Source organism: Shewanella fodinae (assembly GCF_014651955.1).
Taxonomy (GTDB): Bacteria; Pseudomonadota; Gammaproteobacteria; order Enterobacterales; family Shewanellaceae; genus Shewanella; species Shewanella fodinae.
Genome location: NZ_BMXW01000008.1, coordinates 1 through 115343, shown reverse-complemented (window position 1 = coordinate 115343; position 115343 = coordinate 1). Strand labels below are relative to the sequence as shown.

Below are 115343 nucleotides of genomic sequence, written 5' to 3'. Positions count from 1 at the left end.
AATACGATCTCAGAGGAAGTGGTGGCAACACGAAAGCCCGAGGTTGCCCCGGCGGGTCCGACCAGCCGCTTTATCTGAATAACATCCGTATCTTCTATCGCATCGTTCACACAACTCACTGACTGCCCACTCACACCCGCTTCATAGCCCCAAATTCTTCGAAAATGTGCAGGTTGATTGTTCGGTAGGGTGGCATTATTCAACCCACCCCCAACACAATCTGTAGCAATGACACCCGTTACTGTAGTATTCGTACCGGGGATAAAATCAGTCCCGGTCACATCCCCGAAAAAGGCCACTTGCTCGATATCTGGGGACATAATTGCCAACGCAATACGGCCATTTTCCTGTAATTGGTTATACTGGCCAGTGGTTGTGACATTGGTCGCCGACATGCTGAACATGGCAAAAACCCCCAAGGTCAAAAACAAACTGATGACCATCGCAACCATCAGTTCGACCAGAGAGAAACCAGTAACATATGTTCTCGTTAGCATGGTCGGTTATCCCTGGTCTACAACAGTATTTAATACATAAAGACGGCGTTTATCACCAATGGCTGCACCACAGTCAGATGTTGTATTGGTGGTGCCAGCGGTTGACTGCATACCTTTCCAAGCAATGGCAATGGAGATGACATTGTTAACGTTATCAAAGGTAATACAGGCTGTGGTTGAATCTAATCCACCAACATTAACACCCGAGCTGTTGGTCTCTGCCCCACCGGAAAACAACCAACGCCACTGGTAAATGTCCCACAGTTCCATTTCTGCGGGAGAACACGCAGCGCCTGCACCATCACACGAAGTTGGAGCCGTATCACCGTTAAGCACGCCGTATTCACCAACGTAACTGTCTAATACCGTTTGATTTAACTTCATACGATTAAGAATATCGTTTGCCAAATATGCTGCCTGCGTTTGTTCAAAAGACTCAAAACTGGCACGTTTTGCCACAATATGAAGATTAAATATTCCTATGAGGCCAATCACCAAGATGACCAAAGCCACCATCACTTCGATAAGAGAGAATCCCGACCGCTTACTTTTCATTAACGTCAAATCTCCGGCGACTGCCAAACCCATGACCATAAAATTGTTAAATATTCTTTATTTTTCTGTCAGTTATAAGATGACGCAAAAGTATCAGTTAATAATAGTTAATGAAGTTGTGATTATCTAGTAATAAAGATCGAGCTAAATCCAGTGGGTTAGATAAAATAGAAATAACCAAACGCCAGAACGCTTAAAAGAGAGTCAAATCCACGTATTAACTAAGAATAAGTTGATGATTTCTATCCGTTAAAAATACTGATAATGATAGAAAAGAAAATGCCGGGATACCCCGGCACCAGCGCTGACTACGGACATCAATGGCTCAAAGTTGCCGCAGAAGATGGCTCTATTGTCTGAATATACTGACGCAGTTCATCAAACATTTGATCGTTACTACTGAACAGCGGATCCTCTATCAACTTCAAAGCACAATTTTGCTCAATTTGTTGCCAATCCGACGCTGTCAGCTTGCGCTGCAATTTTGGGAAAATATGTTCTTCCTCATACAATAGATGCTGCTCCTGCAGAGTGACGTAGTCTCTTAGCTCCTGAACCAACTTATCTTTAGCCACCACAATATCATTAAGAATGAGGTTTAAAGTCGACGCCAGCGCGGCAGAAGCTGCCACCACCTTATGATGTTCTTCAGTCAGACGTTTGGTAGATTCCTCTTTGGCAAATTTCCCCACGTAGTACTCGTACACAATATCTTCAACAGGATGATGACTGTGCTCGGTATATTCCTGCATATACTCAACAACGTCACGAACCAAGCAAAAATTGACCGGTTCACCTTCTGAAAGCTTTTGGTACTTTCCTTTAAGCAAATTGAGCAATACAGCTATATGCTTGTGATCATTCATTAATCTTTGCAGCATAGAGGCTCTCCTTCATTTGGGGGCCGTTTACTCAATAATAGCAGTAAACAACCCAGCGAATTTTAATGGTAACCAGTGTTGTTTATTTAATACATGACAAAGATCAAGGAAAACTGGCTACAAATTGCATAAAGCACCGCTCATACTCACATAATTAGCCAGTAATTATCGGCCTCAACTGTAGTTTATTTAATCACAACAGAAGGTTAACCGTGACCAACACCCCCAAGCTTGAGTAGACTGGCACCATAATGACAACACGAGACAAATAACATGTTGGATAAAAGATGGGTGGGTGCCCATGTTAGCGCTCAAGGTGGTGTTGCCAATGCGCCACTCAATGCTGCTGCCATAGGTGCAACGGCGTTCGCACTTTTTACTAAAAACCAACGCCGCTGGAATGCATCGCCGTTAACGGCTGCGGAGATAGAAAAATTCAAGCAGAATTGCATTGAACAACACTTCAGTGCAGCACAAATTCTGCCACATGACAGCTACTTGATTAATCTAGGTCACCCAGATCCAAATATGTTGCAGAAATCTCGGGAAGCCTTCTTGGACGAAATGCAGCGCTGCGAACAATTAGGCTTGACGCTGCTTAACTTTCATCCGGGGAGCCATTTGCGGGAAATAAGTGAATCCTTATGTCTGCGCAACATTGCCGACTCTATTAACCTGGTATTAGAACAAACAACAGGTGTTACCGCAGTACTAGAGAATACCGCCGGGCAAGGTTCCAATCTTGGTCACCGTTTTGAACAGTTGGCAGAAATCATTGAACATATTGAAGATAAGTCACGAGTCGGGGTATGTCTGGATACTTGTCATCTGTTTGCTGCAGGTTACGATTTGCGAACCAATGATTCCGTGGCTCAGGTGTTTGCGGAATTTGCGCAGATAGTCGGTATGAAATATCTCAAAGGGATGCATCTCAATGACTGTAAAAGCGCTTTCAATAGCCATGTCGATCGCCATGACTCATTAGGCTATGGCGCGATAGGTAAAGATGCCTTCAGTGCCATCATGGCGCATCCGGCAACGGTGCAAATTCCGCTCATATTGGAAACTATCCGTCCAGAAATCTGGCCCGACGAGATAGCGTGGCTACAATCTCAAAGTAGCTAACGTATTACCGCAGTCATAAAAAACCCCGCGACCAAGCGGGGTTGAATGTCTCGTTCCTCGTATCACAACACCGCAAGCATATGCGCTTTCAGTGCTGCAAAATCCGCTGGTAATACCGCCGACAGAACAGGCTTGTCCTTCACGCGCTGCAACGCGGGTGGCAGCGGTAAACAAGTTCCTAACTCCCGATCCACCACCTCTTTAAACTTCGCAGGGTGAGCAGTTGCCAAGAAAATCCCGCGTTCATCCGCTTTTAAGCAAAGATGAAGCGCTTCCGCAGCCACAGCAGCATGTGGCTCCGCCTGATAACCCAGCGCTTGCAACGCCTGCATCGACGCCTGTGTCTGCTGCTCAGAGATTGCTAATCCGGTCAGCTCGCTCAACGGCCATTTCATCTCACTGAAAATAGCTTCTACCCGCGGCCAGTTGCTCGGTTCAGAAACATCCATAGCATTTGACATCGTTGCCATTGTTTGCCTTGGTGCCCAATCACCAAAAGTGAGATAACGTGGCACAGTGTCATTACTGTTGGTTGCTGCGATAAACCGCTTCACCGGTAAGCCCATCGCTTTAGCCAGCAGACCCGCGGTCAAATTACCGAAGTTGCCACTGGGTACGGCAATCACCGGGGAGTCTTGATATTGCTGGCGATAGCGGGTTACCGCTTCAAAATAATAACAGACTTGTGCAAGTAACCTACTGATATTAATTGAGTTTGCAGAGTTAAGACGCAAGCCGTCCCGAATATCACTGTCTTCAAATGCTTGCTTCACCAAGGCCTGACAGTCATCGAAATCCGACTCAACAGCAACCGTATGGATATTACCACCAAGGGTGGAAAACATTTTTTCCTGTAGTTCGCTGATCTTGCCCTTAGGGTACAGCACCATCACTCTGACATTCTCTAGGCCATAAAAAGCATCGGCCACCGCGGCACCAGTATCACCTGAAGTTGCGGTTAAAATAGTCAGGGGTTGATTGCCGCCAAGCGCGTTAAGACATTGCGCCATAAAGCGTGCCCCGAAATCCTTAAACGCCAGTGTCGGGCCATGAAACAGTTCAAGACTGCTACGTTTTTCATCAACGGGCACCATCGGCAGTGGGAAATTAAACGCCTTTTCAACCAGTTCATCGACCAGCGATTGCCCCAACTCGTCTGCAAGCCAAGCTCCTAACACACGTTTACTGCGATCAACAAAAGGCAGTGCCAGTAACGCTTCGACATTCTGCAAACGGGGAATCCGCGATGGGAAAAACAGTCCACGATCAATACCGAGCCCTAATTTAAGCGCTTCCGAAAAATTCACCCTTTGCGCAGGATGTTTGAGATTATACAGTTCCATATCATTTAGCCCTTGCTCTTAATTAGTATTGACCTTGCGGCAATACTCTCGCCCCCAAGTTGTCCAAGCGACAGATGTGGCTAAAGCCCCCAGTCTCTGTCAAATAGTGTTGCTCCAACCAGTCTTTTGCTAACTCGGCGGTTGGCAGATCCCGGCAAATAGAAAAGAGCGTTGGTCCGCTGCCAGAGATGCCCGTGGTCATCATACCTAATTCCGCTAATGCGGCTCGCGCCTGTTCATAGCCAGGAATAGCAGGGGCGCGATAAGGTTCGGCCAGCACATCTTTAAGCACCGCAATCGCCAAAGCTTCATCCTGACGATAGCTGGCGTGCACAAACGCACTGAGATTGCGACCAAAATCGATGACCACAGGTCGTTCGTATTGCGCCGGCATGAGTGCCCGCATTTTAGCCGTTGAAAGTGAGATACCAGGATAAGCCACCACCCAATACCATTGTTCAAACGCTGGAATCGGCTCGCAGATCCGTTGTGGCAAATCCAGCATCAACTGCATTCCCCCCAAATAACATGGAGCCACATTATCATAGTGCACAGAACCACTGATGCGACCTTCAAATTTGCCCATCAATGCCAGCAACTGTTGTGGATTGCAGGGCTTATCAAAAAACTCATTCAGTGCAAACAGCGCTGCTACCACGGAACTGGCACTGGAACCCAGACCGCTGCCGACAGGCAAGTTCTTACTCAGTATTAGTGAAACACCACCTTTAACAGCAAACTGCTGCAGAAAAAATTCAGCACACTGAAAAACAATATTCTGTTGCGGTGAATCCGGCAGTTTATGCGCCCAGACACCTTGTTGCTGCAGATGCACACCTGCATCAGCATGAGTAATGGTGACGGTATCACCTAGCAGACTACCGTCAATGGGCGCTAACGCGGCACCCAAGAGATCAAAACCAACGCCCACGTTTCCCATAGATGCCGGGGCATAAACGGTTAATGAATCTGACAGACTCATAGATCCACCTCCCGAGTCCAGTTCAGCGTACGCAACAGGTCGGCAAACACCCCAGCGGCCGTCACCTCTGTGCCCGCCCCATAACCACGCAAAACAAAAGGAATAGGTTGATAATAACGACTGTAAAAAGCCAGTGCGTTTTCCCCCTCTTTCACCCGGAATAGTGGATCATGTTCGTCTACCGCACGGATCCCAACCCGGCAACCTTCAGCAGTAATTTCACCGACATAGCGCAGCACTTTTCCTTGCGCCTGCGCTGACGCAACGTTTGCCGCCATCCAAGCATCGGCCGCGATCAGCCGCTGCATAAAATCTGCGACATCACCACTGCTGTCAAAATCTGGCGGCAACACTGACTCCACCACTATGTCTTTCATCTCTAACGGCATTCCGGCCTCACGGGCTAAAATCAGCACCTTACGCGCAACATCCATCCCGTTCAGGTCTTCTCTGGGATCAGGCTCAGTAAAACATTTTTCACGGGCATGGGTGGTCGCTTCTGATAAGGTCATCCCCTCTTCCAATTTGCCGAAGATATAGGACAAAGAACCGGACAATATCCCTTTGAAATGCAGCAATTTATCCCCGGCAAACATCAGCTTTTTGAGGTTATCTATCACTGGCAAACCTGCGCCAACATTGGTTTCGTACAAAAATTGGCGCCGTTGGGCTAGCGCTGTCTGACGTAACTGCCGATAAAATGCCATGTCGCGGGTGTTAGCTTTCTTGTTGGGAGTAACCACATGGAAACCGGCCGCCATCACCTCTGGATACAGGGAAGCTATGTCATCAGAAGAAGTACAATCCACAAACACCGGCGTTAAGAGTTGTTGCTCTTTGGCCCATGACAACATTTTAGGCAAATCAAATAACTCACCCTGTTCGCTTAGCTGTAACTGCCATTGGGCTAATTCAATACCGCTCGCTTGTAACAACATTTGATTGGAGTTAGCAATACCACAGACCCTGATGCTGATATTTTGACTGCGTAACATCTGTTCCTGGTGAGCAATCTGCGCTAACAAGCCAGCACCGATATTGCCAGCCCCCACCAGAAATACGTCTAGATATTGCTGAACATCGAAGAATCCCTGATGACAGGCTTTGATCGCATGTGGCGTTTTACGTTGTTCAATTACCGCCGAGATGGAACGCTCAGAAGATCCTTGAGCGATGGCGATGATATTCACGCTTGCCTGGGCTAATGCCTGAAAAAACTTTGCCGCCACACCTTTGTGTGTGCGCATGCCATCGCCGATAAGTGACACGATTGCTAACTGGTGACGCATCACCAATGGTTCCAGCAATTCACTTTTAAGTTCCAGTTCAAATTCTTGTTCCAGCGCCCGCTTCACACGTTTGGCATCTACAGTTGGCACGCAGAAACTAATAGAGTACTCACTGGAACTCTGTGTTATCAGCGTCACGGAAACGCCGCTACGAGCAATCGAGGCCAAGATCCGAGAAGCCATCCCGACCATCCCTTTCATACCGGGTCCAGACACATCCACCATGGTCTGATTATCGAGGTTGGAAATGGCCTTTACCTGTAAACCCGTTTGATCTGGATGGCTGGACACTAAGGTTCCCGGCGCTGCCGGATTAAAACTATTCTTGATATAACAGGGGATTTGAAACTGAGCGATGGGGGAAATAGTGCGGGGATGTAGTACCTTGGCCCCAAAATACGAAAGCTCCATCGCTTCCTGATAGCTCAATTGAGACAATAGTTTAGCATCAGGCACCACCCGCGGATCGGTATTATAGATGCCGTCGACATCGGTCCAGATCTCGCAGCTTGATGCATCGAGACACGCGGCCAGTACCGCCGCCGAGTAATCTGAACCGTTGCGCCCCAACGTCACCACTCTGCCCTGTTCATCTGCGGCAGTAAAACCTGGCATCACCCAAACACGTTTTTCATCAAGCCCTAACAAACGAAAGCGTGGCTTGCTGACCCCAATATCCACCGTTGATTCCATCGGCGTTCCGTGCGCAAGAAATAGTGCTTTGGGATCCAAAAGCCCAGCACTCAGTCCTTTGGCTTCCATAACCTTGACCATGAGCGCCGCTGATAACTTTTCACCAGCCACAACAATGTCAGCACGGACGCCATCGGGACATTCACCCAGCAACATGATGCCCTGCAGTTTTTCAGACCAATAGGCCAATTGTGAGTCCAGTAACTGTTCTAGGGACTGCTGAGTTTTCGAGTTGTTTAACACGGCAAAAGCGGCACCGTAAAGACTGCGAAAAACCGCTTCAACGTTACCGAGTGCGGCAGCGACATCACCTTTTTCCAGGGCAGTATCCACCATTGCTAACAGCCCGTTGGTCACTGTGGCAGGTGCCGATAACACTGTCGCAACGCTTTCGTCCTTGGCTGCATCGGCAATAATACCAGCCGCCATATCAAACCGTTGCCAGTTTGCCAAAGATGTACCACCAAACTTCATCACCTTCATTGCCTATCTCCTGTAACCCGCCGCCCCAGAAACAAAAAACCCGCTCCTTTGATGGGAGCGGGCCTGATTTTTTACACTTCCTTAAGAATGTGTCAGCCCGCCCCCACACCGGTAATGGTGGTGGTTGTAATAATGGTGGTAATCACAACGCTGACGTACATCATAAGGATTCTGTGTTGAGTGTTAATTGAATGTGTAAATAAGTATGTCGCACAGAATTGCTTTTTTCCTTTGCCATTGTCAAGCGCTTTGTTGATATCTCCATCAACAAAGTTGTCATTCACTTAAAAGAACATCACTAAACGCACTACTTTACTAAATAATTATTAATGAGCAGATTTACACTGCCGCCACAACAATCGTTTTTGTTTCTCAAAAATACGTTCGCTATCCGATGATTCCTCGATAAGAAGAATGCCCTGAGTTCAAACTATGTGCAGCAGCTAGCATTCGCTAATAACAATGGTCGCCAGCTTGGCATTTCCACGTTATTATGCGCCGACACGATTAACGGGAGGCGATATGCAAATCACCCAAAACCATGCGGTAACCATTCACTACCGCTTGACTGACGCCAAAGGCCAACTGCTTGAGAGCTCCTTTGACGCCGATCCACTAGTTTATCTTCATGGCATGGGAAACCTGATCCCTGGTCTTGAAAAAGCGCTGGAAGGCAAAACTCAGGGCGAACAGCTTGAAGTCACAATCGATTGCGAAGATGCTTACGGTCCATACCATGATGGTCTGCGTCAGGAAGTTCCTTTAGAAGCCTTTGGTGATATTCAGGATATCGTTCCCGGTATGCGTTTTATTGCTGAGACAGAAATGGGCCAGCGTCCGGTACAAGTGACCGAAGTGCTGGAAAACTCCGTCATTGTTGATGGTAATCACCCACTTGCTGGCCAGTCGCTGACTTTTGCCGTAGAGGTTCTCGAAGTACGCGAAGCTACCGCAGAAGAGTTGGCTCACGGCCATATTCACGCTGGGGGCCACGACCATGAAGGTGGTTGCTGTGGTGGTCATGATCACGAAGGCGGTTGCTGTGGCGGTGAACACCAGCACGGCGATGGCTGTTGTGGTGGTCACGATCATAAAGAAGAAGGTTGTTGCGGTGGTGGTGGTAACGGTGGCTGTGGTTGCCACGGTTAAACCGCTAACTGCCAAAACAACAAGAGCCCTAATGGGCTCTTGTTGTTTTGCCTTCATAATATCAATTGCCTTATCTGCTGACGCAGCTCTTCCGGCATATTTTTCAGATAATTAGAACAACGTGTAATAGTGGCGATACTCACGCCATATTCTGCGGCAATCTGCCGTTGGCTCATCGTACCCGCCAGTAATAATTGAAACACTTTTAACCGCCCGGCAATTGCCTGACGCTCATCCTCGGTTAATAACAGTTCAAATAGGCAGTCCAATTGCTGAGGATTTTGCAGTACCAATCGTTGCACATCATGCCAAAGTGGTCGCATAAATTACGCTGTCTTCATGTAATGCTACGTGAAGACAGTATATCTTGTGGTGATACCAAAAAAAAGCGCCCAGCCATCGCTTTCAAGCATCAGTAACAGTTGACGCCTTAAGGTTTCCTCTGTTTACATACGTGACACAAATCACATAGTTAATAGGAAGGATTAGATGCGATTCAAAATGTTAGTGCTGGCAACAATAGCGAGTTCAGTTTTGGCTACCGCACAGGCTGGTGAATTTAAAAAACCTGAAGATGCGATTCATTATCGCCAAGCCGTATTTGAAGTCCTAGGCCACAATTTTGCTGATATCGGCGCCATGGTTAAGGGGAAAAAGCCTTTTGATAAAACCGCCGTAGTTTACCGTGCGGAAAACATCGCCGTGCTGGCTAAGTTACCCCTAGAAGGTTTTATCGACGGTACAGAGACTGGCCATACGGAAGCACGTGCCACTCTGTGGAAAAATAAAGCTGATTTTGAAAGTAAACTCAGTGATATGCAGCAAAACACACTAAAACTTCTTAGCGCTGCGAAGAGTGGTGATGAATCTCAGGTAAAACAGGCGTTTGCCCTGACTGCCAAAAGCTGCAAAGCCTGCCACGATGTTTATAAAAAGGACTGATAATATCCATCGATATGAACAGCAGTGTCCGACTCTCGATGCTGCTGTTTTAGGGGGATAGGTCACCAAGAGGCTAGCAACGGTAGGATCAACCAGTAAGTAATAGAAGCCGCTATCAGTAATAGCAGCAACCACCAACGCCAGCCAAGACCAGGTTGTTCTGCGATCATCACACCATCAGGCAGCGTTTTATTACCACTGATCAAAGCACAAACCAATCGGTTGCCGTGAAATTCATGCACCAATACCGCACTGATATGGACCGCAATCAATATCAAGAGCAGGTCAAAGTTACGCTTGTGCAACCAAGTAAAACCATGGGCAACTTCATCACTGACCAACGAATACAACGGCCCTTCAATAAAGATATCATCTGTCGCAAACATGCCACTGCCAAGCTGTAATACCAACAAACACATAAGCGCCAACACCATATAGCCTCCCAGCGGATTGTGACCTGCATGGTGTTGACGATATTGCTGTCGCCAGTACTTAACAACTGTTTGCGGTGACACAACAAAATGGCTGAAACGCGCAGGCAGACTACCGATGAATCCCCAAACAATCCTGACCGACAAATTTATCAGCAGCAGATAGGCGCATAGCTGATGCCATTGCATCTCGCCTTGTTCAGCGGTCCACCATAGCAACCCAAATAACAGCACAGTTAGCCAATGAAACACCCTCACAGGCAGATCCCACACCCGTACTTGTTGCGCCATATTCATCCTTAAAATCTATCCAATAAGTTTTATGTTTAGCTTTAATGCTAACCATAAAATATTCACCTAAGCTTAACTAAAGCAGACAGGGACTGACAAATTGATGTGATGTTGAACAATAACGGCAGGAAGTAAAAGCAGTAGTAGCGGGAGCTATTCAGTCAAATATGCCCAGTTACACCCTAGGATTCAAGCTTTTTAGTGCATCAGATGTAGATCTTGTATAAGGGATCAAACTTCTACAGCTAGGCTATTTTTGCCAAGAAAATTGTTGATCAAGATCACATTTCAACTTGGCACAATTGGTAATCTGAAACCACGGAAATGAAAGAGGGTTAGACAATATGCTTAAAATTACCAGCAAAGAATTTAATGTCACCGATGCTATCCGCAACCGTATCGAAAGTCGGCTTGAAAAGCTTGATCGTTACGATGTGCAGTTAATTAACCCCCATGTCATCATCCTTACCGAAGGGCCATTGTTTAAAATCGAAACCTCTATCAAATTGGGGAACGGCCAGTTATTTGCCCAGGCCAAGCACCAAAATCTCTATGCGGCCATCAACGCTATGGGGCAGAAACTGGAAAAGCAACTGAATCGACTGACACACAAACCCGCCAAACGCACCCTGTTAAATGGGGAACCGGCAGAAGAGTATGCCACTGAATACGCGGCCTAACGTGAGTCAGCGTTCAAGCGCCCCTTAGGGGGCGCTTTTTTATATTTGAAACAATGTGCAGATTTTTTCGTTGACAGGGTACGTCCTTCACTTTAGTTTTAAGCCTATGCACACAATAAAAGTATTCTTTTTCACTTTCTTTTTTACACCTCAGATCCGGAGGCGGTGTTAGCGTGTAACGATGACAGTGAAAAACACCAAGCCTCCCAAGCGGGAGGCTTTTTCGTCTTTAGCCGTGACGACCAAGTACAGAGGTTGGAATGAAAAAAACGCCGCAACTTAACCACATCCGCGAACAAATCACCAGCGTAGACAAATCGCTGCTGGAACTGCTGTCGAAACGGCGTCAACTCAGCTTAGAAGTGGCTCGCAGTAAAGAAGTCGATGTTCGCCCAATCCGCGATACGCAACGCGAAAAAGAGCTACTGTCTCGATTAGTTAAGCTGGGACGTGAGCAAGGATTGGATGCGCATTATGTGCTCAGCCTGTATCAGACCATCATTGAAGACTCAGTGCTGAACCAGCAAGCCTACCTGCAATTACGTGCAGATCAGGACGGCCGCAAGCCAAGCTACACCATCGCGTATTTAGGGGCGCGCGGTTCATACTCCTTTCTGGCAGCTCACCGCTATTGTGAGCGACGAGAGATGGAGATGCAGGATATGGGCTGTCACAGCTTCGACGAAATCGCCCAAGCGGTAGAGTCCGGTCATGCCGATTATGGTTTTCTACCGATTGAAAACACCTCATCAGGCTCGATCAATGAAGTATACGATCTGCTGCAGCACACTAATCTGTCGATTGTTGGCGAAACAACTATCGACGTTAGCCACTGTCTGCTGGCAAAGCCTGGAACCACCAGTGAACAAATCTCCGCCATTTATGCCCATCCACAACCCATAAGCCAGTGCAGTCGCTATCTGGCTCATCATCCTCAAATAAAGCTGCACTATTGTGCTAGCAGCGCCGAAGCGATGGAGTTGGTCAGCCAAGGTGATCATACGATGGCCGCCATTGGCAGTGCTGAAGGTGGCGCGTTGTACCAGTTGGAGCCGTTAGAGCGACATTTGGCAAACCAGAAAGTCAACCAGAGTCGTTTCATCGTCGTGGCACGTAAAACCGTGGTTGTGCCAGAACAACTTCCTGCCAAAACGACATTGATCATGGCCACGGCGCAAAAGCCAGGAGCGCTGGTAGAAGCCCTTTTAGTATTAAAAGCACACAATCTCAATATGAGCAAGCTGGAGTCTCGGCCTATTCCCGGCACGCCATGGGAGGAAATGTTTTATCTTGATATTGACGGCAATATCAGTCATACCGATGTGCAACAAGCATTACATGAGTTGGAGCGCATTACCCGTTTCATTAAGGTATTAGGATGTTACGCTTCAGAAAATGTAAAACCTACCCGACTGGAAAACAGCCAGTTGATGATAGAGCCCAACAGTTCCAGGCAAGAACAAGAAGCAGTCACCGAATGTGACAGTGCCCGTTACTCCCGTGAATTCAAAACCAACGTGACAGAAGTGCTCAGTGGTGAACTGCATTTGGGCAATGGCAGTTTGACCGCCATGACCGCCATCAACGCGGAGGATTTGTTGCCAAGTGTGGGACAACAAGCGCTGGCCCTGCGCGAAGCTGGGTTCCAGGCCGTCCTTATTAATCGTCTTGAGCAAGTAACTCCAGATGCATTAGTGCAACTCAAACAGCAACTTAATCATGCCGGGTTGCAATGTATTCTCAGTGTATTACAACCAGCAGATTTAGCAGTATTACAACCCCATGCCGATATGTTGTTGCTCACGGGTAAACAGATGTTCAATAAAGCGCTGCTAAGCCAGATGGGAGCGTTGCATATACCGGTGATTCTTGAGCGCAATACCATGGCGAGTGAGCAAGACTGGCTGACAGCCGCAGACCTACTACTTTCTTGCGGAAATCAGCAATTAGTGCTGTGTGAAGCGGGAATTCGTAGCTTTAGTAATCCCGAGGAGTTAACACTCGATCTTGCCTCGTTGGTCAACATAAAAGCGCACAGTCATCTGCCGATATTGGTTAATCTCTGCTACATCAAACCGCAGCAGCGAGCACAACTCGCTTGTGCAGCCAACCACTTACAAACCGATGGCATAGTGCTGCCCGTAACAGATCTGGCAGCACAAAGACTGTTATTAACCCAACTCTATCAACAGCGTTGCAGTTAGCCTGATGTCGACACAATAAAGCCCTGAAAATCAGGGCTTCACTTTATAATATACGCGTAAAATTTAGTTGATAGGTTCACATGGACACACCGTCCGTCAGGTTCAGCCATCCTTTAAAGATCCGGTAGCTGAACCAGATAACACCTAACGCAAAAAAGCTCAGGCTTAACCACAACGCATTGCTCCAATAACCCAACACCATCAGAGACAACAGCCCGAAAATACTATGGCGCTGCCAGCGCAAGTGACTCCCTAGCAATGATGTTGACGCAATATGTCGTTGACTGAAATTAATCAGCAAACTCAATACTACAGGCAACAGAAACAGCGGGAACGCGCACATCAGTCCGTATAGTAGATGTCCGAGGCTGCGATCTTCAGCGAGTATCAATTGCGAGGGGGATCCGGTCATCGTTTTCTCCAGCTAACATCTGTGAAGAGAGGGCCAGCAGTAGCCCGTAACTTAACCATACTTTGTGATCTCAGATTGTGCAATGCTCCCGTGTCAAATCTTGTACTTGTCGGTGGTTCACAAGACTAATTTAACATCAGATAGCGGTCGGCTAGAGCAAGCTAGCACCATCCCGGCAGCAATTTCTTCCGCCGTCAGCGTCTGTTGGCTGCTGGAAGTCACCTCGCCTTCCGCTACTCGACATTTGCAAGCACCGCATACGCCGCTGCGACAAGCCGCAATGATAGGAAGCTTCATCGCCTCGATCCCTTCCAGCAACGTTTGCTCCGCCCGCAACTGTGTTGACTGCTCTGCCACACGCAGAGAGTAGAAGGCATTGGTGGCGGTATTGTTGGGATGCATCGGCATCACCATACCGAAACTTTCCTGATGGTAGTGGTCCATATCAAACCCAAGCGACTCAAATAGTTTTTTGCAAGCAACCATAAAACGTTCAGGGCCACAGACATAGACTGTACGTTCATAAAAATCCGGTGCTAATTGGCGCAGTACAGATTCATCTAGATAGCCCTGGTAGCAGCGAGCATCTGCCAATAATCTGGAAGGTGCCTCATGTTGCAGTAATAAACCGAGTGCGAAACCGTCATGATGGTTGGCCATTGCCTGTAAACTGTCGCGGTAGATCACATCTTGCTGCGTTTTTGCACTGTGAATAAAGCAGATATCGGCCTCTGGCCCAAGCGTATCAGTGAGATAACGGCTCATGGAATACATAGGTGTGATGCCACAACCCGCGCTGAGAAACAGATAGCGCGCTGCCGGAATATCTATCAGATTGAACTCACCAAAGGGCCCCATAGCGAGCAGGCTGTGGCCGGGTTGTAAGTTATCCAGCAAGTAGTTAGAAACCTTACCGCCGCTAACCCGTTTAATAGTCACCATTAATGAATGCGGCCGCGAAGGTGATGACGATATCGTGTATGAACGATGCAATATCTCACCCCCAATCTCCAATTGGAAAGTGATAAATTGTCCGGGTTTGAAGCGAAACTTCAGCGGTTCTGCTGCCCGGAAACGGAAGCTCACAACGTCTGGGGTTTCCATCCAACGTGCAGTACAAATTAACCGGAGCGGCTCTGCCTGCCAGTCTTTAGCCATAAAATGCGCAGTTGCAGCATTAAGCGCCTGTGCAGAAATAGTCATCTGACTCCTCCTCTAAAAAACGGGCGCAGCTCATTGCCACGCCCATACTTCAATCAGGCAGCGCCCAGAATACAGTCGAGGTCTTCCGCGACGGTACTGACATTACGCAGACCAAATTTCTCTTCGAGGATGTTCAGCAGATTCGGTGTTAAAAATGCCGGAGGCGTTGGCCCAGTCCGAATATTTTTTACGCCTAAGGAGAGCAGCGTCAGCAGAATGACAATAGCTTTTTGCTCAAACCAAGATAACACCAGACTCAACGGCAATTCATTCACGCTGCACTCAAATACTTCAGACAATGCTAGCGCCAGTTGAATAGCCGAATAGGCATCGTTACACTGACCGATATCTAACAGCCGTGGGATACCATTGATATCACCAAACTCCAGCTTGTTAAACTTATACTTACCGCAGCCTAAAGTGAGGATCACGCTATCTTTCGGGGCCGCCTTGGCAAAGTCGGTAAAGTAACTGCGTTCAGCCTTGTCACCGTCACAGCCTCCCACCAAGAAGAAATGACGAATACTGCCATTTTTCACGTTTTCCACCACGGCAGGTGCGGCATTCATCAAAGCGTTACGGGCGAAGCCTATGGTGATCAGGTGGGGGATTTCATCATATTTAAAGCCTTCCAGCGCCAACGCCTTATCAATAACTGGGCCGAAATCATCACCTTCCAGATGACACACGCCAGGCCAGCCAACAATACTGCGAGTGAAGATACGGTCAGCATAATGACCAACATTTGGATTAATGATGCAATTAGAGGTCATCACAACAGCGCCAGGGAAGTTAGCAAACTCTTGCTGCTGGTTTTGCCAGGCGCTGCCATAATTACCGACGAGGTGCGGATATTTCTTTAACTGCGGATATGCCAATGCAGGCAGCATCTCACCATGAGTATAAACATTGATGCCTTTATCCTGGGTCTGTTGCAGAATAAGTTCCAAGTCTTTCATATCGTGCCCAGAAACCAGTATTGCTTTACCTTTCACAGGTTTGGTATTCACCTGAGTCGGCTCTGGATGACCAAATGCGGCAGTTTCGCCGCTATCCAGCATGGCCATCACTTGATAGTTAAGCTGACCAATGTCCATGGCAGTGCTGAATAACTTGTCGGCATCTTCACTATCGGTTGCTAAAAAACCCATGATTTCGTGGAATTTTCCAGCAACGTCGCTACTGGTTTGTCCCAGCACACGCGCATGTTCCATATACGCTGCAGCGCCTTTAAGGCCGTACAGGCATAGCAAACGCAACCCTAAAATATCTTCATTTACCTCACCACGATTAGGCAGCGCCTGCTTGGCTTGTGCCAGTAACTCGGGTTTGGTTGTTGCCAACAATAGCGTGGCAGCCGCAGGAAAGGTCTCTACCGCGATGCCGCTTTCGCTACAGAGTGATTGATATTGCGTTTGTAAACGCTCACGCAATGCCGCTGCGGTGCGCGCATATTCCACAATACGTTCATCATCAAAATTTACATTGGTCAACGTGGAGAAAAAGGCTTTCGGTACAAAGGTATCCACTTCCGTATCGATAATGCCAAATGGCCTTAAACGCGCGGCATAAAGGGAAACGCCTTGCAGCATATAGATCAATAAATCTTGTAAATCTGAAGTTGAGGCCAGCTTGCCACACATGCCCTGAGAATAACTGCAGCCGTTGCCTGCTGGGGTTCTGATAGTCTGCTCACACTGAATACAAAACACGGTTGGTCTCCTTTTTATCATGCATTTATTTTGCATGTTTTAGCTTAGTGTACAGAGTTCAGTCTCTAGGCCAACATCAGGTGTGCAAAAGAGAGAGGCTGATCACTTTACTTTTTCAGTAGTAACGAGGGAATAGAGCATTAATAAATTGAAATTAAATAGAAAAATGTCCTTAATATCGAAATATTAAGGACAACTAAATAACCAGGAAGGTTAGAACAAGGAATAATTGTTTAGTGGCTCTTCATATCGTTTACGGATTGCAGCATTGCGCGACTTTCATGCTGGAACTGTGGTGCCAAGTCACCAAACCATTGCGCAACCTCGCGGAAACGTCGAATGAATTCATCACGGTTGCCGGACTCCAGTACCGTTAACGCCTCGGCATAATTTGCCAGATAATCCGAGATGGCTTTGAGGCTGTCTTTTTGCGCAAAAATAATGTCGGCATATAGCTCAGGACTTTGGGCAAACAAGCGCCCAACCATTGCCAATTCCAGCCGATAAATAGGCGAACTGAATTGCAACAAACTTTGCATATCTGCCTGTTCCCGACACAGATTGAGGCCATATACAAAAGTGGAGAAATGGCGCATTGCCTGTACCAGTTGCATCGCTTTGTCGTGTTTTATCGCTTCAGCTTCAACCAGTCTGGCGCCCCAGATTTTTATCTGTTCCAGTAACCAGTCATAGGCCTGCGCTTGCCGACCATGGCACACTACTACCACCTGTTTGGCAAAACTCCCCACATCTGGACCAAACATGGGATGCAATCCCACCACTGGTCCCTGATGCGTCTCTAGCATTGCCGTCATGGGTGCGGTTTTGATAGATGTCAAATCCGCTAGGATACAGCCAGTGGGCAGTTGAGTCAGCTTATCGCGAATAAGCTCGCAGGTGACAGCAATTGGCACGGTGACCAACACCAGTCCAGCACCCTCAAACATGGTGCTAGCCCGCTGCCAATCGTCTTTATCTAACAGATGCACTTCATAGCCAGATAAACTGAACATTTGGGCAAACAGTTGCCCTAACTGCCCTTTACCACCCACAATGACAATTTTGCCCAGATCTTCTTTAACTTGCTTAAATCCAACGTCTTTTTCATTGAGATAGGATTCGCGCATCAAACGCCGCAGCACATCTTCAATCAGTTGCGGTTGGATCCCCATGGTTTCGGCTTCTGCCCGACGTTTAGCCAGCATAGCGGCCTCACGCTCCGGGGCATATATTGGCAAGCCAGCACTGTGCTTAACGGCCCCCACCTGCGCCACCAAATCCAGCCGCTTCCGTAGCAACAACAACAGCTGTTGATCCACACCATCAATCAGATCCCGGAGTTTTTCTAACTCGGTGGTGGTCTTTTCGTTCATATCAAATCTTCCATCAGGCATTGGCAGCTCTGAGCATATCAAATCGACCCGGCAGGATCGAAGCGAGTTGCTCCGCTCCCTGACGTAACAGTGACTCAGTTGCCGCCCAGTCGATGCAGGCATCGGTAACTGAAACACCGTATTGCAGTTCTGCCAATGGCTTATCACATTTCTGATTACCTTCAAACAGATGGCTTTCTAACATGACGCCGATAATGGATTTATTGCCGTCAGTGATTTGTTGGAAAATCTCTCGGCATACTAACGGTTGCCGTCGATGATCTTTGCTGGAATTACCGTGACTGCAATCGATGATTAAGCGCGCGGTCAACCCCGCTTTATGCAGTGCTTCGGCACTCTGGGCGACACTGTCGGCATCATAATTGGGATGAGCCCCCCCGCGGAGGATCACGTGTCCATCGGGATTGCCGCGAGTTTGCAGCAATGCCACCTGCCCTTGCTGGTTAATGCCCATGAAACGGTGCTTGCTTGCGGCTGATTTGAGCGCATTTATGGCGACATCCAGATTACCGTCAGTGCCGTTCTTGAAGCCAACCGGCATAGACAAACCTGACGCCATTTCACGATGGGTCTGTGACTCGGTGGTACGCGCGCCAATCGCTGACCAGCTAATAAGCTCGGAAATGTACTGTGGACTGATAGGGTCCAACGCTTCGGTTGCTACCGGCAGTTCCAGTTCAGCTAGAAACAACATCAGTTCGCGGGCTTGGCGCAGACCTTTCTCCAAATCAAAAGATTCGTCCATGTCTGGGTCATTGATCATGCCTTTCCAACCCACGGTAGTGCGCGGTTTTTCGAAGTACACCCGCATTAAAATGTAAAACTGATCCTGAAGTTCATCACTTAGTTTTTTTAACTTTAGCGCATATTCTTTAGCAGCCGCCAAATCGTGAATAGAACAAGGACCGGCAATGACCAACAAGCGGCTATCTCGTTTGTGAATAATGTCAGCAACAGTCTTGCGGGCGTTGAGAATAAACTGATGCCCCTTTTCGGGAAGTGGTAATTCTTGTTTCAATTGCTCGGGGGTAAACAATACTTTTTCAGCATGGATCCGCACATTTTCCAGCGGATTGATGGGTACTAATTGCTCTGACACTTACTTCACCTGCATTAAATGGATAACCAAGATTATTGTACCAATGTAATGTTACACCATTACAATAGATAGCAGTCTGCCCCTATTTCAATGAGGGATCAAGCTTTGTTTTTAATTTTTACAGACAAACAAAAACCCGCCATATAGGCGGGCTTCTGTGCGAACACTTGCGTTATCTAAAGTAACTGGCTTATTTAGTCGCCAGTTTTTCACGGATACGTGCAGCTTTACCTGACAGATCACGCAGGTAGTACAGCTTAGCACGACGCACGCGACCACGGCGTTTAACTTCGATGCTGGCAACCAGAGGGCTGTGAGTCTGGAACACACGTTCAACGCCTTCACCGTTAGAGATCTTACGTACAGTGAACGCTGAGTGCAGGCCACGGTTACGCTTAGCGATAACCACACCTTCGAACGCCTGCAGACGTTCTTTGTCACCTTCTTTAACACGTACCTGCACGACAACGGTGTCACCGGCGCCAAAGGCTGGTACGTCTTGTTTCATTTGCTCATCGTTGAGCATTTTGATGATTTTGTTCATTTGTATCTCCGTTCTAGAATTAACTGAGCTTGACCGCACTAATCCATTGGCTCAACGAACTGTGCTAACAGAGTCTTTTGTTCGTCAGTCAGAGCTAGAGTTTCAAACAATTCCGGCCTTCGCTTAAGAGTTCTAATAAGACTCTGCTGCAAACGCCAGCGTCTAATTTGTTCGTGGTTGCCACTGAGCAACACTGCCGGAACTTCATAACCGTTGAGCACTTCCGGCCGGGTGAAATGAGGACAGTCGAGCAATCCGTCAGAGAAGGAATCCTGCTCTGCCGAGGCTTGTTTTCCCAGCACGCCGGGGACTAGCCTTGAAACCGCATCGATTAAGGTCATGGCTGGTAACTCCCCGCCCGAAAGCACGTAATCACCCACCGACCACTCCTCGTCGACTTCTGTCTTAATGATGCGCTCATCAATACCTTCGTAGCGACCACACACCAAAATCAACTTAGAAGCCTGTGCCAGCTCAGCCACGCCTTGCTGTGTCAGCTTGCGCCCCTGAGGTGACAAATAAATCACCTTAGCACCTTCGCCCGCCGCTGACTTGGCAGCATCAATAGCTTCGCGAAGCGGCTGTACCATCATCAACATCCCCGGACCACCGCCATAAGGCCGATCGTCTACAGTGTTGTGGCGGTCATACGTAAAATCACGGGGATTCCACGTGTTAAGTTCCAACAGGCCATTTCTAACGGCCCGACCCGTAACACCAAAATCGGTTACTGCTCGAAACATCTCCGGGAACAGGGTGATAACCCCTAACCACATAAGCTGTTTCCTCGATTTAAAAGTCCGGATCCCAATCCACGATTATCTGTTTTGCCGTCAAGTCCACCTGTTTGATGAACTGGTCGGTGACAAAGGGGACCATACGTTCCTCTTTGCCAAAGGCATCTTTGGCGTTAGCTTTGATCAACAAAACATCGTTGGATCCTGTTTCCACGATCTGATCAACTATGCCCATGTTGTAGCCTTGGGTGTTTATGACTTCACAACCAATAAGATCACGCCAATAGAACTCATCTTCCGGCAGCGATTTCATCTGCTGAGGCAGGATGCCAATGTCACAATTAGTGAGCATCTGCGCCTGCTCGCGGGTCTCCACACCTTCCAGTAATGCAATTACTGTATTGCCGTGAAAACGCCAGCGGTCAATCTTCACCTCACGCCATTCGCCCTGTTGCTGGATCAGCCAGGGAGAATACTCAAAAATACCTTCAACAGCATCGGTATAGGCGGTGATTCTCAGCCAACCTTTTACACCATAACTGGCGCCAATTTTGCCCAGCACTACAGGTTCAGGGTTACTGCTCATCAATCTATACCTATATTACAATCAAGCAGCTTTAGTAGCGTCTTTGATCAGTTTTGCAACGCGATCGCTGGTAGCTGCACCGTTAGACAGCCAATGCTGTACACGGTCCATATCCAGACGCAGAGCTTCTTCCTGGCCACGAGCCAGTGGGTTGAAGAAGCCAACACGCTCGATAAAACGACCGTTGCGTGCATTGCGGCTGTCTGCCACTACGATGTTGTAAAATGGACGCTTTTTAGCGCCACCACGAGATAAACGAATGGTAACCATGCGTTCTAGTTCCTCTGTTTGATTTGCTTGCCAGCAAAATAAAAACTGGAACTCTGTGTTCGCAAAGAGTCCCAGCATAGAAAGCCGGGGAATTTTACCTGACTTTTAGCCAATTGCAACCGCATCAGGCCAAAATACTCCCCGTTAAAACCTTTATTTCAAGCGTGTTTAACGCCCAGGGAAACGCATTCCTGGCGGCATCATTCCCCCCAAGCCGCGCATCATCTTGCTGACACCACCTTTGGCAGACATTTTCTTCATCATTTTCTGCATCTGGGTAAACTGCTTCAGCAAACGGTTAACGTCTTGGATTTGCGTCCCAGAACCCACAGCAATACGGCGTTTACGAGACCCTTTAATAACATCGGGATTGCGGCGTTCGCCCGGAGTCATGGAGTTAATAATAGCCTCCATTTGCCCTGTCAGCTTACCGCCTTGCAGTTGCGCCATAGCATCAGGTGGCAGTTTGCCAATACCGGGCATTTTTTCAATCATGCTCATCATGCCGCCCATGTTCTTCATTTGCTGCAGTTGCTCACGGAAGTCTTCTAGATCGAAACCACCACCTGATTTTACTTTTTGCGCCAGTTTCAGTGCTTTCTCTTTATCAACACCACGTTCCACCTGCTCAATTAACGACAACACATCGCCCATACCCAGGATACGCGAAGCAACACGATCAGGATGGAACGGCTCCAATGCATCAGTCTTTTCGCCAACACCAAGGAATTTAATCGGTTTGCCCGTAATGTGGCGAATAGACAGTGCCGCGCCACCGCGAGCATCACCATCAACTTTAGTGAGAATTACCCCGGTGAGAGGTAGCGCATCGTTAAACGCTTTGGCAGTGTTAGCCGCATCCTGACCCGTCATGGCATCTACCACAAACAAGGTCTCGATAGGATTAACTGCCGCATGTAGCGCTTTGATCTCATCCATCATTGCTTCATCAACATGCAAGCGTCCGGCAGTATCGACAATGATGACATCAATGAACTTACGCTTAGCATGCGCAATAGCGGCGAGCGCTATATCAACCGGCTTTTGGCTGACATCCGAGGGGAAGAACTCCACTTCCACTTCCTGCGCCAAGGTTTCCAACTGTTTAATAGCGGCCGGGCGGTAGACGTCAGCACTGACAACCATCACTGATTTTTTCTGACGTGTTCGCAGAAATTTTGCCAGCTTAGCAACGCTGGTGGTTTTCCCGGCCCCTTGTAAGCCCGCCATCATCAATACGGCTGGCGGTTGGGTTACTAAATTCAGCGCTTCATTGGCTTCGCCCATGGCTTTTTCAAGCTCACTCTGGACGATTTTGATAAACACTTGTCCCGGCGTCAGGCTCTTGCTAACTTCTTGCCCCACAGCGCGTTCTTTAACGCTGTTAACAAATTCCCGCACCACGGGCAGCGCAACGTCTGCTTCTAGCAGCGCCATCCGCACCTCGCGCAAGGTGTCCTTGACGTTGTCTTCAGTGAGACGACCGCGGCCGCTGATATTCTTCAACGTCCGGGAAAGGCGGTCAGAAAGATTCTCAAACATGGTGTGACCTGTTCCGTTTTTCAATTTCTGCAGTTGGGGCGTATTATAACTATGTGCGGCCAAGATGCCACCAAGCAAGGTGGTAGCAGTAAGCATAATCGCTAAAGGCGGAACTTATCGCGCAAATCTGCCACTAAAGATTGCGAGCAACTTAATTTTTGTTGGTTATGTCACTGCCCAAGCATATATCACTCATGTTATTCTTACGGCAGCAATTTCTTGCGGATTACCGCAGTAATCTTTATCAATAAAGGAATAGGGTAACGTCTAATGGTCATTCTTCCTGCTGTTGCAATGGTGTTTTACGCCGTGGCACTGATTTTGGTGACTAGTCGCCTTTTTCATCCAGAAGGCCCGAACAGGAAACTAGTGACAATTTTTGCCGCCATTGGTGTGGTATTACATGCTTTTGCCCTGTATCCCGCTATTTTCACTGATCATGGACAGAATTTCAGTCTGACCAATGTAATCTCTATGGTGTGCTGGATTATTGCGCTGACGTTCACCATAGTAATGCCGCATATCAGGGTAATAGTGCTGGTACCTGTGGTGTTTGCCTGTTCCATCATTGGGGTAGCGTTGCTGTGGTTGGTACCACCACAGTACATTCTGCACTTCGGCCAACATCCAGAAGTGCTGGTACATGTGGTGCTGTCATTGATGGCCTACAGCACTTTATTGATCGCAGCATTGTACGCAGTACAGTTGATGTTCATCCAGAACAAACTGAAAAAGAAACAGCCTTTGATGACCCATGCGATTCCGCCATTACTGACGGTTGAGAAACAACTGTACCATCTGGTGATCATCGGTCTTATTTTGCTCAGTCTGGCACTGGCAACGGGGTTCATCTTTATGGACTCTATGTTCGCTAGCGGGCAAGGACACAAAGCGGTGTTGTCCATCATCGCATGGTTTGTTTATATCGCCATGTTGTGGCAGCAATACACCGTGGGTTGCCGTATTAAAACCGCAGTGGTTTATACCATTTCTGGAGCAGTGTTGTTGTCACTCGCTTATTTTGGCGCCCGCGCGGTAAAAGAACTCATCCTCAACTGATAGGAAATGACCGATGGCAGTCAATCTGCTATCGGTTGTCTTGACACCTCAAATAATTCCCAGTATTTACTAGGCTTATTATTCTTTACGGAGCCCATTTTTGGACGCTATATCGACCGGCGCGCTGCTACTGATCCTGCTAGTCCTGATCTTGATTTCAGCTTATTTCTCCGGTTCAGAAACCGCTATGATGACGCTGAACCGTTATCGCTTACGTCACCTCGCTAGCAATGGCCATAAAGGTGCCCAACGGGCGCTGAAACTACTGGAACGTCCTGACCGACTTATTGGCCTGATCTTGATCGGTAACAACCTAGTCAACATCCTTGCATCAGCGGTGGCCACAGTGTTAGGGATGCGCTTGTATGGTGATGTTGGCATCGCTATTGCCACCGGCGTATTAACTTTTGTGGTGCTGGTATTCGCAGAAGTCACTCCCAAAACCCTTGCCGCATTGCGACCAGAACCAGTGGCTTTCCCCTCCAGCATTGTACTGAAGTGGCTGTTATGGGTGATGTTGCCACTCGTGAAGGTGATGAACTGGATCACCTCTTTCATATTAAGACTGATTGGCGTGAAATCGGTTAAGCACAGTGATGCGTTGAGTCAGGAAGAGCTTGCAACAGTTGTGCATGAAGCCGGGGCGCTAATCCCCCGTCGTAACCGTGATATGCTGCTGTCAGTATTGGATCTGGGCAATGTCTCGGTAGAAGATATTATGGTGCCACGTAACGAGTTATACGCCATCAATATCAACGATGACTTTAAAAGCATCAACAAACAGATTATCCAAAGTCCCCACACGCGGGTGCTACTTTACCGCGATAACATCGACGACACCGTTGGCTTTGTGCATCTGCGAGATGCGTTGCGATTACAATCTAAAGGCCAATTCAGTAAATCTTCTTTGCTACGCGCAGTGAAAGAGATTTACTACGTGCCGGAAGGCACCCCCTTAAGTGTGCAGTTGGCTAATTTCCAGAAAAATAAAGAACGCATCGGACTGGTGGTTGACGAATATGGCGACATCCAGGGCTTAGTGACCCTGGAGGATATTCTGGAGGAGATTGTTGGTGATTTCACTACATCAATGATCCCAACGGCCAGTGAGGAAATTACGCCGCAGCAGGATGGCACTTTCCTGATAGATGCCACCATCAATATCCGCGATCTGAACAAAGAGAAGCATTGGAATTTTCCCACCGATGGTCCTAAGACGCTTAACGGGCTGATCTTGGAGTACCTAGAAGATATTCCTGCAGCCAACACCGGGCTGCGTTTGGCGGGTTATCCAATGGAGATCATGGAAGTTGCAGACAATATGATAAAAACAGTCCGGGTTATGCCGCAGTATTACCGCCCACAGTAACCCCATAGCATAAAAATTAAGGCACTAGGTGCCTTAATTTTTGCCACTATCAGTTCGTCGCTCGAACGGCTTTAGTTTGTTCCAGCAATAAGCGCTTATCTTTGGCCAAGGGCGTAATACTGTGTTCCAAACTCTTTGCCCAACCTAGCATAAAGTAGATTTCAGCCATCAGAAAAAAAGGACCAATGAATAGCTGTGAAATGTCGTCCAGAAAAGCAGGTTTGGCCTTTTCATAATAATGTCCAATAAACTGAAACACCCAGCCCACAGCAAAGACCAACAACGCCAGCCAAACGGAGGCCTCTCCTGTGTGGTAAAGCCATTCAGTACTGGCAACGATCGGTACCATAAACACTGCCATGCCAATCGCCAGACGCCAATGCAATAACAGGTAATACAGCATCACAGGTATTAACAGCAGTACACTACCGCCGACCACAAGCCCGGCTATTTCGAGTCGCAGCAGCGATAACAACAGAAATATCGACCAAATAATCAGCGGAATTCCCACAAAATGGGTTTTCAAATTGGTCGCGTTGAGATGTACGCTTTTATAATCTGAAAGCTGTTCAATTGCCGATTTCATCCATCACCTGCCGATTTATTATTTAGCCGTGATATATACCATAGCGGTAATCCTCTAACTAAAGCAAAGTGAAACAGGAAATAATCCGCCCGCGCTTTACCAGGCTTGGCTGCATGTTAAACTGGGCGGCTGAACGATAGTTAGAGGTAATAACATGTGTGGTTCGCATTCCCACATTTTTTCTCAGTCTCCGGTAACCACTGTCAGCATCCATCTACCGGAGTGGATAAACGAGCGGGTGGAGTGGCAACGTCCATTAACATCAGATCAGGAAAAAATGGCGTTAACACTGGCGCTGGCCCAAGAAAATGTTAGACGCAAAACCGGTGGTCCATTCGCCAGCATCATTGTCCATCGGCAATCAGGACTGTTACTGAGCGTGGGCGTTAATCAGGTGGTGCCACAAAATAATTCGACCCTGCACGGAGAAGTACTGGCCATTATGTTCGGAGAACAGCGTTTGCAACAATTCAGCCTCGGGCTTGCGGAAGAGTACGAATTGTTTACCTCCTGTGAGCCCTGTGCCATGTGTATGGGCGCCGTATTATGGTCAGGTGTAAAACGCCTAGTGTGTGCCGCCACCGGCGATGATGCCAGAGCCATAGGCTTTGATGAAGGTCCAGTTTTTGAGAGCTCATATGACTACCTGCAAAATGCGGGTGTTCAAGTACAACGCCAGCTGTTACAGGCAGAGGGGCGCGCAGTGCTTGAAAGCTATGTGGCTAATGGTGGACAACTGTATAACGGTGCGGATTGACACTTGCCCAATTAACAAGGGCCTCTAGGCCCTTTGTTAATTGTCGATAGTGAGTTTATTAACTCAGGATCACAGTAGCAACCGCGTAGTGGCGTTCATCCGCAATAGAAAGCAACGCTGTTGTCGCACCCAATAACTGTAACTGTGCCGCCGCACCATCAGATAAACTGAGCTGCGGCGCACCAGCGCCATTGTTGGATACTTGTAGATGCTGAAATGAGACGCCGCGACCAATACCAGTGCCCAACGCTTTGGCGGCAGCTTCTTTGGCAGCAAAACGCTTCGCAAGAAAACGCGCGGGTTGTTTGTGAGCACTGAATTGTTGCAGCTCGACAGGGGTCAGCACCCGTGCCGCCAAACGCTGCAACGCCGCTGCCGACATGTCACTGAAGCGGCTAATCTCGACAATATCCGTCCCCAGTCCCAAAATTGCCATTATTCGCCTCTGCGCCCTTCCAACATCAGTTGTTTCATATCAGTGACAGCCTTAGCCAAACCATCAATGGCCGCTCTAGCAATAATGGCATGACCGATGTTCAGCTCATACAATTCTGGGATAGCAGCAATAGGCTTCACATTGTGATAATGCAGGCCGTGCCCGGCATTCACTACCAACCCTTTACTGTGCGCATAAGCCGCCATGTCGCTTATCCGGCGCAGTTCATTGTTGGCTTCTGTTGCCGTTTTTGCATCGGCGTAATGCCCGGTATGGATCTCTATCACCGGCGCTCCAACGGCGACAGCAGCATCAATCTGCCGTTTATCAGCATCGATAAATAGTGACACACAGATACCCGCCTCGTTTAACCGCCGCACCGCCGCACTCATCTTATCTAGCTGTCCAGCAACATCCAACCCACCTTCAGTGGTCAGTTCTTCGCGTTTTTCTGGGACCAGACAACAATGTGGCGGCTTAATATCACAGGCGATTGCCAGCATCTCTTCGGTAACAGCCATCTCAAGATTCATGCGCGTCTGTAAGGTTTTTGCCAGCAGATAAATATCGCGATCTTTAATATGACGGCGATCTTCCCGCAGATGGACGGTAATGCCTTCGGCCCCGGCGTGTTCCGCGACTGCCGCAGCATGTACCGGATCCGGGAAATCCGTACCGCGGGCATTACGCAGCGTGGCGATATGGTCAATATTAACGCCTAACAGAATTCTTCCCATAACCTTTCACTCCTGATCACAATGCTATGCCATTAGCATCTGTTATTCTTGATTCTTCGGTAATGCTCTGTTGCTGAACAACTGTCGGCTCAGCAGTGGCCGCTCACCTACCACTGGTTGCAACAATACTCGGGTTAAGCGCTTGGCATATGACCAGTCTGCGGCATCAAGTTCTCTGGCCGCAAGTGCTAGCAACACCCGTCCTGGGAACACGCCATCGCCCGGTAAAAAACCCGATTCAGGCAACCAGCGATATAGCTGAGCTGCGTCCAATGCTATCCCATTGGCATCATGGGTCAGCGATGGCATACAACCCAGCTCTTCCAGTAACGTCAGCTCAAAAAAGCGCAGTGGTGTTTGACTGAATTCGCGTGCCAGCGCTATCAATGTTTGATGATAGGGCATAAATAGAGATTCGCCGCTTTGTACCTGAGCCAACGCTCTAACCAGCAATTCGTTAAGATAGATTGCCGAATATAACGCATCCCCACTCAGAGGTACCGCTGGGGAAGCAGTTTCAATCTGATTTAGGTTACGCAGTTCGCTTCGGCCAGATAATGCAAATAGCAGAGGTTGAAATGGCTGCACTATGCTCTTCAGTGAGCGTTTGCCACTACCTAATCTGGCAACGGCATCAACTCTTCCTAAACCATCAACCAACAGTTTCAGCAGTGCACTGTTTTCTTGATAAGGTTTAGCATGCAGCACATATCCCCGATACATAAAAGGTCAATCGTCGCCATATCCCAGACTACGAAGTGCCCGTTCATCATCCGCCCAACCGGATTTCACTTTCACCCATACTTCAAGAAACACTTTATTCTCAAAGAGTTTTTCCATATCTAAACGGGATTCAGTCGCAATAGTACGGATACGTTCACCGTTTTTACCAATCACCATGCGCTTTTGTCCTTCACGTTCAACCAGGATCAAGGCGTTAATCTGGTAGACACCATTTTCCATCATTTTGAACTGTTCGATTTCAACCGTGGCATCATAGGGAAGTTCATCCCCCAGATAACGCATCAGTTTCTCGCGCACAATCTCCGACGCCATAAACCGCTGTGAACGGTCAGTAATGTAGTCCTCGGGGAAAAAATGCACACTCTCAGGCAAACTCTGGCGCGCCAGCGACATCAATTTGCCAACATTGGTACCTGACTTGGCGGAAATCGGCACTATGTCATCAAACGGGAATTTTTGAGCCAGTTCCTGCAAATGCGGGAACAGCGCTTCTTTGTCTTTAATGTGGTCGACTTTGTTAACGGCCAGAATAGTTTTACGCTCATCGGCACCACGCCGTAATTTGTTCAACACCATTTCATCATCGGCGGTCCAGCTCAAACCATCGACCACAAAGATCACCATGCACACATCAGCAATTGAGCTAGCAGCCGCACGGTTCATCAAGCGGTTGATAGCCCGCTTCTCTTCCATATGCAGCCCTGGCGTATCGATAAAAACCACCTGAGAATCACCCTCAGTATGGATCCCCATAATCCGGTGCCGTGTCGTTTGCGGTTTGCGGGAAGTGATACTGACCTTCTGCCCCAGCAGCCGATTCAATAATGTGGACTTACCCACATTAGGACGGCCGACAATTGCCACCATGCCACAGTAGGTTTTATCAAAATGCTGGGCTTGCGGCTGTTGCAACTTTGCCAGTAACTCATCCAGGCTCGGTTCCTGTTGTGGCACTTGTGGGGGTTTACTCATGTTTCATTAACTCCAGCACCTGGGCTGCGGCCTGCTGCTCAGCCTTGCGTCGTGAACTGCCAGTACCGGTCACCGCTACAGACAATTCAGCCACCCGACACTCAACAGTAAAGGTCTGATCATGCGCTTCGCCTTCGACCTTCAGCACCAAATATTCCGGTAACGGCTTTTTATGGCCCTGCAGCAACTCTTGCAGTTGGGTCTTGGCATCCTTCTGCCCTTCCCCCGGTTTAATCATCAGCAAACGCTGTTCATACCAGCCAAGCAATAACCCTCGCACGACTTCCAGATCAGAATCCAGATAAATAGCGCCGATAATCGCTTCTACAGCATCCGCGAGAATGGACTCGCGTCGGAAGCCACCGCTTTTCAACTCACCTGGGCCTAATGTTAGATAATCGCCCAGTTTGAACTCTTTCGCCATTTTGGCCAATGTATCGCCACGGACTAATGTGGCCCGCATACGGCTGAGATCACCTTCAGTCACCTTCGGAAACTGGTGAAACAGTTTGTCGGAAATCACCACTGACAGGATGGAGTCACCGAGAAACTCCAGACGTTCGTTATGTTTGTTGGCAGCGCTGCGATGCGTCAGCGCCTGTTCCAGTAATGACAGATCTTTAAACTCATAGCCAAGTGTTCGACACAATCTGGGAAGATTCTTGATAGGTTCCATCACTGTAAGCCCCCAACACGGTTAAAACGCACACCGGTCGGGATCCAGGTTGGCAAAAAGTCATCCGGCTTACGATCGAACTCAAAGCTTATCCAGATACATACGGCACGCCCAACCAGATTCTTTTCAGGAACAAAGCCCCAGAAGCGGCTGTCAGTGCTGTTATCACGGTTATCGCCCATGGCAAAATACTCACCTTGAGGCACAACAAACTCTCCAGCAGGTAAATCACCGTCACGGAAATAAAATGCGGTTGGCTCACCACGCGCCGGATCAATAAGAATATCGTGCGTCACATCCCCTAATTGCTCGCGATAACGGATCTGCGGCACACCATCTAAACTAAATTCACCACGATTCACCTCAGCTCGGGCAACCAACCGCGGTTCAGGACATGGACTCTGCTGCTGGCAAGCCTCCTGAATATACAGCTGTTTATTGCGGTAAATAATACGATCACCGGGTAAACCAACCACCCGTTTGATGTAGTCAATGGACTCATCTTTGGGGTATTTAAAGACAATAATATCGCCTCGCTTTGGCTCTCCAGTACTGATCATTTTGGTACGCCATACTGGGTCTTTAAGGCCGTAGGCAAACTTTTCAACCAGAATAAAATCGCCTACTAACAGCGTCGGCATCATCGAGCCAGATGGGATTTGAAAAGGCTCGTACAGAAAAGAGCGCAAGATCATCACGAACGCGATAACCGGAAATATAGATTTCGCGGTTTCGACAAATGCAGGTTCTTGTAACATCTGCGCTTTGGCTGGTTCCGGCAATTCGCCCTGCGCTTCAGCTAACGCTAAACGTGCCCGGCGTTTCGGCGCCAGCAGCCAAGCATCCAACGCCCAAATGATGCCAGTAACCAAAGTAACTAAAACCAGGAAAATCGAAAAGTAGGCTGCCATGGGTCAGTTATACTCCTGCCTTGAATTCAATAAATACAAACCATTCCTGTCAACTTTGGTTAGTGTACCTGCAGCGGCCGGGGAGTCCCCCATCAGGCATACTAACCAAAGCGCCGCATATTGCGGCGCCAGGACAAACGATATTATCCGCAAAGCAATACCGAGGTCACTCGTTGAGTTTCAATACCGCAAGGAAAGCTTCCTGTGGCACTTCAACGTTACCCAATTGCTTCATCCGCTTTTTACCTTCTTTCTGCTTCTGCAGCAGTTTTTTCTTACGGGAAACGTCACCACCATAACATTTGGCAGTCACATCCTTACGCAATGCTTTGACAGTTGAACGTGCGACTACCTGACTACCAACCGCTGCTTGAATAGCAATATCAAACATTTGCCGCGGGATCAGCTCTTTCATTTTTTCTACCAACGCAATACCGCGGTGGCGGATATTGGAGCGATGAAGGATCATCGCCAAGGCGTCAACACGGTCGCCGTTAATCAGTACATCCAAACGCACCATATCCGCCGGTTGGAAATACACAAAATTATATTCCAGTGACGCATAGCCTCGACTGGTGGACTTCAGTTTATCAAAGAAATCCATCACCACTTCAGCAGCGGGAATATGATACGTCAATGCCACCTGATTGCCGTGATACACCATGTTTTTCTGTACACCACGTTTTTCCACACACAGGGTAATCACATTCCCTAAGTAGTCCTTCGGTACCAGAATGTTGGCTTCAACAATAGGTTCATGAATTTCTTCAATATTATTAATCGGTGGTAGTTCTGATGGGTTATCTACATAGACGGTATCACCGTTTGTCATCACCACTTCATACTCTACTGTCGGTGCTGTTGTGATCAGATCCAGGTCATATTCACGTTCCAGACGCTCCTGAATGATCTCCATATGTAGCAGACCAAGATAGCCTATACGGAACCCAAAACCGAGAGCCGAAGAGGTTTCTGGCTCGAATTGCAGTGACGCATCATTGAGACTCAGTTTGTTCAGTGCATCACGGAAGCTTTCATAGTCGTCGGTCGATACAGTAAACACCCCGGCGTACACTTGCGGCTTAACTTTTTTAAAGCCCGGCAGTGGTTTATCAGCACCATTTTTAGCGTGTGTTAAGGTATCCCCTACCGGGGCACCGTGGATCTCCTTGATACCCGCGACAACAAAACCTACTTCGCCGGTTTTCAACTCATCTTTATCTGTTTGTTTTGGGGTAAAGATCCCAACCCGCTCCGCAATATGGTTCTGTCCCGTAGACATCACCTTAAACTTGTCACCCTTTTTCAGGCTGCCGTTCTTGATGCGCACCAAAGACACCACGCCGAGGTAAGAGTCAAACCAGGAGTCGATGATCAATGCCTGTAACGGTGCCTCAGGGGCGCCCTTGGGTGACGGGATTTGTGCGACTATCATCTCCAGCACTTCATCTACACCGACACCGGTTTTGGCCGAACAGCGTACAGCATTCTTGGCTTCAATACCGACAATATCTTCGATTTCAGCGGCAACCCGATCAGGATCGGCCTGCGGCAAATCGATTTTATTCAGCACTGGCACTACATCTAGGTTCATGTCCAGCGCGGTGTAACAGTTCGCCAGCGTCTGCGCTTCAACGCCTTGCCCAGCGTCAACCACCAAGAGTGCACCTTCACAAGCGGCCAATGAACGGGAAACTTCATAGGAAAAGTCAACATGCCCGGGCGTATCAATGAAGTTGAGCTGGTAGGTTTCACCGTCTTTAGCCTTGTATTCTAGCGTTACGCTCTGGGCTTTAATGGTGATCCCGCGTTCCCGCTCAAGATCCATTGAGTCCAATACCTGTTCCGCCATTTCGCGGTCAGTCAGACCACCACAAACTTGGATCAAACGGTCGGAAAGCGTGGACTTACCATGGTCAATATGGGCAATAATCGAGAAGTTTCTGATGTGATTCATCATGCTGCAGTGACTAAGCTCTTGGTTAAATGTGTCAGTTAAAGGTGCGGAATTGTAACTGATCGCGGAACCAATACCAATCAGAATCGGCGATATCGCCAGGGGGCATCAGGGATGACAACAACCATTAGCATCAGCGTTCTCCGTTGCCAATGGTCGCCCAAGATTGGCCAATATCACCGGCTGCGCAGTAGCTTCCAGCGCGTGCGCCTGACGTTTGCCAAGAGACCAGGCGAACACCGCCACCAGTACCGCCAGCAGTAGGCTTATCGCATCATGGTTAGTGTCGAGCGCTGTTGCCAGAATATTACCTAAGGTGCCGCCGACAAACATGCCAATCAGCGGTAACAGATAGACCAAAGCTGCGGCCTTCAACACCACGCTTTCAGGTAACCCCAAACGCAACAGCGTACCATTAGGATAGGATTCTGTCGTCGCTAAAGAAAATACCTGAAACTTACTGCTGAATGCTTTGGCAACCGCCGATGTGCCACAACTTTCGCCCTGAGAACAATGGCTACAGGCGCTTTTCATTTCCACCTGTACGGTTACCCAACCGTCGGAATCAGAACCAATGACTTTAGCTACCTGCTCCATCATAAGCGGATCCTCAATCGAGTCTTAATCCAGAAGCGATACGCACCAGCGTCTGCGTTGGCACTTTACCCACGGCAACCACTTCTAAGTTTCCTACCCGTTCTGACGCCATCGAAATACCATCACGAGTCATCAACTCTTCTGGTATGGGGGCATCACCAGACCGTGCAACGTATATCGAAATATTGCTCAAGCCGTCAGTCAGCGCAATATATTCAACGGGTTCGTGTGTGCCTATCAAACGATGATGATCTCGCACAATCACCTTAAACCCGGCTGGAAGCCAGTTAAACTGCCAGTTCTGCCCATCTTCACGCTCTGATGGACTCATCACCGGAGGCCATTCTTGCTTATAAGCCTCTTCCAGAATGGGGGCTGGCGTTTTGGTTTCTACCAATTCGATAACCAATAACTGCTCCAGCAGTTGTTTGTCTTGTGACAACATGTCATAACGTAACGGCAAATAAGTATCAGTGTCGATCCAAACCTGGAATGCATAGCGATACTCATCATTAGGAACGAGGCGGATCATTTGCCCGGTACGTCCGGCTATACGTGTACGGCCACCGAGAACCAGATTATAGCCCTGTTCCAACTCGGCAACATCGCCGGCAAAAGCCGCAGGAATAACCCCTTGAATACGATTAGCCAACATGCTGTAGGCAGGCTGGTCATGTTCAATAAAGGTCACAATATTACCAACACGCACTGCATTTTTAATAGGGCCATTGAGGTGTTCAAGAAACGCCACCTCTTTTCCTTCCACTTTGCCATGGATATAGATCAGCGGCCGGATGCTATCGACCTGTAACTGGATAAGGGAAATTTTGAACTGTTTTTCGCGTAAGGCTTGACTCATATTTTCGAGCCAAGCCTTAGCGGAGAGTTGTTCCTGCGCAAACGCAGGCAGAGCAAAGGCCAGGAAAGCCAACAGGATGAGGCGCAAAAGACTTCCTTATTGATTCAGCGGAACAGTAACGACCTCGTTATTGTTATCCATAACCACACCAGCATTCAATCTCTGTTGCAACATGTGGTCCTGAATATAACTGTTGATACGACGACGCTGTTCATTCAATTGCTCATTAGTATAACCGGGACGCTGTTGCTGAAACTCACCTTCCTGATAACTCACGGGAGACGCACCGCCCACTAATGGTCGAGTCATCAACACGGGTGAAGCGGCTTCGTCACTGCTGCCTGACCCCGAATAGTTCTGTACACCAACAACAGCAACCAGAGCTACAGCGGCTGCAATCGCATACTGACCAAACTGTTTAAATAAGGGAACCACATTCGCCGGACGCGATACCGATTCCTGAGGCTGCGCAACAGGTGCCAAAATGGCAGGTTCCCGCTCCAGAGCGGCAGCAATACTGTCGGACAGGTCCAGTTGCAGTGTCTGCGGCAATTCACCCCGCATGGCATCACCGATAAGATGGTAGTTACGCCATTTATCATGAGAAGATTTATCACTGGCCAAATCTGCCAGAGCCTGAGGGCCGGCTTCACCGTCCACTGCAGCGGAAACCCACTCCTGACCTAATTTATCCATTACTCAACTCACCTGTTAGTTTAAGGGTCATCTTTCCAGCAACGGCTGGAGCTTTTTGTCGATGGCTTCACGAGCCCGGAAAATCCGTGATCTCACAGTACCGACCGGACAATCCATCACGTTCGCAATATCCTCATAACTCATACCATCGAGTTCCCGCAGAGAAATTGCCATCTTCAACTCTTCGGGCAGTGACTCTAATGTTTCGAAGACAACCTTTTTTATCTCATCCGATAACATCAGCCGCTCAGGAGACGCAAACTCCTTTAACGCATCACTACCATCATAATATTCTGCTTCATCGGCATCGACATCGTTAGCTGGCGCTCTGCGCCCTTGCGATACCAGATGATTCTTCGCCGTGTTCACGGCTATGCGGTACAACCAAGTATAAAACGCACTTTCACCGCGGAAATTCGGTAACGCGCGATAGGCTTTAATAAAAGCTTCTTGCGCTACGTCTGCTACATCGGCCTGATTTCTCACATAGCGGGAAATCAGATTTATCACTTTCCCTTGGTACTTCTGCACCAAAAGGTTAAATGCGTTTTTATCGCCCCGTTGTACGCGCTCAACTAATTGTTGATCACTAGTCTGTCCACTCATCCGAGCCGACTTCTCCCAACTCTTATAATGCTGATTTTTCAGTCGCTCGAATCATATTCACATATGTAGACCAGCGCCTTTATGAAAAGTTCTTAATGAAATTTTAAAATCTCACCAGAAATGTGTTTTAGGTCAAAATTTATACCCAACATAAAACAGTTGGTTTAGGATATGCCCTCCACCAATCGGCTCATGATACCCTATGAAACAAGCAGTTGAACACCAAGCCGACATCCTGATTATCGGCAGTGGCGCCGCGGGCCTGACATTAGCGCTGCACTTGGCTGCACATGGCAATATTATCGTACTCTCCAAAGGCGCTCTCAGCGAAGGCTCAACCTATTATGCCCAGGGAGGCATAGCGTCGGTTTTCGATGAGGAGGATACCATAGAATCCCATGTTGCTGACACCTTGGTTGCAGGCGCGGGTCTTTGCGATGAAACGGCGGTGACCTTTACCGCCCAAAACGCCAAAGCCGCAATGAAGTGGCTCATTGAATGTGGTGTTGCCTTCGATAAAGATGAACGACCAGACGGCAGCATAGATGAATCCAGCTATCATCTGACCCGAGAAGGCGGTCATAGCCACCGCCGCATACTGCATGCCGCAGATGCCACCGGTAAGGAAGTGCAGACAACGTTACAACAGCAAATATTGGCACATCCCAATATCACTGTGCTGGAGCGTTATAACGCGGTTGATCTGATCACCACCAGAAAACTCGGTCGACCAGGTAACCGAGTGCTAGGCGCGTATGTCTGGAACCGCGCCCAGGAACAGGTCGAAACGATTAAAGCCCGTTTTGTCGCATTAGCAACGGGAGGCAGTTCCAAAGTATATCAATATACTTCTAATCCCGATGTATCATCGGGTGACGGCATCGCCATGGCTTGGCGCGCCGGTTGCCGGGTTGCCAATATGGAATTCAATCAGTTTCATCCCACCTGTCTCTATCACGCCGATGCTCGTAACTTCCTGCTGACCGAAGCACTCCGTGGGGAAGGTGCGTTACTCAAACGGCCTGATGGCAGTCGCTTTATGCCGGAATATGACGAACGTGCCGAGTTGGCGCCGCGAGACATTGTCGCTAGAGCCATCGACCACGAGATGAAAAAACTTGGCGCTGACTGTGTATTTCTGGATATTTCCCATAAGGATCCAGAGTTCATTATCAAGCACTTCCCGACGATTTATCGTCGCTGCCTAGCACTGTCTATTGATATCACCAAGCAACCTATCCCCGTGGTGCCTGCAGCGCATTATACCTGTGGTGGTGTGATGACAGACTTACATGGGCAAACCGACCTTAACGGACTGTACGCAATTGGTGAAGTGGCTTATACCGGTTTGCATGGTGCCAATCGTCTAGCATCTAATTCGCTGTTGGAATGTCTGGTATTTGCCCGCGCTGCTGCCAGCGATATTGTCGGTCAGTTGCATAAACTGCAGATGCCCAGTGCGATTCCGCCCTGGGATGAAAGTCAAGTATCTAATTCTGACGAAGAAGTGGTAATTGCCCACAATTGGCACGAATTACGATTATTTATGTGGGACTATGTGGGGATTGTCCGCTCTAACAAGCGGCTCGAACGTGCGTTACGGCGAGTCTCAATGCTGCAGCAAGAAATTGAAGAGTACTATAGCAACTTCCGGGTCAGTAATAATCTGCTGGAATTGCGCAACCTGGTGCAAGTGGCAGAGTTAATTATTCGCTGCGCTATGCACCGTAAAGAAAGCCGTGGGTTACATTACAATATTGACTACCCTGACAAATTGCCACAGCCTCTACCCACCATTCTTCAGCCGGAATAAGGGCTATCACGATTGAGCAGTAGACGACACAGATGGCGATAATCTGTGTCGTCAAACATATCGCGAAACAGGTATAAACGCTGAAACCTGTTCGCTTGTAAACACCTGAAACTCACTAGCCAAGGGGTTACGAGCACAGGCTCACCTACGGTAAACATCTGGTCAGCATCAAACAGCCCCTGACCATTGCCGCTGAGCCAAAAACTCACCGACCAATCACGTAACCGCCATAACTGATAACCAAAATAACTGACCACAGATAACATCAGTCCCCAACGCAGCGGTTGGTAATAACGAAAATCCAGCGCTGGCCACAACCTGAAACTCAGCAAACAGATGACTGCTAGCACACCTAGAGCCAAATATTGACCCACTGAAGATTTCGCAGTAAATCTATGGCGCTGCACGCCCGCGAACCTTGGCAACCATGTCCGCCAACAATGGATCAGGACATTTTTCGTGTCCCATAAACCAAGCAAATAACTGTGGGTCTTCACATTCCAGCAGACGCACGAAACAGGCTTTGTCAGTGTCACTCAAATCCTGATAATACTGTTCCACAAACGGCTGGAACAACACATCCAGTTCCAACATTCCACGACGGCATGCCCACTTGACCCGGGCAAAATTCATCAAATCAGCCACCAGTTAACTCCCCAAAATGAATGCAGCAGCAAGTTTACCGCTTGCGCTAGGAACTGTCGAATCACTAAAGTTTCTGAAGTTGCACATCCATTCCCGAAAAAAGCTCGTCGAAATCAGTATTGAGTAGACTCTTTACTGCAGGGTGCTGGATCATCCGCTCGGCGAACATCACGTGATACTCTTCACGTACCTCCCGCGTCCCCCCTAACAATCGCACGTCATGATTGAGAATATCCTGCTGATAGATGGCCGGTGCCACAAAGATGCCGCGGCCAAAGTAGCCAAAGGCCTTCATCATGGCGGCATCATCAAACTCGCCAAGAATGGTCACATTGAGATTCTTTTCGTCAAACCAGCGGTATAGTTGTTGTCCCAAAGATGAACGTTTGCTTGGCAACAAAATCGGTACCTCTTCGAGACATGCGGGGAAAGGTCGCTGCAATGGCATGGCGGAAAAAAAAGCCACGCCACACTCCCCCAGTTTTTTCGAGAGGATCTCAGGATATTTTAGCGACTCACCGGCACAATCAGACAAGATCATGTCTAGTTTATGTTCCCGCAACCGCGCCATTAAGCTCTCGTGAGTCGCCTCATAACAGGCAAGCTGCATCGTGCCATCTCGGGGGATCACCGACATTAATACGCGACTGGCAAGGGTTTTAGATAACGCATCAGCAATGCCTACTTCAAACAATAGGCTGTCATCCTTGGTGTAATTAAGCACATCCAACATTTCATAGGATAAGGCAAACATCTTGTCGGCATAACGAAAAACCAATTCCCCCAACTCAGTGGGTTCTAAGCGGCGACCGTTACGTTTAAACAAATTGCCTTTCAGCCGTTCTTCAAATGCCCGGATCTGGCCGGTGACCGTCTGCGGTGTTAAATATAAGGCTTCAGCCGCCTTGGTCACCGAGCCCTTTTTCTGCACCATCCAGAAGTAATACAAATGGTTGTAGTTAAGATGGGACATAGGTGTCAGACACTCCTATTATTGCAAGCGCTGGCAATCCAGTAAGCTAAATACCGCGACCTGCAAGCTAGCACTGTCGGTCACCTCGCCACTATCAAAAGCCTCTGTAAGTCCGGTCACCAGTTGCTCAGGGTCTGGCAATCGCTCTAAACAGAATTGTCGATTGGCTTCCTGAAAACGTTTGCCCCCACGATATTTCAGCGCTCGCGACTGATAATCGTTGCTTTCAAGCCGCGCCCCAACGGCCAGCGGTTTATACATCAATGCCCCTTCCACCACACCTTTTAGGTAAATCTGACATAACGCATTATCACTGGCGGCTTTGCAATTTTCGATGGGTGAAGCGTTCGCTGCCGGTATCATACTCACGAGCAGAATGCTGGTTAAATAGATAGTTCTCATGTGTTATCTCCTGTTTCAGGTAAAACCTTCGATAGCCATAAATACCCCAATGTTGCTGCCATCATTGAGCCGAGCAGAATACCGAGTCGGGCCAAATCGCCATACAGCACGCCCCCGTGTTCAAACGCCAGCGACGCAATAAACATCGACATGGTAAAACCGATACCACACATAACGGCTACCGGCGCGATATGCCGCCAACCTATACCGACTGGTAACTCTGCCAGATGCAGCTTCACCGCGACATAGCTGAACAACATAACCCCGAGCGGTTTACCCAGTAGCAATCCCAATGCGATACCAATAGGTACCGGCGATAACACACTCTGCACTGACATGCCGACCAGTGACACCCCCGCGTTAGCAAAAGCGAACACTGGCAAAATCAGGAATGTACTCCAGGGATGCAAAGCGTGTTCAAGATGACGAGAAGGAGACGTACCATCGGCCGCCCGCAACGGAATGGCAAAGGCGATAATCACTCCCGCTAGGGTGGCATGTACGCCGGATTTAAGTACCGCGACCCACAATATGGCCCCCACCACACCATAAGCAGCTAGCGCAGTGACACCTTTACGGTTAAGCAAAATAAGTCCCAGCACCGCAAACGCCGCCACCATCAGACTGATAACAGATAAATCGCTGCTATAAAACAGCGCGATGATGACAATCACGCCAAGATCATCAATGATTGCCAACGCTAGCAGGAATACTTTCAGGGCAACGGGCACCCGGCTACCAAGTAACGCCATGATCCCCAGAGCAAAGGCTATATCGGTAGCAGCCGGAATCGCCCAGCCGCCGGAGGTCACTGGGTCATGATAGTTGAATAATAGATAGATGGCCGCAGGCGCAATCATGCCACCAATTGCCGCAAAAGTAGGGAGTGACGCCTTCGCCACACTGGATAATGCGCCCTCCACCAGCTCGCGTTTTACTTCCAGACCAATAAGGAGGAAAAACAATGCCATAAGACCGTCATTGATCCACAGTAACAAGGGCTTATGAATATCCAGCGCACCGACTCGCAGCTGTAACGGCATATCCAGAAGTCCCTGATAGATGCCGACTAAAGGAGAATTAGCTAATACCATCGCCAACACCACAGCAACCAGCAGCAAAATACCACCAGCAGATTCCTGGCTCAGGAAATCCCGAATCACTTTCTCCATGACAAACTCCAAAAAACCGTAATTCGTCAAAGTGTAGTCGATAGTTTAAAGTAAGAAAAATCGAAAGTAATTGCTATTAAACTCGGAATTACCGAGTTTAATAGCAAAAATCAACATGGCTAGATGGCAACTGGAGCCTTGATATGGGGATGCGGGTCATACCCTGATAATTCGAAATCTTCGAATTGATAATCAAATATCGATGCTGGTTTTCTGGTTATCTTCATAGTCGGCAAAGCCCGAGGCGCACGTGTAAGCTGCAAGCGGGTCTGTTCCAGATGGTTGGAATAAAGGTGGGTATCGCCGCCCGTCCAGACAAAATCTCCCAGCGCCAACTCACACTGCTGCGCCACCATCATCGTCAGCAAAGCATAACTGGCGATATTGAATGGCAACCCGAGAAAAACATCACAACTACGTTGATACAATTGGCAGGACAGCTTGCCATCAGCAACATAAAACTGAAAAAAGGCATGACAAGGTGCCAGCGCCATTTTGTCCAACTCAGCCACGTTCCAGGCTGACACGATGAGTCGCCGCGAATCTGGTTGCTGTTTTATCTGGCTGATGACCTGACTAATCTGATCGATATGCTGGCCATCGGGTGTTGGCCAACTGCGCCACTGGGCACCATAGACTGGGCCAAGGTTGCCGTTTTCATCGGCCCATTCGTCCCAGATGGAAACCTTGTTATCACGGAGGTAACTGACGTTGGTATCACCTTTCAAAAACCACAACAGTTCATGGATAATCGATCTTAGATGACATTTCTTGGTGGTCACCAGTGGAAAGCCCTTGCTCAAATCAAAGCGCATCTGGTAACCAAAAACCGACAAGGTACCGGTACCAGTGCGATCGGTCTTTTCCGTGCCGTTTTCCAGTATATGGCGCATCAAGTCAAGATATTGCTGCATTACTGTTTTCCTTTTACCGGAGTGTTTGCCGGAGCCTTACGAACCAGCAGATAAATACCAAAAATAATCATCGGCACAGACAAGATCTGCCCCATGGTAATATCACCCAGGAAGAATCCCAATTGAGGATCTGGCTGACGAACCAATTCAGCAACACAGCGGAAAATACCGTAACCTAATAGGAACATACCTGACACGGCACCGCGTTTGTCAGTTTTACGGCTATACCACTGCAACAGAATAAATAACGCCACGCCTTCGAGGGCAAACTGATACAGTTGCGAAGGATGACGCGGCAACGGGCCACCAGAGGGAAATACCATGCCCCAGGGCAAATCCGTTACTCGGCCCCACAACTCACCATTGATAAAGTTACCGATACGCCCAGCCCCTAGACCGATGGGAACGACTGGTGCCACGATATCCGCCACCGCAAAAAAGCTGCGCTGCTGCTTATAGGCAATATACAACATCGCCAGAATGACACCGACAAGACCACCGTGGAAAGACATTCCACCTTCAGTGATCTTAAATAGATACAAAGGGTCAGCCAGAAAATAATCCAGATGATATACCAGCACATAGCCAATACGGCCACCGAGAATCACCCCTAAAAAGGCGTAGAACAACAAGTCAGATACCTGTTCACGGCTCCACAACCCATGAGATCGATCAGCTTTACGGTTAAGCAAAAACATCGCCGCCATAAAGCCTACAAGATACATGAAACCATACCAGCGCAGTGCTGGATGAAATGTCTGGCCGAAAAGTTCAAACGGGCCAAAAGAAACGATCACAGGATCGATATTGGGAAATTGCAACGCCATAACAGAAGATTACATCCTGGAAATTATGATTATTGTTAGCCCAGCATCAGCTTGAGACCTACCACAAGCAGCAGGGCCGCGAAGATTTTCTTTAACACGGGGGTTGGCCAGGTACTGGCGGCCTTGGCGCCAACCGGCGCCATCAGCATTGACGTTATCACAATGCCAACCAGAGCGGGAATATAGACATACCCGAGCGAACCGAACGGCATTCCTTGAACATCCCAGCCCGCAATAACATACCCTAAACTGCCCCAAAGCGCGATGACCAGACCATTAGCCGAGGAGAACCCAACGGCCTGTCGCATCTGCAACCCACACCAACACAGGAAAGGTACCGTCAACGTCCCGCCGCCGATGCCCATCAAGCCTGAAACCACCGCTATCAGCGCTGAGACGAGGAACAAAACCAGCGCTGGCGGCATTTTTTTTTCCGTGGAAACGGGTTTATAAGGGAACGCCATATTAATTGACATGAGGATCACGAACACGGCAAAGCCACGCTTCAAATCCGCCCCAGAGATAAATTCAGCAATAAAGCCGGCGCCCAATGCGCCCAACATAGTCCCTGGCAACATTGGCTTAAACAGCGACCAATCGATGTTGCCACGCTGATGATGAGCTCTGGCGGATGCAAAAGAGGTAAGAATAATCGCGGCTAAAGATGTGGCAATAGCGACATGAGGCAAGTTATTAGCGGGAACATCCACCATCGGTAGCAGATAGATTAATGCTGGTACCGCAATCAAGCCGCCGCCAATGCCCAATAATCCGGCCGAAAAACCGACGGCAATCCCCAGCAACAAACAGGCTCCTAGCAACAATAACAGGCTTTCCACTAACGCCTCACTTTCACTTTGAGTGATAAAAACGGACCGATGGCTAGTTAAGAATGGCCGCCAGCCCTTTTTCGCCAAGATAATCACGTAACAATTCCCTGACGTCAGCGCCACAACGCATGTTGAGCGCCTGCTGCAATAGCGCCTGCAGTTCATCCATACGAACCCGCCGCATCAGGTAGTTAATTTTCGCCAACGCCCCCTGATTCATACTGAGTTCACGATACCCCATAGCCGACAGCAGCAAAGCGCCGCTCGGCTCGCCAGCCATTTCACCACAGACGCTGATCCCCAACCCATACTGTTGGCAAAGCTCCAACGCTGATTTTAGATAACGCAAGACCCCGGGATGATAGCTGTCAAACAACGAGCTGACCCGTGGGTTATTGCGATCTACCGCGAGCAGATACTGAGTCAAATCGTTAGAACCTACCGAAACAAAATCCACCCGTTTGGCGACTTCATCTAACTGGTACAACAGCGCAGGTACCTCTAACATCACCCCAAATTGTGGCTTGGACAAGTCAGGATTAACATCGGATTTTAGCTCCTGATAGGCCTGTTCAAAATACTCCAACGCATGATCAATCTCTTCGATGTTGCTGACCATCGGCAACAGGATTTTCAACTGCTCACTATTGCCATTAGCCTGCAACATCGCGCGGATCTGTACCAGAAATAGCTCAGGATGATCCAGCGACATACGAATACCGCGCCAACCGAGGAAAGGGTTGTCTTCTTTAATGGGGAAATAAGGTAAAGGTTTGTCACCGCCAACATCCAATGTCCGCATCACCACCGGACGGCCGGCAACCAACTTGAAAACTTGGGAATAAACCTTGATCTGCTCCGATTCGCTGGGAAAACGCTGCTGCAACATAAACGGGATCTCGGTGCGATAAAGCCCGACACCGTCCGCCCCCTCCGCCAGTTCCGAGGCCAAGCCACTGAGCAATCCGGCATTGATAAACAGATTAACCCGCTCACCATCCAGTGTTTGCGCCGGTAGATGCACCTCCTGCATATACTGCCGTTGTAGCGCTTTTTCAGCGTTGAGCAAACTGCGATATTCACTTACGACTGCAACTGACGGTGACACCATCAACTGCCCACGCGTCGCATTCAACACCACCATTTTTTTATCAATATTGGAGGCCAGCACTTGCTGTACACCGGTCAATGCCGGCAGTCCCAAGGCGCGAGCCAAAATTGCCGCATGGGAATTGACACCGCCAAGTTCAGTCACAATGCCCGCCAGCTTAGCGCGAGGGAATTCTGCCAGTAAGGTTGTATCCGCTTCCTTGGTTACCAGGATCACCGGCTTATCAGAATCCAGTACTAACCTGTCAGGTTCAATTAACTGACGCAGGACTTTCTGCCCAAGATCGCGGATATCACTGGCGCGTTCTTTGATGTAGGGATCATCCATCGACTGAAACTGTTCGATGTACCGCAGCGAAACCCGGCTGATAGCCGACTCGGCACTCCAGCCCTGCTCCACTTCCCGGATATATTCACCGCCGAGACTGGAGTCATCCAATAGCAGCGTTAACGCCGAAAAGATTGCCACCACTTCCTGATCTTGCTCTCGATCAAAACGTTGTGACAGATTGCCCAGATTATTGCGACAGCGACTCACCGCCGTGCTTAAACGTTCCAGTTCAACCTTAATATCGGCAGCTTTGCGGTTAGGTTGCTGCAACGAGATTTCGCCACCAAGTACCAGCGCATGAGCAATAGCAATACCGTTAGACGCCGGGGTTCCCTGAAACAGGATCTGTTTCTCCCGCCCTTTAACGCTGGCTTTCTGTTTCAAGCCTCGCACCGCCATGGCCAATTGCGCCGCCAGCGTCATCAGGAACGCTTCTTCACCTTCGCTAAATTGGCGAGCACTGGCTTGCTGCACCACAATGACACCAAGCAGCTGTTTTTGATAGATGATAGGAACCGCAAGAAAAGCGCGATATTCTTCTTCGGCAGCTTCGGGGAACAATTTAAAACGCGGGTGTTGACGAGCATCGGCCAGATTGATGGCTTCTTCTCTTTGCGCGACCAAGCCTACCAGCCCTTCAGTAATTGACATTCGCACATTGCCAACAGCAGCAGGCTCCAAACCGTCGGTTGCAGACAGAACCAATTCGTCTTTATCAAGAATATAGATAGAGCAACACTCGGTTGCGATGGCAGTTTTTATCTGCTTAACCAGTAATTCCAGCGCTGTATCTAAATCTCCGGCACTGGCAACTGCCTGAGTAATATCCCTGAGTGTATTTAACAACGCTTCCCTCCCACGCTATTCCTGTCAGCGAGACGGCCGACTTCGGCCCTTGCGGCGATAGGGTTCCCGTTGCTGCTGCAGTGCCAACGTTGTTGCAGCAAACTCCTTCATCACCTTCCGATAAACATCACGTTTAAACGACACCACCTGCCGCACCGGGTACCAGTAACTGACCCAGCGCCAATCATCAAATTCAGGGTGACCTGATGCGTTCAGATTTACCGTGCTGTCTTGGCTTTTCAACTGTAGCAAAAACCACTTTTGCTTCTGTCCAATACACACAGGCTGACTATCCTGTCGTACCAGTCGTTTGGGTAAGCGATACCTGAGCCAGGAGCGGGTAGACATGAGGATCTGTACATGTTCAGGTTTCAGACCGACCTCTTCATAGAGTTCCCGGTACATAGCTTCTTCTACCGATTCGCCTTCATCCACGCCACCTTGTGGAAATTGCCATGAATGTTGGCCAAAACGGCGAGCCCACATCACTTGCCCAATTTTATTACAGATGATTATGCCCACATTTGCGCGAAAGCCATCGCCGTCAATCACATGGACTCCGAAAACTTCAGAAATTTCAATGCATCGATTGTTTCACAAAGCTTGCGTGGCAGCAATTAGCAGTTATCAAAGCTTTCGCTATCTGTCGCCACTTTATGCACATCAATTACGCCGCTTCCTATGTCTATCACACTATCCACAATATCTGTGGACAAACTTGTTAACTACCGGGAGAAAGCATTGGAAAGTTGCATAACATCGAATTTATAGCCGTCACCCTCCCACCAAAATAGTTACACAACCTATTAATATTAATTAATTTAATTGTAGTTGGTGCATCAACTGAGTAGCACAGCAATACTAGTGTTGAAAATTTCGCCATGGATAAATTCAAGCTTATTCACAAATGTCATTTGCGACAACCCCGCCATATCAATAAAATAAAGAGATTAAAATATCACTCTTTAAAGTGTAATTTAGATTGAAAGTGTCGTAAGTTAGCTGTCACTCTGATTTATCCCATAAAGCTGTGGATAAAGATGTTGGCAACTATGGAAAATCCGGCGAGTAAATGGGGAAAAACATCGTCATAGGTTTTCTCAAGAAATAAAAATATTTATAAATTAATATGATAAGTTAGTATGATGCATAACTTAGCAATGTATTTATCGTACTGAACAGATTTTGAACGTCATTGTTGCTGATGCGAATTCAGGTAAAATCACCTCATGAATACCATTATTCCCCCGCCAGAATCCGTTGAACAATTGCTGCAACGCGCGGAGTCACTGGCAGGACTCACACTTGGGCAGTTGGCGTTGTCGCTTGGACAAACCGCCCCCCAAAACCTGCGCCGTGATAAAGGCTGGCCTGGACAATTATTGGAAATGGCGTTGGGAGCAAATGCTGGCTCTAAACCGCAACAGGATTTTTTACATTTGGGTGTGGAGTTAAAGAGCATTCCGGTGGATGTTCAGGGACAGCCATTAGAAACCACTTACGTCTGTGTCGCGCCATTAGTCAATATTACCGGCCTGCGTTGGCAGCAAAGCTTGGTATATCACAAATTACAGCAGGTACTGTGGATACCCGTTCAGGGCGACAGAACGCTCGCGCCCGCAGATAGGCGCATCGGCATGCCGATTCTTTGGCGCCCCGACGCGGAGCAGCAACGCCTATTACAACAAGACTGGGAAGAGATCATGGAACTGATCAGTCTTGGTAAGGTTTCAAGCATTACAGCGCGTCATGGTGAAGTGCTGCAATTGCGTCCAAAGGCCGCCAACAGTCGCACCCTCACCGAGAGCATAGCCGCAGATGGTAGCCTGCAACTGACGAATCCTCGAGGGTTCTATCTGAAAACCGCCTTTACTCGCCAAATACTGCGACAATATTTTGGCTAGTCACACAAAAGATATGAGATTGGTTTGATATAGATCACATTTATCACTGGAATCGCCCTGTTGATATCGATAAACTACCGCCTCTTATATAAGCCAATGAAATTGTAGGATCTGTCCCAATCCGTGAGAGCACGTGTACAGGCAAAGAAACTTCTGTTCGCCATTCTGGCCTGGACCGGAGCAATGTCAGCCTTCGTATTTTTCCGTTATTCCCAATCGACTGAGTTGCCCCAATGGGCTGTTGGCTCAGGGGATTTGGCCACGCTCGCGGTGTACATGGGGATTATTTTCGGCAGTCTGCACTGGATGTCGAACCTGATTGCAGATTTCAGCGCTATTAACCGGCTGCCTTATATCTTCTCGGTTATCTTTAAGGGCTTATTCCTGCTGTTAGGCGCCACCACGCTGGCATACATGACTCAGTATCTAAATATGTGGGCGATTGAAAACCATATTGCCACCTTGCGGCAGATGCTGACGATACATATTCTCTACAGCCCGTCATTCCAAGCGTTGATGATTTATCTGGTGGTGGTCCGGGTCGGGCTGGCGTTCATTGAGCAGATGGCGTTACTGGTGGGGCCACGAATTCTGCTAAACATTGGCATGGGGAAATATCATCGTCCCCGCTATGAACAGCGGCTGTTCCTATACATAGACATGGTGGCGTCCACCACCCACGCTGAATCACTGGGGGATTATCGGTTCAGCCGATTGATTCAAGACTGTTTCAGCTTGTTGTCAGAAACCATTACCAACAATGATGCTGAAATTTATCGTTATATGGGTGATGCGGTGTTGATCCATTGGCCACTGTCGCAAGGGATCATCAATGATCGCTGCATGAACGTGTATTTTGAATTTAGCCAACAACTCAACTGGCAACGTCGTTACTTTGAAGAGCAGTATGGTTTTGTGCCAAAATTCAAAGCGGCAGCCCATTGCGGTCAGGTAGTTGCCGCCGTGGTTGGGGTGCAGAAACAAGAGATCAGCTTCTTTAGCGATGTGATCAACACATTAGCGCGGTTGCAGGATCAGTGTAACCCGCTGGGACAACGGATGCTGCTGTCTGGTGCATTAGTTGCCCGTCTAGAAAATGACCATAGCGAGTACCAACTCACCAACCTCGGTCCGGTAAAACTCAAAGGCAAACAACACTCAATTGAAGTGTACGGTGTCAAACCCAAGCAAGGCTAACCCCTACGTATTAGAGTTTCTGCTGTAATAGCTTCTGCACTTCCAGTCCTAACGCCCTGAAAGTGCGAATACGACTCGTTGTCTGCCGCCACACCAGACCGATTTCGCGGTAGGGAGCCTCTCCAGGAGGTGCCAGCACCGTCAAGTCCGTATCGTTAAGAATGCCGGCGTCAATTGCCATCTGTGGTAAAAAAGTTGTCCCCAATTTGCTGTTTACCATCTGTACCAGTGTGTGCAAACTGGTAGCAGCGAAAGGATTGACCTTACGACTATCGCCCAACTGACAGGCGCTGATAGCGTGACCGGTAATACAATGCTCAGTTTGCAGCAAGAAAATACTTTCATCGGGCAATGCCTGATAATCCACTGGTTCATGCACTGAGTCAGCAAGATCTTTGTGGATCACCATTTTAAAGGGGTCTATTCCCACTTTCATGCTGTGATAGCCTGTCACGTCAGCGGGCAATGCTAGCAACAACAGATCTAACTCGCCCTTACCCAATGCGGCTAATAACCGTTCGGTAGTATCTTCTTTCAATAACAAACTGAGCTGAGGGTAATTTTCGTGGCACTGTTTGACTAAACGACTCAACAAGAATGGGGCAATGGTTGGGATACACCCTAAACGGATTTCCCCGGTCATGGGTTCGCCCTGATTTTTCACTAATTCCACTAGGTCATCCACATCGGTGAGAATTTTCAGTGCCCGTTGCACAACTTCTTCGCCGATGGCGGTAAACATAAACGACTTATGATCGCGCTCAATCAGTTGATAACCAAGTTGTTCTTCCAGATTCTGGATGCCGCTGGACAGCGTCGATTGGCTAACGTGACAAATACCGGCAGCACGATTGAAATTCTGCTCCTGATGCAGATTGACCAAATAATAAAGGTTTTTCAAACTGGGCAAAGGTTTCATCGCATCCGTTTCCGACTGGTGCTCCCTAGGGAGATGTGACCAAATTACCACAAAAGTGCCGCTGGGCAGTAGCCATCTTCGCGACAAAAGCTTACGAGATAGGCGCCACCGTACCGCAGCGTAATGAATCGTTATATATGACGCCGAGGGACTGATGCCACAGATGTCAGGCTTTGGCTTCCAGAAATGACTTCAACTGCTGCAAATCTGCCGTAACCTCGGTCAAAATTTGCTGTAACCACGCCTGATGTTGATTATCCCATTCAGGATCTTCGCCATGTTGTAATAACTGAGCGTAATAATGGACGCGCTTCAGACCCACTGATCCAGCGGCGCCTTTAAATTTATGCGCTTCAGAGCAAAGTTGCTCTTTATTATTTGCTCCAGCAGCCTGTTGCAGATTGCTCAGATACTCAGGTAACAACTGTTCAAACAACACCACGCTCTTGAGCAGAGTCCCAGCACCAATGGCGCTACAGTATTGTTCCAAAGTGTTAAGGTCCAGTATCGTTTCCAAATCCGAGGTAGCCATACAGGCGCTCCTTGACGTCTAAATTTACCACATCATACCCAGTAAAAAGTTGAGCGCAACTTAAAAGCCATCGATTCCCATCGGATAGCCAACTGTTAACAATATGCCGACAAACTTTATAAAGAATTTTAAAATCAGCGAGATAATGCAGACCCTTGCCCACCAGCACGCGCCAGTTCCTGCACAACCGCATTTAACCCTTTCCAGCGACTACTGCACCACTGTGGTGCCAGCAACACAGGAGGCTTAGCATAAGCGGTAACACGATGGAATATAATGTCTCTAGGCGTATGACGAATTAATTCACCGGCACTAGCAGCGTACTGTTCCATAGTGGGTGGCAATAACCGCCCACAGCGCCAAGCCTTTGCCATGGTACTACCCTCTACAATATGTAACGGATGTAGTTTTAGGCCGTCAACACCCACGGCCAGTACGCGCTGTAAGGTCTGCAAGTGCATGATATTATCCTCTCCAGGTAAACCGAGGATCAGATGGGTACAAACTTTCAACCCTCGTTTGCGAGCACGCTCCACCGCATCTACATAGGTAGCAAAATCGTGACCACGGTTAATCCGCTTCAACGTGTCATCGTGAGCACTTTGCAATCCCAGTTCTAACCATACTTCGTGTCCCTGCTGCTGATACGCCAGCAATAGATCGAGCACCTTGTCGGGTAAACAATCTGGTCGACTCCCAACACATAAGCCGACCAAATCGGTACTCGCTAGCGCTTCATCATAACGCTGCTGCAGTACAGCATATTCCTCATAAGTGCTGGTATATGCCTGGAAATAGGCTAAAAATTTCGAAGCTTTTGCCCGTAGTCGCTGCTTTCCCTCAGACAATTGTGTTGTTATCGATTGCTCACTACCAAGTACATAAGTAAACGATGCCACATTACAAAAGGTACAACCGCCACGACCCAATGTGCCATCACGGTTTGGACAGGTAAAATTCGCATCTAGTGTCAGCTTCTGCACACCTTCACCAAATCGCTGCTGACAATACATTGCAAATGTTGAGACAAAGTCATCCAGTCCCATAAGCTACTGCGCTACACTAAAAAACCGCTAGCTTAACAACCACCATTACACAGCGTATTGCCCCACATCAAACTTCACTGATATACGTTATGTTCCCACAATCCACATCATTTTGCATAGTTACTCACACAAATTGACTAATTAGTTATTATTTTTTTGCCTAAAAAAACAGCAAACAGTCCTACTTCTTCGCTACAATAGTATGTTAATTTAACGTATCTATTTTTTTAATAACTTTATAAATTTCTTTTTATTCATAATGTTATACGATTAAAAATACAGTTGACGTTAACGGAACATAATTAAAAATTCTTTATAAAATACCGTTATTTTAATTCTATATATGCAATTTTTTGGTTTGACCTTTGAAGAGTCTCAGGATAATTTGGTTCGTTCGGGTGCATATCTATAGAACATTGTTGCTATAGCGCAGTATGTGGGTGTTTAGTTGGGGGTTTGTATGAGTTTGTATCATCCCAGTTTCGAGCGGGAAAACTGTGGATTCGGTCTGATCGCGCAGATGGATGGTGAAGCCAGCCACCGCATTGTGCGTACAGCCATTCATGGTCTTGACCGAATGAAACATCGAGGAGGGATCGCCGCGGATGGGCGCACCGGCGATGGTTGTGGTTTGCTTATGCAAATGCCCGTCAGTTTTTTTGAAGCCGTTGCTGCCGAGGAAGGCTGGCATCTCAGCCGCAAGTTTGCGGTGGGAATGTTGTTTCTAAGTCAGGACGAAGAGCAGGCTGCAACTGCCAAATATCTGACTGAAAAGGAACTTGAAAGAGAAACGCTCAGTATTGCTGGCTGGCGAAAAGTACCAGTTAATGGTGACGTTCTCGGTGAGATAGGTAAAGCCAGCGTGCCACAGATATGGCAGGTGTTGGTAAATGCCCCAGTCGGCTGGCGCATTGAAGATGTGGAACGTCGCTTGTATATGGCGCGACGGCGTCTTGAAAAACAACTACTTGATGACAAAGATTTTTATGTTGCCAGTTTGTCGGCTCAGGTTATCGTTTACAAAGGTCTGATGATGCCAGCCGACTTGCCGACTTTCTATTCGGACCTGGCAGACATGCGCTTACAAAGTGCCATCTGTCTATTTCACCAACGTTTTTCCACCAATACGTCCCCCAAATGGCCACTGGCGCAACCTTTTCGCTTTCTTGCCCACAATGGTGAAATCAACACCATTACCGGTAACCGCCAATGGGCGCGAGCACGTGCTTACAAATTCAATTCCCCGTTATTGCCGGATCTACAGCAGGCGGCGCCATTTGTGAACGAAACTGGCTCAGATTCGTCATCGCTAGACAATATGCTGGAAATGCTGCTTGCAGGTGGTATGGATCTCTATCGTGCAATGCGCTTATTGATCCCACCAGCCTGGCAAAGCAACCCGGAAATGGATGAAGAGTTGAAAGCCTTCTATGACTTTAACTCCATGCATATGGAACCTTGGGATGGCCCTGCCGGTATTGTTATGACCGATGGCCGTCACGCGGCCTGCGCGGTGGACCGTAACGGCCTGCGCCCATCTCGCTACATCATTACTAAGGACCGCATCCTGACATTGGCGTCAGAAGTAGGAATTTGGGACTACGCCCCAGACGAAGTCATCGAAAAAGGTCGAGTCGGTCCGGGAGAATTACTGGTTCTGGACACAGTTCGCGGCCGTCTTTATCAGTCATTTGAGATTGATAATGACCTGAAACGCCGTCATCCCTACAAAGAATGGATGGCCAAAAACAGCCGCACGTTAGTGCCAGCCGAGGAACTTCCGGTAGCGCAGCTTGGGGTTAGTGAATTTGATGAGCAGACCCTGCTCAAATACCAAAAGATGTTTGGTTACACCCGCGAAGAGATGGAACAGATTATCTGGGTGCTCGCCAGTAAAGGAGAAGAAGCCATTGGCTCCATGGGCGATGACACGCCGATGGCGGTGCTATCGCGTAAACAGCGCACACTCTACGACTATTTCCGCCAGAAATTTGCGCAGGTCACTAACCCACCTATCGACCCCTTGCGGGAAAAACATGTGATGTCACTGGCGACCTGCATCGGTAAAGAACAGAACCTGTTCAATGAGACCACTGGGCATGCTTACCGGGTAATGTTTAACTCGCCAGTGTTGCTCTATAGCGATTTCCATCAGTTGCTTGGGCTTGACAGCACCTACTACCGAGCCAGCATCATAGATCTGGCATACAATCCCGATGAAGGGCTACACAACGCAATAAAACGTATCACCGACGAGGCCGAGAAACTGGCACGTAGCGGGACGACACTGGTGGTGCTGTCAGATCGTAATATCGCCAAAGAAACGCTGATTATCCCTATGGCAATGGCGGTAGGTTCAGTACAGCAGATGTTGGTCAGCAAAAGCTTGCGCTGCGATACTAATATTATCGTAGAAACCGGCAGCGTCCGTGACCCGCACCATTTTGCAGTATTGCTCGGATTTGGCGCTACAGCCATTTACCCCTATCTGGTATACGAAACCATTGCACAGTTGGCGAAGCAACATCAGCAAGATGAGATTGTGACCGCCATGCTCAACTATCGCTATGGCATCGAAAAAGGGCTGCGCAAGATTATCTCCAAAATGGGCATATCCACCGTTGCCTCATACCGTTGCAGCCAGTTGTTCGAAGCCATTGGTCTAGCCGATGAAGTGATTGAACAGTGCTTTAAAGGTGTGGTTAGTCGCATCCAAGGGGTAGGCTTTGCGGGGATTGAAGCCGATGTTAAACAACGCACTCAAGCAGCCTTCAGAGCACACCAACCTGTGGCTCAAGGCGGCTTACTGAAGTATGTGGAAGGCGGCGAATACCACGCATTCAATCCGGATGTGGTGAATACTCTGCAGACAGCGTTAAATCAGCAAGATTACGGATTGTACAAGCAGTTTGCCAAATTGGTCGATGAGCGACCAGTGACCACCTTTCGCGACCTGATGCGCATCCAAGGAGATAAACCATCGCTGACATTAGCCGAGGTCGAACCTGATAAAAATCTTTATCAGCGGTTTGACACCGCAGCAATGAGTATCGGTGCACTGAGTCCTGAAGCTCACGAAGCATTGGCAATCGCCATGAACCGTTTGGGAGGCCGTTCTAACTCTGGGGAAGGTGGTGAAGACCCACGCCGCTTTAACACTGAACGTAACTCCGCCATTAAGCAGATTGCGTCTGGCCGTTTTGGTGTTACCGCCCACTATTTGATCAATGCCGATGTCTTACAGATCAAAGTTGCGCAAGGGGCAAAACCAGGGGAAGGCGGTCAGTTACCTGGACATAAAGTCAGCGTGGAAATTGCCACTTTGCGCTATTCACGCCCTGGGGTAACGCTGATTTCACCGCCACCACATCATGACATCTACTCAATTGAAGATTTGGCACAGCTGATTTTCGATCTGAAACAGATCAACCCCAAAGCAATGATCTCCGTAAAACTGGTATCTGAACCGGGCATCGGTACCATTGCTACCGGGGTTGCCAAGGCTTATGCCGATATGATCACAGTTGCCGGATACGACGGTGGCACAGGCGCTAGTCCGCTGACATCTGTTAAATATGCCGGCAGTCCCTGGGAACTGGGGTTATCGGAAGTACATCAGTCATTGGTACAGAATGGGCTTCGCCATAAAATCCGCCTGCAGGTGGATGGTGGGCTCAAAACCGGCACAGATGTGATTAAAGCCGCACTGCTGGGGGCTGAAAGTTTTGGTTTTGGCACGGTACCGATGATTGCACTTGGCTGCCGTTATCTGCGTATTTGCCATCTCAATAACTGCGCAACTGGCGTAGCGACTCAGGATCAGAAATTACGCGATAAGCACTTCCACGGTTTACCGGAACGCGTCATGACTTACTTCCAGTTTGTCGCAGAAGAAGTTCGGGAATGGATGGCCAAACTGGGTGTGTCCCGCTTTGAAGATCTGGTAGGCCATACTGAATGGTTGCAACTGTTAGCGGGTGATACCGATAAACAACAGGGGTTAGATTTATCACCGATTCTCTACCGTCCTGAAGTACGTGCCACAACCGCTCTCACCTGGCGAGAACTGAACGAGCCCGCTGACCAAGGTTTGCTTAATCAGGAATTACTGACGAAATGTAGCGAGTTGGTGGATAAAGGTGACGGCTTTGATGCTTGTTTCACAATTAACAACACTGACCGTTCCGTGGGAGCAGCCTTATCTGGCTACATTGCCGGTAAATGGGGCCTCAAAGGTTGTCCGCAGCCGCTACAAATCCGTTTTAATGGCAGTGCAGGTCAGAGTTTTGGCGTCTGGAACAGCCCTGGGCTGGAACTATCACTTTGTGGCGATGCCAATGATTATGTGGGCAAAGGGATGTCGGGTGGCAAGCTCAGTATCTATCCACCACACAGCAGTCCGTTTAAATCTGAGCGCAGCGCCATCATTGGCAACACCTGCTTGTACGGCGCCACCGGTGGTAAGTTATATGCTGCTGGCCGTGCGGGTGAGCGTTTTGCGGTGCGCAATTCCGGTGCGTTGGCGGTAGTTGAAGGCGTGGGCGACAACGGCTGTGAATATATGACTGGCGGCATAGTGGTCGTGTTGGGAACTACTGGCGTCAATTTCGGCGCGGGGATGACCGGCGGTTTTGCCTATGTCTTTGACCAGTTTGGCCGCTTTGGTCGGCGCGTTAACAAAGAGATGGTTGAGTTATTAAAAGTTGACGCTCCCATCCATCAACAGCACCTCAAAAGTCTGATTGAAGACCATGTGGCCGAAACTGGCAGTGAACATGCAAAAGCCATTCTGCATGACTTTGAGAACTGGCTGGATTGTTTTGTGCTGGTCAAACCCAAAAATATTGCAGCGGCAGATCTGCTTAAAGCAAATTTGCCCAGCCCTGAACTAGCAGTTAAAGCGGGGTAATGAGTCAATGAGTAACAACTTTCAGTTTATTGAAGTAGACCGTGTCGATCCTGACAAGCAGCCAACAGCGCTGCGAAAGACACAGTTTATCGAGATTTACCAGCCCTTTACTCAGCAGCAAGTCAGCCAACAAGCAGACCGCTGTCTGGATTGTGGCAACCCATACTGTGAATGGCGCTGCCCGTTGCATAATTACATTCCTAACTGGCTAGATCTCGCCAAACAGGGGCGGATTATGGAAGCGGCAGAGCTAGTGCATGAGACCAATACCTTGCCGGAAGTTTGTGGCCGGGTATGTCCGCAGGATAGACTCTGCGAAGGTTCCTGCACCCTCAATGCTGAATATGGTGCAGTCACTATCGGTAATGTTGAAAAATATATTACCGATACCGCGATTGCTCAGGGATGGCGTCCCGACATGAGCCAAGTGATCGCACGCAAAGAGCGGGTAGCGATTATTGGTGCCGGTCCCGCTGGCCTTGGCTGTGCCGATATCTTGGCCCGTAACGGCGTAAAAGCGGTGGTTTACGACCGCTATCAGCAAATTGGCGGTTTGCTCACTTATGGTATCCCTGCCTTCAAGCTGGACAAATCTGTCATGGAAACCCGCCGTAAAGTGATGGAAGGCATGGGAATCGAATTCCGGCTTGGCACTGAAGTTGGCAAAGACGTAGCGTTCAACGAATTACTGGATGAATACGATGCGGTATTTCTAGGAATGGGAACCTACAGCGCCATGACTTCAGGTCTGCCGGGAGAAGATGCTCACGGTGTTATTCAAGCACTGCCCTATCTCGTCGCCAACACGAAAAAATTGTTAGGTGAAACCGATCCGCAGCAACCATACATCAATTTGCAGGGGCAGAAGGTCGTGGTGCTTGGCGGCGGCGATACCGCCATGGACTGTGTGCGTACCGCCATCCGTCAGGGCGCGGCATCAGTTACCTGTGCTTATCGTCGTGACGAAGCAAATATGCCCGGCTCACGTCGCGAAGTGAAAAACGCCCGAGAAGAGGGTGTAGAGTTTCTATTTAATCGGCAACCGACAGCCATTAAAACCGACGACGGTAAGGTCGTTGGCATTGAATGTGTGGAGACCCAGATGGGCGCTGCCGACAGTAGTGAACGTCGCCGTGCCGAACCCATTGCTGGCAGTGAACAGTTATTGCCAGCCGATGCGGTGATCATCGCCTTTGGATTTCAGCCCAGCCCGGCTAGCTGGTTTGCCGATTACGGCATTGAAGTCGATCAGTGGCAACGGGTTAAAGCCCCCAAAGACAGTGACACCCCATTTCAAACCAGCAATCCGAAGGTGTTTGCTGGTGGCGATATGGTGCGTGGCTCAGATTTGGTGGTTACCGCCATCGCCGAAGGCCGTGAAGCCGCACGAGGTATCCTCAACTTCTTCGATTAGCAACAAGGCCTATTTTTCTCCCTATTGCGCATCCGCATTACCGCGATGCGCATTTTTTTGTGGCCGCCATTCACTATGGTATATTGAGCCGTTTTTCTATCTGAATTAATAAAGGTTTATCCATGAAGATTGGGATCATCGGCGCGATGGAGCCGGAAGTTGCACACCTGATTGCCGAACTGCAGAGTCCACACACTGTCACCCTCGGAGCGGTGGAATTTGTCAGTGGCCGACTGGCGGGTAAGGACGTTGTTATCACTCGCTCAGGAATTGGCAAAGTAGCCGCAGCGGTGGCAACCAGCCTGCTCATCGAAAAATTTGCCGTTGATGCGGTTATCAACACCGGTTCAGCTGGTGGTTTTGTGGATGAACTGAATATCGGTGACATCGTCATTTCCAACGAACTGCGTTATCACGATGTTGATGTCACCGCCTTTGGTTATGAAATGGGTCAAATGGCACAACAACCTGCGGCCTTTATCGCGGATACCAAGCTGGTTGCTGCCGCCAAACAGGCCGTCGTCGGCTTAGGTGAAGTGCAAGCGGTTACCGGTCAGATCTGCACGGGAGATAGTTTTATCTGCGATCCTGAGCGCACTGCTATCATGCGTCAGCATTTCCCGCAAATGGCCGCATGCGAAATGGAAGGCGCTGCAGTTGCGCAGGTGTGCCATCAGTTTAAGGTGCCCTTTGTGGTGATCCGTTCACTGTCTGACAATGCCAACAACAATTCACCAGTCGACTTTGATGCTTACCTCGTAAAAGCGGGCAAGCATTCGGCGTTGATGGTGATTGGCATGTTACATCACCTCTGAGCCAAACTGATGCTGGCGACCTTTATCAATAAGTTGCTGACTGAAGATGGCGAATTACTGCGTTATTTCGCCACGATGCTGGTGCCATTACTGGCGATAAAACTGCTGCCACTGCCAGCGCATTTTCAGCCATTACTATGGTTGGGAGAACTGGCAAATGCGCTTGCGGCGAAAGTGCTGCATACCAACCGTGCGGCCAACCAACAGGCACTGGCGGGGATATTAGCATTACTGCTACTGATATTACCCTTTTGGGTAATTAGCTCACTGCTGTTATATCTGGCGGTATATCCGTGGTTTTTTGAAATGCTGCTCCTCTATTTTTGTCTGCAGGATCTGCGCTTTGTTGGCGTTGCAGCTGAGATCAGTCAGTCTTTAAAAGCACAAGACAAAGTGCTCGCCAGAAGTCGGTTGTCGTCTTGGGTCGCCCGTGATACCGAGGAGTTGTCTGAAACAGGTATTGCCAAAACCACCATTGAAACGCTGGTGACGATGCCCGCTTATCGACTGCTGGCAAGTTTGCTGGCTTATATATTATTTGGTGCTCCGGTTTGTTTGCTGCTCGCCATGCTGTGGCAACTACAGCAACGCTGGTGGCCACAAGCCCCCCGCTACCGTTATTTCAGTCAACCATTAAGTTGGGCTAATCAGATGTTGTTCTGGCTACCCTCATGGCTATGGCGATTCTCTTTGGCGATTAACGGAGGCTTACCCTGGCTGTTTAAACGCTTCCCTGTTGTGCAGAACCCTGAACTTAACAGCTACCAGCAACTATATGCTTTAAGCGCAGCGATGCTGCATATTGAGCTGGGAGGACCACAAAAATACACAGGCAACAAGATCAATAGCAACCGTTATCGTTTTGGTAGCTTGCCGTTAGCGGCTGATATTGACCGCGCTCGTAGTCTGGTAAAAGCTGCAATGGCCTTCTGGTTAATTTTGCTCTGTGCCATTCCTGTGATTTGGGTAGTTCTACGCTGGTTTCACGCCCATTAAAAGCTTCATATAATACGTTTGTCGTTTTATGGAATTCAGGAGAGATATCGTGCTGGAACAAATGTCTATATCGCTGACCACTCCAGCGCTGTTATTCCCGGCGATTTCGCTGCTACTGCTGGCATATACCAACCGTTTTTTCTCGCTGGCAGCACTGATCCGCAGCCTCAGCGCAGCGGAAAAGCCAGTAGCCAGTGAACAACTGAAAAATCTGCGACGGCGGATTGTGATCATCAGACGCATGCAGGAAGCTGGCGTTTCCAGTTTCGCCTTATGCGTGCTATGTATGATACTGATTTATCTGGGGTTCAATCAGGCTGGTTCGCTGGTTTTTGGTGGCAGTCTGCTGCTTCTGTTGTATTCATTGGTTCTATCCGTGCTGGAAATTCGTATTTCAGTGGATGCACTTAACATCCATTTGCAACAAATGGATGATATTTAAACATTGCGACGCAGTGTTGCCGCCGTTTTACCCAAGATTGACCGTTGCTGACATTTCCCTGTGCCCTGAGGGTTGATTCGCTCTAGAGCACAAGGCATTATGCCAAAACCCTCCGGATTTCTGCTGATGGTATTTTTTATACAGTCCGGACGACACTATCCGCAACGGTATCTATGTCGCAGCATCTTGTATCAACAATTGTCCGGAAGAGAAAATAGTTTGCGTTATCTGTGGTTGATTTTAGTCATGATAGCTTTCCCTTTGTTGGCGGATAACAGTGAAATGCCGCGAGAACAACAGATGGCCATGAGCTATATCGACGCCTACACCAATCACGATTATCAGAAGCTGGAAACCTTTTACAACCGTGACAGTGTTTTTATTGATGTCACAGCAGGCCGCAGTTACACCGGCTCTCGCCATATCATAGAATTTCTAGAACGGGCACATCGTGGCGTATTGGAATACGAATTCAACATCGAGCATATGTTCAACTCGGGGTCATTAGTGGTCATGATAGGTAACTATCACTTCAAAGGCCCGGGAGAGCAGTTCGGTAAACCCGGGAAAATTATCGATATCGCTATCCCTGGCGTCACTACCCTCAATCTGGATATGTTGAATCACCGGGTAATCAAACATCAAGATTTCATTGACTACCAGACGATGGCAGACCAACTAGCAGTTCAGTAAGCGCTGAAGGAACTCTTTCATTCAACAGCAGTCCCAATAGACAGGAGAGACTACCTAAATAGCTCGCGTTGTATGAAAGAAAGAGGTGTTCATGGGGCGTTTTTTAACCGGCGTAATCTTAGGTTTGTTGCTACTTTACTGTGGTAAGGCGGCCGCCACGTTGGAAACAATCGCTCATCAGGCATTACCAGAAGCGCCGATGGTGCTATCTTACGCAACGCAGCCCGTCAATCATTTCAATAAGACCTTGGCACAAGCGCAGCAACAGCAGGTTGCCTGGAGTCACGACCCCAAGCTCATCAGCCAACAATATGCAGGCGCTAGTTTCGAACTGGTGAAATCAAAAGAGTATCAAGGACAAGTCATCACCTACAGTGTCAGGCCGCCTAAACTTGGTCATCCACAGCTGTTATTGATCTTAGCGTTGGACAAAAAAGCCGGTAATTGGGAACTGCATAAAGCCCGCTTGAGTTGGCGTTGCAGTAAAGATGATTTTTTTAGCACCAAGCACTGTAAAGCCAATGCGATTGACTCGACAGAACCCTAGAAAAAACAAAGGGCCAGTTGGCCCTTTGTGGTCGCAAAACATTATCGTTAACCCACGGTGACCTTGGCAAACTTGCGCTTACCCACCTGAAATACGGCAGTCACACCAGCCGCAAAGTGTTGTTTGCCGTCATCCAACCGTTCACCATCCATCTTCACCGCGCCTTGCTTAATCATGCGCAGGGCTTCAGATGTAGACGCCACCAGCCCGGCATCTTTCAGCAGATTAGCCACCGCAACACCTTCAGCCCCGGCAGTCACAGTGATCTCTTCGATATCCTCCGGCAAGGCACCTTTTTGGAAACGGTCGATAAATGCCTGATGTGCGGCCTCGGCAGCGGTCTCACTATGGAAACGGGCAATGATCTCTTTTGCCAACAAGATCTTGATATCACGAGGATTAGCACCGTTGCTCACATCTGTCTTAAACCGTTCGATTTCGCCCAAAGGACGGAATGACAACAACTCAAAATAACGCCACATCAGTTCATCAGAGATAGACATCAGTTTACCGAACATCTCATCAGGGGCTTCGCTAACACCGATATAGTTACCCGCAGACTTGGACATTTTCTTAACGCCATCCAGCCCTTCCAGCAACGGCATCATAATGACGGCTTGTGGCTTTTGTCCTTCAGCCTTTTGCAGTTCACGGCCCATCAGCAGATTAAACTTCTGATCGGTGCCACCCAATTCCACATCGGCATGCAGCGCGACAGAGTCATAGCCCTGCAACAAGGGGTACATAAATTCGTGGATGGCAATTGATTGGCCCGCAGCGTAACGCTTTTTAAAATCGTCCCGTTCCATCATGCGGGCGACAGTCTGTCGCGATGCCAAGCGGATCATCCCTGCCGCGCCGAGTTGCTCCAGCCAACTAGAATTAAACACAATACGGGTTTTCGCCGGGTCAAGGATCTTATACACCTGCTCTTTATAGGTTTCGGCATTGGCCAATACCTGTTCCCGCGTCAGCGGTGGTCGAGTACTATTTTTACCACTTGGATCCCCCACCATACCGGTGAAATCACCGATGAGGAAAATCACCTCATGACCAAGTTCCTGGAAAGTGCGCAGCTTATTCAGGATTACTGTGTGTCCCAGATGAATATCGGGTGCGGTTGGGTCAGCACCGAGTTTAATCTTCAGCGGACGCCCTTCTTGCAGTTTTTCAACCAGATCAGATTCCAGCAGAATTTCGTCAGTACCGCGTTTAATCTCCGCCATTACCTGCGCTAAATCAGCCATTTTGCCAACAACTCCCAAGGCACTTCAAAATCAAAGAGACTTATGTTACTTGTTAGCCAGCCTAATTTAAAGTGTGTAAACTGGTGCGTAATGCCCAAGTTTGACGATTTGGTACCGGGGTCAATGGCAAAACTTATAACACTGTTCCAACTACTGCCGAAAAAACACCAGATTCTGCTCTGTATTCTCGTTGTCTTCGCTTTTATCGTACTGATATTTCCCGTTGATGATGCCTCGGCTTCGCGCCAAACACCTGCGACTAACAGCAATATCCGCTACGAGGTGCCACTGGCATTCCGTACGCCAGCGGCACCAGCAGCGGTAGAAACGTCTGAGAGTGGCGTGCCAGAGGAGTCTGAAGCCGCAGCCGAAGCCATCACAGAAGAAATCACCGACGAAACCCAACAGGCGCTTGAGCCGAAAACCGATACAGAACCCAGTGCAATGGCCGAGCTGGAACATTTTGATATCAAGCAAGGCGACACGCTGGCTGCAGTGTTTAACCGAGCACAACTAAGTGCGCGAGAAGTCTATGACATTACTCAACTGCCGCTGGCAAAACAGAACTTAATCAAAATCATGCCGGGTGAAGAGATCATCATTGGTAAAGATAGCAGTGGCGCATTGCAGGAACTGCGCTACCAGATAGATGCTATCTCTACCCTGATCATTTTAAAGAATGGTGAGGGTTATCAAGCCAAAGTGACCAACAAAGATGTGGAAAACCGGCAGCAGTTTGTCAGTGCCGAAATCAAAAGTAATTTCTGGAACGCTGGGGTAGATGCTGGACTGACCCCGGCGCAGATCATGCAATTGGCAACCATCTTTGGCTGGGATGTGGATTTTGCATTGGATCTGCGTGCTGGCGACAGCTTTGCCCTAGTCTATGAACAGGAATATGCCGATGGTCAGTTTTTACGCAACGGTAATATTATGGCGGCAGAATTCATCAACCAAGGCCAGCGTTATACTGCCGTGCGTTATTCCGATGGTAACTATTATTCAGCGGATGGCCGCAGCATGCGTAAAGCCTTCTTGCGCTCACCGGTCGACTTTAAGTATGTGAGCTCTAACTTTAACCCCAAGCGTCTGCATCCGGTTACCGGATTGGTGCGGCCCCACCGGGGCGTAGATTATGTAGCCACCATTGGTACCCCCATAAAAGCTGCCGGTGACGGCAAAGTGATTGAAGCCAGTTACAACCAGTACAATGGTAATTATGTGTTCATCAAACACAATGACACCTATACCACTAAGTATCTGCATTTAAACAAACGCAAAGTCAAACGCGGCGATAACATCAAACAAGGGCAAATTATCGGGACGTTAGGGCGCACAGGCCGGGTAACCGGCGCCCATCTGCATTATGAATTTATCGTCAACGGCACCCACCGCAATCCACGCACCGTTGACTTGCCGAAGGCTTTGCCTATCGCCACCAAAGAAAAAGCTAAATTTATGGCTATCAGTAATCAGCTCATGGCAACCATAGCCCATAATCAACAGATCAGAATTGCCAGACAATAACGGAAATATGCACATGAAAACCGCTTATTACATCGGACTGATGTCAGGCACCAGCATGGATGGCGTAGATGCTGCACTGGTGGATTTTTCGGGAAACCAACCTAAACTGGTGGCCCACCATACAGAGGATTATCCCGAGCATCTGTATAAAGGGCTACAGCGGTTGTGCCAACCCGGCAACGATGAAATTAATCGCCTGGGTCGCCTGGACCGCACGGTTGGGAAAATATTTGCGCAAGCAGTTACTCAACTGCTAGCAAAAGCACAGATTCCGGCCTCAGAGATTATCGCGATCGGCAGCCACGGTCAGACCGTCAGACACATGCCCAATTTAGAGGTCGGTTTTACTTTGCAAATAGGCGATCCCAATACTATTGCAGCGGAAACCGGCATCGATGTTATTGCCGACTTTCGCCGCAAAGATATCGCGCTGGGAGGACAAGGTGCCCCACTTGTTCCCGCATTCCATCAACAGGTTTTTGCCGAAGCTGGCGTTACACGAGTGATCCTCAACATTGGTGGTATAGGTAATGTGACTTATCTGCCGGGAGACAGCCGCCAAGTGCTAGGATTTGATACCGGTCCCGGCAACACACTAATCGATGCGTGGATCCAACAGGTGAAACAGCAACCATTCGATCGCGATGGTCTATGGGCCGCCAGCGGCACCACCCATCAAGGATTATTGCAGCAACTACTGTCTCATCCCTATTTCTCACAAGCCTATCCCAAAAGTACCGGGCGCGAGCTGTTCAACCAAGCATGGCTGGAACAACAGTTGTCAGAGTTTGGACAATTGAGTGAAGAGGATATCCAGTCAACACTACTAGATTTGAGCTGCCATAGCATTGCCAATGACATTCGCAAACTATGCACTAGTGGTGAGGTTTACGTCTGCGGCGGTGGTGCCCTGAATAAAACACTGATGCAACGGCTGGCGGCGCTATTACCGCAACACCATTTACTGTCGACTGCCGCGCTGGGCGTAGATCCCAAATGGGTCGAGGGTATTGCCTTTGCTTGGCTGGCACTACGCCATGTTGAAGGTTTACCCGCCAACCTGCCAGCGGTCACTGGCGCATCCAGAGAAGCGGTGCTGGGTGCTAGATTTCCAGCAAAATAATATGGCAGAGGCTTTATCATCTCACACCACAGTGGTAGCATGCGCCGCCTCAACAGTTGACAGGACCGAATGCAGTGAAAGCTGAAACATCCACGAAAAAAACACCTAAAATGTCACCGGACAAACGCTTTGACTATATGATTGAGCAAGTCCGTGAGAAAAAAGAGTTATGGGTGTTACATGACGATAATGGCTGCGTAATGCTGACCACTGAGGACGAAGACTGTATTCCGGTTTGGCCGAGCGAAGAAGCCGCTAGAGAGTGGGCCCAGGAAGATTGGCAGGATTGTCAGCCGTTGTCTGTTAGCCTATGGGACTGGCAGGAACGTTGGACTCCTGGGATGGCCGACGATGACTTGCTGGTTGCTGTATTCCCGCTGGTTGACGATCTGGGAGTGGTAGTATCACCTTACGAGTTCGACGAAACCCTTTCGCCTAAAAAATCACACTGAGTTTTTGATGACTGCGCCCACCCAAAGTCCCCTACCGAAACGCTTATTAGCGCTGATGCTGGTATACGCAATACTGGCACTGAGTGGGCTGTTTTATGGTCGTGGAGTTATTCTGTCGCTATTAACCTTAATGATGTTACTCGCCATCACGGCACGTCATAAGGCGGGATTGTGGTTGTTGCGGGGTTACGCTATTGTCGGCCTAACAGGTAGCACATTGCTGCCATATCTGCTTGAGATTAACCCACAACTGCAACAGCAACTCCAACAAAGCCAACTGTGGCATTACCTAGATAGCGTTCCTGGCTGGCTAAGTATAGGATTATTGATCGCACTGACCATGCTACAACTGTGGCTGGTGTTCAGCGCTAAGGTCAGTCGCTTTTTCTGTCGAGATATCAACTTCAATATTATGCAGTAGCAAAGGTTGAACTTGAAAAAGAGATAAAAAAACCGTCCATCTGGACGGTTTTTTCGTGGTGTCTGGGTCAAACAGAAAAACTGGCACCACAACCACAGGTGGTTTTAGCATTAGGGTTTTTAACAAAGAAGCGAGAGCCTTCCAGCCCGGAAGTGTAATCCACTTCGCCACCGACCAGATATTGCAGACTCATTGGGTCAACTATCAGTTGTACGCCCTGCTTTTCTACGGTTAAATCACCATCGTTAATTTTTTCGTCGAAGGTGAAGCCGTACTGAAATCCTGAACAGCCGCCACCAGTCACATAAACCCGCAGTTTAAGCGCACTGTTTTGTTCTTCTTCCAGCAAAGCTTTTACTTTTGCAGCCGCCGCATCAGTAAAACGGATGGGCATTGCTGATTCAGCTTGTTCAGTCATTACTACCTCTTACATCTGATTGCTGTGGCGAATTATCTAATACCTGACCTTCTTGTTCAAGTATTATGCCGGAGTCTTTTTCTCCAGTCAGTAATTCAGGCACACTATAACTTTGTTCGGTTTCACCGCCTTTGCTCCAACGGCTAGCAGGCACAATCACTTTAGCCGAGATCCGCTGCAGCTCGAAGGCATCTGGAAGCACAAATTCGGTTTCAACAACCTGGAAATACTTAAAGTTAAAATTAAGTTTGCCTTTACCTATCAAAGACTCCAAGCTGATGTTGGTTTCTTTACCCGCTTTAAGCCCTTGTAACGTTACCTCGGCATTGCCCTTCAGCGGCTGCTTACGTTTCTGTAGTTGAGTCAGGACAAGCCGCAGACGGTAACTCCCGGCTTTATGCCCTGCTTGTAACTCCATACCGTTAATCGCCACGCCATCAACATTGTTCTCTGGCGCCATGATACTGCGGTAAAACGTCAGCTCTCGCTCCAACTCCTGCTGCTTCTGATGTTGCTTGGCAAACATCTCCTGCATCTGTTTATTGGACTCTTTTGCCAACTGTAATTCAAGGTTACGACTGGCCAATATTTGTGACTGTCCAGTCAATTCAGCTCTTAATTGATTGATCTTAATAATATTAGATTTATTTGAAGTGGGACTATTATCTTGCCACAGCGACAGGGATAACGCCCCAACGGCAAACGCAATCAGTAGCAGTGCCAGTAAATACACAGATGATGGTCGGATATTTCGCTCCAGTAGCTGCAGCCGAAATAGCCAACGGTGATATTTTGCCATTATCTTGTGGCCCCTATAGGCAATCGTGAGTGTGGGGAACCCCGTCACCATCGCTAAATGCGACGGCTGGCGTCAAAACTTAAAAAGTGTTCCGCCTTAATTACGGAGCACCTCAAAGGGATGTTACGGAGTTATGCCACCATCGGCGCGTATTAGCAACTCATGCGAGAGCACTTGTTCAGTTCTTTATCAAGTCCTGCTGATTACGCTGAAGTTGCGGGCTTTTCATCTTCGCCACCAGCAGTTGCAGCGGTAGCATCAGCCGCAACATCTGCAGGTACCTCACCCGCATTGCTCTGCTCGGCATCGACGGTAGCAGCGGCGTTGGCCTCGGCCGCCTTAGCCGCCAGTGACTGTTGTAACAGGGCCGAATATAAAGGACTGCCACCCAGTGCTTGTGCAATAAAAGTGGCGCCTAAACAGGTTGCCAGTAACGGCAGAATCAACTGGTAGTTATCCGTCATTTCTACCACCAGTACAATGCCTGTCACCGGAGCGCGTACCGTGGCAGCAAATAGCGCGCCCATACCTGCCACCGCGTAAATGCCAGGTTCAGCGACTAAGTCAGGAAATAATCCTGCAGCAACAATACCATACGCCAGCCCCAATAAAGTACCCAACGCCAGCATAGGGGCAAAAACGCCACCTGGAGCGCCTGAAGCAAAGCAGCTGATAGTTGCCAGCATCCGCAGCGCAAACAACAACACCAGAATCGCCCAGGCCATCGGTTCACGCACAAAATCCGTAATCAGCGCGATACCACCCCCGGAAATATCTGGAACATAGAGTTGGAAAAAAGCAAACACACCACCGAACAACGCGCCGGTCAAGGTCACCTTAAGCAAACGGTTGTGGTGATACTTTTTGAAGGCCGCCGTTGCCCGCAAAATCCAGCGGTTAAAATAGATGCCAACAATGCCGAAAACTATTCCTAGCACCACAAACAACCATAATGAGGCCAGTGGCGGCACTTTGAACGTGGGAATGTCCATTACCGCCTCTTGACCGCGGAAATAGCGCAGCACAATGGTGGCCATGAGTGTCGCCAGCGTAATACATTTAAACGAGGTAAAGTTATAGCGGAACTGCGGCCGCATCTCCTCAACGATAAACAGAATGCCTGCTAATGGTGCATTAAAAGCCGCCGCTAATCCGGCAGCCGCGCCAGACGCGGTTAACACATGCGGTGCATACTGAAAGCGCTTTGCCGCCTCGGCACACATGCGGCCAACTGCACCACCAATCTGCACCGACGGCCCTTCCCGCCCCAATACCATTCCAGAGCTGATAGTACAAACCCCGGCAATAAATTTAACCGGCAACACTCGCCACCAGCGAATGTCATGTAAACCATCCAAGGCACCTTCAACATGTGGAATACCACTGCCTGCGGTCTCAGGTGCAATGCGGGCTGTTAGCCAAAAACCCAATGCAGCCACTACCGCCCCTGTAATAATCACCAAAATCGCAGTTATCCACGCAGGCAATCCCAGCTCATCGAAGTAGTGAATACGGTAATCTGTCATGAAATGGATAGCAATTTCGAACATTGACACGATCAGGCCGGCAATCGCGCCTACTAACGCAGACAACGCCAGTAACACCAGATAATCCGGGTGCGTTGTAAAATAGTTAGAACTTAAACGCAGTCTGAGTTGGGTCCCCGGGTGGAAGTGAAAATCTGGAAACTTAGGCATGTGTTTGGGTACTTAGCTGTTAGTCAATTTGCCGAAAACTAGGCCGTCACCGTATATGAGCGGCTGGCTAATGCTAAGGCATACACTGGCAATTCTCCATTTTTTTATGCAATTGCATTAGCGTTCTGTGGTGCAGGCAACATACCGGACGTGATTACCGCAAAATATTACCTGTTAAACAGCGCAAACTATCGTTTAGGTATTGCTAGCTATTTGTTTTTATTGCCATATGCCATTTTTAACTGAAAGAGCTAAATTTGAAATTCAACATCGTTCACTAGGTGTTACCCAAGACAACTTTCGGTAATTTTCCGAGACAGATCATTTTAATGATTAGGGGCATCTGTTATAGTTTCGCCTCAGCCAAACACCCTACAACCACTGTGCCACAAAGGCACACCCTACACGGAAACAAGGCTGATGAACCAATTCCAGGGATCTCACATCCTGTCTGTAAACCAGTTAGATCTGGACGCCATTCAAACCATTTTTGATGTTGCCAAGCGTATGACCCCCTACGCATTACGGGAAAAACGTACTCGTGTGCTTGACGGTGCCATTTTAGGTAACCTGTTTTTTGAGCCCAGTACTCGTACCCGCGTCAGCTTTGGCTGCGCCTTCGACCTGTTAGGTGGCCGAGTAGCAGAAACGGTTGGCATGGCCAACTCATCCCTGTCGAAGGGTGAATCGCTATATGATACCGCCCGAGTACTGTCCAGCTATTCCGATGTTATCGCCATGCGTCACCCACAATCATTTTCAGTAAAAGAATTTGCCGAAGGCTCGCGAGTGCCGGTGATTAACGGCGGTGATGGTTCCAACGAACACCCAACGCAAGCGCTGTTAGATCTGTTCACCATAAAAAAAGAGCTTAACAGCAATGGGATGACCATTGATGGTATGCACATCGCGATGGTGGGCGATCTGAAATTCGGCCGTACAGTGCATTCACTGTCGCGCCTGTTGTGCATGTACAAAAACATCAGTTTTACCCTGATTTCACCAAAAGAGCTGGCGATGCCAGACTCTGTGATCGCCGACATTGAAAATGCTGGCCATCGCGTCACAATTACCGATCAATTGGAAGGTAATTTACATGATGCTGATATTCTGTATCTGACACGGATCCAGGAAGAACGCTTCCCGTCCCAAGAAGAAGCGGATAAGTATCGTGGCAAATTCCGTTTGAACAGTGCCATCTACACCAAAAACTGTAAGTCCAATACCGTTATCATGCATCCACTGCCACGGGATTCCCGCGCGCAGGCCAACGAGTTGGATAACGATCTCAACAACCATCCTTACTTGGCTATTTTCCGCCAGGCGGATAATGGCTTGTTGATCCGTATGGCACTGTTCGCCCTGACACTCGGTGTGGCCCATCAACTGGAACAATACGAGTGTCCGGTCAACTGGTATTCACGCAAGGCCGACAGATAAGTCGGCTATCAACTGTAAGGAAATGATATGACCCGTTCTGAAGACCTGTTTGAACAGGCCAAGCAAACTATTCCCGGCGGTGTTAACTCACCGGTGCGCGCCTTCAACGGTGTGGGCGGCACCCCACTGTTTATAGACAAAGCCGATGGCGCGTATATCTATGACGCCGATGGCAAGGCTTATGTGGATTATGTGGGTTCATGGGGACCGATGATCCTGGGTCACAATCATCCCAAAATCCGTGAAGCCGTATTGAATGCCGTCGCTAATGGCCTGTCTTTCGGCGCACCAACTGCCCTCGAAGTAAAAATGGCGCTGAAAGTTAAAGAGATGGTGCCCTCCATTGAGCAAGTTCGTATGGTGAGCTCAGGTACGGAAGCCACCATGAGCGCTATCCGCTTGGCACGTGGCTTCACCAAGCGCGACAAAATTCTCAAATTTGAAGGCTGCTACCACGGTCATGCCGATTGTCTGCTGGTAAAAGCCGGTTCCGGTGCTCTGACCATGGGCCAGCCAAGTTCTCCAGGGATCCCAGAGGACTTTGCCAAGCATACGCTAACGGCTGAGTACAATAATCTCGATTCAGTGAAAGCTTTGTTCGAACAATATCCAAATGAAATCGCCTGTATTATCGTGGAGCCCGTTGCCGGTAACATGAACTGTGTACCGCCTCAGCCTGGCTTCCTGCAAGGATTGCGGGCGATTTGTGATGACTACCAAGCGCTGTTAATCATTGATGAAGTGATGACCGGTTTCCGCGTGTCCAAAGGTGGCGCCCAAGGTTATTATGGTGTGACACCCGATCTCACCACTCTGGGTAAAGTGATTGGTGGCGGTATGCCAGTCGGTGCGTTTGGCGGCCGTAAAGACGTGATGCAATATGTTGCGCCAACTGGGCCGGTATACCAAGCAGGCACCCTTTCGGGGAACCCAATTGCCATGAGTGCTGGTTTGGCACAATTGGAAGCACTATGTGAACCTGGGATTTACGAAGCACTGGCAGAGAAAACCAAACGGGTTGCAGAAGGCATAAAAGCCGCTGCCGCCAAACATGGCATCGCAATGGCGGTGAATTATGTAGGTGGCATGTTTGGTCTGTTCTTCACCGATGCACCAGAAGTGACCAACTTTGCCCAAGTCACTAAGTGCAATGTCGAGCAGTTCAAAGTGTTCTATCACGGCATGCTGGATGAAGGCGTTTATCTGGCACCAAGCGCTTTTGAAGCAGGTTTCTTGTCAATGGCTCACGGCGAGCAAGAGATTGCCGCCACGCTTGCCGCTGCCGACAAAGTATTTGCCAAAATGAAGTAATTCAGTTCACAGCTAAAACAACGGGGCCATGTGCCCCNTAAATGCTTCCTCGATTTTTAGCGAAGTCAAAGAGGCAAATAACATGAGTAGATACGAACAAGCGTCGCATGTATTTTGGCGATGTCAATATCACATAGTTTGGACTCCGAAGTACCGATTTCGGATACTAAAGAATAACGTGGGCAAGGAAGTCTATCGTTGTATTCACATATATTGTCAGCAGTTAGGCTGCATAGTGATGGAATTAAATGTTCAAGTGGATCATGTGCATTTAGTGGTCAAAGTTCCACCGAAACTATCGATATCAAACTTGATGGGTGCATTAAAGGGGAAGGTGGCGCTGAAGCTATTCAGCAAATTTCCATATTTGCGAAAGAACAAAATGTGGGGAAATCACTTCTGGCAAAGGGGTTATTTCGTAGATTCTGTTGGTATTAATGAAGAAATAATTCGCAGGTATGTCCGCCATCAAGAAAGAGTCGAAAAACAAGAGCAAGCTGAGCTTGCTCTTGTATAGAAGGCCCCCTTTTAGGGGGTAATCACAAAGCCACCTTCTTCAGAAGGTGGTTTTTTACAGCTAAGACGCCTTCAAGATCTCAGCGCCTTCTCCCAACGGCGGGATTGACAGTAACGGCGTAGGATATACCAGCGCTAGATGCAAATGCCACCCGACCAAAGTCCCATCATTTCTGAGCAGCGTTCGGATTGCAACACCACCCACAATATGTTCAGATCTGTGCGCTTTATCACACCAACCTTAATTGAAGCTTGATAGTCAGCACTCATGGCTGACGCAGACTCTGGCAGGGACGACCCATGCTGCACACTTTTTTACTCATCTTGGCGGTGCTGGCACTGCTTAGTATTATTTTTGAAGAAATCACTCACATCAATAAGGCCAAAACGACGCTGTTTCTAGGCTGTATTTCGTGGATTGCCTTATTCGTCGCGGCTGGCGATGGTGGTCATCAAAAACTGGTTCAGGAGCGATTATCAGAAAATCTGCTAGAAATCGCTACCTTATGGTTATTTCTCATGTCGACCATGACGTTTGTTGCCTATCTAAATGCGAAGGGAATGATCCAGATTATTGTTGGCAAACTGTTCCCACAGCAGATCAGCGTCAGGATGTTAATGATCCAAGTTGCCCTGTTTTCGCTGGGGCTGTCGGCCATTTGCGATAACGTCACGGCGACACTGGTATCATTAGGGCTATTGACGACCTTCCAACTCGACAGTCACCTTCGGCGTCGGATGGCGGTATTGATTATTTTTGCCGTGAACTCCGGTGGGGTTTCGTTGATTACCGGTGACGTGACGACTCTGATGATCTTCTTAGGCGGCCATGTGCACATGATAGATCTGCTACTGCTGGTGATTCCGGCAGCAGTTGCGGTCATTTTGCTGGCAATTCTGTTCTCGCTGAGTGCCAAAGGCACAGTAAGCGCGGTTCCGGTGCAGCAACAATATGAAACGGTTGATCTGATCATTGCATTGATTTTCATCAGCACCATTATCCTTACCATGCTGCTCAATATATTGTTTGGTATTCCTCCCGTACTCACCTTTCTCACCGGACTATCGGTGATGTTTTTGGTGGGGAAAACGGTTCATACCGATACAGAAGAGATCCGCATCCTCGAATATATTCGTCAGGTTGAATACGACACCCTGCTGTTTTTCTTAGGAATTCTGTTACTGGTTGGAATGCTGAAGGAGATTGGAGTACTCGATCAACTGGCACAGGTTTACGCCGGACATAATCCAGATATTGCCAATTTTGTGACCGGTATGGGCTCAGCATTGCTGGATAACGTGCCATTGACCGCAGCGCTGCTTAAGGCCGATCCGCAATTAGCACTTTCTGGTTGGTTAGGACTGACTTACGCGGTGGGTGTCGGCGGCTCTTTGCTAGTCATTGGTTCGGCTTCTGGAATTATTGCCATGAGCAAAGTTAAAGAGTTGACGTTTGTTTCTTATCTCAAATATGTGCCAGCACTGTTACTCTCTTACTGTACGGGGTATGGCCTAACGCTGTTATTAGGGCACTACCTTAATAACTGACAAACAACATTTGTATCCGATAAGTAGAAAAGGCGCCTAACAGCGCCTTTTCTTAGTCATCAATCGAGTGCCTATATCGCAGGTACTTTAAAACGTGTTCCTTGAATATCCAGTACCACATCACGTGGACGGATCTCAATAATTTTAAGTTTGCCCTTAATTTTGTCGCCTTCTTGCAACTCCTTGCCATCCACATTCAGCCAGCGCTTTGTGGGATCGGTAGCATACATATGCGCGGTAATATTAAATTCTGGCACCTGCAGCTGCAAACTGGCGGGCAGGTTGCCATAAGAGGGATATTGCAGGTTCTGTTGTTTGGGTAAAGGCTGCTCCTCGGTCGGCGTCATAGGTTTGTCAATGGCATTGCGCCGTTCCACTTCGCTTAGCGCCGCCTGAAATTTGGCAATCAACGCTTGCTGATCTTCTTGCACCGGTTGAGATTGGGGCTGAGGTTGATCTTCAATGCCGGTCTCGTCAGCTGCAGTTTGTACTTCATTTTTCAGATCTTGCAGCGCTTGCAACCCTCTTTGATTTGGTTGCGCCCCAAGGATTATCGGATCGTTACCATCATTGGCCGCCACACTTTCAACCACTTGCGGTTGCGCACTCGGAGTCACCGTTTTATCAACCGCAACAGCTTGATTCGGCTGAGATGTCACTACCTGAGCAGCATACTGAGGGCTCGGTAATGGCTGTGCAATAGGCAGAGCGGCGCGCCCGGCTACCCGAACTCCCGCATCTGCCGCTGTATCGTTGGCTGTATTCGTTTTAACCTGCGGCACACTCGCCACTGCAGGCACTTGCGGCTCAGGAGCCACTGCACTTACCGCCTTAACCTGCCAATGCCAAGCAAACGCCAATGCACCACCAGCTAGCAAAGCCATCATCACCACAGCTATTGGTTTCCACGGTAATGATGTTGTTTTTTCTATGGCTATTCTAGGGGTCAACACGGGGTCGAGATTACTATCCAGTTGCTGTTGCTTGGCGCGGGTTACTGCATCCAACAGAATCGACATCAGCGAGCTCCTCCGTTTTGCAGCACCGGACCATGATTATGCTGGTAAATACTTAGTTGAGCGAGTGTTGCCAATGAGGCATCACTTTCAACTGGCAAACCGTGAGCTCGCTGAAAGTCTTTTAACTCCTGCTCCAGCTCTGTATCAAAGTAGCTCATTACGCGCGGCGACCGTTGACTAGCGGTTGCTAAGGCATTTTCCAGCCACTGTACTTTGTCGAGACTAGAGCTAGGGGTGATAGCCTGCTGCGCCTGAGCTGCTGGTTGCCACAATAATTCATACATGCCACTAAAGTGCTGATTGAACCAATCATCAGTTACCCAGAATTGCTGCTCGCCTAACTGCAATAACAATTGTTGCGCATTGCTGGAAACCAACGTGCCATAAAATGCTTTACCTGCATCGTCGGTGAGATACACAACCGCGGGGTAATTCAATTTTTGCAATGAACTCAGGGTCCCTTGCTGCTGAAAACAGGCCAAGCCCAACTGGCTCGCCGATTGGCAGGCAGAAACTCCGGCATAAGGCGCTTTACTCCATAGGCCAAACAATGCCGCATAGGCGGTATCAATGTCTCGGCTCTTATCGATAGCGCTGGTCAAAACTCGCTCGGTCAGCGTGACCTGTTTGTCCGCTACATGGGTAGCAGGTTGGGCCGGGGCCAAAGCGACCGTATTTTCCGATGCCTGCGCCAGATTTATGCCTTGGTGGTAATAATTCTGCCAGTAATAGCCGCCACCAAACGCCAGCACTAATGCGCCTAAGGCTGACAGTGGCAGCCACCAGCGCCGTTGCCGAGGTAATTCGCCCAACACCTCAGCCGCCGCAGCGTTCACCATCTTGCGATCAATGGGGGTACGAGACTGACCATACCCCGCCATCAGTGCGCGTTCACACAACAGGTTAATAATGCGGGGAATACCGCCACTAAAGCGGTGCAGTGCGCGAATAGCCCCCTTGTTAAACAGCGGTTCCATCCGTCCAGCAACCTGTAATCGGTGTTGCACATAGAGCCCGACTTCCTGCTCTGTCAGCGGTAATAAGTGATAACGCGCCGTGATACGTTGCGCTAACTGCCGCAATTCCTGACGTTTCAGCAGTTGTTGTAATTCAGGCTGACCGATAAGAATGACCTGCAACAGTTTCTTGGTATCGGTTTCCAAATTAGTCAACAGTCGCAGTTGCTCCAGCACCTCCGGCCGCAAATGCTGGGCCTCGTCAATAATCATGACGGTATTTCTACCTGCCTGATGGTTATCGAGCAGATAACGACTGATAAGATCGGTCAGTTGTTTAAGTGTTGGTGCCTCGCCGTAGTGAATACCTAGCTCGTCACACAAAGTCGCCAGCAGTTCAGCTTCCGTCAGCGATGGGTTCAGAATAAAGGCGGTATCGGTATTTTCCGGCAGTTGTCGCAACAAACAGCGCGACACAGTGGTTTTTCCGGTACCGACTTCACCAGTAAGCAATACAAAGCCACCGGTTTCTCCCAGACCATATTTCAGATGCGCCAGTGCTTCCCGATGACGATCACTTAAAAACAGATAACTGGGGTTGGGAGCAATGGAAAACGGGTTATCACTCAGTCCGTAAAACGCCTTGTACATGAGCTCGGCAATCCTTGGTTGAAAGAGACAGCTCAGTTTAAGACAAGGCCAGTGTTTGTCAAAACCTCCTGCAGCTAATTGTGTGATCACTCGATGAAGTCCACAGCAACCATTGCCCGTGTTATTCTTGCAGGAGACATATTAATGAAGGATTTATGGCAAGTGCAGACATATCTGGTTGGTGGCGCAGTGCGCGACCAAATGCTGGGATTAACGGTCAAAGACCGGGATCATGTGGTGGTGGGCGCAACAGAGCAGCAGATGCTGGCACTGGGCTATCGTCAAGTGGGCAAAGACTTTCCGGTGTTTCTACATCCTCAGACACAAGAGGAATACGCACTGGCACGCACAGAACGCAAGATTGGTCGCGGCTACGGCGGATTCAGTTGCTATGCCAGCCCAGATGTCACACTGGAACAAGACTTATTGCGGCGAGATCTCACCATCAACGCCATGGCATTAGATGCAGATGGCAAACTGTATGACCCGTTTAACGGTCAGCAAGACTTGCAACAACGCCTACTACGGCACGTGTCTCCTGCATTTGTGGAAGATCCGTTGCGAGTACTGCGAGTAGCGCGCTTTGCGGCACGTTTCGCAGCGCAAGGTTTCACCGTCGCCGCTGAAACCCTCACATTGATGCAACAGATTGCTGCCAGTGGCGAGTTGCAGGCCTTGACGGCCGAGAGAGTATGGCAAGAACTGGAAAAAGTATTGCAATGTGATGCCCCACAGATCTTTTTTGAAGTGCTGCGCAGTTGCAATGCATTGCAACCCCTAATGCCAGAACTTGATGCGCTATTTGGCGTGCCACAACCAGCCAAGTGGCACCCGGAAATCGACTCAGGGATCCACACCTTGATGGCGCTCAAGCAAGCAGCCCAACTGACCACAGATCCCCAAGTACGTTTTGCAACGTTAATACATGATCTGGGCAAAGCGCTGACACCAAAAGAACTGTTGCCAAAACATCATGGTCATGGTCAACGCGGCCTCGTTCCTATCCGCCAGTTATGTGAGCGTCTGCGCGTACCTTCCGACTATCGGGATCTCGCATTGCTGGCCAGCGACCAGCACCAGAACATCCATATATTGGATGAGTTGCGCCCGGAAACCGTACTGAAGCTGTTCGACAAAGCGGATTTCTGGCGCAAACCAACGCGGTTAAAACAGCTAGCGTTAATATGTGAGGCGGATGCCACCGGCCGCTTGGGTTTAGAGCACAAAAGCTACCCTCAAGCTCAGCTGTTGCAACAGCTGTTTGCCGCTGCGACCACAGTGAATGTGCAACCGATTATTGAAGCTGGCTATCAAGGGCACGCCATTCGCCAGCAGCTCAATCTGCAGCGTCTGGAAAAAATCAGACTTGTTAAGCAAAACTACGTAAAAAATGACACAACTTGTTAGATATTTCATATAGAAACCCAGAATTAGGCCTTGAAACTTGCATTTCTGATCATATTGGATAAGGTAAAAAGGAGTTTTTGTTAATACCCATAGCAAATTAAATTGGCTATGAGATAATAAGCACGAATCGGTTGAACATCAGCCGAACGACTAAAAACCAAACCTTCAAAAGGGATTTCTTCATGAACAAAAAAGTACTGATGATTGCTGGCGTAGCAATGACTGCTCTGTTAGGTGGCTGTGCAAACACCACTGCTTTGGAAGAAAGCGTTGCCAACTTGGGTAACAAAGTTGACCAGCTGTCTGCCGAAGTAAGTGCAATGAAAGCTGACCAGAGCAAACTGTCTGCTGACGTGAAAGATGCCAAAGCAGCTGCTATGGACGCTCAGGCAGAAGCCAAACGCGCTAACGACCGTCTGGACAATGTAGCTACTCGCTACAAAAAATAATAATGGTGGCATTTCCCACCATAGAAATCGGCAACACTTTAGTGTTGCCGATTTTTTTGCTGTTACCTATAAATCTGCCAAAACGTTCATATCCTGCCGATACCCACCACCTATTAGCTGTGCAGTGCAATAAAAACACACAGCCCCACGCCCAGCAATAACCGATAGATAACAAACGGTGTCATGCCCATTCTGCTGATAATTTTGAGGAAGTAGTGGATACAAGCATAAGCCGCAACAAAAGAAATAGACGTTCCTAAAAGTAATGCCTGCATATCAAGCGGCTCCGGACTCTCGGCCAAATCTTTCACCACCAGAATTGCCGCTCCCAAACTCACAGGTACCGACATCAGAAATGAGAAACGCGCAGCAGCTTCGCGAGTTAATCCCAGCATTAATGCGGCGGTCATGGTGATGCCTGAACGAGACGTTCCCGGGATAAGCGCCAGCGCTTGCGCAAAACCGATGATTAGCGACTTACGCCAGCCGGACTGATATTCTGTGAGCGCCAATCGGGAGTGTTTATCTGCCCACCATAACAACAAGCCAAATACGATAGTCGTAAATGCAATCACACTGGCACTGCGCAAATGAGTTTCCACAAACCCCTTTGCCATAAACCCAAAAAACACGGCGGGAATTGTTGCCAAAATAATCCACCACGCAAGCTGGCTTTCATTGCTTGACTGGCGTTTTACAATACTTGCCAACCAGGCCTTTGCCATGTTGTATAGCTCATGGCGGAAATAGATCACCACAGCCAATAACGAACCAGTATTGACTGCCACATCAAACGACAGCCCCTGGTCCGGCCATCCCAGCAACTGTGACGGCAAAATCAGATGGGCGGAACTGGAAATCGGCAGAAATTCGGTCAATCCTTGAATAAGTGCGAGAATGACCACCTGTATAATATCCATACAACTCCTTGAAATATCAGGCCAACGGGCCAAAATCCACAGCTACTGGCCAGAGTTTCTGGCGCGACTTATCATATTCATCCCACAGTTGCGCGTAGGACTTACCGGCAATTGGATGCACCAAAGTCGGCGCAAGTTCCGCCAACGGCCATAAAACAAATGCATTAGTGAGGATCTCCGCCCGCGGTAGTACCACTGGGTTCTGACATATCAGATCGTCATACAGCAACAAATCTAGATCCAGCGTACGAGGCGCAAACTTCTTGGCGCCGGGCAACCGACCATGGCGCAATTCAATCGCTTTAAAGCAGGCCACAACGTCAGCAACCGACATCACCGTTGGCACGGATACCACCATATTAAGGAAGTTACTGCCGTTAAAGCCTACCGACTTGCTTTCATAGATAGGTGAACAGGCAAGCTCGCCGAAAATTGTCTGCAACTCCTGCAGACCAGCCCGCAAGTAACGCTCAGGTTCAATATTACTGCCCAGACTGATAAAGACTCGAGAACTCACACTATTACCTGCTACGCTCGATTTCAACGCCCACCGCTTGTGCAGCCGCCACCGCCCCGGGTTTCATTACTCGCACTTTGACCCAAGGCACTAGAAATTCCTCCAGCAGACAGGAAGCAACACGCTCGGCAACAGTTTCAATGAGTTCTATGGGCTTTGCGGTGATGAGCTGTACTAGCCGTTTACTGACAGTTTCATAGCATAGTGCCCGCTGGTAATCGTCATGTTCCGCAGCCGCTCGGTTATCCCAGGCCATCTCTAGATCAAGTACCAGTGTTTGGTGCAGTTGTTTTTCCCAGTCATAGATGCCAATCACGGTATCTACCTGCAGCCCGGTTATCAGGACTTTATCCATAGTTTTCCTTGCAGATTATGGAGGTCAGATAAGCTTTCACACTTAAAGCCGGTATAATCCGCGCTTTACCTCCGGATATTAGCGGTCAGCTCTTTCTCATAGAACCAAGTTTCAGTAGGATAAGACGCTGGTGGACATGCTACGCCATGAGCACAACCATCTCAGCCGTTTAAGCCGCCCGTTGGGTGTGCGCGATAATACCTTAAGACGTGTAAGGAAACCAATTTGAATACCGCAGTGCTGATTATCGTTATGATAGCCGTGGCTTACCTACTCGGCTCTATCTCCAGCGCCATTCTGGTATGTCGTCTCAAAGGGTTACCGGATCCGCGCAGTAAAGGCTCGAAAAACCCCGGAGCCACCAATGTGTTGCGGATTGGCGGGGTATGGGCAGCAGCACTGGTGTTTTTTTTCGATATGCTCAAAGGTGCACTCCCTGCGTATGGAGCGTACCTGCTGGGGATCCACGGGGTATGGCTGGGGGTGATCGCAATATCAGCCTGTCTCGGCCACATGTTCCCACTGTTTTTTGATTTTAAAGGTGGCAAAGGGGTAGCCACCGCACTAGGTGCTATGGCCCCCATTAGTTATATGGCGGTCAGCTTGATGGGGACTTGGCTATTGGTCGTGTTATTGACCCGTTATTCATCCTTAGCAGCCATCGTCACTTGCCTATTAGCCCCGCTTTATACACTATGGTTTGACGATCGCTTTACCCTGCCCGTCACCATGTTGTCAGCGCTGATCATTTGGCGTCACAAAGACAATATCCGTCGACTCTTCAATGGCGAAGAGTCGAAGATGTTTCGTCGCAAAAAAAACGGATAGCGTTAAACGGCCGGTAACGAGTCTAAAGGCCAGCGCGGTTGCGCTTTTACTGCCAAATCCTCAGAGGCTCCCGCCTTTAACCGCTGTAAACCAGCGTAAGCGATCATGGCACCATTATCAGTACAAAACTCGCCGCGGGGATAAAACACCCGGCCATGGCGTTTTTGCATCAATTCCGCCAGTGAGGTGCGTAACCGCTGGTTAGCACTGACACCGCCAGCAATGACCAAGCGCTGATATCCGGTCAACTCCAAAGCGCGGCGACATTTAATGGCTAAGGTATCAACCACGGCTTCTTCAAATGCTCGAGCAATATTGGCGCGAGTCTGTTCATCATCGGGTTCAGCAGCGATGGTGTTGGCCGCGAAGGTCTTTAAGCCTGAGAAGCTAAAATCCAATCCCGGACGGTCGGTCATCGGCCGTGGAAATTTATAGTCAGCGGCGTGGCCTTGTGCCGCTAGCTTAGATAAACGGGGGCCGCCGGGATAATCCAATCCCATCAGTTTGGCGGTTTTATCAAAGGCTTCGCCGGCAGCATCATCAATAGACTCACCCAAAACCTGATAACGACCAATACCTTGCACATCCACCAGCATTGAGTGTCCACCCGATACCAGTAATGCCACAAAAGGAAATTCAGGCGCATCATCTTCTAACATGGGTGCCAGTAAATGCCCTTCCATATGATGCACACCAACCGCGGGCTTATTCCAAGCAAACGCCAGTGAACGCCCGACACAGGCCCCAACCAACAAAGCGCCAATCAACCCCGGACCTTTGGTATAAGCGATGCCATCTAGATCTTCGATTCGGGTATCGGCCGTTGCCAGCGCTTCCCGGATAAGAGGCACAATTTTGCGCACATGATCGCGTGAGGCCAGTTCCGGCACCACACCGCCATAATCGGCATGCAGTTTTACCTGGCTATATAACGCATGGGACAGTAACCCCAGTTCTTCGTCATAAATGGCAATACCTGTCTCGTCACAGGAGCTTTCAATACCTAATACCCGCATGGTGCTTAATGTTGTCCACAACTACAATGAGCGGCAATTCTACTGTGATTCCCCACGAATATCCAACCAGAACGCCATAAACTAACAAGGTTCAGCCCTTTACAAGTGAGGGCGAATCGGTTTAGAATTTCGCACCATTTTTAATCTGACTTGTGTCACGTCTAGTGACTCAATACAAATAACACCTAAGGGGTGATGGCGTATGCCAATTATTAAAGTACGTGAAAATGAACCATTCGACGTTGCTCTGCGTCGTTTTAAGCGCTCTTGCGAAAAAGCCGGTATTCTGGCGGACGTTCGTGCTCGTGAGTTTTATGAAAAACCTACTACAGCTCGTAAACGTGCCAAAGCTGCCGCGGTAAAACGTTTGGCTAAAAAGCTTTCTCGCGAAAACGCTCGTCGCGTACGTTTGTACTAATTCCTGATTATGAATCTAACAGAACAGCTTAAAGCGCAGATGAAACAGGCGATGGTTGCCAAAGAAAAGGCACGCCTGAGCACTATTCGTATGGCGCTTGCTGCAATCAAGCAGGTTGAAGTGGACACCCGCGAAACCCTGACCGATGAGCAGATCATAGCTGTACTGACCAAGATGGTGAAACAACGGCGTGATGCAATCGAGCAGTATCAAGCCGCTGGACGTCCTGAGTTAGCCGCTGCGGAAGAAGCAGAAATTCTGGTGTTAAAAGAATTTTTGCCACAACCTTTGAGTGATGATGAACTTCATCAGATCATTGATGCAGCGATTAAAGAGACAGGCGCCGTGTCCATAGCCGATATGGGCAAAGTGATGGGATTAGTCAAAAGCCAGATATTAGGTCGGGCCAACATGGGTGCAGTAAGCGCTCAGATAAAAGCCAAACTGCAATAATCTGGTGTTGTTTCACGAACAAGCCGTGCTTCAGCGCGGCTTGTTTGTTTCATCGGTCTAAGGGCAAAGACTGAAACGCATGGCAATACCTAGAGATTTTATCAACGAGCTCATTGCTCGCACAGATATTGTCGATCTCATCGACCGCAAAGTGCCGTTAAAAAAAGCCGGTAAGAATTATGCTGCCTGCTGCCCGTTCCATAGTGAAAAGTCCCCTTCTTTTACCGTCAGCCGTGAAAAACAGTTTTATCATTGTTTCGGCTGTGGTGCCCATGGCAATGCTATCGACTTTGTCATGGAGTATGAGCGCATGGACTTCCTCGATGCCATTGGGGAGCTCGCCGGGCAATTAGGGCTGGATGTGCCACGCGATTCCGGTAATCGTGCCGACGAAAGTATCAGCCGCGATTTATATCAGTTGATGGAAGATGCCGGGCGTTATTTTCAAAAGCAACTGCGCCAACATCCAGAAAAACAACGAGTATTGGATTACCTGCAAAAACGCGGGCTATCAGAAGAAATTGTAGAACGTTTTGGTATCGGTTATGCGCCTGATGGCTGGGATAATCTGCTGAACTTGTATGCTCAAAAACCACAACTACAAGAGAAGTTACTAACAGCAGGCATGCTCATCAATAATGAGCAAGGGCGCCGCTATGACCGCTTCCGCGATCGGCTGATGTTCCCTATCCGTGACCGTCGTGGCAGAGTCATCGCCTTTGGTGGCAGAGTCCTAGGTGACGGTACGCCGAAATACTTGAATTCACCAGAAACGCCCATATTTCATAAGGGCAATGAGCTCTACGGACTGTACGAACTGCGACAACAACATCGCGACCCTCACCGAGTGCTAATTGTTGAAGGCTATATGGACGTGGTGGCATTAGCGCAGTTTGGCGTTGATTACGCGGTCGCTTCACTGGGAACATCGACTACCGCCGAGCAGTTCCAGCTGCTATTACGCAGTGCCAAAGAGGTGGTGTGTTGCTACGACGGCGATAATGCTGGGCGTGAAGCGGCATGGCGTGCGCTGGAAACCGCACTACCGATGCTCAAACCTGGTGATACCGTGCGTTTTATGTTTTTACCACAAAGCGAAGATCCAGATTCCATGGTGCGCAAGGCCGGGAAAGAAGCATTTGAGCAGTTGATTGAAGCCGCTCAGCCACTGGAAGCGTTTTTGTTTGATACATTAACCGAGCGTAATGGCGGCGACAAGGCATCGTTTGCTAAGCAAGCCATGACGTTACTTGAACGTATTCAAGACAGCGTATTACAAAATCTGTTGCTGGAAAACCTTACCTATCGCTTGCGTATGGGAAATGTTGAGGAAATGAAGCGACGTTTAGGGTTCCAACCCAAAAGCATCGCACAGACCCAGCAACAACAGACATTGAAAGGCAGAGGTACGCCCTTAAGATTGGCAATCGCCCTGCTGGTACAGGATCCCCGTTTAGGGGTTAACTTAGTGCCTCAACCGGCACTACAATTTTTGAAAATGGCCGGCATAGAGTTGCTGGTTCGCTTATTGGATTTAACTCGAAACCAAACGTTAAACAGCGCACAACTACTTGAATATTACCGGGATACAGAAGATTACCCGATACTGACTAAACTGGCCCAATGGGACCATCAAGTGGCGGATGATAACGTACAGCAAGAGTTTAAAACCGCACTGGTGTGGCTGAACAATCAATATATTGAACAGCGCTATCAGGAATTAAGCCTGAAGCAAAATCTGACTAAGGAAGAAAAGTTACAGCTGACCAAGCTGATTGCCGCCATGAAGCGGTCATAACTTAAGAATTTTCCGGTTCAGGTTCGGCAACGGGCTGGCACAGTATTGTGCAAATGGTTATAATTGATGGTTTGCACGGCACCCAAGTAATGCCGTTGCTTATCGTTGTAACAGTTACCAAATTGGATGATATCTATGGATCATACTCCGCAGTCGCAACTTAAACTGTTGCTCGCAAAAGGTAAAGAGCAAGGTTATCTAACCTATGCAGAAGTGAACGATCACTTACCTGCCGACATGGTCGATTCAGACCAGATCGAAGATATTATCCAGATGATAAATGACATGGGTATCCGGGTGTTTGAAGAAGCCCCCGATGCCGATGACATTATGATGTCTGAAGACAACACTGACGACGACGCAGCAGAAGAAGCTGCTGCTGCGCTGGCTTCGGTTGAAAACGAACTGGGACGGACTACAGACCCTGTCCGCATGTATATGCGTGAAATGGGTACCGTAGAACTATTGACCCGCGAGGGCGAAATCCAGATCGCTAAACGTATTGAAGAAGGGATCAACGAGGTACAAGGCTCTGTGGCTGAATATCCACAAGCGATTGCCATGATCCTCGAACAATACGATCAATATGAAGCCGATCAACTGCGTCTGTCTGACATTATCTCTGGATTTGTAAATCCTGATGACGATGAAGTGGGCCCGGCTGCCACTCACATTGGTTCAGAATTGTCTGATGACGATCTGGACGACGAAGATGATCTCGACGACGATGAAGACGAAGATGAGTCCGGCAGCGACGATGATGACGGTGCCAAAGGGCCAGACCCGGAAGAAGCGCGTGAACGTTTTGCACAGCTGCGAGCCGCCTATGAGAACTCACTGAAAATCATCGCTGAAAAAGGCCGTAACCATCCGCATGCCGTAGGTGCATTGTTTGAAATTGGTGAGATCTTCAAAGAGTTTCGTTTAGTTCCCAAGCAGTTTGATCGCCTAGTCAAAAGCATGCGTGCGATGATGGACAAAGTACGCGTTCAGGAACGGCTGATCATGAAGCTGTGTGTTGAACAAGCGAAAATGCCAAAGAAAAACTTTATCAAGTTGTTCGGTGGTAACGAAACAGATATTACCTGGTTCCAGAAAGAAATCGCGGCAGCAAAAGCATATTCCGATACCTTGAAGGCAGTAGAGGAAGACGTGGTCCGCTGCCATAGCAAACTGGCGGCAATAGAAGCCGAAACAGGTCTGTCAATAACGGCAATCAAGGACATCAGCCGCCGCATGAGCATTGGCGAAGCGAAAGCCCGCCGAGCCAAGAAAGAAATGGTGGAAGCTAACCTGCGTCTGGTAATTTCTATCGCCAAGAAATACACCAACCGTGGTCTGCAATTCCTGGATCTGATTCAGGAAGGTAATATTGGTCTGATGAAAGCCGTGGACAAGTTTGAATATCGTCGCGGCTACAAGTTTTCTACCTATGCGACATGGTGGATCCGGCAAGCAATTACCCGTTCAATCGCGGACCAAGCTCGTACTATCCGTATTCCAGTGCATATGATCGAAACCATCAACAAGCTGAACCGTATTTCACGGCAAATGCTGCAAGAGATGGGACGCGAGCCATCGCCAGAAGAGTTGGCAGAACGCATGATGATGCCAGAAGACAAAATTCGCAAAGTGCTGAAGATTGCCAAAGAGCCAATCTCAATGGAAACACCGATCGGTGATGATGAAGATTCGCATCTGGGTGATTTCATTGAAGACACCACGCTGGAATTGCCGCTGGACAGCGCTACCAGCGAGAGCTTGAAACAAGCGACTCATGAAGTGCTGGCAGGGCTGACTGCACGTGAAGCGAAGGTACTGCGTATGCGTTTTGGTATCGACATGAACACTGATCATACTTTGGAAGAAGTGGGTAAACAGTTTGATGTAACCCGTGAACGTATCCGTCAGATTGAAGCTAAGGCACTGCGTAAACTGCGTCACCCTAGTCGCTCAGAAATTCTGAAATCCTTCTTGGATGAATAAACGTTTATAATGAAAAAACCCTGCTTCTGCGGGGTTTTTTATTGCCAAATTTTCGACCACTGCATAACAGATAACCAATTGAAAGCGCAGCAGTTCAATAAGCACCAAAACACGGGTGACAAGCCGGAACAAAGTTCGTATACTCTCACCCGCTTGACATAAACACCGTCAACACGGCCCCTTAGCTCAGTTGGTTAGAGCACACGACTCATAATCACTGGGGCTGAGTGGTTGAAGTAGAAAAGTTAGTCCAAGCGGTAAATTAGTGGCCCCTTAGCTCAGTTGGTTAGAGCACACGACTCATAATCGTTAGGTCCCCAGTTCAAGTCTGGGAGGGGCCACCACTCCACTAAATCCGCACTGTTCAGCCGCATCCTGTTTGTAAAATCCCAAGCCATACCAAGATTGTCGAGTTGTCCAAGCCATGTGGTTCGCACAAAAGCTTGGAACAGGTGCATTTTGCAGTATTTCTGATGGTACAGGCGACCACTACTGGCGCGGTATTGCGCATCGTGTAAAAAGTCGTAAGGGTTCGCATCAAGATGTTGTTCGCTATAACAACTTTATAATACAAAGCTCTTCTGAAAGAACTCCTTTGTAACCCGTTTAGATTCCCCTAAAAAACTTGCGATTTGTTCCCATATCTGATTACGATGTAATCAATTTCGGTTGGGGGAACGTAATGGATTGCGAACTAGGTAAAATCACTCTTTATCTGTCTAGAAGCAGTAAGAGCTTTCAGGATGTAGTGGATCATAAAAAAATTCGTGAGCGAGATTCGGTAAACTTCAAAGTCAGGAGCTTTCAAGTCGAGGGCGTTGATTGCAAATTTTATTGTGAGCAAGTTATAAATCACGCTAGCGATGCCCCCCCTTGGTTGGACTTCATCAATGAAAATCTAAGTGATGGCGATTTAGTTGATTTCAAACCTAAGTCAGAACGCCCAAGCGGCCTACTTCTAATCAATAAGAACAATAGAATTTATGCTGCATCATTTGGAACCAGAGGAAGTAGTTGGCTTAACAAAAAAGCCATGGAACCCGATTTTGGTATCATTGTTGCCATGAATCTATGCGGTAACAGTGATGTGCGACAGGCAAAAAGCTCAATTCACTCATACACAACGCAGGTTATAGATCGACAACAAAGCAAACCCTCTGACACTTTTGACTTCGGAATGTCAGATGTGGAGTTATTACGTTTTATATCTGCACACTTACAAGACGATAAAAACGTTACGCTTCAAGGAAAGGATTGTCTAACACTTAAGGTAATTGGTGAAGATAAGCTTAGTTGGAAACGGTTGATTTCGTTTATTGATGAGTTTTATCTCTCTTATCAATCTGACTCTTATAAAGACCTATTTCCAAACTACCCCAACCTTTCTCCGGTGGATGAAACTGTAGTTGAAGAATTGAACAACCAGTTAATAAATGACCTTGTAACAAGAAACCTATCAAAAATACACATCGCAATTCCAGAATTTATTTCTGATGACCAATATAGCTTTACCTATACAAATAGTACTAAAAAAGAAAATAAAATTTTTTCACATGTCAGGGTAGAAGACATCTACACCCAAGTGTTCAAGCGGCCCGAAGACATAACAATAAAATCACTGAATAATAGAAAAATTTTTGCCTATTCTCATGATGATGATCGAATACTAAATCATCTTAAGTGGTGCATTTATGACTGCTTAGTTTCTGAAATCATATTTAACAACGAATACTTCATTCTTTCATTGGGTGAATGGCGAAAAGTTGACAATGACTTCTATCAGTCAGTTGAAAAATTTATAGCCAACGACCTTTTGGAACTAGATATTGCCGATGAGTTTAAGAACTTCGACATTTCCTGTTCAAAAGACATGCAAAACAGGGAGGAGAGATTTAACGATATTTACTGTCAGACAAACGAGAATGCTATCGAATTCGATCAAGCAAAATTAAAAATAGGGAAAGCGAAAAAGGACAAGGAGTTCTGCGATATTTTGGAAAAGTCTGGCAATGAAGTGCACATAATTCAGGTTAAAAAACACTCTGGTTGTAGTTCGGTCAGTTACCTGTTCGCACAAACGAGGTTCTACTGTGAATTTTTCTTAACTGATGAAGTTTTTTTACAAGAGATCAGGCAATACATTGAACAACAACCAAAAAGCTGTAAGCAAGCGTTTTTAGATCACATTAAACCAAACACGGAAGAAGTCGTTGGAAGTGATTACTGTGTGAAAATGTGGCTACTGTATGATCAGTCAAAAGCGAAGCCCGATAAGAACGACCTGCCACTAATGGCAAAATATGAGCTAAAGCTTACCTATGAAAAACTTCGTAAAACTCTAAAATTTAAACAAGTAAGCTTATCTATGGTTCCAGTCAAGATGGTTAACTTTACACGAGCGAAGGCAAGCAAGAATGCAGCCTGAGTGAGCGAAAAATTCTTAGGTTTGGACATTTCCAGCTATGGAAATCCCTAACAGCCAATATTAAACATGGCTATATACTGCAGAATATCAGAGCTTAAATTAACTAGCCTGCTTATACTTTATAAGCAGGTGTCTTTAAATAGAGTTTTTGAAGGCACCCATCCTTTCGCAATCTCATCTGCTCGCTTCAACCATTCTCTGATCCGTTGTTCAGGAGCAACATCGATCCCCCAGTATTCAAAAAACAGTGCTCCATCCATTCTTTGCGCTGCTGCTGCAATTTCATGCTCCAGCAATTTCATTGCACGCTCAATATACAACCCTCCATTGTCATCATTGTCAGGGTTTGCAACACTACCAGCCGAAAAAAGATCCCTAGCTTGATGACACAGCACACCATGATAAGTCAAAAGGTATAGTACAGCATCATCATACTTATTTTTGGCGCGACCAGAACCGAGTACATTTGGGCAAAGTAGAACTGCCTCGGCACGTAGCTGTGATTTCTCAGTTTTAGACAGTTTTGTATAAAGTCGGGCTTGTATGGGTAATGAGTGCTCTTCACCATCAGAATCTTCTAGCCACCATAGCCTTTCGCCATCTTTCAGTCTCCCTCTCGCATACTGTCGGATATACTGCATTTTTTCATGCATCGGCAACATTCTGAAGTTGTCATAGCCTACCGACATTTTTGAGAATAAAGATTGCTCTGTTCCAATTTCAACTTCAAACCTTGGAACGTGGGACGTCCTAACATGCATTACACAATCTTCATACCTCTGCCAGCGAACATCAGGTTCCCCCCCCATTTTCCCAAAAATTAAGTAAACTTCTTTAACCTCTTGAATACGGTTAGTTTCAAGCACACTGTTTGCTACGCTTCGCCATGTATCATTTGTAGTGAACTTAACTTCTATACCAAAATTACCGATAGCAATATCAGGGAAGGCTTGTTGATGTGGGGAAAAATCTATATCAATAACAGAATCCTTGAGAAGGTTTTGGGCAACCTCTCTCACTCTGTTCTCAAAAATGGACGCACTAGAAAACTTTTTAGCTTTTGCTTCAGATGCCAGTAAATCGGAAAGCTTATCTAAGAAAAGCTCAAACTGCTCTTTGCTCAACATTCAACCTGTTCATTAATCTGCATTTCTTATGAGATTAATGAACAGTGCTTGCCTTGTCTATACTTATCGTAGAATGTCTTTTATTGATTTAGCTACGTGCCATGCGAGGACAGGCGGCACTGCATTACCGACCTGACGCTCAGTTTCACGAAGTTTGGAGTCAAAAATAAAAGTATCAGGAAATGACTGGATTCGAGCTGCTTCCCTCATAGAAATGCGCCTTGGTAGCTCATAGTGCCACTGAATGTTACCGTGACATTCCGCTCGAATTGTATAACCAGGTCGTTCAGCTTTTAGTCGACGGTCCCCCTGATGAGGACTACGGTTTGCCCTACTCCAAATATGGTTAAAGCTCTCATTTTCCGGCAATGCTTCCAAATCCTCTAAAGCCGCTTTAGCTGATACATGGTCAGATGGAGTGTGGGTAGCTTTGGGTGGAACAAATGTTGGCACTTCAGGTAAAGTACCAACAATAATTACACGCTCCCGACTCTGTGGAACACCATAATCAGCAGCATGTAATAGATGATAAGAAACGTTATATCCTAGGCTCTTAAAATCTGAAAGAACTGTATTCAAGGCTTCTGAATGATGCTTCATCAATAGACCTTTAACGTTCTCAGCTATAAAGACCTTTGGTCGAAGCCTACTCACCACCTCAACCATTGCTCTGTACAATCCGCTTTTTTTACCTTCAATCCCAGCGCCTTTGCCATTAACGGAAATGTCTTGGCATGGAAATCCACCAATCACAACGTCTACATCATCCGCATCCGGCAAAGAATTCATCGCTTCCCAAATATCAGCATTAATAATTTCTTTTGAAAAGTTTTTCTTATAGGTGCGGCATGCTGCTTCATTTATTTCGTTTGCCCAAATAATTTTGAAAGGATGCTTAGCATATTTCTTATTCAAAAACTCGAAGCCACCTTCAAACCCGAGATCCATTCCCCCACATCCTGAGAATAATGAAACAACTGTAGCTGGCTTCTTTTTCTTCGATATAGATATTTTGGCACCTACAGGTGTAGCTTCAAAAGTTGATGAATCAATCACTTCTAGTGTCATTGTTATATCCTATCTATCTGTCTCTGAGCGAAATGTGGCATCTTTTCCCATCCCCCTCGGTTTTTTAGCCGGAATCTCAATTTGCATAATGGGCTCTCGAAAATCTATTTCATTTTCTGACATAACCCTCAGCAAAGTAGATATAGCCGCTAAGTGAGAGGGTACAATCCCCTTCTTCGCATAATTACTAAGAGAAATTTTATTCATTTTGAATAACTTAGCGAACTCACAATTAGTAAGCCCTGCTTTCCGAATATTAAGTTGGAATTCGTCATAATTCATAAGCATCCATCTTATCTACAACACTAAACTCAATCAACAACATTCATAAATTAATGATAGTTGTTCATTAATTTATGTTCGTTGTCAATATGACTGCTTGGCTAGATAATAAACTGTATATAAACACAGTATATCATAAAATGTCACTCTACAAACGCCAGAACTCATCAAGCTACTACTGCGAGATTACCATCAACGGTAAAACCGTGATCCGCAGCACCAAAACAAGCAAACTGGCTGAAGCTCGTCGGTTCGAAGCGCAGCTACGTGAACAGCTTTACCGTCAAGTGGTGTTGGGTGAGCAAGAAACCATCACTATGGCAGCAGCTATTGATGGATATACCAAAAGTAAGCAGGGTTCGGTTAGCAGCCAGAATTTAAAAACTCAGGTACGTGCTTTACAGGTTCAATTGGCTAAGGTGTTTCCACTTGCACAAGAAATCCATCGCTTAAACGCCAATCATCTTAATAAGCTAGTGTCTATGCGTCGTAGCGATGGTGTAGCTGATGGCACAATCCGATTGATGCTCACTACCTTAAAGGGCGTAATTAACTGGTCAAAGGCAGGTGATTATCTGCAACCCACCAATCTGGTATTCCCTCGACTTCGGATAAGCAATCAACGTACTCGCACCCTATCGGAAGCTGAAGAAATCCGCTTGCTGGAAGTACTTCGCAGCAACAAAAACACAGATGACTACGATCTGGTTGTACTGCTACTGGATACCGCAGCAAGGCTAAACGAGATCCAACAACTAACTTGGAATTCTGTTGATTTAGCTACTGGTGAACTGCACCTATGGCGCAGCAAAACCAATACCGAAACACTGTTGAAACTGACAGAGCGGTCTTTAGAAATTCTGCAACGTCGCGCAGTAAACCAGCACGATTCTGCTTTAGTATTTCCATCCAAGAAAGGTGGTATTCGTCGCACTACCCCGAAAACCATTCAGAAAGCATACAAGCTCGCTGGATTAGATGGATTTTGCACTCATTGTCTACGCCATACAACGGCAAGTAAGTTAGTAAACAATGGGATGAGCTTGTACGGCGTTAGCGTGGTTCTATCGCATCAATCTGTAACGCAATCACAGAGATATTCACATATATCGAAGAAAGCAGTTGCTGAACAAGCTGCACAAATTCTGAACAAAACCACATCAAAATAAGGGTGCAATCTTGCGCCCACATTTCTGCAAAAAATGCCGCCAAGTCGATGGTAAGCCCGTTCTCTGCCGGAATAAATAAAAGGAAAGTTACGGCATCGTAAGACAAAAGGAGAACAAGATGAGCGTATTCAAACGCAACGGTGTGGGCAATTACTACATCCAATTCAACTATAACGGCAAAACCTACTGCAAAAGCTCAAAAACGACCAACAAGCGTACAGCTGAACGCATGGAACGCGATTGGCGGGAAGAGCTCCATCGCATTGAAGAACTTGGTGAACGGCCACGCATAACCTTCAAAGATGCACTGCAATGCTATGCGACCAGCAAACAAAATACAGGCAGTAGCGAATATGCCCGTCATAATCTTAACGCTATCGAATCACGGATGGATGCTACGGTTTATCTTGATGAGCTTCGGGATTGGGATCTAAACAAATTTAAGTCACTACGTGAATCCGAAGGGATGGCACCACAAACAATTAAGCATAACTTACAAGCAATCCGAAGTACTGTTGCATGGGCTAAGGATCATGGTTATCGAGTGCCTAACTTAGAATTTCCTAGAGTCCGCTTGCAAAAACACCGCCTACGTTATCTATCTTTTGATGAAGAAGCTCGTCTATTAGCGGATTTAGATCCTAAACGCAAACGACCATACCGCCCTGACTTTGAGTATCGCCCTGAATCAGAAAATCGCATGTATCAGGACAATTATGATTTAGTAGTATTACTGCTGGATACCGGAGCCCGATACGGTGAAATTGCAAATATTAAATGGTCTGCAATCAACCTTGAAAGCGGCACCATCAACCTGTGGCGCCCTAAAGTTCGCAATGAATCCATTATTTATATGACATCAAGGGTGAAAGAAATCCTGCATCGTCGAAGTGAAACTAAGGTCAGTAATGAATACCTGTTTACCAATCAGGAAGGTCAACCAAGGGGCTACCAATCGAAGGGGATACGTGCAGCGTTCAAACGTGCTGGTATTGAGGATTTTAAAATCCATGATCTACGACATACATGTGCTACCAGATTAATTCGAGCAGGATTGAGTCTCTATGACATTCAAGCGCAGCTTGGACATGCCCAATGCAGTACTACTTCTATATATACTCACCTCTCGCATCAAGATGTCAGTATGAGAGCACGCGATATATTGGATCACTTGAATCGAGCATCATCCGATGGTGTAGCATGAAATCAAGTGAAATCATCACAGAAAATGCGGATGGATGGACTATTGTGCGAAAGTGGTTGGGTAAGCTCTACGGCTTTGGCAGCCGCTTACCTTCCAAACTCAAACGGATCAAGCAAACCTTTGATGAATCCACGGGTGAGCATGTAATTTACCTTGAATATCGCGTGAGAGCGCCTCATCAGCAAGCAATCCCACGAGTATCCAAGCCAAATTTACTTCCTGATAAAAAGGCAAAATAGCGAGCTACAACAACATACGGACCGCATTACCAAGCGCAAACAACTCTCCTGATGCGTAACGGGTGCGGTCTGAAACCTTGCAGTACCAGCCAAGCAATACCCCACCTGACGTTCTTGCTTCAATCCGGTCGGGTAAATCCCGAATACGACCAATAATTTTACCGTTTGGGTAACGAATGATGTGCTCTTTCATGGTGATGGCTCCTGTTGGTTTAAGGCAACCATCCGATTGAAATTTAAATGGGTCAACGGCGTTGCCCTAACAGGGTTCCGGTTGGATGCTTTCCCTAAATCAACAACCGAGTTTACCAATATGGCTACCCAAAACCTGTTAACCAGTGAACAACTTAATCAGCTTGCTGAGCTAGTACTTGAATTACTGGATAACCAGCCATTGAATCGTGAACAAGTTGATGAATTTACCTGCATGTTGCTCGACGATATTGCAGGGTTTGAATGTGCAACCGAAACTGAAATTCAGGAGATCACCGATGAAATCTGGAGCAGCATCAACCAAACCCGTGGATAAATCAGATACAGCCAAGCAAGCGGAGGCTTTGCAGCCAACCAAGATGGAACGCGCTACCGCTCTTTATATAAAGCTGATTACCGATGATGAGCATATTCCCCGCAAGGATATCATCGATGAGTTTGTGAAACAGTGTGAGCTAACTCCAGCTGGCGCAGCTACTTACTTCAACACTATCAAGAAACGGGTTAGTGCTAAGAAAAGTTAAAACCTGCTGTAACCAACCTACCCGAGCCAAGCCCGTACGCTGTTTTAGCAACGGGTTTACTTTTCTCCCAATTACAATCCAGATCCGCAAACTAATTTCTCTGCATCGAGTTACCCTTCAAATTAATCAGATGAGCACAGAGCAACCAAATTCCACGCACGGGAACCTTCTTATTCATACAGCGCAATAAATTTGGGAACTCACTAGCGATTTATGCCGTTTGCACAAGCAGTAAATCAATATAACTCATTGATATAACAGGCATAAACCAACCATTCCCTATATATAATAGGGAATGGCTACAAGCTCAAATTTCCTTATTTTTCATGATGTTATATTAATTTACTGCGATTACTGCGGAAGTATCGCCAGCTTAACCCTTTCTAACTTTTCTTTCATGGTTGGGTGGTTGTCGATTAAAGCGTTTATACCCGTTATTAAGCGTTTTAATCTCATTGGGCGTAGAGCATCTCGAGTTGACGATAAACAGCGCTGACAATCGAATTTAAACGCGTTTCCATTCCGGATATATTGCTCATGTCGATTGATATACCAGCCAACCGCTTGGTGAAGCGTCGAAAAACTAGGTTGTTTCATCGGGAAGGTATCTGGATTTTCTTTATCAGCTTCAATCACCGATTCAAAAGAGTACCGTGAATATTGCTGTACCAACTTGAAGAACATTGGATCAACCAAAACTACACATTCCTTTCCCTGCCAACGATAGCCACTATTTCTGCCGACCGCTTGATGAATTCGATCCAGCATTATCAGGAGTTTTAGCTTTCTATGTGGCACCATTCGGTTGAATTGCTCATACAATGTACTGATTTCTTCTTTGGTAGGAACACTCACTTCAATCACTGTATTGGCATCCATGAAGCTGTTCATCCCCTTGTTATTGCTAAGGTTTACTTCACACCCTTGCCCATTAGCAATATATTCAAAATCAAAACCGTTTCGTCGCACACGCTCCATGATGGGTGGCAATAGCCCATCATTAGCGGACCTGACTAGCTTTGTAGAGATCAGGTGCACATTCCCCCCAAATATTTTTGCGTTTGACGGCAATAAATCATCATGGATTCTGATTGTTGGATTACTCATTTTTATCAGCGCCATGATGATCAGTTCGGTCGTGGTAAAGACAATCTGATGCTTTTGAAAGCCAAATCCTGGTCTAAGGACATGTGGTTTAACCAAGTAAATCTGATCAGCATTTTTAGGATAATAACGCTCGATCTTCTGCCCAAAAACATTCTCAGCCCTTAATGCAGAGTTAAATGTTGCGAGGGTCATAAAGTCTTCCAATTCCGGATCGTCATAAAAAACAATAACGTCATCCGGAACGACCACCGATAGCATGCTACCTTCGTTGCTGATATTCATACGCCCGAGTGCACCTAATCGAGCATGGGTGGTTATGACCATATCAACGGAATGCCAATCTATGCGCTCATTGACTAAGCCTGTAAGCAAATCTGACGCATGATGTTCTGCTAAATCGGGATTCTGCTTAACTATAGCTGCATAAGTTTTTGCTTCGTTTATACGCCCTTCATCCCATGGGTGTGTCTTCGCAAATCTGGTAGGTTTAACACCAAACCGCTTTTCAATTTCATGTGAGCGGCTGGATAGCAATGCGACTCGAATACCTAGCTTTGACAAGCTTTCATACTTTTCTTCTGCTTGCTTATTGCTACGGCAAGCAAATAGCACTTTCTTACCCTGCTGACACAGCATGTAAGCGAGGTAACTTTTTCCTGACCCCTCAGGACCGTACAATAAGTTTATTTCAGCTAATTGGCCTTGGTTAGTGGTCAGAATCTCGCAGTTTTGCTGCCAGCTCACAGGTTTTTTAACGGGTTTAGAAGTATCAACTGTTTTTACACTAGTTCCAATCTCTGGAAAGATAGGATCTTCAGCTGATTTAGCGGGCGATTTGATCCACAAGGTTCCACAGGTCGAGCACACAATGTATGGATGTCCTTCTGAATTTACGTTAGCAAATTCTGTTGGGTTCTTGTCGTCGTGTACGGGACAGAATATATCCCTGATATGCCCGTTTATATCACCTGCTCTGATGAATCCATTACGATGGTGGATCGTAGTGTCAGGATCAACTATTCGACCACTAGTTGGTTTTTCTGTGACAACCCCATTGGTGAGCCGAGCCGATACGGATATCTGCGGCTGGGGCTCTTCACGAACAATAGGGATAAGACGCCAATCAAACTTTTCGCCTTTAAAATACCGTATAGACGAGTATTTTTTGCGGCTTTTGGGGCAGTTTGGCATTGCTTGGAATTGCGTAGGAACAAGCGATGAAAAGTCAAAACCGCGAAAATAATTGCGTGCACCTTGCGCTCTATCGTCCCAATCCTTCAAATCACATGGTTTATCAAAGGGCAGAACGATTTTAAAGCGTTCAGTTTTACCATCTTCAAGGTGGCTAAAACTGGTGTAATACAGGTATTCAAAACCCGTCAGTAGCTCCTGTACTTCATCAAAGGTTATGTCGCCATCACTGTCGAGCACCAAGCCCGTTATGACCTTGATGTTTTCTTTTTTTCGACCACCTTCCAAGTGCGTCAAATTAAAATAAGCAACTGAGTGGTTTTTATACGTTCTAGGTAAGTGACCATTCCGCATAAACCCCTGAGCTAAATCAGCAAATTCTGTAGTGCGAAATTTAGGCTTTGTTGACTTGAGTGAATTTAAAGTTGAAATCCGAATCTTCATTCGTAAATATCCTGAATCAAAGGCTATATACCCCACAGAACTATGCCGTGGGGCTCATTTGGAAAAAGAATGATGTAACTAAAGCTAAAGCCCTAAGGCTGGTCTTTAGTCGTCGGGGCTCCATTGCTTTAACAACTTGTATAAAGCTTTGAGGAGGTCCAAATGACTTGAAAATTGCTCAGGATATAAAACTATATCTTGCTGGCTATCTGAGAGGTTTTTTAACCTTAATGCACTATCGTGCAAGAAGCCTTCTAACGTGAACCAGTCAAGTTCAATAAGCATGGTTCTAAAATCCATCTTATATCCCCGTATAACGGAACCATCAAACGTGGCTTTTCGGAGAATAAATGGATTTCTACCTCGCCTATAAATCAACGTATACGGAGCCTGAAGCGGCTTTACGCCAACAACACCATAGTTACTTGATAAAATAACAAATGACCCGTCCGTTTTGCGCTTATAGCTGCCTGTTTTTAACGATAGAGCATCTAAAGCAACCTCGTTCTGCTTATTCATTTACTTTCCCCTTAGAGTGATACAGTGGGGTAAGCGATAACTCTGGCAGCAGTTGTCTATCTGGTTTAACGAAACGAAGCTCAACCAAATATGCTGATGGTGTAGAACGACCGGATGTAAAATTGGTGGTAGGAGCTAGACCAATAATGTCATTACAGATATAAGTCAGTTCATTAACGACACCACACACTACCTCAGAGCCCTTTACTAAGAACGCTAATCTATTACTTGCATTAATAGCCAATCGAGCAAAAAACCTTTGATAATCAATATGACTATTCAGCGAATATCCAGCATGCAAGTCATTTATGCAGTAGTTTTTAAACTCTATTGATGCCAAAGCATGACCAGCTGCAATTGCCGTCTTTTGAACATCACAGTGCTTTTGTTCAAGGGGATAATTTCCACGCTCGACAACCTTAATGAATGGTGTTACTTGTTCGAGCTTAAGGCTACTTGCCACCTTGTAAGTATGACATTCAATGCCGCGAAATATCCCGTAGTGCAATACATCATGCGCTGAGTGACTTTCTTGGCACTCCAACATACTTATAATTCGCTGACTCCATAGCTGCGGAGTATACGAATCTTTGCACTCACATGCGGGTTGAGGTAATTGAATCGTTTTTGCCAATTGGCAATCATTTATTCTTTTTGGCGATGTTGGGTTGTTCAGTTTCATCGCATTTTCCTTCATAACATAAGGGTTATGCGCATGAAATGAATTGATGTGTGAAATAAACCTAAACACAATCAATTCAAAACGTGCACGTCAATACTGGGCCATTTATGGCTAGATAGTTTTGACAAATTAAGCGCAGCGTTTCGAAAGACAGATATTTTAGCTTATCCACTCTGTGAACATTATGGCATCACTGAAACTAATACTGTTTCGTAACGAGATAAATCGGGTTGTCGTCCCGACGAAAGCAATTTAAACAAAACAACCATGGAATAGTCAACGGCTTTTTCTTGTAACCTATTAATTTTAATTAGGTTACAAAATAATAAAACGTCTGTTTTAAACTTTAAAATGAGCATGCTGTATTTTTTTTGAAGGAAAATTCAATTTTTTCATTAATTTGCATGATGCTATTTTGAGTCTTCCGCGACAAATTCAAACATGCCATAGCGATTTGTGGCTGGTAACGGGGTTCAAAAAAATATCTTACAGGACGTAGTTATTCCAACATCCCGCAGTACAGCTCGATTGAAACCGTACCACTAACTCACATGCTCGGTAACGAAACTGGTAAGGTCAAGGACCACTAGCGTGGTCAAGGTGCAGAAATTGCGGGGGTATCTACTTGCCAGCGTAGCCTCATAATCGTTAGGTCCACGGTTCAAGTCCGTGAGGGGCCACCATCAAATTCCTCAAAAGAGCCTGTTTTTACAGGCTTTTTTGTTTCCTATCATTCACTAATTTATATTCAAAAAATCACTGGGCGATGACTGTGTTACCCATGCATTACTACGAAACCTATCAAAGCCATTTGATAATTTTTTAAACCTCAATGTACTGACTTAATCACTGGTTCCTTAGATGTTTAACGTCAATTGCTGTTCATAAGCAGAGCTGTCACCAGTGTGATTGGTCACTAAACCTGCTGCGATGCCCACCAACCGGATACCTCGACCTTCAGCACGTTGCAGGGCTTGCGCCAACAAGCTATCAAGCATCTGTGGCGATAATGTGCTGGCGCGACTCTCAATGGTGGTCTGACGAAAATCGGCGAATTTGAGTTTTACCACTAATTTTCCTATCTGCCGCTCGTGTGTGTGGCGCTGTAATCTGCCAGCCAGCTCTTTTATCAGTCCCTGCATCACCTGTCGACACTGCTCCAGATTGAAAATATCCCGAGCAAGAGTGGTTTCAACCCCAACGGACTTCCGTGGGCGATAAGGCGTCAGTTCCCGGTCATCAATACCAAATGCACGTTGGTGTAATATGTGGCCAAACTTACCGAATATCTCCACTAATTTGTATTCAGGAAAGCGCTGCACATCTGCACAGGTATGTAATTGCATCTGTGCCAAGCGGCTGGCGGTAACTTTGCCGACACCGGGAATCTTGTGCAACGGTAGTTGTGCAATAAAATGGGGCAATTGCTCGGGAGTGATCACAAACTGACCGTTAGGTTTGTTAAGCTCTGAAGCCACTTTGGCCAGAAACTTCACCGGCGCAACCCCAGCGGAGGCGGTCAGCTCAGTTTCAGCCCAAATATCCCGACGGATAGCCTCAGCAATAAGTGTCGCGGAGCCCTGATACAAATCACACGCAGATACGTCAAGAAAGGCCTCGTCTAACGACAAAGGCTCAATTTTATTGGTGTAGCGCTGAAAAATAGCACGGATCTGCTGCGATATTGCTTTATATAGTTCCATCCTTCCCGGTAGCAAAATTAGCTGGGGGCAGAGCTTTAACGCATAGCCGGTTGCCATAGCGGAATGCACACCAAATTTTCGTGCCTCATAGTTACAAGTACTGATAACGCCTCGGCGCTCCCGACTGCCGCCTACAGCTAGAGGTTTTCCTCGATATTCAGGAAAATCACGCATTTCAACGGCTGCATAATAGCAATCCATATCCACATGAATGATTTTCTTCATTTTGTTTTACCTGGGTGTCGCACATAGAAATACTGTACAAATAAACAGTGTTATTGTAAAGGATATTAAAAAAGGAGCCGAAGCTCCTCTTTGTTAACCCAACAGATCTCAGCTGGTGCGAAAGTGACCGATGTTGTCCGTCAACGCCTTGCTGACTGCACGAAACGCTTTCATCTGTTCGACTAACTCTTCACTGGCGGTAAGTGATTCATCTGAACTTTCGCGCACGTCCTCTATATTACGCGCCACTTCATCCGCAACCACCGCTTGTTGTCCGATAGCAGAGGTCATTTCTGCGGTTTGTTGTTGGATCTCATCAATTGCAGCAGTGATGTCAGCCAACACAGCCTCTACCTGCACCGTAAGTTCTCTGCCGCTATCAGCCTCTTTAACGCCTGCCTCCATCACCTGCTCTGCCTGCAGTGCCTGAGCTTGCAGCGTCTGGATAATATCCTGAATACTGCTGGTAGAATCTTGTGTCCGTGACGCTAGTGTTCGCACTTCATCCGCTACCACCGCAAACCCACGCCCTTGTTCGCCTGCTCGCGCTGCTTCAATAGCGGCATTGAGCGCCAACAGATTGGTCTGTTCTGCTATCGCACGGATAACGCTGAGTACTTCACCAATTTCCTCTGAGCTGCTTTTAAGTTCGCGGATGACGCTGGCAGCAGAATTAACTTGGTTGGATAAAGCATACATGCCATTGGCAGCTTTTTGCACTGTCTGTACGCCAGCCAACGACTGCTTTTGTGCAGCATCGGCAGAATCGGCGGTTCGTTGGGCTCCTGCCGCCATTTCCTGACTGGTATGTGCCATTTCTGTTGCCGCCGTGGCAACTGACGCAATCTGCTGCTTCTGCGCCCGTACAGAACTGAGTGCCTGTTCGCACACAGCTACCGAACCGTCAACCCCGCGATCAACTTCTTCTGTTAGCTGGCGAGTCTCTTTCAACATATCTTCCACCTTAGCGGCGAATTTATTGAAAGCACTGCTCAGGCGCCCAAGTTCATCTTCGCGTTTCATCTGAATACGACGAGTCAAATCACCTTCGCCTTCAGCAATATCTTCTAGTGCATGAAGCAGCTCTTTCAGATGACGTCGAAATGGCTGCAACACTAAGCTGATGACCAAACCCACTAACAAAATGATGACAATCGAGATCAAACTGGTCTGCCAGAATTTCTGTTTAACCGGAGCCTGAAAAACCGCATCTGGTAACATAAATCCCAGATACCAGCGAACTTGAGGGTAATCGCTGCTGATATTGACGTAGCTGACATGCTGCAGTTGCCCCTGATAAGTCACTTCGCTTACACCGCTGCCATTGGCTTGCATAGTGTGTTTCAGCGCTGCAAAGCCACTGTTATCCGCAGACAGCGCATCGACCTGAATAAGGTCTGTACCAGGCGTGAAGGACTTATTAAAGCCTGGGAAATACACTAACTTCCCTTGGTCAGTCATCAAAAATGCCTGCCCTTCGCCTTGGTATTTAATGGGTGACAGCAAGTTTTTACCAATGGTATCGATAAGAATATCCATACCACCAATGCCAATCAGGCGTCCTGAACTATCTTTGACAACTGTTTTAACCGTGGCAGATACAGTACCGTCATTGGCATCCACAGCCGGATCGGCAACAAATAAGCCATTCTTGTCAATGGCCTCCTGCCACCATGGGCGTTTGTTGGTGTAATAATCAGGGTCACCGTCATAACGGCCATTCAAATCAAAGTATTCAAAGGTGTTTGCCGAACCCAGAAAGACCGACTTGATGTCTTTGTCACGTTCAGAGAAAAAATGAAAATATTTAATTAGCTCATGGTATTGGTTGTCATTTGAAAGATCTGAACCACGATCTTTATATGCTGAAAACCAATTAACAACCCATGGATTGGAAAAGATTGAGTGGATAATCTGACCTTTGGCATAAAAATAACTGCCGATCTCCTGCGCCTTCAGGTCCAACATGGACGAAATATCGCTATCAATACGAACACGGGTTTCGTCACTATCGGTTTTAACAATCAGGGCAGCTACCAACGTAAGTAATATTGCCAAAGCACCAGCAATAGTCACTACTAACTGTAGGCTTAATGAACGTTTAATTTGCAACATCAGGGCTCCTGCTTTTGCTTTTTTTATAGAGGAGCCAACAATGTATCAAAAGCCGCCGCACACTTTTAGTTAAAATTTACGTAACAAAGTGTTTAAAGGCTGACAAGTGTCAAAAATAACGTTCAGCAGAATAAAGAAAAGATGTACGCCAGTTCTTCCTTGCTGACAACAGGCTGTTGGGATGAGGAACAGCTAGGCGCTTTTTTTGTGACAACTTTATTTGTCACTTCGTCCAAACGTCGGTGCTGAGAGGTGTGCCCGGAGGAATGTCGACGGCTTCGCAGTGCGTTCATAAACAATATCCTTCTGTTATTGATTAAATAGTATACAGAAGCAACTGAATATGAACTGAACACTTATGTAAATCATCTTCTGGCTGTGTAAGCCGCAGCCGACATTCCTATGACAAATATTACATCTTTGACTGCAGATAATTATGTAATCCGATTTTTTGGATCAAACCCAGCTGTTTTTCCAGCCAATACATATGATCATCTTCGGTATCTTCCAGCAAAACTTCTAACAACTCTCGCGTCTGGTAATCCCCCAATTGTTCACACAGAGCAATCCCTCGGCGCAGAGACTCAGCCACTTTGTATTCGTACTGCAGATCGTTATGCAGCATCTGTTCAACATCAGCCCCGATGTTGAGCGCGTCACGATTGGTAATATCGGGCTTGCCTTCAAGAAACAATATTCTGGAAATCAGTTTGGCCGCATGACCTCGCTCATCAAGTGATTCATGATTGACACGTTCATACAACTCATTCAGCCCCCAATCCTCATACATGTGGGCATGAACAAAATACTGATCCATTGAAGATAACTCGCCGGTGAGCTGTTTATTCAGCATCTCGATAATCTGTGGATGTCCTTTCATAATGCCCTCTTAAGCCTCTTCTAATTGAGATTGCAGATAATTCTGAATACCGGTCAAACGTATAAGTTCAAACTGGGATTCTAACCAATCCAGATGTTCTTCCTCATCTTCGAGAATGTCTTCCAGCAGATCCCGGCTTACATAGTCTTGTTCAACCTCACACAAGGCAATGGAGTCCCGCAACAGTTGCAACTGTGCCTCTAACATCAGTTTGTCACATGACAACATCTCTTCACTATGCTCACCAATCCGCAGTTTTTCCAGCTGTTGCAGATTCGGCAGACCTTCAAGAAACAGTACCCGCTCTATCAACTTATCGGCATGTTTCATATCCTGAATGGATTTTTTATAACTGTGATGATTGAGACCTTCAAGTCCCCAGTTTTTAAACATTCTGGCGTGAAGAAAATACTGATTGATAGCAGTAAGCTCACACGTCAATACCTTGTTAAGCTGTACTACTACTTTGGGTTGACCTTTCATAACACAGTTCCTTGTAGAAGTGGGTTTGATCTATATCAATTTTTTAAGAGTAACCTCTGCAGCAATAAATATCAAATTACGCTTTAATTTCATATGGTTAATAAAAATAATAATTACTATTTACAATCATATATAGAGAGAAGTGTTTTGATACAGCAATTTTTGACAATAAAAAAACGGCCGAAATGGCCGCTTTTTTATTAATTATCATATCATTAGAGAATACGGTGTTTAGCCAGATATTCCTGCCGTTTGGCTTCCTTCGCGTCTCTAGCCTTACGTCGGTCACAGGGCTCGTCACAATCACACGCTTTGGCAATACCCAAGGCACCTAATCCACCACAACTTCCCTGAACAGCTTTACGCTTAAGCAAGTAGCCGATCGACATCAACAAAAAGAAAACCAGTAAAAACAAAAAAGCGGCTATGAATGTACTCATCATGATTCCTCTTGCTTCAGGTATTAACTTAAGTACAACTGCATTATACCTCAAAGCGACAATCGTTTCATTGGCGGTCTAAAAAGCTAACAACATCAGTAATATCAATACGTTCAGTAAAAGGATAGGCTAGAAATTGGGACATATAACAGAAGGCACAGCATGGTGCTGTGCCTTCATATTTTACCTAACCACCGAAGTCATCCAACAATATATTGTCTTCTTCAACGCCGAGGTCTTTCAACATCGCAATGACCGCAGCATTCATGACTGGAGGACCACACATATAAAATTCACAGTCTTCCGGTGCTTCATGACTCTTCAGGTAGTTTTCATAAAGCACGTTGTGAATAAAGCCAGTGTATCCATCCCAGTTATCTTCAGGCTGCGGATCAGACAGCGCCACATACCAGTTAAAGTTATCGTTTTCTTTAGCCAGCATATCGAAATCTTCAACATAGAACATTTCGCGCTTAGAGCGAGCACCGTACCAGAAACTCATCTTACGTTTAGTTTTGATACGTTTTAGTTGATCGAAAATATGCGAACGCATTGGCGCCATACCAGCACCACCGCCAATAAATACCATTTCAGCATCAGTATCTTTAGCGAAGAACTCACCAAACGGACCGGAGATTGTCACCTTATCGCCAGGCTTGAGACTCCAGATGTACGAAGACATCTTACCGCACGGCAAACTCAGATTGCGTGGTGGTGGTGTCGCAATACGCACGTTTAACATAATAATGCCAAACTCTTCTGGATAGTTCGCCATTGAATATGCGCGGATTACCGGTTCATCAACTTTAGACTCCAACTTAAAGAACCCAAAATGATCCCAGTCCTTCCGATACTTCTCTGGAATATCAAAGTCTTTATAGTAGATATGATGAGCTGGCGCCTCGATCTGGATATAGCCACCAGCACGGAACGGTACTGATTCGCCGTCTGGAATACCCAGTTTCAATTCCTTAATAAAGGTTGCCTTGTTGTCATTGGAGATAACGGTACATTCCCACTTCTTGATGCCGAAGATGGATTCATCTAGTTCAATCTCCATGTCAGATTTTACATTAACCTGACATGACAGACGGCAGCCCTCGCGGGCCTCCCCTTTATTAATATGGTTGAGCTCCGTTGGCAAAATATCTCCGCCACCGGATTTAACTTTCACTCGGCATTGGCCACAGGAGCCACCACCACCACAAGCTGACGAAACGAAAATGCCATTATCAGCCAACACGCCAAGCAACTTACCCCCAGCCGCAGTATTGATGGCTTTTTCCGGGTCGCCATTGATAGAAATTGTGATATTACCGCTGGAGACTAGTCTGGATTTGGCGAACAGAATCACCAATACCAACACCAGTACAATGGCGGTGAACATACTCACACCGAGGTACACCTCAAGTGGAGTGGACTTAAAAATACCAAGAATATCCATTAACTTATCCTTAGAAGGTCCAATTCAGGAAGCCACTGGCCGCATCAAAGCGACACACCAGAGAACGACATGAAACCCAACGCCATTAGACCTGCAGTCAGGAAGGTGATCCCCAACCCACGCAGCCCTGCTGGCACATCTGCATATTTAAGTTTCTCACGGATACCCGCCATCAACACAATTGCCAATGCCCAGCCGGCACCCGAACCAAAACCAAATACCGCACTTTCGCCTAACGTGTAATCACGTTCCACCATGAAGGATACCGCACCAAAAATAGCGCAGTTCACAGTGATCAACGGTAGGAAAATACCCAAGGCGTTGTAAAGTGGCGGGAAATACTTATCCAATGCCATTTCTAGAATCTGCACCAACGCCGCAATCACCCCGATAAAGGTAATGAACTTAAGAAAGCTCAGATCGGCATCAGGAAACCCCGCCCACGCCAAAGCACCTGGTGCCAGCAACCCTTGATAGATAATCTGGTTGGCAGGTACTGAAATTGTCATGACTAAAACAACGGCAATCCCCAACCCCATGGCTGTTTTTACTTTTTTGGACACTGCTAGGAAAGTACACATTCCTAGGAAGAAGGACAGTGCCATGTTTTCGATAAAGATCGAACGGATCAATAAACTCAGATAGTGTTCCATCATACTTATCCTTTCGCTTCAACCTGTTCGGGTTTCTTCGTACGAATGACCCAAATCAGCATGCCAATCAAGAAGAAAGCGCTGGGAGGTAACAACAGCAGACCATTGGGCTGATACCAGCCACCATCAGAAATTTTCTGCAGGATCTGCACACCAAACAGGGAACCGCTGCCGAAAAGTTCACGGAAAAAACCGACGGTCAACAGCACGGCACCATAACCTAAACCATTACCAATCCCATCCATAAAACTCATTAACGGTGGCGATTTCATGGCATAGGCTTCAGCCCGGCCCATAACGATACAGTTGGTAATAATCAATCCCACAAACACGGATAACTGCTTGGAGACATTGTAGGCGTATGCCTGCAACAGCTGATCGACCACAATTACCAATGAGGCGATAATAGTCATCTGCACGATGATACGAACGCTGCTAGGAATTTGGTTTCGGATCAACGAGATAAACAAGTTAGAAAATGCAGTTACCGCCGTGAGTGCCAGCGCCATTACCAGAGCAGTTTCCAGTTTGCTGGTAACCGCTAGCGCACTACATACCCCTAGAACTTGCAACGCAATAGGGTTGTTGTTGAGGATAGGTCCGGTGAGAACCTGTCTTAGTTCTTTAGTATCAGCCATTAGCTCAATCCTCCATTGCGTGCTTTTTCAATGAAGCGGGCAAAACCTTCATCGCCCAGCCAAAACGTCAACGTATGCTGCACGCCGTTACTGGTCAATGTCGCACCGGAAAGCGCATCGACACCATAGTCAGATGCGGCCACCGCAGGATTTTTGGTGACTTTAATTGCGATATTGCCGTTTTCGTCAAACAGCTTTTTGCCGTTCCACTTCGCTTTCCATTTTGGATTCTGAACTTCGCCCCCCAGCCCCGGAGTTTCCCCCTGACTATAATAAACCAGATTCTGCACTGTGTTCATATCGGGCTTGACCGCTAGGAAAGCGTACATGGTTGACCATAGACCATAACCGTGAACTGGCAAAATAACAGTGGTGAGTTTGCCTGCATCATCATGCACTAGATAAACTACTGCGTTATCCGCAACACGTTTAACAGAAGCGATATCGTGTTGTGGCACAAATGATGTTGCCGGATCACGCGAAGCCTTCTGTTGATCATAAGTGTCACCATCAATACCTGATACCATAGAGCCGGTTTTCAGGTCTACAACTTTAGCTTCTACATACTTTTTATAAGTCTGTAAGATATCTTTCTTGGTCAACTTGGCCTGCGGGTCAATCAGTCCTGCTGCTTCAAGAATATATTTTTGCTTATCCAGCAACCTGTTTTCCTGTTGGGTCGGCTTAAGCAATACCGCCGCTGTCGATACAAAGATAGAGCAGATCAGACACAAACCGACAACGATAAACAGCGTCCTGGCGAATGAATCTTTATTCTTAGCCACGAGCAATCCTCCGCTTGATATTCGCCTGTACCACAAAATGGTCAAATAACGGTGCAAACAGGTTGGCAAACAGGATCGCCAACATCATTCCTTCTGGGAACGCCGGATTGATAACCCGAATAAATACCGCCATGGCTCCAATCAGGATGCCATATGCCCATTTGGCTTTATTAGTAAAGGAGGCCGATACCGGATCTGTAGCCATAAACATCATGCCAAAAGCAAAACCACCCAACACCAAATGCCAGTACCAAGGCATCGCAAACATAGGGTTGGTATTAGAACCGACGGCATTCAACAACAGAGACACCCCAATCATGCCGACCATCACGCCGCCCACAATGCGCCAAGACGCAATCCGGGTATAGATGATAATCAAGCCGCCGATAAGGATTGCTAAGGTGGACACCTCACCAGTGGAGCCAGGAATAAAGCCAAGAAACGCATTCCACCAACTCTGGTCAAAGGCATAACTCAATTTACCTGCTGCCGCCTGACTTAATGCAGTTGCACCTGAATAACCATCAGCCACTACCCAAGTAGTATCACCTGACATATTGAGTGGATAGGCAAAGAACAGGAATGCACGGCCAGCCAATGCAGGGTTAAGGAAGTTACGTCCGGTTCCGCCAAAGACTTCCTTGGCGACCACCACCCCGAAAGTAATCCCCAATGCAACCATCCACAACGGAATAGTAGGCGGCAGGATCAACGCAAACAGGATGGAGGTAACAAAGAAACCTTCGTTAACTTCATGGCCGCGCACCATGGCAAATAACACTTCCCAAATGCCACCGATGGCAAAAGTCACCGCATAAATAGGCAGGAAGAAACAGGCACCATACCACATCAAGGTCGCCCAGCCGGCATTAGTGGTAAGTTGGGCACCAAACAACTGAAACAACCCGACCTGCCACACATCAGGAGTACCATGACCAGCAACCAACGCTATCTGTGCCTGCAATCCGATATTGTACATGCCCATAAACATTGCCGGGAACGTACACGCCCAAACGGTAATCATCATGCGCTTCAGATCTAGGTTGTCGCGCACATGGGTTCGCCCAGTATTCACCTTACCTGGCGTGTAAAGAATGGTCGCGGCTGCTTCATAGAGCGCGTACCATTTTTCGTATTTACCACCTTTTTCAAACTGCGGTTCAATACGATCAAGAAAATCTTTTAAGCTCATAGGCCTTCCCTCTCAATGGTATCCAAGCAGTCACGCAGATAGGAACCATAGTCATACTTACCGGGGCAAACGAAAGTGCAGAGCGCCAAGTCTTCTTCATCCAGTTCTAGCGCACCCAGTGCCATGGCACTGTCAGTATCGCCAGACAGCAGATCCCGCAACAGCATAGTGGGCAGAATATCTAGCGGCATGACCCGTTCATAGTTGCCGATAGGCACCATCGCCCGTTCAGACCCGCCAGTACTGGTCGTCATGTTAAACAGACGGGAAGGTGTTAAATGACTCAAGAAAGCACGAGTGACGGAAAACTTATCAGCGCCAGGCATTACCCAACCAAAAAATTCCTTCTCGGTTCCTTCTTCCACCAATGAAATCTGTAACGAGTAACGTCCAAGATATGCATGAGGGCCTGAGGCTGTTTCCCCGTTCAGCACCGACCCGGAAATCACACGTACCTGACCACTGGCTTTTTCACTGGCCACCAGCTCATCAGTACTTGCCCCCAATAAAGTACGGATAAGACGGGGAGATTTTGCTTTCGGTCCACCAATGGCTATGACTCGATGGCAGTTTAATTCACCTGTAGTAAACAACTGACCAACGGCAATCACATCCTGATAGCCGATGTGCCAAACCGTGCGTTTTGCAGAAGCCGGCATCAGGAAATGGATATGAGTGCCCGGCAGCCCTGCTGGATGTGGACCTGCGAACTCTTCCACCTGAGCATTGGCGGCGGGAATATCCGCACCTGGCGCTTTGCACAAAAAGACCTTCTCGCTAAGTCTGGCAAGCACTTTCAGACCATTGACAAAATCGTCTTTATGTTCAGCAATGATGACTTGAGGATCCGCAGCCAACGGCTGAGTATCAATGGCGGTAACAAAAATAGCGGAGGTTGAGGAATCTACAGCAGGAACTTTACTGAAAGGCCGTGTACGAAATGCCGTCCACAAACCGGATTCAATCAGATTTTCCCTAACTTTGGCAGGCTCCAAAGAGTCAATGGCAGCGGGATCGTACTTAGCAAAAGAAACCGACTCGTTCCCTTCGACTTCGATCACCACTGACTGCAAAACTCGTCGGGCGCCGCGGTTGATGTCTGCAACAATGCCACTGGCAAAAGCGGTATATTTGACGCCGGGGTTCCTTTTATCTTCAAAAAGAACCTGGCCCTTCGCTATTTTGTCGCCCACTTTGATCTTCATCGTTGGACGTAAGCCAATATACTCTTCACCCAATGTAGCAACGTGTTTAATGGCTGGGCCATCATGGATAACTTGCTTTGGTTTACCTGCAAGAGGTAAGTCCAATCCTTTCTTGATTGTAATCATATCCACATGCACTACGGTTGAAGGAAAGACAATGCGCCGCGTTCCTGCCAATCCAGGGCATCACACAACAACTATGCCAAGCATTGAGTTAGCGCAGATTTATCTCAGAAATGCGATCGCAATCACGTTGTTCGGCGGGCATTCTACCCCAATTGAAATGCTATAGCCACGAAAATTGTAGTATTTTTGTGCCCACAAGTATTCCAAAAAAACCTATTTAAACAACAAATTCACAGCACTGTTTTTACAAATAAACCCAGCGACCCGCCATCGCTGCATTTATGAACTAATTCACTCTTTTAAAAATAGATAATTTTGTGAGTACAACCACTGCAAAAAAATAAATTTGCGACTGATCACACTTAACGAGCCTAACATTCTCCAATCGCCATAAACCCGGCGTGTCTATAGATAAATGGATCGACCGCGTTATACCGTACACCTTAGTGCAATTGGTATTACCATTGCTATTACACTTTAGTAAGGAAGCGCTAATTTGCAGCAAAAAACGGCATGAATTTACATCCATGCCGTTTTTCAAAGGGTCAAACCAGTACCGCTTACAATGTCTTCAAAATAGCGTCGCTAAGCTTAAGTTCTTCGTTGTGATTAACGCTAACACCAGATGCGATAACCTCTTTTGCTATCTGTTGTGCTTGCTCTAGCGAGTGCATCGTAAAGGTACCGCACTGATACTGATTAAGCTCAGGAATCGCGGCCTGATCTTGCACTTGCAGCACGTCCTGCATTGCGGCTAACCAGGCGTCAGCAACACGCTTTTCATTGGGGGTGCCAATCAGGCTCATATAAAAACCGGTACGACAACCCATCGGTGAAATATCAATAATCTCAACACCATCGCCATTCAGATGGTCACGCATAAAGCCTGCAAACAAGTGCTCCAACGTATGGATGCCACGCTCGCTCAATATGGCTTTGTTTGGCACGCAAAAACGTAAATCAAACACGGTGATCTTATCGCCCTTGGGTGTGGTCATCTGTTTAGCTACCCGCACGGCAGGTGCTTGCATCCGCGTATGATCCACAGTAAAGCTGTCTAACAGTGGCATAACTGCCTCCCTCAATTCACTCTTAGGTTGCCGAGACAAGCTCTGCAACTAAACACGTTCACACCAATATTAACCACGACATTTAGGTGACTGTGGCACTTCAGCCAGAGCCAGCCACTCTTCCGGGGTGTAAGTATGCATGGATAACGCATGGACACCGTTTGCCAATTCATGAGCCAATGTTTCATTGACTTTTCGATGCCGTGCCAGTAACCGCAAACCGTTAAACGCCTGACTGACCAACACCACTTTAAAATGTGTCTCAGAATTTGGTGGCACATGGTGGTTGTGGCTCTCGTTAAGCACTTCAATATGTTCAGGTAGCAACGCCGCCTGTAATTTTTGTTGAATAGTTTCAGCAACTGACATAACTCATTCCCCAGCGGGTGGTAATTGGCGGCAGGTTACTTGCTCAGCATACAAAGATCAATCAACAAACAACACCCAGCAATCCCAATTAACAACAATGAAAGTCAGGGATCAACTGCCGAAAGGTAAAGTTTAACCGAGGTTGGTCTAACGTTAGCCTTTTGGGAACCGCGTGCTGCCAGTGTTGCTGCATTGGCCAGCGCATCAGTAATAAATCACCGCTATACAAAACCAATCTTAACTTTTCGCCACTGTGTCGATGCCGAATATCAAAATCCCGCGCCGCGCCGATAGTCACCGACGCAATATCACTTCCAGGCTGCAATTCAGGTTCATTGTCACTGTGCCAGCCCATACATTCGCGCCCATCAGCATAGTGATTAACTAACACGCCGTTGCTGCGTAACTGGAAATCCCGCATTAGTTTATGCCGCAGGCGGCCACAGTATTTAGTCCAAGGCTGCGCTTTTACCATCAGGCCCGAGTATAGATAGTCACAACCGGGATCACCGAACCATACTTGCGTTCGAGGAATCGGGTGAGATTTACCAAAAACCGCCACCACGGGCTTTTGTAGCGGATATTGCTGAGCTTCTGCCCACAGCGCTTGCTGCTGCGATGGGTCAAGGTAAGCTCTGACCAACAACATAGGGGGTTGCCGATAAGTGGTCATATGTTGGCATCCGCTGAAATCATGCTCAAACAGCGCCGACTGTTGTAAATTATTTGGCATAAGAGATGGCACTATGATTGGTGAAAGTCGCTATTCCTGATGGCTTCTGCGATAATCCGCAGCAGATTTTTCAGTTAACTCAGCGTTATCATGGCCCAGTTCTCCTTCGGAAACCAAGTACTCGATTTACAGCGTTATCCATCAGTATCGCAAACCAATTTGCAAGCGTGGGATGCCGCCGATGAACATCTCCTGCAACAATTGGCCGAAAGAACGCTACCTAACAGCATATTAATGCTAAATGATAGTTTTGGCGCCTTGTTATGTATGTTAAAAGCGCTGCATCCGTTGCTAGGCTGTTTTTGGGTGTCCGATGCGGCGACATCACATTATGGCGCCAAGCAGAATCTCAGTCTGAATCAACTCTCTACCGCCGATATTCAGTGGCTCCACCAGCCTTCAGACAACGTGGCATCAGTGCATTTGACGTTGATGAAACTGCCCAAGAATCTCAATTATTTTGCCTGGCAGCTAACACAATTATCCAAACAATTACCTGCAGGCAGTGAGTTACTTATCGGTGCCAAAGCAAAATCGATCAATGCATCATTATTGCAAACCATCGCCCAATATTTTGGCCCAGCCACTGCCAGTCTGGCATGGAAGAAAACCCGCATCATTACTGCCATCGCCGATGGCAAGCCTCGGCCAGAGCTACTCCCAGAACAATGGACAGTGCCTGAATACAAGTTACAACTAACCAACCTGAGCAACGTTTTTGCTGCAAGTAAACTCGATATTGGGGCCCGCTTGATGCTGCAACATCTGCCACAAGGAGCGTTTCATGATGTTATTGATTTAGGATGTGGCAATGGCATTTTAGGCCTCAGAGCGGCACAACTTTACCCCCAAGCCAATATCCATTTCGTAGATGATTCTTTTCAAGCTGTCTCATCTGCCAAACAAAACTGGCAACAAAACGACGGCCATGCTGCCCTAGGGCATTTTTACTGGGATGATTGCCTGACCCATCTCCCAGAGGATATTGAAGCGGATTTAATTCTCTGTAACCCGCCGTTTCATCAAGGTGAAGCAATTACAGATCATATTGCCTGGCAGATGTTTGTCGATGCCCGCCGTCAGTTGCAACCAGGGGGCAAACTGCAGGTGGTAGGTAATCGTCATTTGGGTTATCACATCAAGTTAAAACGCCTCTTTGGTAATTGCCATACCGTTGCCAGCAATCAGAAGTTTGTCGTCCTGATAGCCATAAAGTAACCACCTAAATTATTAACTTTTACATTACGAACTGGTAGCATCTCCAAGTTTTTCTTCATATTCATTTGAGCGCTGAAAAGGAGTTTCAACTATGCGTTCCTGTTTGATGATTTTTGGTTTTCTGCTACTCGTTTTATCGCCATCGTCTCAGGCGCAGACGTTATATGAAAAGTACGCCTCGCTGCCCATCATGGAAAATCTAAGTATCTCGCCTGACGGCAACAAGCTCGCGGCAATATATAATGCTGCGGATGGACCACAAGTGGTACTGATGGACTTTCCCTCGGTGGAATTTACCCCCTTAGTGCAGTTGAAAAAAGCCCGTGACCGCATCGAATACGTGGTTTGGTCAGGGAACCGTTATTTGATTGTCGCCCTCAGTTATCCAGAATATAGCAGTGGTGATTACTTCCGTATCAATCGCCTATATCGTATTGACTTAAAAACCAAAGAAGCCAAGGAACTCACAGATAAACGCTTCTCCAAAAAAGACTATTACAGATATGTCAATTTCAGACTAGTATCAGCGTTAAAAGATGACCCGGAGCATATTCTCGTCTCAGCTTATGATGAATTGGACAGAGGCATTAGTGTCTACCGCGTAAATCTGGCAGACAGTGATTTTGATAAAATCATTGTCAATAACTATAAAATTGATAGCTGGTATACTGATAATCACGGTGTGGTGCGCCTCGGACTGCAATGGGAAAAAGACAAATCCACTGATGAACATAAGCTAACCACCTGGTATCGCAATGCTGATGGTGAGCCCATGAAAGCACTGCATACCGTGATCATTGGTAAATCTGAAACCTTTGAGGTAATGGGGCTCAGTGAAGATGGCAATAAAGCCTATGTTATGAGCGATCGCATAAATAAGCGTGAATCTTTATGGCTTTACGACATCCAGAACAACCAATTTGAACGAGAAGTGTATAGCAATCCCGAGTATGATTTGGCGGGAGCACTGACCAATAACGAAGGTGAGTTAAGCGGTGTCTTTTACTATGACGACTACCAGCGCCAACACTATTTCTCTGACAATGCTGAACAACAAACGGCGTTAATCAAAAAACTCTTACCAGAGATGGAAAGTTTTGTCGTTGCCAGTTCACGAGACAAGCAACGCTTTATTGTCCAAGCAGAATCTACCACACAGATACCCGTTTATTTTTATGTGGATTTACGTAATAAAATGTATGGTCCGCCTCGTTGTTGCAAGCATAAAATTCAATGACGAGGTGGGTCTGCGCTAATGTATTCGGAGTCTCTGTTGGAGGCTCTCGCCTACCGCTCCACGATGAGTTCCGCGCCG

The 115343-nt window shown here is 47.6% G+C and carries 113 protein-coding genes, 1 tRNA gene, 1 pseudogene and 1 other annotated feature (1 of these 116 running past the window's edge); of the genes and pseudogenes, 42 read left to right on the top strand and 73 right to left on the bottom strand.

The window, feature by feature from the left end:
* The 3 genes from IE064_RS09410 to IE064_RS09400 form a co-directional block, all read right to left on the bottom strand.
* Nucleotides 1-497 carry the 5' portion of a PilW family protein gene (locus IE064_RS09410; RefSeq protein WP_133038077.1) on the bottom strand. It extends 451 nt beyond the left edge of the window, so the window shows 497 of its 948 coding nt (coding positions 1-497); its start codon is at nt 495-497; its stop codon lies off the left edge, out of view.
* Nucleotides 498-503: 6 nt separating this feature from the next.
* Nucleotides 504-1052, bottom strand: coding sequence for a type IV pilus modification protein PilV (gene pilV / locus IE064_RS09405; RefSeq protein ID WP_133038076.1), 549 nt, complete (start codon nt 1050-1052; stop codon nt 504-506).
* 317 nt (nt 1053-1369) lie between these two features.
* Nucleotides 1370-1933 (bottom strand): hemerythrin domain-containing protein, encoded by a 564-nt coding sequence (locus tag IE064_RS09400; protein ID WP_189617594.1) that lies wholly within the window; start codon nt 1931-1933, stop codon nt 1370-1372.
* Between the two features lie 273 nt (nt 1934-2206).
* On the opposite strand from IE064_RS09400, the gene nfo reads away from it, so the two are divergent.
* A complete protein-coding gene (gene nfo, locus IE064_RS09395; protein WP_133038074.1) occupies nt 2207-3058 on the top strand; it encodes a deoxyribonuclease IV in 852 nt (283 codons plus the stop codon).
* A 62-nt stretch (nt 3059-3120) separates the two neighbouring features.
* Here nfo and thrC read toward each other — a convergent pair whose 3' ends face one another.
* The 3 genes from thrC to thrA are packed head-to-tail and all read right to left on the bottom strand — an operon-like array spanning nt 3121 to nt 7848.
* Complete coding sequence (gene thrC / locus IE064_RS09390) at nt 3121-4401, bottom strand: threonine synthase (RefSeq protein WP_133038073.1); 1281 nt, start codon at nt 4399-4401, stop codon at nt 3121-3123.
* Nucleotides 4402-4423: 22 nt separating this feature from the next.
* Nucleotides 4424-5383 carry a homoserine kinase gene (thrB, locus tag IE064_RS09385; RefSeq protein ID WP_189617593.1) on the bottom strand — a complete coding sequence of 320 codons (960 nt, stop codon included), beginning with the start codon at nt 5381-5383 and terminating at the stop codon, nt 4424-4426.
* Nucleotides 5380-7848 (bottom strand): bifunctional aspartate kinase/homoserine dehydrogenase I, encoded by a 2469-nt coding sequence (gene thrA, locus IE064_RS09380; protein WP_189617592.1) that lies wholly within the window; start codon nt 7846-7848, stop codon nt 5380-5382. The genes thrB and thrA overlap by 4 nt, the downstream gene beginning before the upstream one ends.
* A gap of 522 nt (nt 7849-8370) precedes the next feature.
* Between thrA and slyD the strand changes: the two genes are divergently transcribed.
* Nucleotides 8371-8997, top strand: a complete 627-nt coding sequence (gene slyD, locus IE064_RS09375; protein ID WP_133038070.1) for a peptidylprolyl isomerase — start codon at nt 8371-8373, stop codon at nt 8995-8997.
* 53 nt (nt 8998-9050) lie between these two features.
* Here slyD and trpR read toward each other — a convergent pair whose 3' ends face one another.
* Nucleotides 9051-9320, bottom strand: a complete 270-nt coding sequence (gene trpR / locus IE064_RS09370) for a trp operon repressor (RefSeq protein WP_189617591.1) — start codon at nt 9318-9320, stop codon at nt 9051-9053.
* 166 nt (nt 9321-9486) lie between these two features.
* On the opposite strand from trpR, the gene IE064_RS09365 reads away from it, so the two are divergent.
* Nucleotides 9487-9939 (top strand): c-type cytochrome, encoded by a 453-nt coding sequence (locus IE064_RS09365; RefSeq protein ID WP_189617590.1) that lies wholly within the window; start codon nt 9487-9489, stop codon nt 9937-9939.
* Nucleotides 9940-10001: 62 nt separating this feature from the next.
* On the opposite strand, the gene IE064_RS09360 is transcribed toward IE064_RS09365, so the two are convergent.
* Entirely contained in the window at nt 10002-10661 is a 660-nt protein-coding gene (locus IE064_RS09360) for a cytochrome b/b6 domain-containing protein (RefSeq protein WP_229799935.1), read from the bottom strand.
* Nucleotides 10662-11005: 344 nt separating this feature from the next.
* On the opposite strand from IE064_RS09360, the gene hpf reads away from it, so the two are divergent.
* Together hpf and pheA are read left to right on the top strand one after the other, a co-directional pair.
* Complete coding sequence (hpf, locus tag IE064_RS09355; RefSeq protein WP_133038066.1) at nt 11006-11341, top strand: ribosome hibernation-promoting factor, HPF/YfiA family; 336 nt, start codon at nt 11006-11008, stop codon at nt 11339-11341.
* Nucleotides 11342-11454: 113 nt separating this feature from the next.
* Nucleotides 11455-11569, top strand: a sequence feature (Phe leader region).
* A gap of 32 nt (nt 11570-11601) precedes the next feature.
* Nucleotides 11602-13545, top strand: coding sequence for a prephenate dehydratase (pheA, locus tag IE064_RS09350; protein ID WP_189617588.1), 1944 nt, complete (start codon nt 11602-11604; stop codon nt 13543-13545).
* 76 nt (nt 13546-13621) lie between these two features.
* Here pheA and IE064_RS09345 read toward each other — a convergent pair whose 3' ends face one another.
* The 10 genes from IE064_RS09345 to ffh form a co-directional block, all read right to left on the bottom strand.
* Nucleotides 13622-13957, bottom strand: coding sequence for a hypothetical protein (locus IE064_RS09345; RefSeq protein WP_133038064.1), 336 nt, complete (start codon nt 13955-13957; stop codon nt 13622-13624).
* Nucleotides 13958-14074: 117 nt separating this feature from the next.
* Complete coding sequence (locus IE064_RS09340) at nt 14075-15160, bottom strand: FAD-binding oxidoreductase (RefSeq protein WP_189617587.1); 1086 nt, start codon at nt 15158-15160, stop codon at nt 14075-14077.
* A gap of 53 nt (nt 15161-15213) precedes the next feature.
* Nucleotides 15214-16872: a hydroxylamine reductase gene (hcp, locus tag IE064_RS09335; RefSeq protein ID WP_189617586.1), complete on the bottom strand. Its 1659-nt coding sequence runs from the start codon at nt 16870-16872 to the stop codon at nt 15214-15216.
* A 233-nt stretch (nt 16873-17105) separates the two neighbouring features.
* Complete coding sequence (tyrA, locus tag IE064_RS09330; protein ID WP_189617585.1) at nt 17106-18245, bottom strand: bifunctional chorismate mutase/prephenate dehydrogenase; 1140 nt, start codon at nt 18243-18245, stop codon at nt 17106-17108.
* A gap of 13 nt (nt 18246-18258) precedes the next feature.
* A complete protein-coding gene (locus tag IE064_RS09325) occupies nt 18259-19365 on the bottom strand; it encodes a 3-deoxy-7-phosphoheptulonate synthase (protein ID WP_189617584.1) in 1107 nt (368 codons plus the stop codon).
* A gap of 190 nt (nt 19366-19555) precedes the next feature.
* Entirely contained in the window at nt 19556-19909 is a 354-nt protein-coding gene (rplS, locus tag IE064_RS09320) for a 50S ribosomal protein L19 (protein ID WP_133038059.1), read from the bottom strand.
* A 38-nt stretch (nt 19910-19947) separates the two neighbouring features.
* Nucleotides 19948-20685, bottom strand: coding sequence for a tRNA (guanosine(37)-N1)-methyltransferase TrmD (gene trmD / locus IE064_RS09315; protein ID WP_189617583.1), 738 nt, complete (start codon nt 20683-20685; stop codon nt 19948-19950).
* 16 nt (nt 20686-20701) lie between these two features.
* A complete protein-coding gene (rimM, locus tag IE064_RS09310; protein ID WP_133038057.1) occupies nt 20702-21232 on the bottom strand; it encodes a ribosome maturation factor RimM in 531 nt (176 codons plus the stop codon).
* Nucleotides 21233-21253: 21 nt separating this feature from the next.
* Complete coding sequence (gene rpsP / locus IE064_RS09305) at nt 21254-21502, bottom strand: 30S ribosomal protein S16 (RefSeq protein ID WP_133038056.1); 249 nt, start codon at nt 21500-21502, stop codon at nt 21254-21256.
* A gap of 168 nt (nt 21503-21670) precedes the next feature.
* Entirely contained in the window at nt 21671-23044 is a 1374-nt protein-coding gene (gene ffh / locus IE064_RS09300; RefSeq protein ID WP_189617582.1) for a signal recognition particle protein, read from the bottom strand.
* 270 nt (nt 23045-23314) lie between these two features.
* On the opposite strand from ffh, the gene IE064_RS09295 reads away from it, so the two are divergent.
* Together IE064_RS09295 and IE064_RS09290 are read left to right on the top strand one after the other, a co-directional pair.
* On the top strand, nt 23315-24103 hold the full coding sequence (locus tag IE064_RS09295) for a cytochrome C assembly family protein (protein ID WP_189617581.1): 789 nt from the start codon (nt 23315-23317) through the stop codon (nt 24101-24103).
* A 100-nt stretch (nt 24104-24203) separates the two neighbouring features.
* A complete protein-coding gene (locus IE064_RS09290) occupies nt 24204-25472 on the top strand; it encodes an HlyC/CorC family transporter (RefSeq protein WP_189617580.1) in 1269 nt (422 codons plus the stop codon).
* Nucleotides 25473-25521: 49 nt separating this feature from the next.
* Here the strand turns inward: IE064_RS09290 and IE064_RS09285 are convergent, their stop codons facing one another.
* Nucleotides 25522-26058, bottom strand: a complete 537-nt coding sequence (locus IE064_RS09285; protein ID WP_189617579.1) for an Mpo1 family 2-hydroxy fatty acid dioxygenase — start codon at nt 26056-26058, stop codon at nt 25522-25524.
* Nucleotides 26059-26212: 154 nt separating this feature from the next.
* Here IE064_RS09285 and IE064_RS09280 point away from each other — a divergent pair, with 154 nt between their 5' ends.
* The gene (locus IE064_RS09280) at nt 26213-26815 is read left to right on the top strand and encodes a nucleoside deaminase (protein ID WP_189617578.1); all 603 of its coding nucleotides are present in this window, start codon (nt 26213-26215) and stop codon (nt 26813-26815) included.
* Nucleotides 26816-26873: 58 nt separating this feature from the next.
* Here IE064_RS09280 and acpS read toward each other — a convergent pair whose 3' ends face one another.
* The 11 genes from acpS to rpoE all read right to left on the bottom strand — a co-directional run bounded on the left by acpS (nt 26874) and on the right by rpoE (nt 36006).
* Nucleotides 26874-27251, bottom strand: coding sequence for a holo-ACP synthase (gene acpS, locus IE064_RS09275; protein WP_189617577.1), 378 nt, complete (start codon nt 27249-27251; stop codon nt 26874-26876).
* Nucleotides 27251-27988 carry a pyridoxine 5'-phosphate synthase gene (gene pdxJ / locus IE064_RS09270; protein ID WP_189617576.1) on the bottom strand — a complete coding sequence of 246 codons (738 nt, stop codon included), beginning with the start codon at nt 27986-27988 and terminating at the stop codon, nt 27251-27253. The genes acpS and pdxJ overlap by 1 nt, the downstream gene beginning before the upstream one ends.
* 42 nt (nt 27989-28030) lie before the next feature.
* On the bottom strand, nt 28031-28711 hold the full coding sequence (gene recO / locus IE064_RS09265; RefSeq protein ID WP_189617575.1) for a DNA repair protein RecO: 681 nt from the start codon (nt 28709-28711) through the stop codon (nt 28031-28033).
* Between the two features lie 6 nt (nt 28712-28717).
* On the bottom strand, nt 28718-29704 hold the full coding sequence (gene era, locus IE064_RS09260) for a GTPase Era (RefSeq protein WP_133038047.1): 987 nt from the start codon (nt 29702-29704) through the stop codon (nt 28718-28720).
* Nucleotides 29697-30380, bottom strand: a complete 684-nt coding sequence (rnc, locus tag IE064_RS09255) for a ribonuclease III (protein ID WP_133038046.1) — start codon at nt 30378-30380, stop codon at nt 29697-29699. The genes era and rnc overlap by 8 nt, the downstream gene beginning before the upstream one ends.
* A complete protein-coding gene (gene lepB, locus IE064_RS09250; RefSeq protein ID WP_189617574.1) occupies nt 30380-31291 on the bottom strand; it encodes a signal peptidase I in 912 nt (303 codons plus the stop codon). Before lepB ends, rnc begins: the two co-directional genes overlap by 1 nt.
* Before the next feature lie 166 nt (nt 31292-31457).
* Nucleotides 31458-33248: a translation elongation factor 4 gene (gene lepA / locus IE064_RS09245; RefSeq protein WP_189617641.1), complete on the bottom strand. Its 1791-nt coding sequence runs from the start codon at nt 33246-33248 to the stop codon at nt 31458-31460.
* A gap of 108 nt (nt 33249-33356) precedes the next feature.
* Nucleotides 33357-33848: a SoxR reducing system RseC family protein gene (locus IE064_RS09240; RefSeq protein ID WP_189617573.1), complete on the bottom strand. Its 492-nt coding sequence runs from the start codon at nt 33846-33848 to the stop codon at nt 33357-33359.
* A gap of 10 nt (nt 33849-33858) precedes the next feature.
* Nucleotides 33859-34791, bottom strand: a complete 933-nt coding sequence (locus tag IE064_RS09235) for a MucB/RseB C-terminal domain-containing protein (protein WP_133038043.1) — start codon at nt 34789-34791, stop codon at nt 33859-33861.
* Nucleotides 34792-34800: 9 nt separating this feature from the next.
* The gene (locus IE064_RS09230; RefSeq protein WP_189617572.1) at nt 34801-35400 is read right to left on the bottom strand and encodes a sigma-E factor negative regulatory protein; all 600 of its coding nucleotides are present in this window, start codon (nt 35398-35400) and stop codon (nt 34801-34803) included.
* A gap of 27 nt (nt 35401-35427) precedes the next feature.
* On the bottom strand, nt 35428-36006 hold the full coding sequence (gene rpoE / locus IE064_RS09225) for an RNA polymerase sigma factor RpoE (RefSeq protein WP_133038041.1): 579 nt from the start codon (nt 36004-36006) through the stop codon (nt 35428-35430).
* A 202-nt stretch (nt 36007-36208) separates the two neighbouring features.
* On the opposite strand from rpoE, the gene nadB reads away from it, so the two are divergent.
* Nucleotides 36209-37819, top strand: a complete 1611-nt coding sequence (gene nadB / locus IE064_RS09220; protein ID WP_189617571.1) for an L-aspartate oxidase — start codon at nt 36209-36211, stop codon at nt 37817-37819.
* On the opposite strand, the gene IE064_RS09215 is transcribed toward nadB, so the two are convergent.
* From IE064_RS09215 to rppH, 10 genes are all read right to left on the bottom strand, one after another.
* The gene (locus IE064_RS09215) at nt 37807-38226 is read right to left on the bottom strand and encodes a protein YgfX (RefSeq protein ID WP_189617570.1); all 420 of its coding nucleotides are present in this window, start codon (nt 38224-38226) and stop codon (nt 37807-37809) included. The genes nadB and IE064_RS09215 overlap by 13 nt on opposite strands.
* A complete protein-coding gene (locus IE064_RS09210) occupies nt 38213-38452 on the bottom strand; it encodes an FAD assembly factor SdhE (protein ID WP_189617640.1) in 240 nt (79 codons plus the stop codon). Before IE064_RS09210 ends, IE064_RS09215 begins: the two co-directional genes overlap by 14 nt.
* A 76-nt stretch (nt 38453-38528) precedes the next feature.
* Nucleotides 38529-39437 carry a transcriptional activator NhaR gene (nhaR, locus tag IE064_RS09205; protein WP_189617569.1) on the bottom strand — a complete coding sequence of 303 codons (909 nt, stop codon included), beginning with the start codon at nt 39435-39437 and terminating at the stop codon, nt 38529-38531.
* 18 nt (nt 39438-39455) lie between these two features.
* Entirely contained in the window at nt 39456-39839 is a 384-nt protein-coding gene (locus IE064_RS09200; RefSeq protein ID WP_189617568.1) for a hypothetical protein, read from the bottom strand.
* A complete protein-coding gene (nhaA, locus tag IE064_RS09195; protein WP_133038036.1) occupies nt 39836-41011 on the bottom strand; it encodes a Na+/H+ antiporter NhaA in 1176 nt (391 codons plus the stop codon). Before nhaA ends, IE064_RS09200 begins: the two co-directional genes overlap by 4 nt.
* 119 nt (nt 41012-41130) lie before the next feature.
* Nucleotides 41131-41925, bottom strand: a complete 795-nt coding sequence (gene thyA / locus IE064_RS09190) for a thymidylate synthase (RefSeq protein ID WP_189617567.1) — start codon at nt 41923-41925, stop codon at nt 41131-41133.
* On the bottom strand, nt 41925-42752 hold the full coding sequence (gene lgt, locus IE064_RS09185; protein WP_189617566.1) for a prolipoprotein diacylglyceryl transferase: 828 nt from the start codon (nt 42750-42752) through the stop codon (nt 41925-41927). Before lgt ends, thyA begins: the two co-directional genes overlap by 1 nt.
* Nucleotides 42753-42787: 35 nt before the next feature.
* A complete protein-coding gene (locus tag IE064_RS09180) occupies nt 42788-43591 on the bottom strand; it encodes a sulfite exporter TauE/SafE family protein (RefSeq protein WP_133038033.1) in 804 nt (267 codons plus the stop codon).
* Nucleotides 43592-43634: 43 nt separating this feature from the next.
* Entirely contained in the window at nt 43635-45869 is a 2235-nt protein-coding gene (gene ptsP, locus IE064_RS09175) for a phosphoenolpyruvate--protein phosphotransferase (RefSeq protein ID WP_189617565.1), read from the bottom strand.
* 24 nt (nt 45870-45893) lie between these two features.
* Nucleotides 45894-46421: an RNA pyrophosphohydrolase gene (rppH, locus tag IE064_RS09170; RefSeq protein WP_189617564.1), complete on the bottom strand. Its 528-nt coding sequence runs from the start codon at nt 46419-46421 to the stop codon at nt 45894-45896.
* Nucleotides 46422-47098: 677 nt separating this feature from the next.
* Here rppH and mutH point away from each other — a divergent pair.
* Both mutH and IE064_RS09160 read left to right on the top strand, forming a co-directional pair.
* Entirely contained in the window at nt 47099-47773 is a 675-nt protein-coding gene (gene mutH, locus IE064_RS09165; protein ID WP_189617563.1) for a DNA mismatch repair endonuclease MutH, read from the top strand.
* Between the two features lie 123 nt (nt 47774-47896).
* Nucleotides 47897-48970: an adenylate/guanylate cyclase domain-containing protein gene (locus IE064_RS09160; RefSeq protein WP_229799933.1), complete on the top strand. Its 1074-nt coding sequence runs from the start codon at nt 47897-47899 to the stop codon at nt 48968-48970.
* A 10-nt stretch (nt 48971-48980) separates the two neighbouring features.
* Here IE064_RS09160 and oxyR read toward each other — a convergent pair whose 3' ends face one another.
* The 3 genes from oxyR to mnmL all read right to left on the bottom strand — a co-directional run bounded on the left by oxyR (nt 48981) and on the right by mnmL (nt 51467).
* On the bottom strand, nt 48981-49889 hold the full coding sequence (gene oxyR, locus IE064_RS09155) for a hydrogen peroxide-inducible genes transcriptional activator OxyR (protein WP_133038028.1): 909 nt from the start codon (nt 49887-49889) through the stop codon (nt 48981-48983).
* A 166-nt stretch (nt 49890-50055) separates the two neighbouring features.
* The gene (locus tag IE064_RS09150) at nt 50056-50421 is read right to left on the bottom strand and encodes an Hpt domain-containing protein (RefSeq protein WP_189617562.1); all 366 of its coding nucleotides are present in this window, start codon (nt 50419-50421) and stop codon (nt 50056-50058) included.
* Nucleotides 50422-50555: 134 nt separating this feature from the next.
* Nucleotides 50556-51467 (bottom strand): tRNA modification radical SAM protein MnmL/YtqA, encoded by a 912-nt coding sequence (mnmL, locus tag IE064_RS09145; RefSeq protein WP_189617561.1) that lies wholly within the window; start codon nt 51465-51467, stop codon nt 50556-50558.
* Nucleotides 51468-51927: 460 nt separating this feature from the next.
* Between mnmL and gltB the strand changes: the two genes are divergently transcribed.
* The 7 genes from gltB (at nt 51928) to IE064_RS09110 (ending at nt 61283) form a co-directional block, all read left to right on the top strand.
* Entirely contained in the window at nt 51928-56376 is a 4449-nt protein-coding gene (gene gltB / locus IE064_RS09140) for a glutamate synthase large subunit (RefSeq protein ID WP_189617560.1), read from the top strand.
* A gap of 7 nt (nt 56377-56383) precedes the next feature.
* Nucleotides 56384-57790 carry a glutamate synthase small subunit GltD family protein gene (locus tag IE064_RS09135; protein ID WP_189617559.1) on the top strand — a complete coding sequence of 469 codons (1407 nt, stop codon included), beginning with the start codon at nt 56384-56386 and terminating at the stop codon, nt 57788-57790.
* 122 nt (nt 57791-57912) lie between these two features.
* On the top strand, nt 57913-58605 hold the full coding sequence (locus IE064_RS09130; protein ID WP_189617558.1) for a 5'-methylthioadenosine/adenosylhomocysteine nucleosidase: 693 nt from the start codon (nt 57913-57915) through the stop codon (nt 58603-58605).
* Nucleotides 58606-58614: 9 nt separating this feature from the next.
* Complete coding sequence (locus IE064_RS09125; protein ID WP_189617557.1) at nt 58615-59601, top strand: cobalamin biosynthesis protein; 987 nt, start codon at nt 58615-58617, stop codon at nt 59599-59601.
* 61 nt (nt 59602-59662) lie between these two features.
* Complete coding sequence (locus tag IE064_RS09120) at nt 59663-60043, top strand: DUF2721 domain-containing protein (protein WP_133038165.1); 381 nt, start codon at nt 59663-59665, stop codon at nt 60041-60043.
* A 219-nt stretch (nt 60044-60262) separates the two neighbouring features.
* Nucleotides 60263-60736, top strand: a complete 474-nt coding sequence (locus IE064_RS09115; RefSeq protein ID WP_373295257.1) for a nuclear transport factor 2 family protein — start codon at nt 60263-60265, stop codon at nt 60734-60736.
* A gap of 91 nt (nt 60737-60827) precedes the next feature.
* Entirely contained in the window at nt 60828-61283 is a 456-nt protein-coding gene (locus tag IE064_RS09110) for a hypothetical protein (RefSeq protein ID WP_189617556.1), read from the top strand.
* A 47-nt stretch (nt 61284-61330) separates the two neighbouring features.
* On the opposite strand, the gene tyrS is transcribed toward IE064_RS09110, so the two are convergent.
* Nucleotides 61331-62530, bottom strand: a complete 1200-nt coding sequence (tyrS, locus tag IE064_RS09105) for a tyrosine--tRNA ligase (RefSeq protein WP_189617555.1) — start codon at nt 62528-62530, stop codon at nt 61331-61333.
* A gap of 123 nt (nt 62531-62653) precedes the next feature.
* On the opposite strand from tyrS, the gene IE064_RS09100 reads away from it, so the two are divergent.
* From IE064_RS09100 to IE064_RS09085, 4 genes are all read left to right on the top strand, one after another.
* Nucleotides 62654-64057 carry a peptidoglycan DD-metalloendopeptidase family protein gene (locus IE064_RS09100; RefSeq protein WP_189617554.1) on the top strand — a complete coding sequence of 468 codons (1404 nt, stop codon included), beginning with the start codon at nt 62654-62656 and terminating at the stop codon, nt 64055-64057.
* A 13-nt stretch (nt 64058-64070) separates the two neighbouring features.
* Nucleotides 64071-65180: an anhydro-N-acetylmuramic acid kinase gene (locus IE064_RS09095; protein ID WP_189617553.1), complete on the top strand. Its 1110-nt coding sequence runs from the start codon at nt 64071-64073 to the stop codon at nt 65178-65180.
* Nucleotides 65181-65290: 110 nt separating this feature from the next.
* Complete coding sequence (locus tag IE064_RS09090; protein ID WP_133038164.1) at nt 65291-65632, top strand: DUF2750 domain-containing protein; 342 nt, start codon at nt 65291-65293, stop codon at nt 65630-65632.
* Nucleotides 65633-65639: 7 nt separating this feature from the next.
* Entirely contained in the window at nt 65640-66053 is a 414-nt protein-coding gene (locus IE064_RS09085; RefSeq protein ID WP_189617552.1) for a hypothetical protein, read from the top strand.
* 67 nt (nt 66054-66120) lie between these two features.
* On the opposite strand, the gene erpA is transcribed toward IE064_RS09085, so the two are convergent.
* The 3 genes from erpA to clcA all read right to left on the bottom strand — a co-directional run bounded on the left by erpA (nt 66121) and on the right by clcA (nt 68967).
* Nucleotides 66121-66471: an iron-sulfur cluster insertion protein ErpA gene (erpA, locus tag IE064_RS09080; RefSeq protein WP_133038015.1), complete on the bottom strand. Its 351-nt coding sequence runs from the start codon at nt 66469-66471 to the stop codon at nt 66121-66123.
* Nucleotides 66464-67270, bottom strand: a complete 807-nt coding sequence (locus IE064_RS09075) for a DUF6776 family protein (RefSeq protein ID WP_189617551.1) — start codon at nt 67268-67270, stop codon at nt 66464-66466. Before IE064_RS09075 ends, erpA begins: the two co-directional genes overlap by 8 nt.
* 203 nt (nt 67271-67473) lie before the next feature.
* A complete protein-coding gene (gene clcA, locus IE064_RS09070) occupies nt 67474-68967 on the bottom strand; it encodes a H(+)/Cl(-) exchange transporter ClcA (protein ID WP_133038013.1) in 1494 nt (497 codons plus the stop codon).
* Nucleotides 68968-69387: 420 nt separating this feature from the next.
* On the opposite strand from clcA, the gene IE064_RS09065 reads away from it, so the two are divergent.
* From IE064_RS09065 to nhaD, 4 genes are all read left to right on the top strand, one after another.
* Entirely contained in the window at nt 69388-70407 is a 1020-nt protein-coding gene (locus IE064_RS09065) for an aspartate carbamoyltransferase (RefSeq protein ID WP_189617550.1), read from the top strand.
* Between the two features lie 27 nt (nt 70408-70434).
* A complete protein-coding gene (gene hemL / locus IE064_RS09060) occupies nt 70435-71718 on the top strand; it encodes a glutamate-1-semialdehyde 2,1-aminomutase (protein ID WP_189617549.1) in 1284 nt (427 codons plus the stop codon).
* An 82-nt stretch (nt 71719-71800) separates the two neighbouring features.
* Nucleotides 71801-72235, top strand: coding sequence for an IS200/IS605 family transposase (gene tnpA, locus IE064_RS09055; protein WP_189617548.1), 435 nt, complete (start codon nt 71801-71803; stop codon nt 72233-72235).
* A gap of 299 nt (nt 72236-72534) precedes the next feature.
* Nucleotides 72535-73782 (top strand): sodium:proton antiporter NhaD, encoded by a 1248-nt coding sequence (gene nhaD / locus IE064_RS09050; RefSeq protein ID WP_189617547.1) that lies wholly within the window; start codon nt 72535-72537, stop codon nt 73780-73782.
* Nucleotides 73783-73853: 71 nt separating this feature from the next.
* Here the strand turns inward: nhaD and IE064_RS09045 are convergent, their stop codons facing one another.
* Together IE064_RS09045 and IE064_RS09040 are read right to left on the bottom strand one after the other, a co-directional pair.
* Nucleotides 73854-74801 carry a general secretion pathway protein GspB gene (locus IE064_RS09045; protein WP_189617546.1) on the bottom strand — a complete coding sequence of 316 codons (948 nt, stop codon included), beginning with the start codon at nt 74799-74801 and terminating at the stop codon, nt 73854-73856.
* Nucleotides 74801-76408, bottom strand: a complete 1608-nt coding sequence (locus tag IE064_RS09040) for an ExeA family protein (RefSeq protein WP_189617545.1) — start codon at nt 76406-76408, stop codon at nt 74801-74803. Before IE064_RS09040 ends, IE064_RS09045 begins: the two co-directional genes overlap by 1 nt.
* Nucleotides 76409-76570: 162 nt before the next feature.
* On the opposite strand from IE064_RS09040, the gene IE064_RS09035 reads away from it, so the two are divergent.
* Nucleotides 76571-77815, top strand: a complete 1245-nt coding sequence (locus tag IE064_RS09035) for a multifunctional CCA addition/repair protein (RefSeq protein ID WP_189617638.1) — start codon at nt 76571-76573, stop codon at nt 77813-77815.
* A gap of 182 nt (nt 77816-77997) precedes the next feature.
* Nucleotides 77998-78264: an Lpp/OprI family alanine-zipper lipoprotein gene (locus tag IE064_RS09030; protein ID WP_133038007.1), complete on the top strand. Its 267-nt coding sequence runs from the start codon at nt 77998-78000 to the stop codon at nt 78262-78264.
* A gap of 113 nt (nt 78265-78377) precedes the next feature.
* Here the strand turns inward: IE064_RS09030 and IE064_RS09025 are convergent, their stop codons facing one another.
* The 3 genes and pseudogenes from IE064_RS09025 to folB all read right to left on the bottom strand — a co-directional run bounded on the left by IE064_RS09025 (nt 78378) and on the right by folB (nt 80056).
* Nucleotides 78378-79184, bottom strand: a complete 807-nt coding sequence (locus IE064_RS09025; RefSeq protein WP_189617544.1) for an undecaprenyl-diphosphate phosphatase — start codon at nt 79182-79184, stop codon at nt 78378-78380.
* Nucleotides 79139-79701, bottom strand: a pseudogene (folK, locus tag IE064_RS09020) (2-amino-4-hydroxy-6-hydroxymethyldihydropteridine diphosphokinase). The gene IE064_RS09025 and the pseudogene folK overlap by 46 nt, the downstream one beginning before the upstream one ends.
* Nucleotides 79702-79705: 4 nt before the next feature.
* Complete coding sequence (gene folB, locus IE064_RS09015) at nt 79706-80056, bottom strand: dihydroneopterin aldolase (RefSeq protein WP_189617542.1); 351 nt, start codon at nt 80054-80056, stop codon at nt 79706-79708.
* 225 nt (nt 80057-80281) lie between these two features.
* On the opposite strand from folB, the gene plsY reads away from it, so the two are divergent.
* Nucleotides 80282-80884, top strand: a complete 603-nt coding sequence (gene plsY / locus IE064_RS09010) for a glycerol-3-phosphate 1-O-acyltransferase PlsY (protein ID WP_189617541.1) — start codon at nt 80282-80284, stop codon at nt 80882-80884.
* Nucleotides 80885-80886: 2 nt separating this feature from the next.
* On the opposite strand, the gene tsaD is transcribed toward plsY, so the two are convergent.
* Nucleotides 80887-81900, bottom strand: a complete 1014-nt coding sequence (gene tsaD / locus IE064_RS09005; protein WP_189617637.1) for a tRNA (adenosine(37)-N6)-threonylcarbamoyltransferase complex transferase subunit TsaD — start codon at nt 81898-81900, stop codon at nt 80887-80889.
* Nucleotides 81901-82102: 202 nt separating this feature from the next.
* Here tsaD and rpsU point away from each other — a divergent pair, with 202 nt between their 5' ends.
* The 6 genes from rpsU to IE064_RS08975 all read left to right on the top strand — a co-directional run bounded on the left by rpsU (nt 82103) and on the right by IE064_RS08975 (nt 88980).
* Nucleotides 82103-82318, top strand: coding sequence for a 30S ribosomal protein S21 (gene rpsU / locus IE064_RS09000; RefSeq protein ID WP_006080725.1), 216 nt, complete (start codon nt 82103-82105; stop codon nt 82316-82318).
* A gap of 9 nt (nt 82319-82327) precedes the next feature.
* Entirely contained in the window at nt 82328-82771 is a 444-nt protein-coding gene (locus IE064_RS08995; protein WP_189617540.1) for a GatB/YqeY domain-containing protein, read from the top strand.
* Between the two features lie 79 nt (nt 82772-82850).
* On the top strand, nt 82851-84569 hold the full coding sequence (gene dnaG / locus IE064_RS08990) for a DNA primase (protein ID WP_189617539.1): 1719 nt from the start codon (nt 82851-82853) through the stop codon (nt 84567-84569).
* 135 nt (nt 84570-84704) lie between these two features.
* Complete coding sequence (gene rpoD, locus IE064_RS08985; RefSeq protein ID WP_189617538.1) at nt 84705-86555, top strand: RNA polymerase sigma factor RpoD; 1851 nt, start codon at nt 84705-84707, stop codon at nt 86553-86555.
* Nucleotides 86556-86822: 267 nt separating this feature from the next.
* Nucleotides 86823-86899, top strand: a tRNA-Ile gene (locus tag IE064_RS08980).
* A 338-nt stretch (nt 86900-87237) separates the two neighbouring features.
* The gene (locus IE064_RS08975) at nt 87238-88980 is read left to right on the top strand and encodes a DUF6119 family protein (RefSeq protein ID WP_189617537.1); all 1743 of its coding nucleotides are present in this window, start codon (nt 87238-87240) and stop codon (nt 88978-88980) included.
* Nucleotides 88981-89099: 119 nt separating this feature from the next.
* On the opposite strand, the gene IE064_RS08970 is transcribed toward IE064_RS08975, so the two are convergent.
* Both IE064_RS08970 and IE064_RS08965 read right to left on the bottom strand, forming a co-directional pair.
* Nucleotides 89100-90107, bottom strand: a complete 1008-nt coding sequence (locus IE064_RS08970) for a restriction endonuclease (protein WP_189617536.1) — start codon at nt 90105-90107, stop codon at nt 89100-89102.
* Between the two features lie 63 nt (nt 90108-90170).
* On the bottom strand, nt 90171-91175 hold the full coding sequence (locus IE064_RS08965) for a DNA cytosine methyltransferase (RefSeq protein WP_189617535.1): 1005 nt from the start codon (nt 91173-91175) through the stop codon (nt 90171-90173).
* Between the two features lie 422 nt (nt 91176-91597).
* On the opposite strand from IE064_RS08965, the gene IE064_RS08960 reads away from it, so the two are divergent.
* The 3 genes from IE064_RS08960 (at nt 91598) to IE064_RS08950 (ending at nt 94069) form a co-directional block, all read left to right on the top strand.
* The gene (locus IE064_RS08960; RefSeq protein ID WP_189617534.1) at nt 91598-92626 is read left to right on the top strand and encodes a tyrosine-type recombinase/integrase; all 1029 of its coding nucleotides are present in this window, start codon (nt 91598-91600) and stop codon (nt 92624-92626) included.
* Between the two features lie 118 nt (nt 92627-92744).
* On the top strand, nt 92745-93830 hold the full coding sequence (locus IE064_RS08955; protein WP_189617533.1) for a tyrosine-type recombinase/integrase: 1086 nt from the start codon (nt 92745-92747) through the stop codon (nt 93828-93830).
* Nucleotides 93827-94069 (top strand): hypothetical protein, encoded by a 243-nt coding sequence (locus tag IE064_RS08950; RefSeq protein ID WP_189617532.1) that lies wholly within the window; start codon nt 93827-93829, stop codon nt 94067-94069. The genes IE064_RS08955 and IE064_RS08950 overlap by 4 nt, the downstream gene beginning before the upstream one ends.
* A 4-nt stretch (nt 94070-94073) precedes the next feature.
* Here the strand turns inward: IE064_RS08950 and IE064_RS08945 are convergent, their stop codons facing one another.
* Nucleotides 94074-94262, bottom strand: a complete 189-nt coding sequence (locus IE064_RS08945; protein ID WP_189617531.1) for a hypothetical protein — start codon at nt 94260-94262, stop codon at nt 94074-94076.
* A gap of 36 nt (nt 94263-94298) precedes the next feature.
* Between IE064_RS08945 and IE064_RS08940 the strand changes: the two genes are divergently transcribed.
* Together IE064_RS08940 and IE064_RS08935 are read left to right on the top strand one after the other, a co-directional pair.
* A complete protein-coding gene (locus IE064_RS08940) occupies nt 94299-94598 on the top strand; it encodes a hypothetical protein (RefSeq protein ID WP_189617530.1) in 300 nt (99 codons plus the stop codon).
* Entirely contained in the window at nt 94561-94806 is a 246-nt protein-coding gene (locus IE064_RS08935) for a hypothetical protein (protein ID WP_189617529.1), read from the top strand. Before IE064_RS08940 ends, IE064_RS08935 begins: the two co-directional genes overlap by 38 nt.
* Nucleotides 94807-95157: 351 nt before the next feature.
* Here IE064_RS08935 and IE064_RS08930 read toward each other — a convergent pair whose 3' ends face one another.
* From IE064_RS08930 to IE064_RS08850, 17 genes are all read right to left on the bottom strand, one after another.
* Complete coding sequence (locus IE064_RS08930; RefSeq protein ID WP_189617528.1) at nt 95158-97548, bottom strand: hypothetical protein; 2391 nt, start codon at nt 97546-97548, stop codon at nt 95158-95160.
* 105 nt (nt 97549-97653) lie between these two features.
* A complete protein-coding gene (locus IE064_RS08925) occupies nt 97654-98067 on the bottom strand; it encodes a hypothetical protein (protein WP_189617527.1) in 414 nt (137 codons plus the stop codon).
* Nucleotides 98060-98749, bottom strand: a complete 690-nt coding sequence (locus IE064_RS08920; RefSeq protein ID WP_189617526.1) for a hypothetical protein — start codon at nt 98747-98749, stop codon at nt 98060-98062. Before IE064_RS08920 ends, IE064_RS08925 begins: the two co-directional genes overlap by 8 nt.
* Nucleotides 98750-99606: 857 nt before the next feature.
* Nucleotides 99607-100677: a DNA polymerase IV gene (gene dinB, locus IE064_RS08915; protein WP_189617525.1), complete on the bottom strand. Its 1071-nt coding sequence runs from the start codon at nt 100675-100677 to the stop codon at nt 99607-99609.
* 108 nt (nt 100678-100785) lie between these two features.
* Nucleotides 100786-102792, bottom strand: a complete 2007-nt coding sequence (locus tag IE064_RS08910; protein WP_189617524.1) for a methyl-accepting chemotaxis protein — start codon at nt 102790-102792, stop codon at nt 100786-100788.
* Nucleotides 102793-103204: 412 nt separating this feature from the next.
* Nucleotides 103205-103672, bottom strand: coding sequence for a bacterioferritin (gene bfr / locus IE064_RS08905; RefSeq protein ID WP_189617523.1), 468 nt, complete (start codon nt 103670-103672; stop codon nt 103205-103207).
* Between the two features lie 9 nt (nt 103673-103681).
* Entirely contained in the window at nt 103682-104155 is a 474-nt protein-coding gene (bfr, locus tag IE064_RS08900) for a bacterioferritin (RefSeq protein WP_189617522.1), read from the bottom strand.
* Nucleotides 104156-104370: 215 nt separating this feature from the next.
* Nucleotides 104371-104595: a (Na+)-NQR maturation NqrM gene (gene nqrM / locus IE064_RS08895; protein ID WP_133040464.1), complete on the bottom strand. Its 225-nt coding sequence runs from the start codon at nt 104593-104595 to the stop codon at nt 104371-104373.
* 187 nt (nt 104596-104782) lie between these two features.
* The gene (gene nqrF / locus IE064_RS08890; RefSeq protein WP_189617521.1) at nt 104783-106039 is read right to left on the bottom strand and encodes an NADH:ubiquinone reductase (Na(+)-transporting) subunit F; all 1257 of its coding nucleotides are present in this window, start codon (nt 106037-106039) and stop codon (nt 104783-104785) included.
* Nucleotides 106040-106083: 44 nt separating this feature from the next.
* Nucleotides 106084-106692 (bottom strand): NADH:ubiquinone reductase (Na(+)-transporting) subunit E, encoded by a 609-nt coding sequence (gene nqrE / locus IE064_RS08885; RefSeq protein ID WP_133040465.1) that lies wholly within the window; start codon nt 106690-106692, stop codon nt 106084-106086.
* Between the two features lie 5 nt (nt 106693-106697).
* Nucleotides 106698-107330 (bottom strand): NADH:ubiquinone reductase (Na(+)-transporting) subunit D, encoded by a 633-nt coding sequence (locus IE064_RS08880; protein ID WP_133040455.1) that lies wholly within the window; start codon nt 107328-107330, stop codon nt 106698-106700.
* Nucleotides 107330-108115: a Na(+)-translocating NADH-quinone reductase subunit C gene (locus tag IE064_RS08875; protein WP_133040456.1), complete on the bottom strand. Its 786-nt coding sequence runs from the start codon at nt 108113-108115 to the stop codon at nt 107330-107332. Before IE064_RS08875 ends, IE064_RS08880 begins: the two co-directional genes overlap by 1 nt.
* Nucleotides 108108-109307: an NADH:ubiquinone reductase (Na(+)-transporting) subunit B gene (locus IE064_RS08870; protein WP_189617520.1), complete on the bottom strand. Its 1200-nt coding sequence runs from the start codon at nt 109305-109307 to the stop codon at nt 108108-108110. Before IE064_RS08870 ends, IE064_RS08875 begins: the two co-directional genes overlap by 8 nt.
* Nucleotides 109304-110638: a Na(+)-translocating NADH-quinone reductase subunit A gene (locus IE064_RS08865; RefSeq protein WP_189617519.1), complete on the bottom strand. Its 1335-nt coding sequence runs from the start codon at nt 110636-110638 to the stop codon at nt 109304-109306. The genes IE064_RS08870 and IE064_RS08865 overlap by 4 nt, the downstream gene beginning before the upstream one ends.
* A 560-nt stretch (nt 110639-111198) precedes the next feature.
* Nucleotides 111199-111708: an S-ribosylhomocysteine lyase gene (gene luxS / locus IE064_RS08860; RefSeq protein WP_133040459.1), complete on the bottom strand. Its 510-nt coding sequence runs from the start codon at nt 111706-111708 to the stop codon at nt 111199-111201.
* Nucleotides 111709-111777: 69 nt separating this feature from the next.
* The gene (locus IE064_RS08855; RefSeq protein ID WP_133040460.1) at nt 111778-112077 is read right to left on the bottom strand and encodes a BolA family protein; all 300 of its coding nucleotides are present in this window, start codon (nt 112075-112077) and stop codon (nt 111778-111780) included.
* An 88-nt stretch (nt 112078-112165) separates the two neighbouring features.
* Nucleotides 112166-112750, bottom strand: coding sequence for an alpha-ketoglutarate-dependent dioxygenase AlkB family protein (locus tag IE064_RS08850; RefSeq protein WP_229799938.1), 585 nt, complete (start codon nt 112748-112750; stop codon nt 112166-112168).
* A gap of 147 nt (nt 112751-112897) precedes the next feature.
* Here IE064_RS08850 and IE064_RS08845 point away from each other — a divergent pair, with 147 nt between their 5' ends.
* Together IE064_RS08845 and IE064_RS08840 are read left to right on the top strand one after the other, a co-directional pair.
* Nucleotides 112898-114028: a methyltransferase gene (locus IE064_RS08845; RefSeq protein WP_373295256.1), complete on the top strand. Its 1131-nt coding sequence runs from the start codon at nt 112898-112900 to the stop codon at nt 114026-114028.
* Between the two features lie 91 nt (nt 114029-114119).
* Entirely contained in the window at nt 114120-115265 is a 1146-nt protein-coding gene (locus tag IE064_RS08840) for a hypothetical protein (protein ID WP_189617516.1), read from the top strand.
* Nucleotides 115266-115343: the final 78 nt, after the last annotated feature.

Coding starts and splice junctions, on each gene's coding strand:
- hpf (WP_133038066.1), top strand. CDS start 11,006: ATGCTTAAAATTACCAGCAAAGAATTTAATGTCACCGATGCTATCCGC.
- IE064_RS08945 (WP_189617531.1), bottom strand. CDS start 94,262: ATGAAAGAGCACATCATTCGTTACCCAAACGGTAAAATTATTGGTCGT.
- IE064_RS09295 (WP_189617581.1), top strand. CDS start 23,315: ATGGTCATTCTTCCTGCTGTTGCAATGGTGTTTTACGCCGTGGCACTG.
- IE064_RS09240 (WP_189617573.1), bottom strand. CDS start 33,848: ATGATGGAGCAGGTAGCTAAAGTCATTGGTTCTGATTCCGACGGTTGG.
- IE064_RS09110 (WP_189617556.1), top strand. CDS start 60,828: ATGGGGCGTTTTTTAACCGGCGTAATCTTAGGTTTGTTGCTACTTTAC.
- tnpA (WP_189617548.1), top strand. CDS start 71,801: ATGAGTAGATACGAACAAGCGTCGCATGTATTTTGGCGATGTCAATAT.
- bfr (WP_189617523.1), bottom strand. CDS start 103,672: ATGAAAGGACATCCACAGATTATCGAGATGCTGAATAAACAGCTCACC.
- nhaD (WP_189617547.1), top strand. CDS start 72,535: ATGCTGCACACTTTTTTACTCATCTTGGCGGTGCTGGCACTGCTTAGT.
- recO (WP_189617575.1), bottom strand. CDS start 28,711: ATGTATCGGGGATATGTGCTGCATGCTAAACCTTATCAAGAAAACAGT.
- nfo (WP_133038074.1), top strand. CDS start 2,207: ATGTTGGATAAAAGATGGGTGGGTGCCCATGTTAGCGCTCAAGGTGGT.
- IE064_RS08950 (WP_189617532.1), top strand. CDS start 93,827: ATGAAATCAAGTGAAATCATCACAGAAAATGCGGATGGATGGACTATT.
- IE064_RS09135 (WP_189617559.1), top strand. CDS start 56,384: ATGAGTAACAACTTTCAGTTTATTGAAGTAGACCGTGTCGATCCTGAC.
- nadB (WP_189617571.1), top strand. CDS start 36,209: ATGAAACAAGCAGTTGAACACCAAGCCGACATCCTGATTATCGGCAGT.
- rpsU (WP_006080725.1), top strand. CDS start 82,103: ATGCCAATTATTAAAGTACGTGAAAATGAACCATTCGACGTTGCTCTG.
- folB (WP_189617542.1), bottom strand. CDS start 80,056: ATGGATAAAGTCCTGATAACCGGGCTGCAGGTAGATACCGTGATTGGC.
- IE064_RS09075 (WP_189617551.1), bottom strand. CDS start 67,270: ATGGCAAAATATCACCGTTGGCTATTTCGGCTGCAGCTACTGGAGCGA.
- IE064_RS09065 (WP_189617550.1), top strand. CDS start 69,388: ATGAACCAATTCCAGGGATCTCACATCCTGTCTGTAAACCAGTTAGAT.
- bfr (WP_189617522.1), bottom strand. CDS start 104,155: ATGAAAGGTCAACCCAAAGTAGTAGTACAGCTTAACAAGGTATTGACG.
- IE064_RS09150 (WP_189617562.1), bottom strand. CDS start 50,421: ATGGCTACCTCGGATTTGGAAACGATACTGGACCTTAACACTTTGGAA.
- IE064_RS09040 (WP_189617545.1), bottom strand. CDS start 76,408: ATGTACAAGGCGTTTTACGGACTGAGTGATAACCCGTTTTCCATTGCT.
- IE064_RS08960 (WP_189617534.1), top strand. CDS start 91,598: ATGTCACTCTACAAACGCCAGAACTCATCAAGCTACTACTGCGAGATT.
- IE064_RS08965 (WP_189617535.1), bottom strand. CDS start 91,175: ATGACACTAGAAGTGATTGATTCATCAACTTTTGAAGCTACACCTGTA.
- luxS (WP_133040459.1), bottom strand. CDS start 111,708: ATGCCACTGTTAGACAGCTTTACTGTGGATCATACGCGGATGCAAGCA.
- nqrM (WP_133040464.1), bottom strand. CDS start 104,595: ATGAGTACATTCATAGCCGCTTTTTTGTTTTTACTGGTTTTCTTTTTG.
- nqrE (WP_133040465.1), bottom strand. CDS start 106,692: ATGGAACACTATCTGAGTTTATTGATCCGTTCGATCTTTATCGAAAAC.
- IE064_RS08925 (WP_189617527.1), bottom strand. CDS start 98,067: ATGAATAAGCAGAACGAGGTTGCTTTAGATGCTCTATCGTTAAAAACA.
- era (WP_133038047.1), bottom strand. CDS start 29,704: ATGAGTAAACCCCCACAAGTGCCACAACAGGAACCGAGCCTGGATGAG.
- IE064_RS08855 (WP_133040460.1), bottom strand. CDS start 112,077: ATGTCAGTTGCTGAAACTATTCAACAAAAATTACAGGCGGCGTTGCTA.
- rpoE (WP_133038041.1), bottom strand. CDS start 36,006: ATGAGTGGACAGACTAGTGATCAACAATTAGTTGAGCGCGTACAACGG.
- IE064_RS09365 (WP_189617590.1), top strand. CDS start 9,487: ATGCGATTCAAAATGTTAGTGCTGGCAACAATAGCGAGTTCAGTTTTG.
- IE064_RS08935 (WP_189617529.1), top strand. CDS start 94,561: ATGAAATCTGGAGCAGCATCAACCAAACCCGTGGATAAATCAGATACA.
- IE064_RS09230 (WP_189617572.1), bottom strand. CDS start 35,400: ATGGATAAATTAGGTCAGGAGTGGGTTTCCGCTGCAGTGGACGGTGAA.
- IE064_RS09400 (WP_189617594.1), bottom strand. CDS start 1,933: ATGCTGCAAAGATTAATGAATGATCACAAGCATATAGCTGTATTGCTC.
- IE064_RS09340 (WP_189617587.1), bottom strand. CDS start 15,160: ATGACTATTTCTGCACAGGCGCTTAATGCTGCAACTGCGCATTTTATG.
- IE064_RS09360 (WP_229799935.1), bottom strand. CDS start 10,661: ATGGCGCAACAAGTACGGGTGTGGGATCTGCCTGTGAGGGTGTTTCAT.
- dinB (WP_189617525.1), bottom strand. CDS start 100,677: ATGAAGAAAATCATTCATGTGGATATGGATTGCTATTATGCAGCCGTT.
- tyrS (WP_189617555.1), bottom strand. CDS start 62,530: ATGGCTGATTTAGCGCAGGTAATGGCGGAGATTAAACGCGGTACTGAC.
- IE064_RS09085 (WP_189617552.1), top strand. CDS start 65,640: ATGACTGCGCCCACCCAAAGTCCCCTACCGAAACGCTTATTAGCGCTG.
- thrA (WP_189617592.1), bottom strand. CDS start 7,848: ATGAAGGTGATGAAGTTTGGTGGTACATCTTTGGCAAACTGGCAACGG.
- pilV (WP_133038076.1), bottom strand. CDS start 1,052: ATGAAAAGTAAGCGGTCGGGATTCTCTCTTATCGAAGTGATGGTGGCT.
- trpR (WP_189617591.1), bottom strand. CDS start 9,320: ATGCGACCACTTTGGCATGATGTGCAACGATTGGTACTGCAAAATCCT.
- IE064_RS09285 (WP_189617579.1), bottom strand. CDS start 26,058: ATGAAATCGGCAATTGAACAGCTTTCAGATTATAAAAGCGTACATCTC.
- mutH (WP_189617563.1), top strand. CDS start 47,099: ATGAATACCATTATTCCCCCGCCAGAATCCGTTGAACAATTGCTGCAA.
- IE064_RS09025 (WP_189617544.1), bottom strand. CDS start 79,184: ATGGATATTATACAGGTGGTCATTCTCGCACTTATTCAAGGATTGACC.
- slyD (WP_133038070.1), top strand. CDS start 8,371: ATGCAAATCACCCAAAACCATGCGGTAACCATTCACTACCGCTTGACT.
- IE064_RS09090 (WP_133038164.1), top strand. CDS start 65,291: ATGTCACCGGACAAACGCTTTGACTATATGATTGAGCAAGTCCGTGAG.
- pheA (WP_189617588.1), top strand. CDS start 11,602: ATGAAAAAAACGCCGCAACTTAACCACATCCGCGAACAAATCACCAGC.
- IE064_RS09045 (WP_189617546.1), bottom strand. CDS start 74,801: ATGTCGATTCTGTTGGATGCAGTAACCCGCGCCAAGCAACAGCAACTG.
- IE064_RS08850 (WP_229799938.1), bottom strand. CDS start 112,750: ATGACCACTTATCGGCAACCCCCTATGTTGTTGGTCAGAGCTTACCTT.
- lepB (WP_189617574.1), bottom strand. CDS start 31,291: ATGGCAGCCTACTTTTCGATTTTCCTGGTTTTAGTTACTTTGGTTACT.
- IE064_RS08920 (WP_189617526.1), bottom strand. CDS start 98,749: ATGAAACTGAACAACCCAACATCGCCAAAAAGAATAAATGATTGCCAA.
- IE064_RS08995 (WP_189617540.1), top strand. CDS start 82,328: ATGAATCTAACAGAACAGCTTAAAGCGCAGATGAAACAGGCGATGGTT.
- erpA (WP_133038015.1), bottom strand. CDS start 66,471: ATGACTGAACAAGCTGAATCAGCAATGCCCATCCGTTTTACTGATGCG.
- hemL (WP_189617549.1), top strand. CDS start 70,435: ATGACCCGTTCTGAAGACCTGTTTGAACAGGCCAAGCAAACTATTCCC.
- IE064_RS09210 (WP_189617640.1), bottom strand. CDS start 38,452: ATGAATTTTGCCCGGGTCAAGTGGGCATGCCGTCGTGGAATGTTGGAA.
- rpoD (WP_189617538.1), top strand. CDS start 84,705: ATGGATCATACTCCGCAGTCGCAACTTAAACTGTTGCTCGCAAAAGGT.
- acpS (WP_189617577.1), bottom strand. CDS start 27,251: ATGGCAATTTTGGGACTGGGGACGGATATTGTCGAGATTAGCCGCTTC.
- lgt (WP_189617566.1), bottom strand. CDS start 42,752: ATGGCGTTGCAATTTCCCAATATCGATCCTGTGATCGTTTCTTTTGGC.
- dnaG (WP_189617539.1), top strand. CDS start 82,851: ATGGCAATACCTAGAGATTTTATCAACGAGCTCATTGCTCGCACAGAT.
- IE064_RS08880 (WP_133040455.1), bottom strand. CDS start 107,330: ATGGCTGATACTAAAGAACTAAGACAGGTTCTCACCGGACCTATCCTC.
- thyA (WP_189617567.1), bottom strand. CDS start 41,925: ATGCAGCAATATCTTGACTTGATGCGCCATATACTGGAAAACGGCACG.
- IE064_RS09200 (WP_189617568.1), bottom strand. CDS start 39,839: ATGAGAACTATCTATTTAACCAGCATTCTGCTCGTGAGTATGATACCG.
- IE064_RS09130 (WP_189617558.1), top strand. CDS start 57,913: ATGAAGATTGGGATCATCGGCGCGATGGAGCCGGAAGTTGCACACCTG.
- pdxJ (WP_189617576.1), bottom strand. CDS start 27,988: ATGGGAAGAATTCTGTTAGGCGTTAATATTGACCATATCGCCACGCTG.
- gltB (WP_189617560.1), top strand. CDS start 51,928: ATGAGTTTGTATCATCCCAGTTTCGAGCGGGAAAACTGTGGATTCGGT.
- IE064_RS09095 (WP_189617553.1), top strand. CDS start 64,071: ATGAAAACCGCTTATTACATCGGACTGATGTCAGGCACCAGCATGGAT.
- nqrF (WP_189617521.1), bottom strand. CDS start 106,039: ATGGATATTCTTGGTATTTTTAAGTCCACTCCACTTGAGGTGTACCTC.
- IE064_RS08865 (WP_189617519.1), bottom strand. CDS start 110,638: ATGATTACAATCAAGAAAGGATTGGACTTACCTCTTGCAGGTAAACCA.
- tyrA (WP_189617585.1), bottom strand. CDS start 18,245: ATGAACGAAAAGACCACCACCGAGTTAGAAAAACTCCGGGATCTGATT.
- IE064_RS09100 (WP_189617554.1), top strand. CDS start 62,654: ATGGCAAAACTTATAACACTGTTCCAACTACTGCCGAAAAAACACCAG.
- lepA (WP_189617641.1), bottom strand. CDS start 33,248: ATGAATCACATCAGAAACTTCTCGATTATTGCCCATATTGACCATGGT.
- IE064_RS08955 (WP_189617533.1), top strand. CDS start 92,745: ATGAGCGTATTCAAACGCAACGGTGTGGGCAATTACTACATCCAATTC.
- thrC (WP_133038073.1), bottom strand. CDS start 4,401: ATGGAACTGTATAATCTCAAACATCCTGCGCAAAGGGTGAATTTTTCG.
- ffh (WP_189617582.1), bottom strand. CDS start 23,044: ATGTTTGAGAATCTTTCTGACCGCCTTTCCCGGACGTTGAAGAATATC.
- rpsP (WP_133038056.1), bottom strand. CDS start 21,502: ATGGTTACCATTCGTTTATCTCGTGGTGGCGCTAAAAAGCGTCCATTT.
- rplS (WP_133038059.1), bottom strand. CDS start 19,909: ATGAACAAAATCATCAAAATGCTCAACGATGAGCAAATGAAACAAGAC.
- IE064_RS09280 (WP_189617578.1), top strand. CDS start 26,213: ATGTGTGGTTCGCATTCCCACATTTTTTCTCAGTCTCCGGTAACCACT.
- oxyR (WP_133038028.1), bottom strand. CDS start 49,889: ATGAAACCTTTGCCCAGTTTGAAAAACCTTTATTATTTGGTCAATCTG.
- rnc (WP_133038046.1), bottom strand. CDS start 30,380: ATGGAACCTATCAAGAATCTTCCCAGATTGTGTCGAACACTTGGCTAT.
- IE064_RS08910 (WP_189617524.1), bottom strand. CDS start 102,792: ATGTTGCAAATTAAACGTTCATTAAGCCTACAGTTAGTAGTGACTATT.
- IE064_RS09030 (WP_133038007.1), top strand. CDS start 77,998: ATGAACAAAAAAGTACTGATGATTGCTGGCGTAGCAATGACTGCTCTG.
- IE064_RS09120 (WP_133038165.1), top strand. CDS start 59,663: ATGTCTATATCGCTGACCACTCCAGCGCTGTTATTCCCGGCGATTTCG.
- tsaD (WP_189617637.1), bottom strand. CDS start 81,900: ATGCGGGTATTAGGTATTGAAAGCTCCTGTGACGAGACAGGTATTGCC.
- IE064_RS09125 (WP_189617557.1), top strand. CDS start 58,615: ATGCTGGCGACCTTTATCAATAAGTTGCTGACTGAAGATGGCGAATTA.
- rimM (WP_133038057.1), bottom strand. CDS start 21,232: ATGAGCAGTAACCCTGAACCTGTAGTGCTGGGCAAAATTGGCGCCAGT.
- trmD (WP_189617583.1), bottom strand. CDS start 20,685: ATGTGGTTAGGGGTTATCACCCTGTTCCCGGAGATGTTTCGAGCAGTA.
- IE064_RS08930 (WP_189617528.1), bottom strand. CDS start 97,548: ATGAAGATTCGGATTTCAACTTTAAATTCACTCAAGTCAACAAAGCCT.
- mnmL (WP_189617561.1), bottom strand. CDS start 51,467: ATGGGACTGGATGACTTTGTCTCAACATTTGCAATGTATTGTCAGCAG.
- nhaA (WP_133038036.1), bottom strand. CDS start 41,011: ATGGAGAAAGTGATTCGGGATTTCCTGAGCCAGGAATCTGCTGGTGGT.
- IE064_RS08970 (WP_189617536.1), bottom strand. CDS start 90,107: ATGTTGAGCAAAGAGCAGTTTGAGCTTTTCTTAGATAAGCTTTCCGAT.
- clcA (WP_133038013.1), bottom strand. CDS start 68,967: ATGCCTAAGTTTCCAGATTTTCACTTCCACCCGGGGACCCAACTCAGA.
- IE064_RS09345 (WP_133038064.1), bottom strand. CDS start 13,957: ATGACCGGATCCCCCTCGCAATTGATACTCGCTGAAGATCGCAGCCTC.
- IE064_RS08840 (WP_189617516.1), top strand. CDS start 114,120: ATGCGTTCCTGTTTGATGATTTTTGGTTTTCTGCTACTCGTTTTATCG.
- IE064_RS08870 (WP_189617520.1), bottom strand. CDS start 109,307: ATGAGCTTAAAAGATTTTCTTGATCGTATTGAACCGCAGTTTGAAAAA.
- thrB (WP_189617593.1), bottom strand. CDS start 5,383: ATGAGTCTGTCAGATTCATTAACCGTTTATGCCCCGGCATCTATGGGA.
- IE064_RS08975 (WP_189617537.1), top strand. CDS start 87,238: ATGGATTGCGAACTAGGTAAAATCACTCTTTATCTGTCTAGAAGCAGT.
- nhaR (WP_189617569.1), bottom strand. CDS start 39,437: ATGTCCCATCTTAACTACAACCATTTGTATTACTTCTGGATGGTGCAG.